Source organism: Pseudomonas sp. KK18, assembly GCF_037094675.1.
GTDB lineage: Bacteria > Pseudomonadota > Gammaproteobacteria > Pseudomonadales > Pseudomonadaceae > Aquipseudomonas.
Window position 1 is genome coordinate 5,874,944 of record NZ_CP146605.1, and the last position, 115,343, is coordinate 5,990,286.

General features: G+C 60.8%; 106 protein-coding genes and 2 pseudogenes (1 of these 108 cut by a window edge). 45 read left to right on the forward strand and 63 right to left on the reverse strand.

Going from position 1 to position 115,343, the window contains the following annotated elements:
- The 5 genes from rimO to tsaA all read left to right on the forward strand — a co-directional run.
- Positions 1–1,163, forward strand: partial view of a 30S ribosomal protein S12 methylthiotransferase RimO gene (gene rimO, locus V6607_RS26630; RefSeq protein WP_172834603.1) — the 3' portion only. Its footprint begins 166 nt before the window's first position; the window shows 1,163 of its 1,329 coding nt (coding positions 167–1,329); its start codon lies off the left edge, out of view; it ends in the stop codon at positions 1,161–1,163.
- A gap of 103 nt (positions 1,164–1,266) precedes the next feature.
- Complete coding sequence (locus V6607_RS26635) at positions 1,267–1,740, forward strand: GNAT family N-acetyltransferase (protein WP_003208626.1); 474 nt, start codon at positions 1,267–1,269, stop codon at positions 1,738–1,740.
- Between the two features lie 71 nt (positions 1,741–1,811).
- Positions 1,812–2,522, forward strand: coding sequence for an rRNA pseudouridine synthase (locus V6607_RS26640; RefSeq protein ID WP_003208627.1), 711 nt, complete (start codon positions 1,812–1,814; stop codon positions 2,520–2,522).
- 77 nt (positions 2,523–2,599) lie between these two features.
- Entirely contained in the window at positions 2,600–3,061 is a 462-nt protein-coding gene (locus V6607_RS26645) for a DUF1456 family protein (RefSeq protein ID WP_003208629.1), read from the forward strand.
- Positions 3,062–3,065: 4 nt separating this feature from the next.
- Positions 3,066–3,761 carry a tRNA (N6-threonylcarbamoyladenosine(37)-N6)-methyltransferase TrmO gene (tsaA, locus tag V6607_RS26650; RefSeq protein ID WP_102604876.1) on the forward strand — a complete coding sequence of 232 codons (696 nt, stop codon included), beginning with the start codon at positions 3,066–3,068 and terminating at the stop codon, positions 3,759–3,761.
- Positions 3,762–3,879: 118 nt separating this feature from the next.
- On the opposite strand, the gene fpr is transcribed toward tsaA, so the two are convergent.
- Complete coding sequence (fpr, locus tag V6607_RS26655; RefSeq protein ID WP_003189055.1) at positions 3,880–4,659, reverse strand: ferredoxin-NADP reductase; 780 nt, start codon at positions 4,657–4,659, stop codon at positions 3,880–3,882.
- Between the two features lie 124 nt (positions 4,660–4,783).
- Between fpr and V6607_RS26660 the strand changes: the two genes are divergently transcribed.
- On the forward strand, positions 4,784–5,710 hold the full coding sequence (locus tag V6607_RS26660; RefSeq protein WP_003208633.1) for a LysR family transcriptional regulator: 927 nt from the start codon (positions 4,784–4,786) through the stop codon (positions 5,708–5,710).
- Here V6607_RS26660 and V6607_RS26665 read toward each other — a convergent pair.
- The 3 genes from V6607_RS26665 to V6607_RS26675 all read right to left on the reverse strand — a co-directional run bounded on the left by V6607_RS26665 (position 5,707) and on the right by V6607_RS26675 (position 7,760).
- Positions 5,707–6,069, reverse strand: coding sequence for a diacylglycerol kinase (locus tag V6607_RS26665; protein WP_003208635.1), 363 nt, complete (start codon positions 6,067–6,069; stop codon positions 5,707–5,709). The genes V6607_RS26660 and V6607_RS26665 overlap by 4 nt on opposite strands.
- Positions 6,070–6,144: 75 nt before the next feature.
- Entirely contained in the window at positions 6,145–6,795 is a 651-nt protein-coding gene (erdR, locus tag V6607_RS26670) for a response regulator transcription factor ErdR (protein ID WP_003208636.1), read from the reverse strand.
- Positions 6,796–7,049: 254 nt separating this feature from the next.
- Positions 7,050–7,760, reverse strand: coding sequence for a tRNA-uridine aminocarboxypropyltransferase (locus V6607_RS26675; protein ID WP_003208638.1), 711 nt, complete (start codon positions 7,758–7,760; stop codon positions 7,050–7,052).
- Positions 7,761–7,965: 205 nt separating this feature from the next.
- Between V6607_RS26675 and V6607_RS26680 the strand changes: the two genes are divergently transcribed.
- Together V6607_RS26680 and V6607_RS26685 are read left to right on the forward strand one after the other, a co-directional pair.
- Positions 7,966–8,406, forward strand: a complete 441-nt coding sequence (locus tag V6607_RS26680) for a PA3611 family quorum-sensing-regulated virulence factor (RefSeq protein ID WP_003208640.1) — start codon at positions 7,966–7,968, stop codon at positions 8,404–8,406.
- A gap of 375 nt (positions 8,407–8,781) precedes the next feature.
- Entirely contained in the window at positions 8,782–9,855 is a 1,074-nt protein-coding gene (locus tag V6607_RS26685) for a TIGR00730 family Rossman fold protein (RefSeq protein WP_338741799.1), read from the forward strand.
- Here the strand turns inward: V6607_RS26685 and istB are convergent.
- Together istB and istA are read right to left on the reverse strand one after the other, a co-directional pair.
- Complete coding sequence (gene istB / locus V6607_RS26690; RefSeq protein WP_027976742.1) at positions 9,847–10,602, reverse strand: IS21-like element ISPsy14 family helper ATPase IstB; 756 nt, start codon at positions 10,600–10,602, stop codon at positions 9,847–9,849. The two genes, V6607_RS26685 and istB, sit on opposite strands and share 9 nt — an antisense overlap.
- Positions 10,603–10,622: 20 nt before the next feature.
- Entirely contained in the window at positions 10,623–12,137 is a 1,515-nt protein-coding gene (gene istA, locus V6607_RS26695) for an IS21 family transposase (RefSeq protein ID WP_338741807.1), read from the reverse strand.
- Between the two features lie 181 nt (positions 12,138–12,318).
- Here istA and V6607_RS26700 point away from each other — a divergent pair.
- Positions 12,319–12,474, forward strand: a pseudogene (locus tag V6607_RS26700) (cytochrome D ubiquinol oxidase subunit II); the annotation flags it as partial.
- Positions 12,475–12,641: 167 nt separating this feature from the next.
- Here V6607_RS26700 and recX read toward each other — a convergent pair.
- From recX to V6607_RS26815, 23 genes are all read right to left on the reverse strand, one after another.
- On the reverse strand, positions 12,642–13,109 hold the full coding sequence (recX, locus tag V6607_RS26705; RefSeq protein ID WP_003208644.1) for a recombination regulator RecX: 468 nt from the start codon (positions 13,107–13,109) through the stop codon (positions 12,642–12,644).
- A gap of 8 nt (positions 13,110–13,117) precedes the next feature.
- Positions 13,118–14,176: a recombinase RecA gene (gene recA, locus V6607_RS26710; RefSeq protein WP_003208645.1), complete on the reverse strand. Its 1,059-nt coding sequence runs from the start codon at positions 14,174–14,176 to the stop codon at positions 13,118–13,120.
- An 83-nt stretch (positions 14,177–14,259) separates the two neighbouring features.
- On the reverse strand, positions 14,260–14,760 hold the full coding sequence (locus tag V6607_RS26715; protein WP_003208648.1) for a CinA family protein: 501 nt from the start codon (positions 14,758–14,760) through the stop codon (positions 14,260–14,262).
- A gap of 71 nt (positions 14,761–14,831) precedes the next feature.
- Entirely contained in the window at positions 14,832–15,323 is a 492-nt protein-coding gene (locus tag V6607_RS26720; protein WP_134327259.1) for a lysis system i-spanin subunit Rz, read from the reverse strand.
- On the reverse strand, positions 15,311–15,868 hold the full coding sequence (locus tag V6607_RS26725) for a glycoside hydrolase family 19 protein (RefSeq protein WP_023659218.1): 558 nt from the start codon (positions 15,866–15,868) through the stop codon (positions 15,311–15,313). The genes V6607_RS26720 and V6607_RS26725 overlap by 13 nt, the downstream gene beginning before the upstream one ends.
- A gap of 114 nt (positions 15,869–15,982) precedes the next feature.
- On the reverse strand, positions 15,983–16,990 hold the full coding sequence (locus tag V6607_RS26730; RefSeq protein WP_134327260.1) for a phage late control D family protein: 1,008 nt from the start codon (positions 16,988–16,990) through the stop codon (positions 15,983–15,985).
- Positions 16,991–16,999: 9 nt separating this feature from the next.
- On the reverse strand, positions 17,000–17,212 hold the full coding sequence (locus V6607_RS26735; RefSeq protein WP_003208655.1) for a tail protein X: 213 nt from the start codon (positions 17,210–17,212) through the stop codon (positions 17,000–17,002).
- Positions 17,205–17,588 carry a phage tail protein gene (locus tag V6607_RS26740; RefSeq protein WP_003208656.1) on the reverse strand — a complete coding sequence of 128 codons (384 nt, stop codon included), beginning with the start codon at positions 17,586–17,588 and terminating at the stop codon, positions 17,205–17,207. The genes V6607_RS26735 and V6607_RS26740 overlap by 8 nt, the downstream gene beginning before the upstream one ends.
- Positions 17,588–19,786 (reverse strand): phage tail tape measure protein, encoded by a 2,199-nt coding sequence (locus V6607_RS26745; RefSeq protein WP_134327262.1) that lies wholly within the window; start codon positions 19,784–19,786, stop codon positions 17,588–17,590. Before V6607_RS26745 ends, V6607_RS26740 begins: the two co-directional genes overlap by 1 nt.
- A 127-nt stretch (positions 19,787–19,913) precedes the next feature.
- Entirely contained in the window at positions 19,914–20,495 is a 582-nt protein-coding gene (locus V6607_RS26750; RefSeq protein ID WP_003208660.1) for a phage tail assembly protein, read from the reverse strand.
- Between the two features lie 51 nt (positions 20,496–20,546).
- The gene (locus V6607_RS26755) at positions 20,547–21,053 is read right to left on the reverse strand and encodes a phage major tail tube protein (protein WP_102604880.1); all 507 of its coding nucleotides are present in this window, start codon (positions 21,051–21,053) and stop codon (positions 20,547–20,549) included.
- The gene (locus V6607_RS26760) at positions 21,053–22,219 is read right to left on the reverse strand and encodes a tail protein (RefSeq protein WP_003208663.1); all 1,167 of its coding nucleotides are present in this window, start codon (positions 22,217–22,219) and stop codon (positions 21,053–21,055) included. The genes V6607_RS26755 and V6607_RS26760 overlap by 1 nt, the downstream gene beginning before the upstream one ends.
- Positions 22,220–22,221: 2 nt before the next feature.
- The gene (locus V6607_RS26765; protein WP_003208665.1) at positions 22,222–22,395 is read right to left on the reverse strand and encodes a hypothetical protein; all 174 of its coding nucleotides are present in this window, start codon (positions 22,393–22,395) and stop codon (positions 22,222–22,224) included.
- An 88-nt stretch (positions 22,396–22,483) separates the two neighbouring features.
- Positions 22,484–22,744: a tail fiber assembly protein gene (locus V6607_RS26770; protein ID WP_102604882.1), complete on the reverse strand. Its 261-nt coding sequence runs from the start codon at positions 22,742–22,744 to the stop codon at positions 22,484–22,486.
- Positions 22,745–23,362: a hypothetical protein gene (locus V6607_RS26775; RefSeq protein ID WP_102604883.1), complete on the reverse strand. Its 618-nt coding sequence runs from the start codon at positions 23,360–23,362 to the stop codon at positions 22,745–22,747. It abuts the gene before it with no gap.
- 80 nt (positions 23,363–23,442) lie between these two features.
- A complete protein-coding gene (locus V6607_RS26780; protein ID WP_102604884.1) occupies positions 23,443–23,985 on the reverse strand; it encodes a hypothetical protein in 543 nt (180 codons plus the stop codon).
- Positions 23,982–24,620, reverse strand: a complete 639-nt coding sequence (locus tag V6607_RS26785; protein ID WP_003208671.1) for a phage tail protein I — start codon at positions 24,618–24,620, stop codon at positions 23,982–23,984. Before V6607_RS26785 ends, V6607_RS26780 begins: the two co-directional genes overlap by 4 nt.
- The gene (locus V6607_RS26790; RefSeq protein WP_102604886.1) at positions 24,617–25,612 is read right to left on the reverse strand and encodes a baseplate J/gp47 family protein; all 996 of its coding nucleotides are present in this window, start codon (positions 25,610–25,612) and stop codon (positions 24,617–24,619) included. Before V6607_RS26790 ends, V6607_RS26785 begins: the two co-directional genes overlap by 4 nt.
- Positions 25,609–25,941 carry a phage baseplate protein gene (locus V6607_RS26795; RefSeq protein ID WP_003208675.1) on the reverse strand — a complete coding sequence of 111 codons (333 nt, stop codon included), beginning with the start codon at positions 25,939–25,941 and terminating at the stop codon, positions 25,609–25,611. Before V6607_RS26795 ends, V6607_RS26790 begins: the two co-directional genes overlap by 4 nt.
- 12 nt (positions 25,942–25,953) lie before the next feature.
- Positions 25,954–26,562: a phage baseplate assembly protein V gene (locus tag V6607_RS26800; RefSeq protein ID WP_102604888.1), complete on the reverse strand. Its 609-nt coding sequence runs from the start codon at positions 26,560–26,562 to the stop codon at positions 25,954–25,956.
- A gap of 3 nt (positions 26,563–26,565) precedes the next feature.
- Entirely contained in the window at positions 26,566–27,081 is a 516-nt protein-coding gene (locus V6607_RS26805) for a hypothetical protein (protein WP_134327263.1), read from the reverse strand.
- A gap of 22 nt (positions 27,082–27,103) precedes the next feature.
- Positions 27,104–27,442 (reverse strand): phage holin family protein, encoded by a 339-nt coding sequence (locus tag V6607_RS26810; RefSeq protein WP_003208680.1) that lies wholly within the window; start codon positions 27,440–27,442, stop codon positions 27,104–27,106.
- A gap of 610 nt (positions 27,443–28,052) precedes the next feature.
- On the reverse strand, positions 28,053–28,787 hold the full coding sequence (locus V6607_RS26815) for an XRE family transcriptional regulator (RefSeq protein WP_032899152.1): 735 nt from the start codon (positions 28,785–28,787) through the stop codon (positions 28,053–28,055).
- Positions 28,788–28,985: 198 nt separating this feature from the next.
- On the opposite strand from V6607_RS26815, the gene mutS reads away from it, so the two are divergent.
- Together mutS and fdxA are read left to right on the forward strand one after the other, a co-directional pair.
- Positions 28,986–31,577 carry a DNA mismatch repair protein MutS gene (gene mutS, locus V6607_RS26820; protein ID WP_134327264.1) on the forward strand — a complete coding sequence of 864 codons (2,592 nt, stop codon included), beginning with the start codon at positions 28,986–28,988 and terminating at the stop codon, positions 31,575–31,577.
- 142 nt (positions 31,578–31,719) lie between these two features.
- Entirely contained in the window at positions 31,720–32,043 is a 324-nt protein-coding gene (gene fdxA, locus V6607_RS26825) for a ferredoxin FdxA (RefSeq protein WP_003208688.1), read from the forward strand.
- A gap of 496 nt (positions 32,044–32,539) precedes the next feature.
- Here fdxA and apbC read toward each other — a convergent pair whose 3' ends face one another.
- Entirely contained in the window at positions 32,540–33,634 is a 1,095-nt protein-coding gene (gene apbC / locus V6607_RS26830) for an iron-sulfur cluster carrier protein ApbC (RefSeq protein ID WP_087695282.1), read from the reverse strand.
- 172 nt (positions 33,635–33,806) lie between these two features.
- On the opposite strand from apbC, the gene metG reads away from it, so the two are divergent.
- The 4 genes and pseudogenes from metG to V6607_RS26850 all read left to right on the forward strand — a co-directional run bounded on the left by metG (position 33,807) and on the right by V6607_RS26850 (position 37,883).
- A complete protein-coding gene (gene metG / locus V6607_RS26835; protein WP_003208690.1) occupies positions 33,807–35,858 on the forward strand; it encodes a methionine--tRNA ligase in 2,052 nt (683 codons plus the stop codon).
- Between the two features lie 121 nt (positions 35,859–35,979).
- A pseudogene (rsxB, locus tag V6607_RS26840) lies at positions 35,980–36,795 on the forward strand (electron transport complex subunit RsxB); the annotation flags it as partial.
- Positions 36,796–36,951: 156 nt separating this feature from the next.
- Positions 36,952–37,590: an endonuclease III gene (gene nth / locus V6607_RS26845; RefSeq protein ID WP_003208694.1), complete on the forward strand. Its 639-nt coding sequence runs from the start codon at positions 36,952–36,954 to the stop codon at positions 37,588–37,590.
- A 107-nt stretch (positions 37,591–37,697) separates the two neighbouring features.
- Positions 37,698–37,883, forward strand: a complete 186-nt coding sequence (locus V6607_RS26850; RefSeq protein ID WP_134327266.1) for a hypothetical protein — start codon at positions 37,698–37,700, stop codon at positions 37,881–37,883.
- 71 nt (positions 37,884–37,954) lie between these two features.
- Here the strand turns inward: V6607_RS26850 and V6607_RS26855 are convergent, their stop codons facing one another.
- The 3 genes from V6607_RS26855 to V6607_RS26865 form a co-directional block, all read right to left on the reverse strand.
- The gene (locus V6607_RS26855; RefSeq protein WP_003208698.1) at positions 37,955–38,587 is read right to left on the reverse strand and encodes a response regulator transcription factor; all 633 of its coding nucleotides are present in this window, start codon (positions 38,585–38,587) and stop codon (positions 37,955–37,957) included.
- Between the two features lie 657 nt (positions 38,588–39,244).
- Complete coding sequence (locus V6607_RS26860) at positions 39,245–40,462, reverse strand: argininosuccinate synthase (RefSeq protein WP_003208700.1); 1,218 nt, start codon at positions 40,460–40,462, stop codon at positions 39,245–39,247.
- Positions 40,463–40,591: 129 nt separating this feature from the next.
- On the reverse strand, positions 40,592–41,500 hold the full coding sequence (locus V6607_RS26865) for an OmpA family protein (RefSeq protein WP_087695280.1): 909 nt from the start codon (positions 41,498–41,500) through the stop codon (positions 40,592–40,594).
- Between the two features lie 156 nt (positions 41,501–41,656).
- On the opposite strand from V6607_RS26865, the gene pyrC reads away from it, so the two are divergent.
- The gene (gene pyrC / locus V6607_RS26870) at positions 41,657–42,703 is read left to right on the forward strand and encodes a dihydroorotase (RefSeq protein ID WP_003208703.1); all 1,047 of its coding nucleotides are present in this window, start codon (positions 41,657–41,659) and stop codon (positions 42,701–42,703) included.
- On the forward strand, positions 42,700–43,377 hold the full coding sequence (rnt, locus tag V6607_RS26875) for a ribonuclease T (protein ID WP_003208704.1): 678 nt from the start codon (positions 42,700–42,702) through the stop codon (positions 43,375–43,377). The genes pyrC and rnt overlap by 4 nt, the downstream gene beginning before the upstream one ends.
- Before the next feature lie 64 nt (positions 43,378–43,441).
- Here rnt and V6607_RS26880 read toward each other — a convergent pair whose 3' ends face one another.
- On the reverse strand, positions 43,442–44,044 hold the full coding sequence (locus V6607_RS26880) for a peroxiredoxin (RefSeq protein ID WP_003172097.1): 603 nt from the start codon (positions 44,042–44,044) through the stop codon (positions 43,442–43,444).
- 237 nt (positions 44,045–44,281) lie between these two features.
- On the opposite strand from V6607_RS26880, the gene V6607_RS26885 reads away from it, so the two are divergent.
- Together V6607_RS26885 and bfr are read left to right on the forward strand one after the other, a co-directional pair.
- Entirely contained in the window at positions 44,282–44,500 is a 219-nt protein-coding gene (locus V6607_RS26885) for a bacterioferritin-associated ferredoxin (protein ID WP_003208706.1), read from the forward strand.
- A gap of 200 nt (positions 44,501–44,700) precedes the next feature.
- A complete protein-coding gene (bfr, locus tag V6607_RS26890) occupies positions 44,701–45,171 on the forward strand; it encodes a bacterioferritin (RefSeq protein WP_008433502.1) in 471 nt (156 codons plus the stop codon).
- 78 nt (positions 45,172–45,249) lie between these two features.
- Here bfr and grxD read toward each other — a convergent pair whose 3' ends face one another.
- Both grxD and V6607_RS26900 read right to left on the reverse strand, forming a co-directional pair.
- Positions 45,250–45,588, reverse strand: coding sequence for a Grx4 family monothiol glutaredoxin (gene grxD, locus V6607_RS26895; protein ID WP_003208710.1), 339 nt, complete (start codon positions 45,586–45,588; stop codon positions 45,250–45,252).
- 99 nt (positions 45,589–45,687) lie between these two features.
- Positions 45,688–47,784 (reverse strand): molybdopterin oxidoreductase family protein, encoded by a 2,097-nt coding sequence (locus tag V6607_RS26900; protein WP_087695279.1) that lies wholly within the window; start codon positions 47,782–47,784, stop codon positions 45,688–45,690.
- A gap of 445 nt (positions 47,785–48,229) precedes the next feature.
- On the opposite strand from V6607_RS26900, the gene argF reads away from it, so the two are divergent.
- Complete coding sequence (gene argF / locus V6607_RS26905; RefSeq protein ID WP_134327267.1) at positions 48,230–49,150, forward strand: ornithine carbamoyltransferase; 921 nt, start codon at positions 48,230–48,232, stop codon at positions 49,148–49,150.
- Positions 49,147–50,256: an ABC transporter ATP-binding protein gene (locus V6607_RS26910; RefSeq protein ID WP_008433494.1), complete on the forward strand. Its 1,110-nt coding sequence runs from the start codon at positions 49,147–49,149 to the stop codon at positions 50,254–50,256. Before argF ends, V6607_RS26910 begins: the two co-directional genes overlap by 4 nt.
- Before the next feature lie 10 nt (positions 50,257–50,266).
- Here the strand turns inward: V6607_RS26910 and ybaK are convergent, their stop codons facing one another.
- Entirely contained in the window at positions 50,267–50,737 is a 471-nt protein-coding gene (ybaK, locus tag V6607_RS26915; protein WP_003208718.1) for a Cys-tRNA(Pro) deacylase, read from the reverse strand.
- A gap of 360 nt (positions 50,738–51,097) precedes the next feature.
- Here ybaK and V6607_RS26920 point away from each other — a divergent pair, with 360 nt between their 5' ends.
- From V6607_RS26920 to glpD, 4 genes are all read left to right on the forward strand, one after another.
- Positions 51,098–51,952, forward strand: coding sequence for an MIP/aquaporin family protein (locus V6607_RS26920; protein WP_134327268.1), 855 nt, complete (start codon positions 51,098–51,100; stop codon positions 51,950–51,952).
- Between the two features lie 80 nt (positions 51,953–52,032).
- Positions 52,033–53,538 carry a glycerol kinase GlpK gene (glpK, locus tag V6607_RS26925; RefSeq protein ID WP_003208721.1) on the forward strand — a complete coding sequence of 502 codons (1,506 nt, stop codon included), beginning with the start codon at positions 52,033–52,035 and terminating at the stop codon, positions 53,536–53,538.
- A 94-nt stretch (positions 53,539–53,632) separates the two neighbouring features.
- The gene (locus V6607_RS26930; protein ID WP_134327269.1) at positions 53,633–54,388 is read left to right on the forward strand and encodes a DeoR/GlpR family transcriptional regulator; all 756 of its coding nucleotides are present in this window, start codon (positions 53,633–53,635) and stop codon (positions 54,386–54,388) included.
- A 173-nt stretch (positions 54,389–54,561) separates the two neighbouring features.
- Complete coding sequence (gene glpD, locus V6607_RS26935; protein ID WP_008433488.1) at positions 54,562–56,100, forward strand: glycerol-3-phosphate dehydrogenase; 1,539 nt, start codon at positions 54,562–54,564, stop codon at positions 56,098–56,100.
- 48 nt (positions 56,101–56,148) lie between these two features.
- Here the strand turns inward: glpD and V6607_RS26940 are convergent, their stop codons facing one another.
- Positions 56,149–56,871 carry a tetratricopeptide repeat protein gene (locus V6607_RS26940; RefSeq protein ID WP_003208726.1) on the reverse strand — a complete coding sequence of 241 codons (723 nt, stop codon included), beginning with the start codon at positions 56,869–56,871 and terminating at the stop codon, positions 56,149–56,151.
- 125 nt (positions 56,872–56,996) lie between these two features.
- On the opposite strand from V6607_RS26940, the gene V6607_RS26945 reads away from it, so the two are divergent.
- The 8 genes from V6607_RS26945 to V6607_RS26980 all read left to right on the forward strand — a co-directional run bounded on the left by V6607_RS26945 (position 56,997) and on the right by V6607_RS26980 (position 66,582).
- Complete coding sequence (locus V6607_RS26945) at positions 56,997–59,321, forward strand: TonB-dependent siderophore receptor (RefSeq protein ID WP_134327270.1); 2,325 nt, start codon at positions 56,997–56,999, stop codon at positions 59,319–59,321.
- Positions 59,322–59,657: 336 nt separating this feature from the next.
- Positions 59,658–60,584, forward strand: a complete 927-nt coding sequence (locus V6607_RS26950; protein ID WP_008433481.1) for a glutamate/aspartate ABC transporter substrate-binding protein — start codon at positions 59,658–59,660, stop codon at positions 60,582–60,584.
- 195 nt (positions 60,585–60,779) lie between these two features.
- Positions 60,780–61,526, forward strand: coding sequence for an amino acid ABC transporter permease (locus V6607_RS26955; protein ID WP_003208731.1), 747 nt, complete (start codon positions 60,780–60,782; stop codon positions 61,524–61,526).
- Positions 61,526–62,197: an ABC transporter permease subunit gene (locus tag V6607_RS26960; protein WP_003208733.1), complete on the forward strand. Its 672-nt coding sequence runs from the start codon at positions 61,526–61,528 to the stop codon at positions 62,195–62,197. The genes V6607_RS26955 and V6607_RS26960 overlap by 1 nt, the downstream gene beginning before the upstream one ends.
- Positions 62,194–62,928, forward strand: coding sequence for an amino acid ABC transporter ATP-binding protein (locus tag V6607_RS26965; protein WP_003208734.1), 735 nt, complete (start codon positions 62,194–62,196; stop codon positions 62,926–62,928). Before V6607_RS26960 ends, V6607_RS26965 begins: the two co-directional genes overlap by 4 nt.
- A 67-nt stretch (positions 62,929–62,995) precedes the next feature.
- Positions 62,996–64,897 (forward strand): sensor histidine kinase, encoded by a 1,902-nt coding sequence (locus V6607_RS26970; RefSeq protein ID WP_003208735.1) that lies wholly within the window; start codon positions 62,996–62,998, stop codon positions 64,895–64,897.
- Complete coding sequence (locus V6607_RS26975) at positions 64,894–66,234, forward strand: sigma-54 dependent transcriptional regulator (RefSeq protein ID WP_003208736.1); 1,341 nt, start codon at positions 64,894–64,896, stop codon at positions 66,232–66,234. The genes V6607_RS26970 and V6607_RS26975 overlap by 4 nt, the downstream gene beginning before the upstream one ends.
- 18 nt (positions 66,235–66,252) lie before the next feature.
- Positions 66,253–66,582 (forward strand): GlpM family protein, encoded by a 330-nt coding sequence (locus tag V6607_RS26980; RefSeq protein ID WP_172834602.1) that lies wholly within the window; start codon positions 66,253–66,255, stop codon positions 66,580–66,582.
- Positions 66,583–67,363: 781 nt separating this feature from the next.
- Here the strand turns inward: V6607_RS26980 and V6607_RS26985 are convergent.
- Genes V6607_RS26985 through V6607_RS27010 form a run of 6 tightly spaced genes read right to left on the reverse strand, consistent with a single transcriptional unit; the run spans position 67,364 to position 74,624 of the window.
- Positions 67,364–68,761, reverse strand: coding sequence for a sigma-54 dependent transcriptional regulator (locus V6607_RS26985; protein WP_003216481.1), 1,398 nt, complete (start codon positions 68,759–68,761; stop codon positions 67,364–67,366).
- Entirely contained in the window at positions 68,751–70,529 is a 1,779-nt protein-coding gene (locus V6607_RS26990; protein WP_003216479.1) for a HAMP domain-containing sensor histidine kinase, read from the reverse strand. Before V6607_RS26990 ends, V6607_RS26985 begins: the two co-directional genes overlap by 11 nt.
- Positions 70,529–71,653 (reverse strand): GNAT family N-acetyltransferase, encoded by a 1,125-nt coding sequence (locus V6607_RS26995; RefSeq protein ID WP_003216477.1) that lies wholly within the window; start codon positions 71,651–71,653, stop codon positions 70,529–70,531. The genes V6607_RS26990 and V6607_RS26995 overlap by 1 nt, the downstream gene beginning before the upstream one ends.
- 16 nt (positions 71,654–71,669) lie before the next feature.
- Positions 71,670–72,536: an alpha/beta fold hydrolase gene (locus V6607_RS27000; protein WP_003216475.1), complete on the reverse strand. Its 867-nt coding sequence runs from the start codon at positions 72,534–72,536 to the stop codon at positions 71,670–71,672.
- Positions 72,533–73,927: an aminotransferase class III-fold pyridoxal phosphate-dependent enzyme gene (locus tag V6607_RS27005; RefSeq protein WP_003216473.1), complete on the reverse strand. Its 1,395-nt coding sequence runs from the start codon at positions 73,925–73,927 to the stop codon at positions 72,533–72,535. Before V6607_RS27005 ends, V6607_RS27000 begins: the two co-directional genes overlap by 4 nt.
- Entirely contained in the window at positions 73,920–74,624 is a 705-nt protein-coding gene (locus tag V6607_RS27010; RefSeq protein WP_008435530.1) for an MtnX-like HAD-IB family phosphatase, read from the reverse strand. The genes V6607_RS27005 and V6607_RS27010 overlap by 8 nt, the downstream gene beginning before the upstream one ends.
- Positions 74,625–74,853: 229 nt before the next feature.
- Here V6607_RS27010 and V6607_RS27015 point away from each other — a divergent pair, with 229 nt between their 5' ends.
- The gene (locus tag V6607_RS27015; RefSeq protein WP_338741871.1) at positions 74,854–75,624 is read left to right on the forward strand and encodes a MipA/OmpV family protein; all 771 of its coding nucleotides are present in this window, start codon (positions 74,854–74,856) and stop codon (positions 75,622–75,624) included.
- A gap of 203 nt (positions 75,625–75,827) precedes the next feature.
- Here the strand turns inward: V6607_RS27015 and V6607_RS27020 are convergent, their stop codons facing one another.
- A complete protein-coding gene (locus tag V6607_RS27020) occupies positions 75,828–76,481 on the reverse strand; it encodes a DsbA family oxidoreductase (RefSeq protein WP_003216466.1) in 654 nt (217 codons plus the stop codon).
- A 62-nt stretch (positions 76,482–76,543) separates the two neighbouring features.
- A complete protein-coding gene (locus V6607_RS27025) occupies positions 76,544–77,563 on the reverse strand; it encodes an alpha/beta hydrolase (RefSeq protein WP_032899419.1) in 1,020 nt (339 codons plus the stop codon).
- A gap of 203 nt (positions 77,564–77,766) precedes the next feature.
- On the opposite strand from V6607_RS27025, the gene V6607_RS27030 reads away from it, so the two are divergent.
- Both V6607_RS27030 and metR read left to right on the forward strand, forming a co-directional pair.
- The gene (locus tag V6607_RS27030; RefSeq protein ID WP_134327272.1) at positions 77,767–83,343 is read left to right on the forward strand and encodes a DUF6543 domain-containing protein; all 5,577 of its coding nucleotides are present in this window, start codon (positions 77,767–77,769) and stop codon (positions 83,341–83,343) included.
- Between the two features lie 97 nt (positions 83,344–83,440).
- Positions 83,441–84,358 (forward strand): transcriptional regulator MetR, encoded by a 918-nt coding sequence (metR, locus tag V6607_RS27035; RefSeq protein ID WP_003216460.1) that lies wholly within the window; start codon positions 83,441–83,443, stop codon positions 84,356–84,358.
- 113 nt (positions 84,359–84,471) lie between these two features.
- Here the strand turns inward: metR and V6607_RS27040 are convergent, their stop codons facing one another.
- The 5 genes from V6607_RS27040 to V6607_RS27060 all read right to left on the reverse strand — a co-directional run bounded on the left by V6607_RS27040 (position 84,472) and on the right by V6607_RS27060 (position 89,208).
- Entirely contained in the window at positions 84,472–84,882 is a 411-nt protein-coding gene (locus tag V6607_RS27040; protein ID WP_008435540.1) for an NUDIX domain-containing protein, read from the reverse strand.
- A 48-nt stretch (positions 84,883–84,930) separates the two neighbouring features.
- On the reverse strand, positions 84,931–86,277 hold the full coding sequence (locus V6607_RS27045; protein WP_023659212.1) for an HD domain-containing phosphohydrolase: 1,347 nt from the start codon (positions 86,275–86,277) through the stop codon (positions 84,931–84,933).
- A gap of 182 nt (positions 86,278–86,459) precedes the next feature.
- Positions 86,460–86,732 (reverse strand): type B 50S ribosomal protein L31, encoded by a 273-nt coding sequence (locus V6607_RS27050; RefSeq protein ID WP_003216453.1) that lies wholly within the window; start codon positions 86,730–86,732, stop codon positions 86,460–86,462.
- A gap of 100 nt (positions 86,733–86,832) precedes the next feature.
- Positions 86,833–88,158, reverse strand: a complete 1,326-nt coding sequence (locus V6607_RS27055; protein WP_134327273.1) for an APC family permease — start codon at positions 88,156–88,158, stop codon at positions 86,833–86,835.
- Positions 88,159–88,386: 228 nt separating this feature from the next.
- Entirely contained in the window at positions 88,387–89,208 is an 822-nt protein-coding gene (locus V6607_RS27060) for a carbon-nitrogen hydrolase family protein (RefSeq protein ID WP_003216449.1), read from the reverse strand.
- A 93-nt stretch (positions 89,209–89,301) separates the two neighbouring features.
- Here V6607_RS27060 and V6607_RS27065 point away from each other — a divergent pair, with 93 nt between their 5' ends.
- The 4 genes from V6607_RS27065 to V6607_RS27080 all read left to right on the forward strand — a co-directional run bounded on the left by V6607_RS27065 (position 89,302) and on the right by V6607_RS27080 (position 93,447).
- The gene (locus V6607_RS27065; protein WP_003216446.1) at positions 89,302–90,066 is read left to right on the forward strand and encodes a LuxR C-terminal-related transcriptional regulator; all 765 of its coding nucleotides are present in this window, start codon (positions 89,302–89,304) and stop codon (positions 90,064–90,066) included.
- Positions 90,067–90,196: 130 nt separating this feature from the next.
- Positions 90,197–91,816 carry an FMN-binding glutamate synthase family protein gene (locus V6607_RS27070; protein ID WP_003216444.1) on the forward strand — a complete coding sequence of 540 codons (1,620 nt, stop codon included), beginning with the start codon at positions 90,197–90,199 and terminating at the stop codon, positions 91,814–91,816.
- A gap of 66 nt (positions 91,817–91,882) precedes the next feature.
- Positions 91,883–92,179: a cupin domain-containing protein gene (locus V6607_RS27075; protein ID WP_003216439.1), complete on the forward strand. Its 297-nt coding sequence runs from the start codon at positions 91,883–91,885 to the stop codon at positions 92,177–92,179.
- Between the two features lie 143 nt (positions 92,180–92,322).
- Complete coding sequence (locus V6607_RS27080) at positions 92,323–93,447, forward strand: OpgC domain-containing protein (protein WP_008435548.1); 1,125 nt, start codon at positions 92,323–92,325, stop codon at positions 93,445–93,447.
- A 45-nt stretch (positions 93,448–93,492) separates the two neighbouring features.
- Here V6607_RS27080 and V6607_RS27085 read toward each other — a convergent pair whose 3' ends face one another.
- Positions 93,493–94,905, reverse strand: a complete 1,413-nt coding sequence (locus V6607_RS27085; protein ID WP_003216436.1) for an amino acid permease — start codon at positions 94,903–94,905, stop codon at positions 93,493–93,495.
- A 607-nt stretch (positions 94,906–95,512) separates the two neighbouring features.
- Here V6607_RS27085 and V6607_RS27090 point away from each other — a divergent pair.
- From V6607_RS27090 to V6607_RS27100, 3 genes are all read left to right on the forward strand, one after another.
- Entirely contained in the window at positions 95,513–96,001 is a 489-nt protein-coding gene (locus V6607_RS27090; RefSeq protein ID WP_338743969.1) for a transposase, read from the forward strand.
- A gap of 253 nt (positions 96,002–96,254) precedes the next feature.
- A complete protein-coding gene (locus V6607_RS27095) occupies positions 96,255–99,347 on the forward strand; it encodes a transglycosylase domain-containing protein (protein ID WP_087692797.1) in 3,093 nt (1,030 codons plus the stop codon).
- 135 nt (positions 99,348–99,482) lie between these two features.
- A complete protein-coding gene (locus V6607_RS27100; RefSeq protein WP_134327274.1) occupies positions 99,483–104,588 on the forward strand; it encodes an NEL-type E3 ubiquitin ligase domain-containing protein in 5,106 nt (1,701 codons plus the stop codon).
- Positions 104,589–104,601: 13 nt separating this feature from the next.
- Here V6607_RS27100 and V6607_RS27105 read toward each other — a convergent pair whose 3' ends face one another.
- Genes V6607_RS27105 through V6607_RS27145 form a run of 9 tightly spaced genes read right to left on the reverse strand, consistent with a single transcriptional unit; the run spans position 104,602 to position 112,271 of the window.
- Positions 104,602–105,573, reverse strand: coding sequence for a fimbrial protein (locus V6607_RS27105; RefSeq protein ID WP_008435561.1), 972 nt, complete (start codon positions 105,571–105,573; stop codon positions 104,602–104,604).
- A 36-nt stretch (positions 105,574–105,609) separates the two neighbouring features.
- Positions 105,610–106,143, reverse strand: coding sequence for a fimbrial protein (locus tag V6607_RS27110; RefSeq protein WP_134327275.1), 534 nt, complete (start codon positions 106,141–106,143; stop codon positions 105,610–105,612).
- Between the two features lie 11 nt (positions 106,144–106,154).
- Complete coding sequence (locus V6607_RS27115; protein ID WP_134327276.1) at positions 106,155–106,634, reverse strand: fimbrial protein; 480 nt, start codon at positions 106,632–106,634, stop codon at positions 106,155–106,157.
- Between the two features lie 14 nt (positions 106,635–106,648).
- Positions 106,649–107,146, reverse strand: coding sequence for a fimbrial protein (locus V6607_RS27120; protein WP_134327277.1), 498 nt, complete (start codon positions 107,144–107,146; stop codon positions 106,649–106,651).
- A 10-nt stretch (positions 107,147–107,156) separates the two neighbouring features.
- Positions 107,157–107,738, reverse strand: coding sequence for a fimbrial protein (locus tag V6607_RS27125; RefSeq protein WP_003216422.1), 582 nt, complete (start codon positions 107,736–107,738; stop codon positions 107,157–107,159).
- Between the two features lie 21 nt (positions 107,739–107,759).
- On the reverse strand, positions 107,760–108,512 hold the full coding sequence (locus V6607_RS27130; protein WP_134327278.1) for a fimbria/pilus periplasmic chaperone: 753 nt from the start codon (positions 108,510–108,512) through the stop codon (positions 107,760–107,762).
- On the reverse strand, positions 108,509–111,121 hold the full coding sequence (locus V6607_RS27135) for an outer membrane usher protein (RefSeq protein WP_158213531.1): 2,613 nt from the start codon (positions 111,119–111,121) through the stop codon (positions 108,509–108,511). The genes V6607_RS27130 and V6607_RS27135 overlap by 4 nt, the downstream gene beginning before the upstream one ends.
- A 16-nt stretch (positions 111,122–111,137) precedes the next feature.
- Positions 111,138–111,698, reverse strand: coding sequence for a fimbrial protein (locus tag V6607_RS27140; protein WP_023659209.1), 561 nt, complete (start codon positions 111,696–111,698; stop codon positions 111,138–111,140).
- Positions 111,699–111,749: 51 nt separating this feature from the next.
- A complete protein-coding gene (locus V6607_RS27145) occupies positions 111,750–112,271 on the reverse strand; it encodes a fimbrial protein (RefSeq protein WP_023659208.1) in 522 nt (173 codons plus the stop codon).
- Positions 112,272–112,811: 540 nt separating this feature from the next.
- Between V6607_RS27145 and V6607_RS27150 the strand changes: the two genes are divergently transcribed.
- Both V6607_RS27150 and V6607_RS27155 read left to right on the forward strand, forming a co-directional pair.
- Complete coding sequence (locus V6607_RS27150; RefSeq protein WP_003216412.1) at positions 112,812–113,360, forward strand: PadR family transcriptional regulator; 549 nt, start codon at positions 112,812–112,814, stop codon at positions 113,358–113,360.
- Complete coding sequence (locus tag V6607_RS27155) at positions 113,357–114,106, forward strand: siderophore-interacting protein (RefSeq protein ID WP_003216410.1); 750 nt, start codon at positions 113,357–113,359, stop codon at positions 114,104–114,106. Before V6607_RS27150 ends, V6607_RS27155 begins: the two co-directional genes overlap by 4 nt.
- A 71-nt stretch (positions 114,107–114,177) precedes the next feature.
- Here the strand turns inward: V6607_RS27155 and V6607_RS27160 are convergent, their stop codons facing one another.
- Both V6607_RS27160 and V6607_RS27165 read right to left on the reverse strand, forming a co-directional pair.
- Positions 114,178–114,819 carry a Pr6Pr family membrane protein gene (locus tag V6607_RS27160; protein ID WP_003216408.1) on the reverse strand — a complete coding sequence of 214 codons (642 nt, stop codon included), beginning with the start codon at positions 114,817–114,819 and terminating at the stop codon, positions 114,178–114,180.
- Between the two features lies 1 nt (position 114,820).
- On the reverse strand, positions 114,821–115,057 hold the full coding sequence (locus tag V6607_RS27165; protein WP_003216406.1) for a VF530 family protein: 237 nt from the start codon (positions 115,055–115,057) through the stop codon (positions 114,821–114,823).
- Positions 115,058–115,343 lie beyond the last annotated feature (286 nt).

A 115,343-nucleotide genomic window follows, 5' to 3' on the forward strand; every position in this document is an offset into this window, starting at 1 on the left:
CGGCCAAGGCCGAGTCCCTGGAAGTGATCGGCGAAGCCATCAAGGAAAACGGCAAGGTGATCGTCACCGGCTGCATGGGCGTGGAAGAAGGCGCCATCCGCAACGTGCACCCAAGCGTGCTGGCCGTGACCGGCCCGCAGCAGTACGAGCAAGTGGTCAACGCCGTGCACGACGTAGTGCCGCCGCGCCAGGACCACAACCCGCTGATCGACCTGGTGCCGCCGCAGGGCATCAAGCTGACGCCGCGCCACTACGCCTACCTGAAGATTTCCGAAGGCTGCAACCACAGCTGCAGCTTCTGCATCATCCCGTCGATGCGCGGCAAACTGGTGAGCCGCCCGGTGGGCGACGTGCTGGACGAGGCCCAGCGCCTGGTCAAATCCGGCGTGAAAGAGCTGCTGGTGATCTCCCAGGACACCAGCGCCTACGGCGTCGACGTCAAATACCGCACTGGCTTCTGGAACGGCGCGCCGGTGAAAACCCGCATGACCGAACTCTGCGAAGCCCTGAGCAGCCTCGGCGTATGGGTGCGCCTGCACTACGTTTACCCGTACCCGCACGTTGACGAGCTGATCCCGCTGATGGCCGCCGGCAAGATCCTGCCGTACCTGGACATCCCGTTCCAGCACGCCAGCCCGAAAATCCTCAAGGCCATGAAACGCCCGGCCTTCGAAGACAAGACCCTGGCGCGCATCAAGAACTGGCGCGAGATCTGCCCGGACCTGATCATCCGCTCCACCTTCATCGTCGGCTTCCCCGGCGAAACCGAAGAAGACTTCCAGTACCTGCTGGACTGGCTGACCGAGGCCCAGCTGGACCGCGTCGGCTGCTTCCAGTACTCGCCGGTGGAAGGTGCTCCGGCCAACCTGCTGGACGCTGCCATCGTGCCGGACGACGTCAAGCAGGACCGTTGGGAGCGCTTCATGGCGCACCAGCAGGCCATCAGCTCGGCGCGCCTGCAACTGCGCATCGGCCGTGAGATCGAAGTACTGATCGACGAAGTCGACGAGCAAGGCGCTGTAGGCCGCTGCTTCTTCGATGCACCGGAAATCGACGGTAACGTGTTTATCGACGATGCCAGCGGCCTGAAGCCGGGCGACAAGGTCTGGTGCACCGTGACCGACGCCGACGAGTACGACCTGTGGGCTGAAAAACGCGCATAAGGTGTAAAGAATTGAAAAAGCCCTGCCTCTGGACAAGATGCGGGGCTTTTTTAGGTCTATCGTTTTGCCCATCAGCGCCAATCATCGGCAAGGGGCAGCGGGCATGCGTCAGCATTCGGTTATCCATACACCCAAATCCAGCGACTATCAGGAACTGACCCGCATCTGGGAGGCTTCGGTGCGGGCCACCCATGACTTCCTGCCGGACAGTTACATCGAGTTGCTGAAAAACCTGGTGCTGACCCGCTACCTCGACGCGGTGATGCTGATCTGCACCAAGGACTCGCGCCAGCGCATCACCGGGTTTGCCGGGGTGGCCGCGGGCAAGGTCGAGATGCTGTTTATCGACCCCGAGCACCGTGGCCAGGGCCTGGGCCGGCAATTGCTGCGCTATGCCATCGAGTCGATGAATGCCGATCAACTGGACGTCAACGAACAGAACCCGCAGGCCCTGGGCTTTTACTTCAAGCAAGGCTTTGAGGTGATCGGACGCACGGACCATGACGGCATGGGCCAGCCTTATCCGTTGCTGCACATGCGTTTGCGCCAAGCCCAGCCACAGGCGCGTCGCGGCTAAATGAAATGGAGCCGGGATTAACCGGCGCCACACAGGTACAATAGCCGCCCCCTTTTGTTTCGGCCCTTGTCATGACTGAACCCCTACGCCTCTCCAAACGCCTCATCGAACTGGTCGGTTGCTCCCGTCGGGAGGCTGAGCTGTTCATCGAAGGCGGCTGGGTCACGGTGGACGGCGAAGTGATCGACGAGCCGCAGTTCAAGGTCACCACCCAGAAGGTCGAGCTTGACCCTGAGGCCAAGGCCACAGCGCCGGAGCCGGTGACCATCCTGTTCCACGCCCCCGCCGGCGTGGATGCCGAGACAGCCATGGCGTCGATCAACGCCGAGACCCTGTCGGAAGAACACCGCTTCAGCAAGCGCCCGCTCAAGGGCCACTTCCTGCGCCTGACCGCCAGCAGTGACCTGCAAGCCAAGGCCAGCGGCCTGCTGGTGTTCACCCAGGACTGGAAGATTTTGCGCAAGCTGACCGCTGACGCGAACAAGATCGAACAGGAATACGTGGTGGAGGTGTCCGGCGACATGGTCGCCCACGGCCTGAACCGCCTCAACCATGGCCTGACCTACAAAGGTAAGGAATTGCCGGCGGTGAAAGCCAGCTGGCAGAACGAGAACCGCCTGCGCTTTGCGCTGAAAAACCCGCAACCGGGTGTGATTGCCTTGTTCTGCGAAGCCGTCGGCCTGAAAGTCGTCGCCATTCGACGCATCCGCATTGGCGGAGTCTCCATCGGCAAAGTGCCGGTAGGCCAATGGCGCTATCTGTCCGGCAAAGAAAAGTTCTAAGACTTTTTTCGCCGCCGAATCTCTCGATACCGCCTGCCTGGGCGGTGTCCACAGTTGAATGACCAGGATTGCCCACCATGATTCACAACGACGTACTGCGCAGCGTGCGCTACATGCTCGACATCAGCGACAACAAGATGGTCGAGATCATCAAGCTCGGCGGCATGGAAGTCACCAAGGACGACCTGCTGACCTATCTCAAGAAAGACGAGGAAGAAGGCTTCGTGTTCTGCCCGGACGAAGTCATGGCGCATTTCCTCGATGGCCTGGTGATCTTCAAGCGCGGCAAGGACGAGAGCCGTCCACCGCAGCCGATCGAACTGCCGGTGACCAACAACATCGTCCTGAAGAAACTGCGCGTGGCCTTCGAACTGAAGGAAGACGACATGCACGCAATCCTCAAGGCCTCCGAGTTCCCGGTGTCCAAGCCTGAGCTGAGCGCACTGTTCCGCAAGTTCGGCCACACCAACTACCGCACCTGTGGTGACCAGCTGTTGCGCAACTTCCTCAAGGGCCTGACCCTGCGCGTTCGCGCCTAAACCCGTGAACTACAGCGTCTCGCCCATCGGCTTTGTCCGCTCCTGCTTCAAGGAGAAGTTCGCCATCCCGCGCCAGCCACAACTGGCGCCTGCCGCCCGGGGCGTGCTGGAGTTGGTGGCGCCATTCGACCAGGGTGAGGCGGTGCAGGGTTTGGAACAGGTCAGCCATGTGTGGCTGCTGTTCCTGTTCCACCAGGCGCTGGAAGACAAGCCCCGCCTGAAAGTGCGCCCGCCTCGCCTGGGTGGCAACACGTCCATGGGCGTGTTCGCCACCCGCGCGACGCACCGGCCCAACGGCATCGGCCAGTCAGTGGTCAAGCTGGACAAGGTGGAAGATGGACGCCTGTGGATATCCGGGATCGACCTGCTGGATGGCACACCGATTCTCGACATCAAGCCGTACGTGCCGTACGCAGACATAGTTGACACTGCGACCAACAACATCGCCAGCGCTGCGCCACAGCTGATTCCCGTGCAGTGGCTGAAGACTGCGCTGCAACAGGCAGAAGGCCACGCTCAGCGCCTTGGCGAGCCATTGGTGGCGTTGATCGAGCAGTGCCTGGCGCAGGATCCACGGCCGGCGTACCAGACGCCGGGGCCGGAGCGGGAATACGGGGCGCAGTTCTGGGATGTTGATGTGCGCTGGCACTATCCCGAAGCCGGGATGATTTGTGTGCTGGAAGTCGTGTCGGCCGGGTAAACCGGAAACAAATGTGGGAGCGGGCTTGCTCGCGAAAGCGGTGGATCAGTCAATACATCTGGTGACTGTTACACCGCTTTCGCGAGCAAGCCCGCTCCCACATTTTTTTGCGTCGCGCTTATTTCTCGACGAACGCACGCTCGATCAGGTAGTCGCCCGGCTCACGCATACGCGGGGAAACCTTCAAACCGAAGCTGTTGAGCACTTCGCTGGTTTCATCCAGCATGCTTGGGCTGCCGCACAGCATGGCGCGGTCGTCTTCAGGATTGATCGGCGGCAGCCCGATATCGCTGAACAGCTTGCCGCTGCGCATCAGGTCGGTCAGGCGGCCCTCGTTTTCGAACGGCTCGCGGGTCACGGTCGGGTAGTAGATCAACTTGTCACGCAGGGCCTCGCCGAAGAACTCGTTCTGCGGCAGGTGCTCGGTGATGAATTCGCGGTAGGCGACTTCGTTGACGTAACGCACGCCGTGGCACAGGATCACTTTTTCGAAACGCTCGTAGGTTTCCGGGTCCTGGATCACGCTCATGAACGGCGCCAGGCCAGTGCCGGTGCTGAGCAGGTACAGGTGTTTGCCCGGCTTCAAATCGTCAAGCACCAGGGTGCCCGTCGGTTTTTTGCTGATGATGATCTCGTCGCCTTCCTTCAAGTGCTGCAATTGGGAAGTCAGCGGGCCATCAGGTACCTTGATGCTGAAGAACTCCAGATGCTCTTCCCAGTTCGGGCTGGCAATCGAGTAAGCGCGCATGAGCGGGCGGCCGTTGGGCTGTTGCAGGCCGATCATCACGAACTGACCGTTCTCGAAGCGCAGGCCCGGATCGCGGGTGCACTTGAAGCTGAACAGAGTGTCGTTCCAGTGATGAACACTGAGGACACGCTCGTGGTTCATGTTGCTCATGTACGGGGGACTCCTGGAAATGGGTCTGCGCCAAATGATGGATGCGCAATTGCACAGCATTCTAATGGCGGCGACAATATCTGTTAACTGGATTATTAAGATAAGGGTTATCGGTTATATCGATATGCGATTTACTCTACGTCAACTGCAAGTCTTCGTCGCCGTCGCCCAGCAGGAAAGCGTCTCGCGCGCTGCTGGCCTTTTGGCCTTATCTCAATCCGCCGCCAGCACGTCGATTACCGAGCTGGAGCGGCAATCCAGCTGCCAATTGTTCGACCGCGCGGGCAAACGCCTGAGCCTCAACGCCCTCGGTCACCAGCTATTGCCCCAGGCGGTAGCACTGCTGGACCAGGCCAAGGAGATCGAGGACCTGCTCAACGGCAAGTCGGGCTTCGGCTCCCTGGCGGTCGGGGCCACGCTGACCATCGGCAACTACCTGGCCACGCTGCTGATCGGCAGCTTCATGCAGCAGCATCCCGAGAGCCAGGTGAAGCTGCATGTGCAGAACACTGCGCATATCGTGCATCAGGTGGCGCACTACGAAATTGATCTGGGTCTAATCGAAGGCGACTGCAGCCACCCGGACATCGAGGTGCAAACCTGGGTGGAAGATGAACTGGTGGTGTTCTGCGCACCCCAGCACCATTTGGCGAAGCGCGGCCAGGCGACCATGGAAGAGCTGACCCATGAAGCCTGGATCCTGCGGGAACAAGGCTCTGGAACACGCCTGACCTTTGACCAGGCCATGCGGCATCACCGCAGCGCGCTGAATATCCGCCTGGAGCTGGAACACACCGAGGCAATCAAACGCGCGGTGGAATCAGGCTTGGGGATTGGCTGCATTTCCCGGCTGGCGCTGCGCGACGCCTTCCGGCGTGGCAGCCTGGTACCGGTGGAAACCCCGGACCTGGACCTGGCCCGGCAGTTCTACTTCATCTGGCACAAGCAGAAGTACCAGACCTCGGCGATGCGCGAATTCCTCGAGCTGTGCCGGTCGTTCACCGCCGGGGTGCAGCGCAGCGACGAGATCGTACTGCCGACCATTGCCTAGATCAGGATCACGGCCCACACCAGGGTAATCATGGTCAGCGCTACGAACTGCGCGGCGCTGCCCATGTCCTTGGCATTTTTCGACAAGGGGTGCAGGTCCAGGGAAATCCGGTCGATCGCCGCTTCGACGGCGGAGTTGAGCAACTCGACGATCAATGCCAGCAGGCACACGGCGATCAGCAGCGCCCGCTCTACCCGGCTGACGTTAAGGAAGAAACTCAGCGGGATCAGGATGACATTGAGCAACACCAGCTGACGAAACGCCGCCTCGCCGGTGAAAGCCGCACGCAGGCCATCCAGGGAATATCCGCCTGCGTTGAAAATACGTTTGATACCGGTTTGACCCTTGAAAGGCGACATAGAGTAGGCAACTGAGCAAAAAGGTGTGGGGAAACTAGAGCAAGCAAAGTCAAAAAAACGTGAATGAACAGCGTCTTAATGCTGCGAAATTGACTCAAGTTGTTGCAAGAGCAGCGCCGCCTGGGTTCGCGTACGTACGCCGAGCTTGCGGAAGATCGCCGTGACGTGAGCCTTGATGGTCGCTTCCGACACGCTCAGCTCGTAGGCAATCTGTTTGTTCAATAGACCTTCGCAGACCATGGTCAATACGCGGAACTGCTGGGGCGTGAGGCTGGCCAGGCCATCACGCGCGGCCTTGGCTTCGTCGGAGACGTTGATCTCTTCAAAGGCCTGCGGCGGCCAGGAGACATCGCCATCCAGCACCGTGCGCACGGCTTTCTGGATGTCTTCCATGGAGCTGGACTTGGGAATGAAACCACTGGCACCGAACTCCTTGGAGCGCACCACCACCGACGCCTCTTCCTGGGCCGATACCATCACCACCGGTATCTGCGGGTATTGCCCACGCAGCAGCACCAGCCCGGAAAAACCGTAGGCACCGGGCATGTTCAGGTCCAGCAGGACCAGGTCCCAGTCGGACTTTTCGGTAAGGCGGGTTTCCAGCTCGGCAATGCTGGCGACTTCGACGAGGCGTACATCCGGCCCCAGGCCCAACGTGACCGCCTGGTGCAGCGCACTGCGAAACAGCGGGTGGTCATCGGCAATCAGGATTTCGTATGTGGCCATTTATTAAATGATCCTGTTTTTTAGGGCGGCACTGATGGGTTCAGTGCTCGCCAACGCGCAAGGTGGCTGCCAGGCCAGCAGTCACCAAAGGGCGCGTTCAACGTCAAAAAGCGACGTATCCAATCTGTGACAGCGCCCCAATCGGCGCCAAGCATGCCCAGCGTAGCCTGGGTGGTCAAGCGCTACGCCCGTGGCTATTTTAGCGGGCTGCGCGTTTGCGCGGCCATCATGCAAAGGTCGGCTGGCCATGACACCTATAGATAAGGTGCAAGGCGAGTATGGACGACATCGGCCGGGTCCAGCGCCAGTTGAAACTTGGCGGCCAGGTAGTGAGTGCTGAATACGTCCAGATAGGCATCCAGGACTTCACTGGCTGCGGCATCTTCAGCCAGCTCCAGGCATAGCGCGGCGACTTCGGCGGTGCAGAAGTGGTCATCACGCTTGGAGCGACGCAGCTTGTAGCGCGACAGTTGCTCGGGCGCCAGGCTCAGCACCGGCAAGTGCTCCAGGTACGGGCTCTTGCGGAACATCTTGCGCGCCTCGCTCCAGGTGCCGTCCAGCAAAATGAACAGCGGGCGCTTGCCCTCCTCCAGCCTGACCTGATGGACCACCCGCTCCGGGGCCACGAATTCGCCGGGAAAGACGATGTATGGCTGCCATTGCGGGTCGGCCAGCAAGGTCAGCAACTCCGGCTCAACCTCAGTGCGCGACCAGGGGAACGCGGTCGTGTCGTTGATCACATCGGCAATCAGCCAGCCGGTGTTGCTGGGTTTCATCGGCTCTACGTCGTGCATCAGCAGGCACATGCCGGATCTGGCCTGGACCTTGGGCCGCCAGGCGCACAGGCAGTACTCGGGAATCACCCGGCAGCCGGGGCAGCGTTCGGCCCGCGAGCCTCGCGCTACAAACGGTTTTACGGCACGGGCCAGGCGCTGCGTGCGCAAACGGGAGACGGCATGGCTCATCGGGTGCGCCGCAGGGAAGTGGAAATCGACACGGATAGAACTCGGAAGGCAAAAGTTACCGCAGTTTACCAGAGCCGCCCCCGGCCACCTGCACTTCCCGGCAATAGGCTGGCCCTAGGGGCAAGCGGTCACCTATAATCCCGCGCCACTGAACGCACAGCGCAGTGGCTGGTCTATGCACCAGTAACCGAATCAGGAGAGTTTCATGCTGCGTCTTATGCCACGCCTTGTAGTTCCGTCCGTCGCCCTCGCGCTGGTGTTGCCTCTGGGTGCCCAAGCGGCCTCGTTGCTGGAGGCTCAACTGAACAGGAAGCTGCAAAGCGTCGCAGAGGAAACCAACAAAGAACTGCCACGGGAAATTGACGAAAAGACCCTGGAAGTTGCCTACACCGTTGAAGGCTTGCAGCTGATTGACCATCTGAGCGTACTGCCCGACCGCGCCGAGCAAATGCGCGCCAACCCCAAGGCTGTTTACTTCCAGCTCGGCCAAAGTGTGTGCCTGAACAAGGGTTACCGCGAGCTGATGGCCAAGGGCGCGATCATGCGCTATGAAATCACCGAGAACAAAACCAACCGCCCGGTAGCCTCGGTGAAGTTCCAGGAAGCAGATTGCCCGGCACCGGCTGCCGCGAAGAAGAAAAAGTAAGCGATAACTCCTGTCGCGCGCCGCTGACCAGCGGCGCGCAATATCCCCCTCTGCACTCTCCGCCATTGCCCGCCCGCGGCAGCGTCTAAACTCCCTCAGAAGTGATCAATAAGCGGTTGCCAGCCAAGACTTTATAGGCTCATGATCAATTCATCCTGAACGCCTGGAACATCGGGTTTTCACACCGTCCTGTAACATTTTCAGGGCAAAAGAGGGTTGCCCTCCTGAGCGTGCAATGCAAAGGTTTTTAATCATAAGGAATATACAGAACCGGTTTCGCCCACCTCGTTAATCAGAGGCAACGACACATGCAGTGTCGTGGTCCCGACGAATTTCTCGCCGGCACCCAGGGTTCTGTGAAGAAGGAGAAGTTGAATGCCTTACGAACCGAATGAACTCCTGATCCGTCAATTTGAAGAAAACGGCACCGACCTCACGCAGCAGGTCGACGCGCAACTCCATTTGATTGCGCCCAACAGCCCGAATATTCCCCTTTATCGCGACATGATCTTCACCGTGTTGCGCATGGCCCAGGACGACCGCAGCCGCTGGAATGCCAAGATAACCTTGCAGGCGATCCGGGAACTGGACCACGCCTTCCGCGTGCTCGAACAGTTCAAGGGGCGGCGCAAAGTCACGGTGTTCGGCTCGGCGCGCACGCCGGTGGAAAGCCCGTTGTATGCACTGGCCCGAGAAGTGGGCGCGGTCCTGGCCCGTTCGGACCTGATGGTGATCACCGGCGGTGGCGGCGGCATCATGGCGGCGGCCCACGAGGGTGCCGGCCTGGAGCACAGCCTGGGGTTCAACATCACCCTGCCCTTTGAACAGCACGCCAACCCGACCATCGATGGCACCGAGAACCTGCTGTCCTTCCACTTCTTCTTTACCCGCAAGCTGTTCTTCGTCAAGGAAGCCGACGCCTTGATCCTGTGCCCGGGCGGTTTCGGTACCCTGGATGAAGCGCTGGAGGTACTGACCCTGATCCAGACCGGCAAAAGCCCGCTGGTACCGGTGGTACTGCTGGATGCACCAGGCGGTAGCTTCTGGCAAGGCGCACTGGACTTTATCCGCAGCCAGCTTGAGGCCAATCGCTACATCCTGCCCACCGACCTCAAGCTGGTCCGCCTGGTGTACAGCGCCGAAGAGGCGGTGGACGAAATCAACCAGTTCTACGCCAACTTCCACTCCACCCGCTGGCTGAAGCGCCAGTTTGTGATTCGCATGAATCATCCGTTGAGTGACCGCGCACTGGCCCATCTGCAGGAGGCATTTGCCAGTCTTCGCCTCAGTGGCGACTTCCAACAAATCGCGTACACCGGCGAAGAGCATGACGAGCTGCGCATTCCACGCCATCCGGCCACCCAGCCCGCCAACATCCGGCCACCTATTCCACGCTCATCCGGCCAGGCAGTCGGAGCGCAGCGACGCAGGTTCGCATTGTTAGTCTGAAGTCCCTGCCGTCGTCAATTTCGTCGCGCGTCTGCGCATCGACTCGCCCTTCAGTTCGATCCGATAAGCGTTGTGCACCAGCCGGTCGAGGATCGCGTCGCCCAAGGTCGGATCACCGATCAGCGCATGCCATTTGTCCACCGGCATCTGGCTGGTGACCAGTGTCGAGCGGTTGCCGTAGCGGTCGTCCAGCAGCTCAAGCATGTCGCGCCGTTGCGCGGCGGTAAACGGCGCCAAGCCCCAATCGTCCAAGATCAGCAGGTCGGTCTTGGCGTAACCGGCCATCAGTTTGGCGAAGCGGCCGTCGCCGTGGGCCAGGCCTAGTTCCTCCATCAAGCGCGGCAGGCGCAGGTAGCGCACGCTGTAGCCGTCGCGGCAGGCCTTGTGGGCCAGCGCGCAGGCGAGCCAGGTTTTGCCTACGCCAGTTGGCCCGCCGATGATCAAGTTCAGGCCATCACGCAGCCACTGGCCACTGCCCAGCTGCAGGATCATGGCCTTGTCCAGGCCACGCGGGCTGCGGTAGTCGATGTCTTCCAGGCAGGCGTTGTGGCGCAACCGCGCCGCTTTGAGGCGAGTGGTCAGGCGGGCGTCTTCGCGCTCGGTCACCTCACGGTCGACCATCAGGCCGAGGCGTTCATCGAAGCTCAGATCATTGATATCGGGCGTTGCGTGTTGCTCGCCCAGCGACTTGATCATGCCGTGCAGGCGCAGGGTTTGTAGCTTGTCCAGGGTCGGGTTCGGTAGCATTTCGAAGCTCCTTTTTCAGGTCAGTGGTAGTAGCCCGGGCCACGCAGGTTGATGTGCTCGTCGGGCAGTAGCGGCAGGTTCTGCTGGGCCAGCGGCAGGCGTTCCAGCCCTTGGCGCAGGATCGATTCGAGGCTTTTGTAGCTGCATGCGCCCAGTGCCAGCGCCCGCTGGCACGCGGCTTCCAGCCGCGCTTCGCCGTGCTGTTTACTCAGGCGCAGGATGCCCAGGCAGGCGCGGAAGCCGTGCTGAGGGTGGATTCGGCGTTCGAGGATGTAGGCGATGACGCCAGCGGTGTTTGGCCCGGTCTGCTCTGCCCAGCGGATCAGCCGTTGCGGTGTCCACTCGGCGTGTTCGCGGTGGCTCTTGGGCATGTGCTCGGTTTGGGTGGTGTGGCGGCCTTTGTGCAGCGAGCGCAAGTGGCTGGCCACGCGCTGGTTGGCGTGGAAGCACTCGACGGTCTGGGCGGTGAGTCGTACTTCGAGTTGGTGCTTCACCAGCTGGTACGGCACCGAGTAGAAGTGGCCATCGACCTCGATGTGGTAGTCGATATGGACGCGTACCTTTTTCCATTCGGCGTAGACGTAAGGGTGTTCCGGCAGCGGGTGCAGCGCCGGTTGGTCGAGGGCCTCGAAGGCTGACCGGCGGGAGCCGGGCAGCTTTTTGAAGGGCTTGTGATTGACGCGATCCAGCAGCAGTGCGATGGCGGTATTGAGTTCGCCGAGCGAGAAAAACTGGCGGTTGCGCAGCACCGCCAGGATCCAGCGTTCGACCACTTGCACGCCGACTTCGACCTTGGCTTTGTCCCTTGGCTTGCGCGAGCGAGCGGGTAATACGGCTACGCCGTAATGCTCGGCCAGGTCGCGGTAGCTGGGGTTGATGTCGGGTTCGTAGCGATGAGCTTTGGTGACGCCGCTGCGTAGGTTATCCGGCACCAGTATCTGCGTTGTGCCGCCGAGAAAAGCGAAGCAGCGCACGTGCGAGCCTAGCCAGTCAGGCAGCTTTTGCGACCAGGTGGCCTCGGCAAAGGTGTAGCTGGACGCGCCAAGCACGGCGACGAAGATCTGAGCCTGACGGATCTCGCCGGTTCGCCGGTCAATGACCGGCACGGTCTGCCCGGCGTAATCGACGAAGAGCTTTTCGCCAGCACGGTGTTCCTGGCGCATCACCACATCGACCTTGGCGGCCCAGAGGCGGTAGTGCTCGCAGAACCAGCTGTACTGGAAGCCTTGCGGGTGAGCGAGCCGATATTCCTGCCAGAGCAGAGCCAGGGTTACGCCGGGACGGCGCAACTCGGCATGGAAATGAGCCCAGTCAGGCATCGGACGTTGATCACTGGGCACAGCGGGCGGCGGCGGAAAAAGATGCCGTTGCAGCTCGGAGTCGGTCAGCACCGACGGCCAGCTCAGGCCGCTGGCAGCAAAGCGATTGAGGTATTCACCGACGCTGGCTCGACCTACTTGCAAGCTGGCAGCAACTTGGCGGGCAGATAGGCCGACCTCGAATTTGAGACGTAGCACTTCTCGAATCTTACGCATGGATAACCGCTCCACGACGACCTCTCTGCTTCGATAAAAGAGGTCGATGGTAGTGAATTAATCCTGCGTTGCCGCCTGCCTTATGGGCGGCCGGATAGCCGTGGAATGGGTGGCCGGATCAACGTGGAATCAGTGGCCGGATGTTCATGGAATGGGTGGCCGGATGGCCGTGGAATCCGCAGACGAGCCAAGCTTCAGCCATCTGACGCGGCTGGTGTTCAACTTCAACGGGCGTGATCAGGGACGGTTGCGGGAATTGGTGGATTACATCAACTTGCCGGAAAACTGGGCACAGGCTCAGGGGAAAACGCAGCAGCGGGTGACGGAGACGGCGTGACCTGACACTGAATCGAAAAAAGGCCCGCTATTTTCATAGCGGGCCTTTTGGGTTGTGTCAGGTAGAACGATGCGCAGGCTGGGGCCGCTGCGCAGCCCAGCGGGAGCAAGCTCCCTCGCCACACCAAGCCCCGCAATGATCAGAGCAACCTTTACCAGGCGCAGCCTTCAGTCATCCATATCCCGACCGCTCAACAGGCGACTGATCATCTCCATCGAAAACCCGCGATAACTCAGGAAGCGACCTTGCTTAGCCCGCTCACGCGCATCAATGGGCAGATGACCGGCAAACTTGCGCCGCCAGGTTTCTTCCAGTTGTGCCTGCCAACTGATGCCGCACTCACGCAACGCGAGTTCGATATCAGCCCGCTGCAGGCCACGCTGGCTCAGCTCTTCACGAATTCGTGCAGGGCCATAGCCGGATCGGGCTCGGTAGGAGACGAAACTTTCGAGGTAACGGGACTCCGACAGCAGCCCTTCTTCCGTCAAACGGTCAAGGGCTGCGTCGATCATCTCGGGATCTGCGCCACGCTGACGCAGCTTACGCGTCAGCTCGACTCGACCATGCTCGCGCCGTGCGAGCAGGTCCATTGCAGTGCGCCTTACGGCGACGGGTGTATCCAGGACAACGCTCATCGTTTGCTTCAGATGTCAGTGTCGACTTCTTCTACTTCTTCAACCGGCTCGCGGTTGGCGGCAGCCTTGACGTCAGGTGCCGGGGTCAGCAACTTGTCGCGGATCTGCTTCTCGAGCGTAGCGGCAACATCCGGGTTATCCGCAAGGAACTTGGCCGAGTTGGCCTTGCCCTGGCCGATCTTGCTGCCGTTGTAGGCATACCAGGCACCGGATTTCTCGACGAAACCGTGCAGCACGCCCAGGTCGATCATCTCGCCGTTCAGGTAGATACCCTTGCCGTAGAGAATCTGGAACTCGGCCTGACGGAACGGCGGGGCCACCTTGTTCTTCACGACTTTAACGCGGGTTTCGCTACCGACAACCTCGTCACCTTCCTTCACCGCGCCGGTACGACGGATGTCCAGACGGACCGAAGCGTAGAACTTCAGCGCGTTACCACCGGTGGTGGTTTCCGGGCTGCCGAACATCACGCCGATCTTCATCCGGATCTGGTTGATGAAGATCACCAGGCAGTTGGCGTTCTTGATGTTACCGGTGATTTTACGCAGGGCCTGGGACATCAAGCGGGCTTGAAGGCCCACGTGCATGTCGCCCATTTCGCCTTCGATTTCAGCCTTGGGTACCAGGGCTGCCACGGAGTCGACCACGATCACGTCGATGGCGTTGGAGCGCACCAGCATGTCGGTGATTTCCAGCGCTTGCTCACCGGTGTCCGGTTGCGAAACCAGCAGGTCGTCAACGTTGACGCCCAGCTTGCCGGCGTATTCAGGATCCAGGGCGTGCTCGGCATCGACGAACGCACAGGTGGCGCCCATTTTTTGTGCCTGGGCAATCACCGACAGGGTCAGGGTGGTTTTACCGGAAGATTCAGGACCGTAGATCTCAACGATACGGCCTTTTGGCAGGCCGCCAATGCCGAGCGCGATGTCCAGACCCAGAGAGCCAGTGGAGATAGCCGGGATCGCCTGACGGTCGTGATCGCCCATACGCATTACGGCACCCTTGCCGAATTGACGTTCGATCTGACCCAGGGCCGCAGCCAAGGCTTTCTTCTTGTTGTCGTCCATTAAAGTCCTCACGTAATCAATAAGGCCTGGCGGCCAACACCTGTATAAGTAGACAGTATTGTTCCACAAAGATCCGTGATCGCCTACCCCTGATTTTCTATTTCTGCTGCAGCTCGTCGCAACAAGCCCTCTAGCGCGGCCTTTACCGTTTGTCGGCGGACCTCGTCGCGGTTGCCGGGGAAGTGTTCGAGCTCGGCGGTAACCTCATCGCCCACGCCCCAGGCCAGCCATACGGTGCCCACCGGCTTGTCCGGCGAACCGCCATCGGGCCCGGCCACGCCGCTGACTGCCACGGCAAAACGCGCCAGGCTTTTCTCCTGGGCACCCCGCACCATCGCCTCCACCACTTCGCGGCTGACGGCACCGACCTTGGGGAACAGGGCTTCCGGTACATTCAGTTGCCGGGTCTTCTGGCGATTGGAATACGTGACATAGCCCGCCTCGAACCAGGCCGAACTCCCGGGAATCCGCGTGATTGCCTCGGCGATACCGCCGCCGGTGCACGACTCGGCCGTTGTGACGTGGGCATTGAGAACCTGCAAGCGTCGGCCAAGTTCAGCGGCGAGTTGAGTAATTTCCTTCACGGTCATCTCCTGGAGTGGACGGGCGTTCGCCTACCCTACAGGAGCCCATGGGCCATGCAAGTTACAAGAGACTAACGCGCGACGGCCCGGACATACGCCTGGCAGGCGCGCAAGGCGATCATTGCGTTGTCGCCGTCGTCGGTGATGCCGATAATTCGTTGAGCATGCGCCGGGTCAAGTCGGGCTCGCGGGGCGCCATGAACCACGCTGCCGGGGGTGGCGGTGGCTGGCATTGGGCAGCCGCTGGCTGAATCGCTGGCGTCGAGAAGGACTGACAACCGCACATCAGCAGTGGCCAGGCGATCCCGCAGGTGAGCCTGAGCGCGTTGTGCATCGGAAAGCTCCCGGGTGTGTTGTTGGTCGCTGGCGCTGAGTTGTTGCTCCAGTGCCAGCCGTTTGTCCTGTTCGGCCTGTTGTTGCTGGCTGAGTGCTGCGGCATGCAGAGCCTGCAGGTGCTCGAGTTGTGCGCCATATCGCCAAGCCTGTACCTGCCAGGCAACACCCGCCGAAACTGCGAACAACAGGCAAAACCCAAGCAGGCGATACGACGTCAGGAAGCCCATGACACCGCCTTCGCCCGCGCCCACAGTTGCATACGGTTCTCCAGACCGTTGAGGCCACCATTGATGCGCCGGGTGATCGTGGTGAACTGGTCCTGGTCAGCCAACTCGTTCAAGCCATTGCGCTGCCAGAACCACGCGGCAGATTCGCACGCCCATTGCGGCGTCTCCAGCAACTCCGGTTGGTGCAACAAACGCTCATCGCCGAACAGTGCCTGACTGCACGCCAGGTAGTTGCGCCGGCCGGTGATCTGGATCAGGCCGCGGCCGCGATACTTCTGGCCGTCGCCATCGGCTTCAGGGGAGTTGCCCAGGCGGGCGGCCAAGGTACCGGTGTCGTATTTGCTCAGGTATTGATCGCTGCCCAGTTCACGTACGTAGCGCAGTTCGCCGGATTCGTGGCCGATTTGGGCGAGGAAGGCGGCGATGCGTTTGGGTGTGGTGATTTGGTGACGTGCAGTAGCCTCGTTTAAAGGAGCTAAAAAAATGCCCGCTCTAAGGCGGGCTCCAGGCATTACCTGGATAAGTTGAGGGAGTGTTATCAGCATCGTTTTTTACTCTCACACGCCCAGATATTTACTGAGCAACAGCGTCCAACCAAGGCCATCCAGCGGGCCGTTTGGCTATCGAGGGGATAGGGTAGAAGGAACCGATCGAGCACGTCATTGCGGTGACGACAATCCGTTCGCCTTGATCGTGCATCGGTAGCTTTCCTTGCGTTTGCCGACGGCCCTCAGCGTGTCGATGGACCAGCGCCCCTGCATGAAGCCGGGCCAGGTTTCATCCAGCACCAGCAGCCCTTCGGCCTGGAACGCCGGGTTGCCGGGGCATATCACATTGATCTGCAGGCCTTCACGGCTAACCCGGCGCATCTCGCCTTCGGCCGCCGTCCTGGCTTCGTCTTCGCTCTGGTAGCGCTGGGCAAGGACTTTGAACGGCGCACCGCCCACCTCCACCTCACGTTTCTTGCAGGTAGCGGCATCCCACCAGGACGCCTTGGCCCCTTCGAACTTGGCCCGGCTGGTCTCGGTAAAACTGGCGCTGATAAACGCGCGGTCGCCCGGACGGTTATCACGGGTGACCGACAGCCGCACTTCTTGCAGCGGCTTGCCCGACAGCGAGGTGATCTGGCCTTTACGGCCCAGCACATACAGCTCGTCGACAGGCTTGGCCACCGCATCAAAACGCTTGGCAAGCCGGGTCAGGAAGCTCATGTCGCTTTCGTTGGTCTGGTCGATGTGAGCGATCTTTTCAGCGTCCAGATCCGGCGCGACCCTGGGTGAGAATCCATAATGCGTGGTCAGTTGGCGGAACAGTGCGCCCAGGGTGGTTGGCCCATGGCTGGCTGTGCGGCGCTGTTTGAATTCGTCCTGGTCGAACGGCGCCGCCGTGGCCACCAGCACCAGGCGCAGGGGGAACAGGTACGGGGTGCGCTGGGTAATCTTGAAGAGCCCCTTGTCCTCCAGGCCGGTCTCCAGGTAACCGACCCGCAGGCCGATCCTCCCACCCAGGCTGGGCAATCCCTCAAGCCCTTCGATGTCGAGGGTCAGCTTGAGTTGGTCGGAGACGAAGCCTGCGGCATCGGTGTGTTCCCACTCCAGTAATCGCTCGTTGAGCAGCGCGGCATTGGTCCCGTAAATTTCCACCGCCGGTGTGAATCCAAGTGCCATGGTTCCTCCTTAATCCCAAACCGAAACCGGTTTTTTTGCGGCGGGCCGCGCGTCCAGCTCCGGTACGATTACACCGATGCCGGCCGGCAATACCGCCCCGTGTTCCGCGAGGTCCGGGTTGAGATGCCACAGTGCTTCCTCGGCAGCGTCGTCGCTGCGACCCAGTTCGCGGTAGAGCAGCAGGTTGACGGAGTCACCGGCAATACTTCGGACTCTACGCATTGACGAATTCCTCCAGTATCAACGTCCAATTGATCAGCATGGCGGTGCCGTCGTCGATCACGTTGGCTTGTTTCTCGTCCACCGATTTGATCGTCCACAGCCCCCAGTTACGGCCAATCCCGTCCACCAACGGCAGCGGTGTACGCAAGGCCTGCAAGTCGCGCAGTTCGTCGAGCCTGGCCATGCCAATGCCACGCGCCGCCTTGCCGGCAAAGGTCAATGTTTCGAGGGCCTGGCCGGTCTGGCTGGACTTGGGTTTGCCGGCAATGATGTCCAGCGCGACCCAGCCACCGCTACTGTTACGGTCGAGGGTCGCGTAGGCAAACCCGCGCGACAGCCCGAAAATAAAGCTGCCCAACACCATTTGTTGTCGCATTAAACCGCTCCATCGGTGAGTGCCGCGTCGCGTCGCGTCGCCAGCAGGTTGTCCATCGACAGCGGCGTGAACTGCGCCTCGATCTGTTGCACGACGAGCGCCGCCAGCGCCTGGTAACTGGTCTGCTCGGGTGCGGTAATGTTGATCTGCGGGGCGAAGTTGATTTGCCGGTTGTCTGTTTGAGCGTTGGGAAGGCTTTGGCTGACCTGTTCGGGTGGCGGGAGACGGTCGTCACTGCTCATGACTTTCTCGCCCAGGCTCGCCCCGACGTCGCTGCCGACGAACGTGCCGACGACGCCGCCCACCACCTTACCGATTGCACCGCCGGCAAAGCCGCCGATCACACCGCCCAACACTGTGCCGGCGCCCGGAATAATCGAACCCAGCGCCGCCCCGGCGAGCGTGCCAACGGCTCGCCCAATGGCCAGCCCTGCAACCTCGCCGGCCACACCACCCGCGACGCCACCGCCTATCGACCCCACACTGGCGCCAACGGACTCTTTCAGGGTGCCATTGCTCGCGCCCTTGATGAGATTGATACCCGCGTCTGCCACCACCAACGCCAACGAACCGCGCTTCGCGATTCGGCTGGCTCTGTTGGTTTTCGTGGGCGCATCAGGGCCTGAGTTTTTGCCTGGCGTGCGCTCGCCCTGGCGTGTGTCGCTACCTTGTGACTTCCCTTTGCTGCCGGACGGGTCGGACTTGTTGCCACCGGCATCGCGGGGCGCGTCACCCTCGCCCAGGACTTTCCCGGCGACCTTGTCGAAGACTTTGTCCACGACAGTGCCGCCGAGCTTCTTCGCCAGCGGCACCATCACCACCGCGGCCAATGTGAGGGCGGCCGTGGCTTTGGGCAGCGATTCAGCCAGCCAGCCCAAGCCATTGACCACTGAGGTCAGCACCGTCAGTGCGCCGTTTTTCAGGGGTGCAATCGCCGTATCGGAAGCTGTCTCCAGGCGGGTGGTACTGGCCTGGAAGGCTTGTTCATGAGCTTGCGTGGAGTCTGCCCGCCCGGTCGCCGAACGCATGACCGAGCCCTGGTCTCCCAGGACCGAAGTCGCGTAAGTCGACTTGTCGGCCACCGCCGAAAAGGCCTGCTTCAGCGTGTCGATTACCGGCACCAGGCTCAGAATCGAGCGGTTACCGTCGAACAACTGCGTGGCCAGTGCCGCCTGCCTTTCCTGGGGCTGCGCCTTGAGCGCCTCGAGGACCGTCAGCACTGTTTGCGGTGCGTCCTGCTTCATGCCTGCCGCAAGCACCTTCGGGTCAAGCTTGAGCTCTGCCCAGGCAGCACGCTGCCCCTCGGAGGCACCGTCACCCTTGGCCAGCGCGGCGCCGACTTTTTCCACCGCAAGCCCGGCAGACGCCCGGTTGTTACCAACCGTCAGCAACGCCGCCGAAAACGCCGCTACCTGCTCGGGGCTCATGCCCGACGTTCTCGCGGCAGTGCTCTGGCGCACAATCGAACCAATATCCACAGCATCGGCCTTGAGCGAAGCGTGGGAACCCAGCACGTTGGTGGCGTCAGCCAGATCCAGCGCCTGCGGGCGATCCAGCTTCATCGACCCACGCCAGCCGCCCATCATCTCGCCGGCCGTCTTGATATCGGTCTGAAAGGCCGCGGCGATGAGCGCGCTATCGCGGGCGAACTGCAGCAAATCAGCCTGGCGAGTTTCAAGGTCCTTGCCTACGCCGGACCGGGCCCCCACCTGCTCCACCCTTGCCAGGTCGACAGCATCTGCGCCACTTGCGGCAACCATCGGGTCTGACGCCAAGGCCAGGTTGGCTTCGCGCAGTTGTGTGCGCTCATGCCCGGCAAACCCCACCACTTCATGCAGGTCGGTCATCGCCGTTTCCAGCGCCTGCGAGGGTTTGACGGTATCGGATGAGGCGCCGCCCTTGCTATTGCCCTTGCCGGTTTTCAGGGCACCCATCACATCGAGCAATGAGCCGTTGAACCTCTCCAGCGTGTCGATGAGCCGGGTCTGCCCCGTGACCAGTTGCGTCAGTTGCGCACCGACATTCGCCAGTTCCTGGCCCGGCACGGCCTTGGGTACGGTATCAAGCAAGGACGGGCCGGCAAGCATCGGCGCAATCGGCTGGATGCTGGCGCCTGCCCCGGCCGTTTCAAGCGAGCCGTAAATCGCCTCGCCGTCCCTGGCGATGAGCGACCTCAATCCAAATTTACTGTCTGCCATCCGCTCTACTCCTGTTTGACGCCAAGGCGAGTGATCGCGATGTCGTAGCGGCGCAATGCTTTTCCGGCGTCCCAGTCCAGGATTTCCGCTTCATTTACCGAGTAAATGAGCGGCACGATGTCGAGAATTACTTCGATGTCGCGCTCCGAAAGAAGTCCGCCGGTTTGTTTAAAAAATCGTCGATGCGCCCCTGCAGTTCGGTCCAGTCGGGCACGCTGAGGTCGGCGAGATCCGGGATCATCAGGCCGGTGCAGTGGGCAGTGATGAACTCGGCGCGCTCTTTGTTGGTGGCGAGTTTTTTCATCGCCTTGGTGGCACGCAGGGCGGGCATTTCCAGGATCAGGCTGGTGAGACGGCGGCCGCCGGTGTCAAGCGGCAACAGCAGCGAGACGTGCTCACTGGTCGCCGATTCGCGGGGCTGCTCGTCGGCGTCGAGGAAGTACGAGGCAGGCCGGGTCGACATGTCGTGCACGTACTGGGCGATGCTCACATAGTCCGGACGCTTGAGTTGGTCGAGTTCTTTTTCCGACAGGCCGGTGGCGAGTTTGGCCAGTTCGAAGAACTGATCGTCCTCGTCATCACCGGCCCGGGCCAGCGCGTCTTTTTGCGCGGCGTAGAACAACGGCTTGAGTTGAATCTGCTCGATCAGCGCGCCGGTATCAGCGGTGATCGGCGACAGCAGGATGTGCAGCGGAGGCATCCAGGCCATGAATCAATTCCTTGGTGAAGTATGGGAGCGGGAAAACCCGCTCCCGGGGGCTTAAGGCATCAGTACCGCGCGGCGGGCATCGCCAAGGATGTCGACGCCGTTGAGCACAAACTTCTGGGTACGCACGTCGATGTCGATCACCGGGATGCCGTTTTCCAGGCGGTTGTAGGTGCGGCAGGAGAACTCCAGGGTGAGGGCGGGTTTATCGCCCATCTTCAGGGTTGTCTCGGTCAGGGTTTTCAGCTTGCCGCCGATGGTGTGGTAGGTGAAGTAAGTCTTGCCGTCCTGGTCCTGGCCGGCTTCACGCACGTTCAACAAAATGTCATCGCCCAGGCGCACCCCCAGGGCAAGCATGATTTCCGGACCCGCACCTTGCAGCTCCAATGTGGCGTTGAGCACTTTGGCGCTCTTGGCCATTTCTTCGGCGATGAAACGTCCGCCGGTCATCTGTTCCATGTCGAAGTCGATCTTCGGCGGTGCGAACGAGGTGACCGTCGCCGACAACGGCAGGCCTTGAAGGGTGGCCGCCATGGCCTGTCTGATTCGGTTGGTAAACATTAGAGAACGTCCTCCAGGAACTGCTCGATGATTTCATCGCGGGCGTTGAGTTGATAAATCATGTGTTCGTTCGGCGCGTAGCGGCCGTAGTCGATGACGATGAACCAGGTGCCGTTCTTGTACTTCTCGACACTGTTCAGTTCAGGGTGCAGGTACACGCTGCCGCCTGGAATGGTCTCGTCGGCCACCAGGGTTTGCAGCCAGTCGTTGATGCGCTTGACCTCCTGGTCCATGAACGACTTGGTGAGGTTCTTGGCCATGGCTTTCTGGCCGGCCTTGACCAGCTTGCGGCTGATCGCATCTTCCAGGCCCACGTAGCTGATGAACTTGCCGGTGATGGAGCGGTTACCCAGCAGCGAGAAGCCGCCGAGGATGGTGCGGGCGTAGTAGCTCACGCCGTAGCGGTTGAGCAGGTCGCCTTCGGTGGAGGTGTCGAGGATGTTGTACTCAACCACGCGGGACACGTCTTCGGCGAAGGTCACCTGATTGCCCGGGCTTTCCCATTGCTTGACCTTGGCCAGCGCGGCGATGGCCAGGGACGACGGCGCCAGGAACACGTTTTTCTTCGCGGCCTTGGAGTACACCGACGGCATGTTGTGCACCAGCAGGCAACGGTCGAAACCGAGATCGGCACCGCCCAGTTCGCCGCTGTAGGTCACCTGGTCGGCGACGGTTGCGTCCTTGCCGTCCAGCACCACACGGGCCTTGATGCGCTTGCCGAAGGAGGCGAATTCGCCGGCCACGGCCTTGGTGCCGGTGAAACCCGGGGCGCCGATGATGGTCAGGTCCTCGGGGACGCTGGCCAGGGCGGCGAGGCCCAGTTTGCGGCCGGTGACCGGCTCTTCACCGCCGATTACGTTATTGATGGTGTCGGCCGGGGTGGTGCCCTCGTCGACGATCACTACGTAGACCGGCACCTTGACCACTTTGAGGATCTGGTACACGGCGTGGAACAGCGTGCCGGTTTCAGCGCCGGTGGGGTCCAGCAGCGCCTGGGTGGTGAAGCTGTTGATGCGGAACGGGGCGTTTTTCGGAATCGACGCATGGGCGTTGGGGGCGGTGCCCACCAGGCCGATGACGTTATCGCCCAGGCCACCCATGGCCTCGGGGGATTCAGTGGCATTCACGGTGATGCCGTTATGTTCGAAGTTCAAAACCTCAGCCATGATCAGTCAGCCTTCTTCGGGGTGGAGTTGAGGACGCTGGTGAGTTCCAGGCGGCCAGCGGTGCGCAGGGCGGATGCTTCGACGTCCAGCAGTTCCAGTTCCTCGCCGGCGGTAGACCAGTGGCCGTTGCCGGTGGGGAATGGAATGAGGACGGTGTAGGTTTGGCGGTTAAACATGAGTGGAATTCTCCGGGTGGAAAACGCCAAAGCCCCTGCGAGAGGGGCTTTGGCGGGCGAAAAAAAACCGCTTTCGCGGTGGCTATCGTTATTTAAGGAAACCAGGTTTTTCTGGCCATACAACAGTGAAAGGATCGCCTACATCTTGCGGGACATCCCGCAACAGTTTGCGGTAAGCAGCGACTTCCGCACGCTGAACTTCACTCAGAGGGCTGTCCTGGACTTGGGTATGGTCTGTTTCTCGCAAAAGTTGATCGCGACGGACGCGAATGGAGGACCATTCCAAACATTCAAGACCTTCTTTGCTGGGGATATGAGATTGAGTAGGCGAGACAAATACTTCAGCCATTTAGAAAACCACCGTTGGGGAAAGGGAAAGTTTCGACTTGATCTCACCGACTTTGATCGCGCGATAGCGACCAATCTGCATAGTGTCAATTCGCAACGATGTAACATACACATTGGGTATTTTAATTCGGCAGATCGCATTACCAGCCGTATCAGCATAGATGGCCGGCGCAAACTTCCCAAAGCAAGATTGATTTATAACTGCGCGCTGAGGCGAATAAACATACCCGGCAAATGTTTCATCCAGCACCAAAGAACTACCGTAACTATAACCGCGAATATTCAGCCAGAACATCTGATCATCGGTATTAATAGAAAACGGCAACTTGAAATGGGCGTAAACCTCCATTGAGGATCCAAGGTCCGTCGCTACCATGCCACCAGAAGCGTCAACGTTATAGGGGGCTCCCGTACCCCAAACAAGCCCTTGGAAGACACTCATCAACAACGTCCCGGGTGCGCCGGGTTCTCCAACTACATCCTTAAGTGCACGAAACTGATCAAATTCCGCACGGGCTTGATCCATTCGTTTGTCAATATCGCCAATCTTGCCATTCACGGCACTGGTCAGATTGTTGGAAGCCTGAACCAGGTTGGCTATTTGCGTTTCCGTACTCAAAATAGTAACTCCTTTACTTTGCCATTCTCAGGCCACTTAGTACCGGCAAACAACCATAACTAAATAGGCCAGCCCACTGTCTAAATTACAACTCGAGTATCTTCCAATTTCATCACACGAAACAAAACCCCCAGATGGCGAGCCATATTGTCGATATTGGCTGTCGCCACTGCAGCCAGTTCCTCTGCAATTAAAATATTAAGATTTTCCATGCCCACTACTACCGTCACGCTATCGACCGGCAGTGGCGTCATGTCCAGCGTAAACTTCTGCAACACACGGGCCGCGGCCGCCTTGTAGGTGAGTAATTTCCCGGCAACAGAATAAACTGCCAGCAAGGTCCCGCTAGCCAGGTAAAACCCAAACTCTCCAATCTCATACTCAGCCTCGCCATCAAACAGCGCGGCCATTCTGAGTTGTTGATTACCGAGGTCTTCGTAATCGGCAATTGCGACTCGCTGGCGTTCATCCCGCAAAGCAACTTCACTGCCGTCGGGGTTGTAACGGCCAGTCCCTGCGCCAATATGGGTAATTTCACCTTTCAAACCCTGGTTCTTTGCCTGCAACACTTCACCCAAACCCTTGGAGGTGAAGCGCACCAGGCGCGTAATGTCTTCTGTCATGGCTGCGCCCTGAGGTCGTAATCGTTAATGGTGTAGTACCGGGCGACCCCGGTGCTGTGAAGTCGGGCGCCAAGCACGAGTTCAGGCAGCGCCCCCATGAGAGAAAGCTCGCTGTCGCAAAGTGCAGCATGAGCAACACCGCTCAGCGCCAGCCCACCCACCGTCTCGTGCACGATGGTGATGGTGGCCAGGTCCCGCTCGCTCTTGGCCGCGTTGATGCGGCGGATCAAACGGTTGTGATCGCCACTGGACCAACTGCGACCGATGATTGCCTGCACATCAAAGGTGTAAGGCAGGCCGGTTGGCCGCTGTTGATACCAGGCACTGATATTGGGGGTGAATCCCAGGGATTCGACGGCGTAGCTCAGCGCCTTGGGCGTACCGGCCTGACGCTGGATTTGCCAGGACAAGGCCACGGTGAGGCGCTTCTCCGACTCGCTGGCAGCGGCGTCCCATTCACTGACGCCGCGATCAGCGGCCAGGTAGGGAAGGAATTCAGCCGGCGTCTGCAGCGGGTTCATCAAGGCCGGGAATGGCGGAGTGACCCGATCGAGCAATTGCCCGAAACCCAGGTCCAGCGCCTTCTCCAACGGCGAACTGTTGGCGGGCAGCAAACTGCCTTTTGGCTCACTCATAACGTGTGCACCTCCACCTCGACACCCGTGCAATACGGAGCCTGAAACGCCGTGGTGACGATCGGCTCCAGCGGCTCAAGGATCTGCAGTTGCGCAGCGCCTGCCGAGTGTATGGCGTAGTCGATCCAGCTCGGGTCCACCCGCCCTTCCAGGCGATGACAAGACTCGGCGTAGGTTTGCAGCAGTCGCTGCGCGGCTACCTGGGTCAATCCGGAATCCGGACCGGCGTTGATCTTGGCCACCACCCGAATTTTGTAGCGCAGGATCTGCGCCCCCTGCACCGTGACGAGATCCGTTTCCGGTCGCACGTCAGGCCGGGCGAAATGCCGGCGTACACCGTCGAGTAGATCCGCAGAAGGTGTACCATCCCCGTCTCGGGACAGGACCGTGACCATCACTTCGCCGGGCGCGGTTCGACGGCCGTTGCCATCCTTGACCCGTGCCGCGTAGCCGTCCGGGTCGAAGGTATAAGTGACCGTCACCACCCCGGGCGTAGCACTTTGCACTTTCACCGATGGACGCTCACCGAGGGTGAAAACCTCCCGGCGATACTGCATCCGCGAACCCGCCGCCGGAGCGTGAGGCGCGAGGTAATAACGCAACCGGGCGTCATCGTCGCTCTCCAATGTTGGCGGTACCGGCGGGAAAGCCGCCGGGTCACCAGGGTCGAGCACCTGGCGCTCAAGGCCCATGTCCGCCAGGCGCGCATCGAGGTTGCTGCCGGTAGCCCACCACGCCAGCATCTGCTTGATGCGGGCGTTGTATTTGCGCTCGTGGGTTTGCAGGCGAACGCAAAAAGCTTCCAGCGCCAACGTCAGCAACTCGCTCTCGTTCTCCAGGCTGACCTTCAGCTTGGCGGCATTTTCTGGTGCACGAGTAGCGACGTAATCAACGACAAACGCCTTGAACTCCGCCAGCAACGGTTCGAACTCATCGACGGCAATGATCGCTGGCTCAGCCAGCTGGTTCTGGCCGGGTATCAGCATGCTCATGTCACCACCTCGAAGGATTGCTTGCGGTTTTTCCAGGTGCCGGCGAAGCGCAGCAACAGGCCGGCGCCCTGGCGGTTGGCGACGATGACTTGCGGTTCGAAGTCGGCGATGCCGTTCTGCGGGTTGTAGAACGCCTGGGCGGCATGGCTCTGGGCGAGAATCAGCAGGTCATCGCCGAGGTTTTGCCCGAGCAGCTGCGGGATCATCGAGCCGTACAGCGGGCGCTTCTGGCGAGTGCCCAAGGGCGTGGTCAGCGCTCGGGTAGCGCGCTGCACAAATTGCAGCCAGTCATCGACCGCCGCCCCGGTGTTTCTATCGATTCCGATCATGGGATGTCCTTGTCAGGGGCTGATGACTCGACCCTGGTGGTCCACCACCGGGCCGCTGAAGTGCGCGCCGCCGGCGTCCAGCAACAGGCTGCTGCCGCCGACTTGCAGCGTGATGCCCTGGGCGCTCATCGTGAGGCTGGCGGCGCCGACCTTGATGTCGACCTGTTCGCGGGAACCTGTGAACGTGGTGGGGCCATTGACCCAGTTGAAGGTATGGCTGGCGTCGTCGTAGTCGCTCTGGGTACCGTCCTGATGGCGGCGCCGGGTCAGTGTCGAAGCGCTGGAGACCGGTGGAAAGCGGTCGCTGTTCAAGCCGAACAAGGCCACCGATTGCGCCCCGCCCTCCCCGGCGCCGTAGTTGAGCAGCAAACATTGCTCGCCTACTGACGGGATGCGGGTTTCCGTCTGTGCCCCGGCGCTGGGGTTGAAAAAGCGGATCGCCGGGGTGAGCAGTTCGCCGTGGCTGACCTTGCAGGTATTGCTGGCGGCGTCGACCTCCTGGCACACGCCGATTCGGCAGAAACTTTCGGCGCGTCGATACAGGTCTTCGAGCTGGCTTTCCATTTCCGCCAGGCGCTCCACGATCGGCCCCAGCTGCATGCGTAACAGCGCGTCGAACATGGGCTACTCCGCCAGCGGCTTGTATTGGTCGGGGTCGTCGATGTTCGAAACTTCCCAGGTGCAGGCAAAAAGCGGCTTGCCTGTGGGATCGTTGAGCAACGGCGGCCCGATATAGAGGGTTTGGGTGAAGGTGACGGTCCAGGTGTCGTAGTCCGTCTCCGCGCTGGTGCGTATTGAAGGCGCAGCGACAATGCTGGTCGGCAGGTCGCACTGCGCCTGCGGTAGGTTCCAGCGGTTATCCAGCACCAGGTCCATCAGTTGGCTGGCCAGGTCGCAGGCATCAAAGGGCAAGGCACCCGGGGCCACCATGGCCTTGAGTGAAATCCCCAGGGCATGGGCCTTGCGCCCCTCGCGGGAGCGAAGGCCCGGCCCATTGCCTTCGACCGTGATCAACACGCCGGTGTCGTTCGCGGCGCCCTGAAAGTCCTGATGAGTGCCGACCTTAAGTTCCGGAAACGCCCTGCGCAGTGCCTCGCTGATGGCCTGGGGCAATTGGGAGGGTTTTTCGATAAGTGTCATTTAAGTAGCGTCCTTGCAACGGTTACTGCGGGTCCCGGCCAGGGCCTTCGTTGACGCCGATGCGCTTGGCCGCCCAGCGTTCATAAAGGCCGATGGCCACGTCGGCGCCGGCCATGGCGGTCAGGCACCCAATGGCGCCGGCCGTCCAGATCGACATGCCGGCGGCGTAGCACAGCATCAGGGCTGATACCCCGCACACCATGCAGGCCCCCGAACGCAGGGCCAGGCGCCGCATAAGCGACCAACCGCGGGCGCCTTCCTTGTCGGCGCGCCACATTTCTCCGGAAACCCCGCCAATCACCGCCAATACGATGACCAGCCAGATAGGCATTTCCGCCAACGCTTGCTGCTCGTTTGTCATGTCACGCCTCCTGGAATGAGTGATACCGGCAGGTCGCCGGTTGTAGGTGTTTGTTTCAATTTGAATGGGTTCTCTAGGTAGGCATTCCAAAAAGCCCGGCTGCCCGGGCTTTTCAGTAATGATGTCCTCGAACTTTCGGCGCTACTGGCGCGGTACGGTTCTTTCCTCAATGTTTTTCCGACCACGATCCCTGTCTGCCGGATAACTGCTTCTGGTGCTTTACGCTGCACACCCGGGCCAGTTGCCAACCCTCTGAACCGTTAAGGCCGGTTCATCGCTGCCTGTTCTTGAAGCGGTTTGAAACTAAAGAGCGTCGGCATCCTTGCCGGTATTGCCTGGCATCCTTGCCATCGCTTCGATGGCGTCCTTGCCGGTGTTGCGTAACGTCCTTGTCTTCCTTGGCAGCATCCTTGCCGCCTCCACCAGGCCTTCTTGGCTGGCTTGAGATGAAGAATATGCATGTATGCATATACAGTCAATGCACAAATGCATTTATTTTTGCGCAATAAATGCACAGGTGCATTTATAGCCCCGCAGGCAAAGGGTTTGGTGGTTTTACGCAGACGAAAAAAAGCCCGCTCACTGGCGGGCTTTGTCTTACACAGAAGGGTTAGCGGGCGTACATGCCCCACCAGAAAACGTGACCAAGGATGCTGATCTGTTCATCCTGGATTTCCTGGAAGCTGTAGTCCTCGTCCGGATGTTCATCGCGGTTGAAGCTACGCAGGCGAATCCCGGAAGGCAGGCGATAGAGCTGTTTCACCCGTAGCTGGCCGTTGTGATTGATGGCGTAAAGATCGCCATCGACGATGTCACCAATCCCGCATTTGCCCGCATTGACACCTACGGTGGCGCCGTCGCGCAGCACCGGCAACATACTGTTGCCGCGCACCGTCACGCACTTGGCCTGGTCGAACTGCACACCGTTATGCCGCAGGCTGCGCTTGCCGAACCGCAGGCTGGCCTTCTCGCTTTCCTCGATGACGAATCTTCCTGATCCAGCAGCCAATTCAACCTCGCGCAGAAAGGGGATCGACACCTCGTCATCATTAACGGGTGTTTCGTCGTCCCACAGGCTTATGTCCTTGAGTTCCGAATGCATCGGGTCACGCTCGTCCGACCGCACCGGCACCAGCCCTGCGCGCCCGCGCAGCTGATCGGTGCTGACCTGAAAATAATCGGCGATGCGCGAGATGTGCTTGTCCGACGGATCCACGATCTTGCCGCTGAGGATCCGGGACAGTGTGGATTGAGGCACGCCGGTACGCCGGTGAAGCTCCGTGGGGGAGATCCGGTCGCGGTCCAGCAGCTCTCTTAAGACGATAGAAACGTTGCGTTTTTGCATAACGCGGATAGTGCAGGCAGTTTTGATGCTTGGCAAATGCTAATTTGCATATTTAATGCATGGAGCAGCGAATTTGACCTGACCGTTTGTGCACTGCGAAGCCCGGACCGCGCGTGTTAACCTTGCGCCCATTGCAAAAAATGCTGGGCCAAGCGCCCCCTTTGCCCCATCACTTTCAACGAATTTGCCAACTATCCAATGAGTAAAAACACTTCCGATCTGTCCTCCCACACCCCGATGATGCAGCAGTACTGGCGCCTGAAAAACCAGCACCCTGATCAGTTGATGTTCTACCGCATGGGCGACTTCTACGAGATCTTCTATGAAGACGCGAAGAAGGCGGCCAAGTTGCTGGACATCACCCTGACCGCGCGCGGGCAGTCGGCCGGGCAGTCAATTCCGATGTGCGGGATTCCATATCATTCGTTGGAAGGTTACCTGGTCAAGCTGGTGAAGCTGGGCGAGTCGGTGGTGATCTGTGAGCAGATCGGCGACCCGGCCACCAGCAAGGGCCCGGTGGAACGCCAGGTGGTGCGTATCATTACGCCGGGTACGGTGAGTGATGAGGCGCTGCTGGATGAGCGTCGCGACAACCTGATCGCGGCAGTACTGGGGGACGAACGCCTGTTCGGCCTGGCAGTCCTGGATATCACCAGTGGCAACTTCACGGTGCTGGAGATCAAGGGCTGGGAGAATCTGCTGGCGGAGCTTGAGCGCGTCAACCCGGTGGAGTTGATGATCCCGGACGACTGGCCAAAGGACCTGCCGGCGGAACGTCGCCGTGGGACCAAGCGTCGTGCGCCGTGGGATTTCGAGCGTGATTCGGCGCTGAAAAGCCTGTGCCAGCAATTCTCCGTGCAAGACCTCAAGGGCTTCGGTTGCGAAACCCTGACCCTGGCCATCGGCGCCGCCGGTTGCCTGCTCAACTATGCCAAGGAAACCCAGCGCACTGCCCTGCCGCATTTGCGCAGCCTGCGTCATGAACGCCTGGACGACACCGTGGTGCTGGATGGCGCCAGCCGTCGCAACCTGGAACTGGACACCAACCTGGCCGGCGGGCGCGACAACACCCTGCAATCGGTGGTCGACCGTTGCCAGACCGCCATGGGCAGCCGCTTGCTGACCCGCTGGTTGAACCGCCCGCTGCGGGATTTGACCGTGCTGCAAGCCCGCCAGACCTCTATTACCTGCCTGCTCGACCGCTACCGCTTTGAAAAGCTGCAACCGCAGCTCAAGGAAATCGGCGATATCGAGCGGATCCTGGCGCGGATCGGCCTACGTAATGCGCGGCCCCGCGACCTGGCACGCCTGCGCGATGCCCTCGGCGCCCTGCCGCAACTGCAAGCGGCGATGACCGAGCTGGAAGCACCGCACCTGCAGCAACTCGCAGTCACCACCGGCACCTACCCGGAACTGGCGGCGCTGCTGGAAAAAGCCATCATCGACAACCCGCCCGCGATCATCCGTGACGGTGGCGTGTTGAAGACCGGTTACGACACCGAGCTGGATGAGCTGCAATCCCTGAGCGAGAACGCCGGGCAGTTCCTGATTGACCTGGAAGCCCGTGAAAAAGCCCGCACCGGCCTGGCCAACCTGAAAGTCGGCTACAACCGCGTGCACGGCTACTTTATCGAGTTGCCAAGCAAGCAGGCCGAGCAGGCGCCGATCGATTACCAGCGCCGCCAGACCCTCAAGGGTGCCGAGCGCTTTATCACTCCGGAGCTTAAAGAATTCGAAGACAAGGCGCTGTCGGCCAAAAGCCGCGCCCTGGCCCGGGAGAAAATGCTCTACGAAGCCTTGCTCGAAAGCCTGATCGACAAGCTGGCGCCGTTGCAGGACACCGCAGCCGCCCTGGCCGAGCTGGATGTACTGAGCAACCTGGCCGAGCGAGCCCTGAACCTTGACCTGAACTGCCCGCGCTTTGTCAGCGAGCCGTGCATGCGCATCGTGCAAGGTCGCCACCCGGTGGTGGAGCAGGTGTTGACCACGCCGTTCGTCGCCAACGACCTGTCGCTGGACGACGACACCCGCATGCTGGTGATCACCGGTCCGAACATGGGCGGTAAATCCACCTACATGCGTCAGACCGCGTTGATCGTGCTGCTGGCGCATATCGGCAGCTTCGTGCCGGCGGCAAGCTGCGAATTGTCACTGGTGGACCGCATCTTCACCCGGATCGGTTCCAGCGATGACCTGGCCGGCGGCCGTTCGACCTTTATGGTGGAAATGAGCGAAACCGCCAACATCCTGCACAACGCCACCGAACGCAGCCTGGTGCTGATGGACGAAGTGGGCCGCGGCACCAGCACCTTCGACGGGCTGTCCCTGGCGTGGGCGGCGGCCGAGCGTTTGGCGCACCTGCGGGCGTATACGCTGTTCGCGACGCACTACTTCGAATTGACCGTGCTGCCGGAAAACGAGCCGTTGGTAGCCAACGTGCACCTCAATGCCACCGAGCACAACGAGCGCATCGTGTTCCTGCACCACGTGCTGCCCGGCCCGGCAAGCCAGAGTTACGGCCTGGCCGTGGCGCAACTGGCGGGGGTGCCGGCCGAGGTGATTACCCGTGCTCGCGAGCACCTGAGCCGCCTGGAAGAAACCGCGCTGCCCCATGAGATTCCCGTGGCCAGCCCGGCCAAGGCCAGCAACAAACCCAGCGCGCCGCACCAGAGCGACATGTTCGCCAGCCTGCCTCATCCGGTACTGGATGAGTTGGCTAAGCTTGACCTGGATGACGTGACGCCGCGAAAAGCGCTCGAAATGTTATATGCACTGAAGACTCGGATATAACGCAGACGCTTGCAAGCTGGTAGACTCTCGCGCGGTTTGGGATGCTGCGGGCTTTTAGCCTGGCCTGCAGACTATCGCTCCCGAACCTCGCGAGCCCTGCCACAAAGGGTTTCGCTGCCGCCGCCTGAGGAGAAAATTAGAAATGACCTTCGTCGTCACCGACAACTGCATCAAGTGCAAGTACACCGACTGCGTAGAAGTGTGTCCGGTGGACTGCTTCTACGAAGGCCCGAATTTCCTGGTCATCCACCCGGACGAGTGCATTGACTGCGCCCTGTGTGAACCAGAATGCCCGGCCGTCGCTATTTTCTCCGAGGACGAAGTCCCGGCAGAGATGCAGGAATTTATTCAGTTGAACGTTGAGCTGGCGGAAATCTGGCCGAATATCACTGAGCGCAAAGACCCGATGCCGGATGCGGCAGAGTGGGATGGCAAAAAAGGCAAGATTGCCGACCTCGAACGCTGATAGCGTCGATGCCCTCCAAAAGGCCCCTTGCGGGCCTTTTTGCATTTCTGCGGGGCGGGTTTCACTTTTCTACAGGCAAAAAAAAGGGGCGGTATGACCCGCCCACATTTTTTCCCTAGTCCCTGTGTTCCTTTTCATCGTCCTGATGAATCGCATCCTGCGAGGTTCCCTGAATCATCGTTCCTTGATGACTGTGTCAATCCGTGGACACAGGGCTGATCTTAGAGAGTTCACGGGGAAGTTCAACGGGATCCAACCCGCCGGGTTTTCGACTCAAGCGCTCAAACGCGAATAAATAATCGTTATATTTCAATAAGATAGAAATATAGGCAATCAATTCAAGACGCCCCCGCCGATGAAAAAACCCAAACGCTTACGAAAAAGTAAGTGAATGCTTACACCAGCAATTACGTAAAAGAGTAAAAAACGCCTCGTTGGTGTTCACCAGGCAAGAAAAAGCCCCGACAAGGTCGAGGCTTTTTTCCCATCCGGTGGATCAGTCGTCGCTGACAGTAATCGTCGGCATTGCCTGGGCCTCGGCTTCCTGCAGGACGATTCGCGCGCCTACGTGGCGCGCCAGCTCCTGGTAGACCATGGCAATCTGGCCATCGGGCTCGGCAACGACCGTTGGCTTGCCGCCATCAGCCTGCTCACGAATCCCCATGGACAGCGGCAACGACGCCAGCAGTTCCACGCCGTACTGGGTCGCGAGCTTCTCGCCGCCGCCTTCACCGAACAGATGCTCGGCGTGGCCGCAGTTGGAGCAGATGTGCACCGCCATGTTTTCCACGACGCCCAGCACCGGGATGTTGACCTTGCGGAACATCTCCACACCCTTGCGGGCATCCAGCAGCGCAAGGTCCTGCGGTGTGGTGACGATCACCGCGCCGGCCACCGGCACTTTCTGCGCCAGGGTCAGCTGGATATCGCCGGTGCCGGGCGGCATATCGATCACCAGGTAGTCCAGATTGCCCCAGTCGGTCTGGGTGACCAGTTGCAGCAACGCACCGGATACCATCGGGCCGCGCCAGACCATCGGTGTGTTGTCATCGGTCAGGAAGGCCATGGACATGACTTCCACGCCATGGGACTCGATCGGCACGAACCATTTCTGGTCCTTGATCTTCGGCCGGGTGCCTTCCGGGATGCCAAACATCACGCCCTGGCTCGGGCCATAGATGTCGGCGTCGAGAATCCCGACCCGCGCGCCTTCCCGGGCCAGGGCCAGGGCCAGGTTGGCGGCGGTGGTGGATTTGCCCACGCCGCCCTTGCCGGAAGCCACGGCCACCACGTTCTTGACGTTGGCCAGGCCCGGAATCTGCGCCTGGGCCTTGTGCGGGGCGATCACGCACTGGATGTCGACCCTGGCCGAGCTGACGCCGTCCAGGCCTTCGATGGCCATTTGCAGCATCTGCGCCCAGCCGCTCTTGAACAGGCCTGCGGCGTAGCCCAGCTCAAGCTGGACCGAAACCTTGTCACCCTGCACGTCGATGGCGCGTACGCACCCGGCGCTGACCGGGTCCTGGTTCAGGTAGGGGTCGGTGTACTGGCGAAGAACGGCTTCCACCGCTGCGCGATTGACGGCGCTCATGGGCTACTCCCGAAAAAAGACTGACTAAAACAGGCGGCTATCCTAACCGTTCCAGCGCCCCAGCGGCACGCTTTCGGCCTGCGGGAAAATCCGGAAACAGCCGCACGGGGTGAAATAAATTTCCCGGCGCTTTATAGTGGCCGACCTCCGTTTCATCAAGTAGCCGAGCCCCATGTCCGAGCCACGCAAGATCCTCGTCACCAGCGCCCTGCCCTATGCCAATGGTTCTATCCACCTTGGCCATATGCTTGAGTACATCCAGACCGATATGTGGGTGCGCTTCCAGAAGCATCGCGGCAATCAATGCATTTATGTCTGCGCGGACGACGCCCACGGTTCGGCCATCATGTTGCGCGCCGAGAAGGAAGGGATCACCCCGGAACAACTGATCGCCAATGTCCAGGCTGAACACAGCGCCGACTTTGCCGAGTTCCTGGTGGATTTCGATAACTTCCACTCGACCCACTCCGACGAAAACCGCGAGCTGTCGAGCCAGATCTACCTGCGCCTCAAGGACGCCGGGCACATTGCCACGCGTTCGATCACCCAGTATTTCGACCCGGAAAAGAAAATGTTCCTGGCCGACCGCTTCATCAAGGGCACCTGCCCGAAATGCGGCACTGAGGACCAGTACGGCGACAACTGCGAGAAATGCGGCGCCACTTACGCGCCCACCGACCTGAAGGATCCGAAGTCGGCCATCTCCGGCGCCACCCCGGTACTCAAGGATTCCCAGCACTTCTTCTTCAAGCTCCCGGATTTCCAGCAGATGCTGCAAACCTGGACCCGCAGCGGCACCCTGCAGGACGCCGTGGCGAACAAGATCGCCGAATGGCTGGACGCCGGCCTGCAACAGTGGGACATCTCCCGCGATGCGCCGTACTTCGGCTTTGAGATCCCGGGCGAGCCAGGCAAGTACTTCTACGTGTGGCTGGACGCGCCGATCGGCTACATGGCCAGCTTCAAGAACCTGTGCGACCGCACGCCGGAGCTGGACTTCGACGCGTTCTGGAACAAGGACTCCACGGCCGAGCTGTACCACTTCATCGGCAAGGACATCGTCAACTTCCACGCGCTGTTCTGGCCTGCAATGCTTGAAGGTTCGGGCTATCGCAAGCCAACCGGCATTGCCGTGCACGGTTACCTGACGGTCAACGGCCAGAAGATGTCCAAGTCCCGTGGCACCTTTATCAAGGCGCGCACCTACCTGGACCACCTGTCGCCGGAATACCTGCGCTACTACTACGCCTCCAAGCTGGGCCGTGGTGTCGACGACCTGGACCTGAACCTGGAAGACTTCGTACAGAAGGTCAACTCGGACCTGGTGGGCAAGGTCGTCAACATCGCCAGCCGTTGCGCCGGGTTTATCCACAAGGGCAACGCCGGGGTGCTGGTGGCTGAAAATGCCGCACCTGAGTTGACCGATGCATTCCTGGCCGCCGCGCCGAGCATCGCCGATGCCTATGAAGCTCGCGACTTTGCCCGGGCCATGCGCGAAATCATGGGCCTGGCCGACCGCGCCAACGCCTGGATCGCCGACAAGGCGCCGTGGTCGCTGAACAAGCAGGAAGGCAAGCAGGCTGAAGTCCAGGCGATCTGCGCCACGGGCGTCAACCTGTTCCGTCAGTTGGTGATCTTCCTCAAGCCGGTGTTGCCATTGCTGGCAGCCGACGCCGAGGCGTTCCTCAATGTGCCGCCGCTGACCTGGAATGACCACGCGACACTGCTCGGCAACCATCAGTTGAATGAGTTCAAGCCGCTGATGACCCGTATCGACCCGGTAAAAGTGCAGGCCATGACCGACGCATCGAAAGAAGACCTCGAGGCCAGCAAGACCGATACCGGCGACGCTGCACCTGCGGGCAATGGCGAACTGGCGAAAGATCCGTTGTCGCCGGAAATCGACTTCGACGCCTTCGCTGCGGTGGACTTGCGGGTGGCCCTGATCCTCAAGGCCGAAGCCGTGGAAGGCGCCGACAAGCTGCTGCGCCTGACCCTGGACATCGGTGATGAACAACGCAACGTGTTCTCGGGGATCAAGAGCGCCTATCCGGACCCATCCAAGCTCGATGGTCGCCTGACCATGATGATCGCCAACCTCAAGCCGCGGAAAATGAAGTTCGGTATCTCCGAAGGCATGGTGATGGCGGCCGGCCCTGGCGGTGAAGAGATCTACCTGTTGAGCCCGGACAGCGGCGCCAAGCCGGGTCAGCGCATCAAGTAACAATGGCTAACTGCCTCATGGTCTCGGCCATGGGGCGGTTTCAGCTAGTACCCCCTCCTCGCTTGCCGGATAATCGGATTCTGTTTGCTGTCGGCCCGTTGTTGGCTGTGGCTTTTCCGGGTTCCAACGCAATGATCAAACCATGAGCCTGATTCAACGTATCGACGCCCTGCTGCCGCAAACCCAGTGTGGCAAATGTGGGCATCCTGGCTGCAAGCCCTACGCAGAAGGCATTGCCCAAGGCGAGGCGATCAACAAGTGCCCTCCGGGCGGCCAGGAAACCATTACAGGCCTGGCGCAGCTGTTGAAGCTCCCGGTGCTGGAGTTGGACACATCTCGAGGGGAAGCGCCCGCACAGATCGCGTTTATCCGTGAAGCGGAGTGCATCGGCTGTACCAAATGCATCCAGGCCTGCCCGGTGGACGCTATCGTCGGTGCTGCCAAATTGATGCACACGGTGATTGTCGACGAGTGCACGGGTTGCGACCTGTGTGTAGCACCCTGCCCGGTTGATTGCATCGAAATGCGTCCGTTGAGCACCGTGGTACCGATTGTCGGCGGGCTGGCCTCCAATGATCATGAACGCGAGGCACGCAGCCTCAAGCGCGACCGGGCCCGGCGACGGTTTGAACAGCGCAACGCGCGGCTGCAACGCGAAGAGGAACAGAAACTTGCCGAACGCCAGGCACGCTCCAAGCGCGCCGCCCCGGTAGCTGCGGCCACAGTCAACCCGGTCCAGGCGGCCATTGAGCGGGTTCGTGCACAAAAAGCCGCGGCCATGGACGCCGCCTTGAAGAAGGCCAAGATCAACCTGGCCATGAGCCGCGCCCAATTGCACAAATCCCTGAAAGCTTTCGGCCACCCGCCGACCTTTGAACAGCAGTCGCAGTTGATCATTCTGCAACAGCACTTCGAAACGGCAGAGCAGGCGCTTGCAGCACTGGTGGTGGCTGATGCCCGCACTTGACCCCCTTGAGCACCGGCACCACCTGATGAAGCGTGTACTGCCGGTGCACGCCGCGTTTATCCTGCTCGGGTTATTGGGCCCGTTTTTCGTAACCACACTGACTGTCCGCAAGGAACCGCTCGCCCCATGAACGCCGCAAAACGCCTGGAAATTTTCCGCCGGCTTCACGAAGACAACCCGGAACCGAAAACCGAACTGGCCTATTCCTCGCCGTTCGAGTTGCTGATCGCCGTGATTCTCTCGGCCCAGTCCACAGACGTCGGCGTCAACAAGGCCACCGCCAAGTTGTATCCGGTGGCGAACACCCCGGAGGCTATCTACGCGCTGGGGGTTGAGGGGTTGTCCGAATACATCAAGACCATCGGCCTGTACAACAGCAAGGCGAAGAATGTCATCGAGACATGCCGGCTGCTGGTGGAACTGCACGGCGGCGAAGTACCGCAAACGCGCGAAGCCCTGGAAGCCCTTCCGGGTGTTGGCCGAAAAACCGCCAATGTGGTGCTCAATACGGCATTTCGCCAATTGACCATGGCGGTGGACACGCACATCTTTCGGGTCAGCAACCGAACCGGTATTGCCCGCGGAAAAAATGTGGTGGAGGTGGAAAAACAGCTGATGAAGTTCGTGCCCAAGCCGTATCTGCTGGACTCGCATCACTGGTTGATCCTTCACGGACGCTATGTCTGCCAGGCGCGCAAGCCGCGCTGTGGCAGCTGCCGCATCGAAGACCTGTGCGAATACAAGGAAAAGACTTCCGACGATTGAGCCATCATTGCTTTTATCGATGAGTCGATTGAAAAAATCTTTTTTACCAGGCCCGAGATTATCGTTATAAGGAGCGCCAACGGCAGTCTTAGCCTGGAGTTAACCTTATGAGCACTGGCAAAGAACAACTGGATGTAGAAGACGACGTTGTTGGCGCTGAATCCGACGATGATGCAGCAGAAGCACCGCTAGAGGTGGCCAAGACCAATTTGAGCAAACGCCGCACCATCGACAACCTTCTGGAAGAGCGGCGCTTGCAAAAACAGTTGGCCGATTACGACTTCGATCTCTAATCGATCCAACGATAAACAGAAGCCTCCCTTGCGGAGGCTTTTTTCTGACTGGATGTAAATGTGAGGCCGGCCTACACCAGGCCGTTTCGCTGGGCCAGCTCGATCAAGTCCACCAGCGAGCGGGCGTTGAGCTTGAGCAGCAAGCGGGTCTTGTAGGTGCTCACGGTCTTGTTGCTCAGGAACATGCCATCGGCGATCTCCTTGTTGGTCTTGCCGCGGGCCAACTGCTGCAACACCATCATCTCCCGGCCGGACAGGCGCTCGACCATGTCCGCTTCGCTGGCGTTACCCATTGTGGAGCGCACCGAGTTCAACGCCTGGTTGGGGAAGTAGCTGTACCCGCACAGCACCGCCTTGACCGCGCTCAACAGCTCGGTGAGATCCTGTTGCTTGCACACGTAGCCGGCAGCACCCGCCTGCATGCACCGCATCGAGAAATGCCCGGGCGCCTGGGACGTCAGCACCAGCACCTTGAAGGGATGTGCCTGTTTGGTTGATGACAGCCGGCATATAACTTCCAGGCCATCGAGTTTGGGAATTCCAATATCCAGTATGACAATGTCCGGCATATGCTCGCGCGCAAGTTGCAAGGCATCGACACCGTTATCGGTCTCGGCAACGACCTCATAACTATGACGTTCCATTAGCATACGCACAGCAAGACGAATGACGGGATGATCATCCACGATCAGCACTTTATTCATGGGCAAGTCCAATTTCGCTGTTCGAATTATTAAGAGTAAGCACAATAGCCTAGTCGTTTCTCGCTTGGCATAGCGCTCCCCCCCAAGCAACAGCAAGCAGAGACCTAACCCACAAAGACATAGGATTTAACCTACAAAAAAACGCCAGATCGGAGCTATTCAGTTTTGTTTGGGCTTTCAGAACTTTCCGAGCACAAACATATTTTGAGTGAAAATTCCCAGGATTACGCGGGGCCGGGTAAACGCGCCGTACACAAGTTTCAGGAAATGCCCCTTGTGCGCTGTCAGAAGACCTGTGAACCCGGAGGGAAATCGGGTTTTTAAAAGTTCCATTCGACATAATTACTAACGCTCCATAAATCCTACAGACATGTCAGCATCTGACATATTCGCGGTACATTTCTGAGTGAATTTTCTGTAGTACATAGTTCCTGCCTACAAGAAAAAATCTCACTTTCAACAATGCATCACTTATCGAGCGAAATTAATAAACATTGCCCCCGTAAAAATATAAACACTCCAGATCATCTCCTGGAGTACCTGAACTTTTTCGAAGCGAACAATAAACACAGGCGCGCGCCCGATGATTCCGGATGTATTTTCAACCAAAAAAAAATAGCCCCTTGAGGGGCCATTTTTCATTGCAACTTACAACACTCAGAACAACTTGCGACCTTTGTTGGCCGCAATGCGCATGCGCAACGCGTTCAGCTTGATGAAGCCTGCCGCGTCTGCCTGGTTGTAGGCGCCGCCATCTTCTTCAAAAGTGGCGATGTTGGCGTCGAACAACGACTCATCGGACTTGCGACCGGTCACGATCACATTGCCCTTGTACAGCTTCAGGCGCACAACGCCGTTCACGTGGACCTGGGAAGCGTCGATCATCTGTTGCAGCATCAGACGCTCCGGGCTCCACCAGTAGCCGGTGTAGATCAGGCTGGCGTACTTGGGCATCAGCTCGTCTTTGAGGTGAGCCACTTCACGGTCCAGGGTGATGGATTCGATGGCGCGGTGAGCGCGCAGCATGATGGTGCCGCCCGGGGTTTCGTAGCAACCACGGGACTTCATGCCCACGTAACGGTTCTCGACGATGTCGAGGCGGCCGATACCGTGTTCGCCACCGATACGGTTCAGGGTCGCCAAGACGGTGGCCGGCGTCATTTCGACGCCGTCCAGCGCGACGATGTCGCCGTTGCGGTAGGTCAGTTCCAGGTACTGGGCCTTGTCAGGAGCGTTCTCCGGGGAGACGGTCCATTTCCACATGTCTTCTTCGTGCTCGGTCCAGGTGTCTTCCAGCACGCCGCCTTCATAGGAGATGTGCAGCAAGTTGGCGTCCATCGAGTACGGGGACTTCTTCTTGCCATGACGCTCGATCGGGATCGCGTGCTTTTCGGCGTAGTCCATCAGCTTTTCACGGGACAGCAGGTCCCATTCACGCCACGGAGCAATCACTTTTACGCCTGGCTTCAAGGCGTAGGCGCCCAGTTCGAAACGCACCTGGTCGTTGCCCTTGCCGGTGGCGCCATGGGAAATGGCGTCGGCGCCGGTTTCGTTGGCGATTTCGATCAGGCGCTTGGCGATCAGCGGACGTGCGATGGAAGTACCCAGCAGGTACTCGCCTTCGTAGACAGTGTTGGCGCGAAACATCGGGAAAACGAAATCGCGGACGAACTCTTCGCGCAGGTCGTCAATGTAGATCTCTTTCACGCCCATGGCTTGCGCCTTGGCACGTGCAGGTTCGACCTCTTCGCCCTGACCCAGGTCAGCGGTGAAGGTCACCACTTCACAGTTATAAGTATCCTGCAGCCACTTGAGGATCACCGAAGTGTCCAGGCCGCCGGAATACGCGAGAACGACCTTGTTTACGTCGGCCATGCCATCACTCCACGGGGTTGTACGGAAAGGCATCGATTCTACCGACCAAAACCGTGAAATTACAGAGGCGCGACAGCAAATGAAGATAAAGCGACAGATTATGTCGAGCGGGCGACGAAACGCCGCACCTTATGAGGTGGCGGCAGCGTTGCCTGGCGCCTTGGCCTGGGGCGCCGGTTTCTCGGGGGCTGCCACCCGTTCGAGCTGAATATTCACCCGGCGGTTTTTCGCCCGGTTGGCCGCGTTGGTGTTCGGCGCCAGCGGATAGCTTTCGCCATGAAAGCGCAGGGTAATCTGCGATTCCTGGATGCCATTGGCCTTGAAGTAGTCCATTACCGCCAATGCACGACGCCGCGAAACGTCGCGATTGGTCAGGCGATTGCCGCTGTTGTCGGAGTGGCCATTCAACTCGACGTGGTTAACCGTCGGGTCGGCTTTCATGAATTCGAGAATCACCGAGAGCTTTTTCCTGGCCGCCGCGTCCAGTTCGATGCCGCCACCCGGGAAACCCACCTCGGTCTGTTTGACCTGCTCGAAATTCATCGGCAGCAGCTTGGTGGTGCAGAGTTGGTAGTCGTTGTAGGCCTTGCTGAATTTCGCCGGCAGCAGGCGGATCTCGGAGTAACCGCCGTCGCGGCTATAGTGGCGCACCGTCGGGCTGCGCCCTTCGAGCAGGCCGGTAAACAAACGCCCGGCCTGGGCCTGGGAGCTGTTGAACAGCACATCGCCACTGCCGACACGCACCGCCCCCAGGTTGATATCGCCACGCCCCGGCTGCCACGGCGCAGCCGCCGCCAACAGGGTTGCGGAACCGGCACCCAACGAGCCGTTAAAGGCTTTCAGGCGAAACGTCGCCTGCTCGCCGGCCCGGCGCACGAACTCGCCCGAGCCGAAATCGGTGATCGGCTGGGTCAAGCGGCACTCGAATTTATCGCCCTCCACTTTCCACTCAATATTCTCCAGACGTGTCTGGAACGTGAGGGCCATCGCGGGCAGGCTGGCGAACACACTGAGCAGGGCTAGATAATGCTGGCGCACGGGAGGCTCCACTGGTTTCTACAACACATCAAGGCGTCATACATCGTTAAGGCATACCCAGGGATATCGGTCGCATCCTGCAAAACTTGATAGCGAGTGCCTGCAAGAGTCTTTTCCGGTAGCATTCCCACCAGATTGACCCGCCTGGAATCCCCAATGTCCGACCGCCTGACCCTGCTGCGTCCCGACGACTGGCATATTCATCTTCGCGATGGTGCTGCGTTGCCCCAAACCGTGGCCGATGTAGCGCGCACGTTTGGCCGCGCCATCATCATGCCTAACCTGGTACCTCCGGTGCGTAACGCCGCGGAAGCCGACGCCTATCGCCAGCGCATTCTCGCTGCACGACCGGCCGGCAGCCGCTTCGAACCGTTGATGGTGCTGTACCTGACCGACCGCACCCAGCCCGAAGAAATCCGCCAGGCCAAGGCCAGTGGTTTCGTGCACGCCGCCAAGCTGTACCCGGCCGGCGCGACCACCAACTCCGATTCCGGCGTCACCAGTATCGACAAGATCCTGCCGGCCATCGAAGCCATGGCCGAAGTGGGCATGCCGTTGCTGATCCACGGTGAAGTCACCCGTGGCGATGTCGATGTGTTCGATCGTGAAAAGATCTTCATCGACGAGCACATGCGCCGAGTTGTCGAGCTGTTCCCGACCCTCAAGGTGGTGTTCGAGCACATCACCACCGCCGATGCCGTGCAGTTCGTCACCGAGGCTTCGGCCAACGTCGGCGCGACCATCACCGCGCATCACCTGCTGTACAACCGCAACCACATGCTGGTGGGCGGGATTCGGCCGCACTTCTATTGCCTGCCGATTCTCAAGCGCAACACGCACCAGGTAGCGCTGCTCGATGCCGCCACCAGTGGCAGCGAGAAATTTTTCCTCGGTACCGACTCTGCACCTCACGCCCAACACGCCAAGGAAGCCGCGTGTGGTTGTGCCGGTTGCTATACCGCCTATGCGGCAATCGAGTTGTATGCCGAAGCGTTCGAACAACGCAACGCGCTGGACAAGCTTGAAGGGTTCGCCAGCCTCAACGGCCCACGTTTCTATGGCCTGCCGGCGAATACCGACCGCATTACCCTGGTCCGTGAAGACTGGACCGCCCCCACCAGCCTGCCGTTTGGCGAGCTGACCGTTATCCCGCTGCGCGCCGGTGAAACACTGCGCTGGCGCCTGCTGGAGGAACACCCGTGAGTGAAGACCATTACGACGACGACCAGGAACACGGCGGCGGTGGTGGCGGTTCCCGTCACCCGATGGCCGAGCGTTTCCGTGGCTACCTGCCCGTTGTCATCGACGTAGAAACCGGCGGCTTCAATTGCGCCACTGACGCGTTGCTGGAAATCGCCGCCACGACCATCGGCATGGATGAACAGGGTTTCGTGTTCCCGGAACACACCCACTTCTTCCGCGTCGAGCCGTTCGAAGGCGCCAACATCGAAGCGGCGGCCCTGGAATTCACCGGGATCAAGCTTGATCACCCACTGCGCATGGCCGTCAGTGAAGAAGCGGCGCTGACCGACATCTTCCGTGGCGTACGCAAGGCCCTGAAGGCCAATGGCTGCAAACGCGCGATCCTGGTGGGCCACAACAGCAGCTTCGACCTGGGCTTCCTCAATGCCGCCGTGGCGCGCCTGGACATGAAGCGCAACCCGTTTCACCCGTTCTCCAGCTTCGACACTGCGACCCTGGCCGGTTTGGCCTATGGCCAGACCGTGCTGGCGAAGGCCTGCCAGGCTGCCGGTATCGACTTCGACGGTCGTGAAGCCCACTCGGCCCGCTACGACACCGAGAAGACCGCCGAGCTGTTCTGCGGCATCGTCAACCGTTGGAAACAGATGGGCGGCTGGGAAGACTTCGGCGACTGAAGCCAAATCCCGCGCATAAAAAAACCGGCCCTCTCAGGCCGGTTTTTTTTGCTTCGAACGTGGCTTACAGCTTGCCAGCGTTCTCGGTCAGGTAAGCCGCAACGCCTTCTGGCGAAGCGTTCATGCCTTTGTCGCCTTTTTTCCAGTTGGCAGGGCAGACTTCACCGTGCTCTTCGTGGAATTGCAGAGCGTCGACCAGGCGGATCAGCTCTTCCATGTTACGGCCCAGCGGCAGGTCGTTGATGATCTGCGAGCGCACAACACCCTTGTCGTCGATCAGGAACGCGCCACGGAAAGCCACGCCGCCTTCGGACTCAACGTCGTAGGCCTTGGCGATGTCGTGCTTCATGTCGGCAGCCATGGTGTATTTGACTTTGCCGATGCCGCCATCATTGATGGCGGTGTTGCGCCAGGCGTTGTGGGTGAAATGGGAGTCGATGGAAACGGCTACCACTTCAACGTTACGCGCCTTGAAATCGTCCATGCGGTGATCCAGGGCGATCAGCTCCGATGGGCAGACGAAGGTGAAGTCCAGCGGGTAGAAGAACACCAGGCCGTATTTGCCTTTGATGGCTTCAGACAGTTTGAAGCTGTCTACGATTTCGCCATTGCCGAGGACGGCGGGTACGTCGAAATCCGGGGCTTGTTTGCCGACGAGTACGCTCATTGGGTATCTCCTGATGGTGGTGACTGAAGTAAAAGGATCCGTCCCAGTGTGCCGCAGCTAAACGACAGGCCTGTGACGTGATCACGCTTCGTGAAGACCGACCATCATACCGGAAAAAAGCCGTTCGTCAGTGAAGCCGCGTGCAAACACCAAGGCTTGAGAAACTACTTTGACAATCATTCTCGTTAACATTAAGATCCGTCGCACTTAAGCCTTAAACCGCGATGGTTCTCCCTTATGTATGTCTGCCTTTGCACTGGCGTCACCGACGGACAAATCCGCGAAGCAATCTACGAAGGTTGCTGCAGCTACAAGGAAGTACGTGAAACCACCGGCGTTGCCAGCCAATGCGGCAAATGCGCCTGCCTCGCCAAGCAAGTGGTACGGGAAACCCTGACGCAGCTGCAAACTGCCCAGGCTGCGATCCCCTACTCAGCAGAATTTACACACGCTTAACAGGCATGTTTTAAAGAACCGGACTGAGTGTCCGGTTTTTTTATGCCCGTAATTCAAACAGTTAGCGCCAAGACGCGGAACACAAACATTCTTATTCCGATTAATTTTCATTTATTATTCAATAACTTAGGTTTGACAGTAGTAAATGCGCAGCTCAAACTCCGCCTTATATACAGCTAATACAGGGCAGGACCCCAATCATGAAAGGCGACATCACAGTCATCCAGCAACTCAACAAAATCCTTGCCAATGAACTGGTCGCGATCAATCAGTACTTCCTGCATGCGCGCATGTATGACGATTGGGGCCTGGAAAAGCTGGGCAAGCGCGAATACAAAGAATCCATCAAGGCCATGAAGGACGCTGACGCGCTGATCAAGCGCATCCTGTTCCTGGAAGGCCTGCCGAACGTGCAGGACCTGGGCAAGCTGAACATCGGCGAGCACACCCAGGAAATGATCAACTGCGACCTGAACTTCGAGCGCAAGAGCCACACCGACCTGAAGGCCGCCATTGCTCATTGCGAATCCAAGGGCGACTTCGGCAGCCGTGAACTGCTGGAAGATATCCTTGAAGACCAGGAAGAACACATCGACTGGCTGGAAACCCAAATCGGCCTGATCGACAAAGTGACTATCGAGAATTACCTGCAATCGCAGATGGGTGAATAACCCTACAATTCCCGGCCACTAAAAAGCCCCGCTCTCTTTCGAGAAGCGGGGCTTTTTATTGCCGCGGCCTAAAACAAATCAGGCTTCGGTCTTCGCAGCTGCTTTGGCCGCTGCGTCTTTGATCAGTGCCTGCAACGAACCATCAGCCGCCATTTCGGTGATGATGTCGCTACCGCCGACCAGCTCACCGGCAACCCACAGCTGCGGGAAGGTTGGCCAGTTGGCGTACTTCGGCAGGTTGGCGCGGATTTCCGGGTTCTGCAGGATATCCACGTAGGCGAACTTCTCGCCACATTGCATGATTGCCTGGGAAGCCTTTGCGGAGAAGCCACACTGGGGAGCGTTAGGGGCGCCCTTCATGTAAAGCAGAATAGTGTTGTTGGCAATCTGCTCTTTGATCGTTTCGATGATATCCATGGAACACCTCGGCTGGAACTTTCCGACTCATGGGTCGGCACGGTGGCGCATTGTAACGCAAACCCCAGCGTGACGCTCGGACTCCCCGACAGACAATCCTTACGCCGCCGCCACCTGCACCGGCACGCCGTTCAACGCTGCGTTGCCCGACAGCTCATCCAGTTGCCGCTCATCCGTCAGGTCATTCGCGCTCGCCCCCGGCTGCCCGCTGGCGATGGTCATCTGCACGCCAGGGCGGCCGTGGCCCCAACCGTGAGGCAGGCTGACCACGCCGGGCATCATGTCGAGACTGGCCAACACTTCCACCTCGATCATGCCGATCCGCGAGCTGACCCGTACCCGCTGCCCGTCAGTCAACTGGCGATGGGCAAGGTCATCCGGATGCATCAGCAGTTGATGGCGAGGCTTGCCCTTCACCAGCCGGTGGTAGTTATGCATCCAGGAGTTGTTGCTGCGCACATGCCGGCGACCGATCAGCAGCAACTCATTCACCTCGGGCACCGGCTGCGCGGCAAAGCGCGCCAGGTCGGCAAGGATCACCGACGGTGCAGCCTGCAGATGGCCATTGGCGGTTTTCAGGCGGCCTGCGAGGTTGGGTTTCAGCGGCCCGAGGTCCAGGCCATGAGGGTGATCGGCCAGCGCGGCAATGGACAACCTGTCGCCATAAGGCCCGGCCCGCAGCCCGAAGTCGATCATCTGCGCAGGCGGCATCGTCGGTTTGAGTGTATTACCCGTCTTCTCGGCAAACGCCCGGGCCAGGCCGACGAAGATTTCCCAATCATGCAACGCACCCTCGGGCTTCGGCAGGATGGCGCGATTGAAACGGGTGACGTTGCGCACCGCGAACATATTGAAGGTGGTGTCGTAGTGATCGTTTTCCAGGGCCGAGGTGGACGGCAGGATCAGGTCGGCGTAACGCGTGGTCTCGTTGATATACAGGTCGATGCTGACCATGAACTCCAGGCCATCCAGCGCCTGTTCCAACTGCCGGCCGTTAGGCGTGGAGAGCACCGGATTGCCCGCCACCGTCACCAGCGCACGGATTTGCCCTTCACCCTCGGTGAGCATTTCTTCGGCCAGTGCCGACACCGGCAGTTCGCCCCCGTACTCCGGTCGCCCGGAAACCCGGCTTTGCCAGCGATTGAAATGCCCACCGGAGGTGGAAGCTACTAGGTCGACTGCCGGCGTGGTGCACAAGGCCCCGCCGACTCGATCCAGATTACCGGTCACCAGGTTGATCAACTGCACCAGCCAATGGCACAGCGTGCCAAACGCCTGGGTCGATACGCCCATGCGGCCATAGCACACCGCCGCATCGGCCGCGGCGAAGTCCCGGGCCAACTGGCGGATCTGCTCGGCGGGTACCGCGCATTGACGGCTCATGGCCTCGGCGGTGAATCCGGCCACGGCGTGGCGCACGTCATCCAGGCCGTCCACCGGCAGGTGACTGTCACGGGTCAGGTTCTCGGCAAACAGTGTATTGAGCAATCCGAACAATAACGCCGCATCGCCGCCCGGGCGCACGAACAGATGCTGGTCGGCCATCGCCGCCGTCTCGCTGCGGCGCGGATCAACCACCACGACTTTACCGCCGCGAGCCTGGATGGCCTTCAGGCGTTTCTCCACATCCGGCACGGTCATGATGCTGCCGTTGGACGCCAACGGGTTGCCGCCGAGGATCAGCATGAAATCGGTATGGTCGATGTCCGGGATCGGCAGCAACAGGCCGTGGCCGTACATCAGGTGGCTGGTGAGGTGGTGGGGTAACTGGTCCACCGAGGTGGCGGAAAAACGATTGCGGGTCTTCAGCTGGCCAAGGAAGTAGTTGCTGTGGGTCATCAGGCCATAGTTGTGCACGCTCGGATTGCCCTGGTACACCGCCACCGCATTCTGCCCGTGACGCGCCTGAATCGCGGCCAGGCGCTCGGCTACAAGTACAAAGGCGTCTTCCCACGGGATCGGCTGCCATTCGCTGCCCACCCGCAACATGGGCTGGTGCAGGCGGTCCGGGTCATTCTGGATGTCTTGCAGGGCCACGGCCTTGGGGCAGATATGGCCACGGCTGAACGTATCCAGGGGGTCGCCCTTGATCGAAGTGATCGCCAGGCTTGCGTCTTCGCCCTGGGTGGTCTCCAGTGTGAGGCCGCAGATGGCTTCGCACAGATGGCAGGCACGGTGGTGGAGAGTCTTGGTCATGGCCAGTCTCTTTCATTGTGGGCTAGGCGCTTCGGACGAAAACTATGGCCCGCCCGGGGCAGCAGCGCCAGCAACGTTCGTCGTGTGAATCCAGGGGCATCAGGCCAGGCCATGAGGAAACATCAGGAAATGTTTCAGAAGCCTCCGGCAGCCCGCTGAAACCGACGCAGCCCGGCCTCAGCCCGCCCTCACGCATTGCAATGTGGCGCAGCGCCAGTGTACAAATGACCCGCTGCTGTCAGGAAACAGGCTTCAAAAGCGCCCTCCCCGCGTCCTTGAACTCCCCTAAAAACTGTAGCCCTATTGGTAAGACGCGACATTTAATTATAAGATCGCGCCTTCCCCTATTTCGTCGCCCCGTGCGGCTTTCGCCGCAGGTCTCGCCCGTTTTCAAAATAAACCAGGCTTTGAGTATCTGCGGTCTGTTGCAAAAAGGTAGTTAATGATGAGCGCAAGGCACTTTCTCTCCCTGATGGATTGCACGCCCGAAGAGCTGGTCAGCGTGCTCCGTCGAGGCATTGAGCTTAAAGACCTGCGTAACCGCGGCGTACTGTTCGAGCCTTTGAAAAACCGCGTGCTCGGGATGATTTTCGAGAAGTCGTCCACCCGCACCCGCGTGTCTTTCGAAGCCGGCATGATTCAGCTCGGCGGCCAGGCTATCTTCCTGTCACCTCGCGATACCCAACTGGGCCGTGGCGAGCCGATCAGCGATTGCGCGATCGTGATGTCGAGCATGCTGGATGCGGTGATGATCCGTACCTTCGCCCACAGCACCCTGACCGAATTTGCCGCCAACTCCCGAGTGCCCGTGATCAACGGCCTGTCCGATGACCTGCACCCCTGCCAGTTGCTGGCCGACATGCAAACCTTCCTCGAACAGCGCGGCTCGATCCAGGGCAAGACCGTGGCCTGGATCGGCGACGGCAACAACATGTGCAACAGCTATATAGAAGCGGCGATCCAGTTCGACTTCAAATTGCGCGTTGCCTGCCCTGAAGGCTACGAGCCGGATGCACGTTTCCTGGCCGAGGCCGGCGACCGCGTGACCATCGTCCGCGACCCGCGTGAGGCGGTCATCGGCGCACACCTGGTGAGCACCGACGTGTGGACCTCCATGGGCCAGGAAGAGGAAACCGCCAAGCGCCTCAAGCTCTTCGCCCCGTTCCAGGTCACCCGCGCCCTGCTCGACCTGGCCGCGCCGGACGTGCTGTTCATGCACTGCCTGCCCGCCCACCGTGGCGAAGAAATCAGTCTCGACCTGCTGGACGATCAACGTTCAGTAGCCTGGGCCCAGGCGGAAAACCGCCTGCACGCACAAAAAGCCCTGCTCGAGTTTCTGGTTGCGCCGGCGTACCGTCCTGCATGAGCCAGCCACTACTGCTGAACCTGCGCAATCTGGCATGCGGCTATCAAGACCAACGGGTGGTGCAGAACCTCAATCTGCACCTCAACGCCGGCGACATCGGTTGCCTGCTGGGCTCCTCGGGCTGCGGCAAGACCACCACCCTGCGAGCGATTGCCGGGTTTGAGCCGGTGCATGAAGGCGAGATCAGCCTGGCAGGCGAAGTCATTTCCAGCGCCGGTTTCACACTGGCCCCGGAGAAACGTCGGATCGGCATGGTGTTCCAGGACTACGCGCTGTTTCCACACCTCAGCGTGGCTGACAACATCGCCTTCGGCATTCGCAAGCACCCGCAAAAAGAGCGTGTGGTCGCTGAATTGCTGGAACTGGTGAACCTGAAAAACCTCGGCAAGCGCTTCCCCCACGAACTCTCGGGCGGCCAGCAGCAACGCGTCGCCCTGGCTCGCGCCCTGGCGCCGGAACCGCAATTGTTGCTGCTGGACGAACCCTTCTCCAACCTCGACGGCGAACTGCGGCGCAAACTCAGCCACGAAGTACGCGATATCCTCAAGGCGCGGGGCACCAGTGCGATTCTGGTGACCCACGACCAGGAAGAAGCCTTCGCAGTGAGTGACCATGTCGGCGTGTTCAAGGAGGGTCGCCTGGAGCAGTGGGATACGCCCTACAACCTCTATCACGAACCGCTGACACCCTTTGTCGCCAGCTTCATTGGCCAGGGTTACTTCATTCGCGGGCAGTTGAACACGCCGGAATCGGTTACCACCGAACTGGGGGAGTTGCGCGGCAATCGTGCCTACACCTGGCCAACCGGCGGCGCGGTGGATGTGTTGCTGCGCCCGGACGACATCGTTTATGCACCGGACAGCGCCTTGAAGGCGCGGATTGTCGGCAAGACGTTCCTCGGCGCGTCGACCCTGTATCGCTTGCAGCTGCCGACAGGCGCTCAGCTGGAGTCGATCTTCCCCAGCCACGCCGATCACTTGGTCGGTGCCGACGTGGGCATTCGCGTGGCAGCCGAGCACCTGGTGTTGTTCCAGGCCTCAGGCAGCACCGCAGCACAAATCCCTCAGGTTGAGTCAGGCGTTCGACGCTACAGCACCGCCTCCTGACGTCAACGCATCACGCCCGGCCAATTTCCGCGAACTTGGCCTGGGTGTGTTCGGCCAGCACTGTCGCTGCCAACTCCACCTCAAGCCCCCTTCTCCCCGCACTGATAAAAATTGTCGGAAACGACTGCGCCGTCACATCGATGAAGGTGCGCAGGCGTTTCTTCTGCCCCAGCGGGCTGATGCCGCCCAACAAGTAACCGGTGGCCCGTTGCGCCGCTGCCGGGTCTGCCATCTCGACCTTTTTTACCCCCGCCGCCTGCGCCAACGCCTTTAAATCCAAACTTCCGACGACCGGCACAACCGCCACCAGCAGCTCGGCTTTTTCACTGCTGGCCAGCAGGGTCTTGAACACCTGCGCCGGGTCCAGGCCCAATTTTTCCGCGGCCTCCAGACCATAGGACGCTGCCTTGGGGTCATGTTCGTAACTGTGAATTCGATGTTCGGCGCGAACTTTTTTCAACAGGTCCAATGCGGGCGTCATGTGGGCTCCAGGCTTGGCAAAAAGGTGAAAAAACAGACAGCCAATTCTAGGCCAACAACAAGCAAAAGGCTCTAGTCCGAAGCCCTCTGCCACGCCCTCACGCGCACCTTCCCTGCCGCTTCCCGCGCCCACGGCACGATCATTCATCACACCAATAATTACAAAATGACCGATCGTTCACTTTCGACCTTTGACAGCCGTCATTCTTGTCTATATTTTTTCGTTTACGAATACTGTAGGAATGCACCTACGGATTCACAGCAGTAAGCCGCGAACAGGATGGGGATCCTCGCCACGGTGAAAATCGCCGATTGCCCGTTGCGGCAAAACGCCAGACAACAACAAAAACAGAGGTTTTCCATGACAACTGCTCTTCAACAGCCTTCACTTTCAAGTCAATGCATGGCCGAATTCCTGGGCACTGCGTTGCTGATCTTCTTCGGTACCGGATGTGTTGCTGCGCTCAAGGTCGCGGGTGCCAGCTTTGGGTTGTGGGAAATCAGTATCATCTGGGGGATCGGCGTCAGCATGGCGATCTACCTGAGCGCCGGCATTTCCGGGGCTCACCTGAATCCGGCGGTCAGTATCGCCCTTTGCATCTTTGCCGATTTCGACAAGCGCAAACTGCCGTTCTACATCATCGCCCAAGTCGCCGGGGCCTTCTGTTCGGCCGCGTTGGTTTACACGCTCTACAGCAACCTGTTTTTCGATTACGAACAAACCCACCACATGATTCGCGGCACCCAGGCTAGCCTGGAATTGGCGTCGGTGTTCTCCACCTACCCGCATCCGCTGCTGGGCACGGCCCAGGCGTTCCTGGTGGAAATGGTCATCACCGCGATCCTGATGGGCGTGATCATGGCCCTGACCGATGACAACAACGGCCTGCCCCGCGGCCCGTTGGCGCCGCTGCTGATTGGTTTGCTGATTGCCGTGATCGGCAGTGCCATGGGCCCGCTGACCGGCTTTGCGATGAACCCGGCCCGCGACTTCGGCCCCAAGCTGATGACCTTTTTCGCCGGTTGGGGTGAAATGGCTTTCACTGGCGGGCGCGACATTCCTTACTTCCTGATTCCGATCTTTGCGCCGATTGTCGGCGCCTGCCTCGGTGCTGCCGCCTATCGCGGGCTGATTGCCCGTCACCTGCCCAGCGCCGCACCTGCTACAACTGATGCAACCGACGCGGCTGCCACCGCCAAAACCCGTACTTCCTGATGCGATAGCCTGGACCGTACTGCCCTTTTGCGGCCCAGGCTGTTTACTGACTTCCCTATTCTCCGTCCAAGGCAATCGACATGACCGACATTCAGAATAAGAACTACATCATTGCCCTCGATCAGGGCACCACCAGTTCCCGGGCGATCATCTTCGATCGTGACGCCAACGTGGTCTGCACCGCCCAGCGTGAATTCACCCAGCATTACCCGCAAGCCGGCTGGGTCGAACATGACCCGATGGAGATTTTCGCTACCCAGAGCGCGGTGATGGTCGAGGCCCTGGCACAAGCCGGCCTGCACCATGACCAGGTCGCGGCCATCGGTATCACCAACCAGCGTGAAACCACCGTGGTCTGGGACAAAATCACCGGCCGCCCGATCTACAACGCGATCGTCTGGCAATGCCGCCGCAGCACCGAGATCTGCCAGCAGCTCAAGCGCGACGGCCACGAACAATACATCAACGACACCACCGGCCTGGTCACCGATCCGTACTTCTCCGGCACCAAGCTCAAGTGGATCCTCGACAACGTCGAAGGCAGTCGCGAACGTGCGCGTAACGGCGAGCTGCTGTTCGGCACCATCGACAGCTGGCTGATCTGGAAATTTACCGGCGGCAAGACCCACGTCACCGACTACACCAACGCCTCGCGCACCATGCTCTTCAACATCCACACGCTGGAGTGGGATGCCAAGATGCTGGAGATTCTCGACGTGCCGCGCGAAATGCTGCCGGAAGTGAAGTCTTCCTCGGAAATCTATGGTCGCACCAAAAGCGGTATCGCCATCGGCGGTATCGCCGGTGACCAGCAGGCGGCGCTGTTTGGCCAAATGTGCGTAGAACCGGGCCAGGCGAAAAACACCTACGGCACCGGCTGCTTCCTGCTGATGAACACCGGCGACAAGGCGGTGAAATCCAAGCACGGCATGCTCACCACCATCGCCTGCGGCCCGCGTGGCGAAGTGGCCTACGCCCTGGAAGGCGCCGTGTTCAACGGCGGTTCCACCGTGCAATGGCTGCGTGACGAGCTGAAGATCATCGCCGATGCCACCGACACCGAATACTTCGCCGGCAAGGTCAAAGACAGCAACGGCGTGTACCTGGTGCCAGCCTTCACCGGCCTGGGCGCTCCGTACTGGGACCCGTATGCCCGTGGTGCGCTGTTCGGACTGACCCGTGGCGTACGCGTGGATCACATCATTCGTGCAGCCCTGGAGTCGATTGCCTACCAGACCCGTGACGTACTCGATGCCATGCAGCAGGATTCCGGCGAACGCCTCAAATCCCTGCGGGTAGACGGTGGCGCGGTCGCCAACAACTTCCTGATGCAGTTCCAGGCCGACATCCTCGGTACCCAGGTTGAACGCCCACAAATGCGCGAAACCACCGCGTTGGGCGCCGCCTACCTGGCCGGCCTGGCGTGCGGTTTCTGGGGCAGCCTGGACGAACTGCGTGGCAAGGCGGTAATCGAGCGTCAATTCGAACCGCAGCTGGAAGAAGCAGCGAAGGAAAAACTCTACGCCGGCTGGCAGAAAGCAGTCAGCCGCACCCGCGACTGGGAACCCCACGAAGGCGCTGAATAAGCCAAGCGCCGGACGCGCATAGGGTTGTAACTGGCAGGGAGCAGATTCCTGCGTCATCATGGGCCACTTTTTACGGCAGCCCAAAGGACGCACCATGAATCTGCCTCCCCGCCAGCAACAAATCCTCGAACTGGTTCGCGAACGCGGCTATGTGAGTATCGAGGAAATGGCGCAGATCTTCGTTGTCACCCCGCAAACCATCCGCCGCGATATCAATCAACTGGCGGAAGCCAATCTGTTGCGCCGCTACCATGGCGGCGCAGCCTATGATTCCAGCGTTGAAAACACCGCGTACGCCATGCGTGCCGACCAGATGCGCGACGAAAAACAGCGCATCGGCGAAGCCATCGCCGCGCAAATCCCCGATCACGCCTCGCTGTTTATCAACATCGGTACCACCACCGAATCGATCGCGCGTGCGCTGCTTAACCACAGCCACCTGAAAATCATTACCAATAACCTCAACGTCGCCATGATGCTGAGTGCCAAAGACGACTTCGACGTACTCCTGACCGGCGGCAACGTGCGCCGGGATGGCGGTGTGGTAGGCCAGGCCAGCGTTGATTTCATCAACCAGTTCAAGGTCGATTTCGCCTTGGTGGGCATCAGCGGTATCGATGAAGACGGCAGCCTTCTGGACTTCGATTATCAGGAAGTACGGGTTTCCCAGGCGATCATTGCCAATGCGCGCAAGGTGATCCTGGCGGCGGACTCCAGCAAATTCGGGCGCAACGCCATGATTCGCCTGGGACCGATCAGTTTGATTGATTGTTTAGTCACCGATCAGCAGCCGGTCCCGGCACTGGTGCAGTTGCTGAATCAGCACAAGATTCGGCTGGAAGTGGTGTAAGCCTATACAGGGGGTGTCCTGCCCCCTGATGTTCACAAATTTTCCTTTCTTCGCCCTTCGATCAGTATTTTCAATCGAAGCGGGCTGGCTGTGCCTGCGTTTATAAGCTACCATTTTCGCAAATGAACATTTATGTTCGAATTCCAATACGAAAAAGATTGCGAGGCCAGCCGATGAACCCTTCTACCTTGCCTGCCCCACCGCTTGCCGAAGTCTATGACGTCGCCGTTATCGGTGGCGGGATCAATGGCGTCGGGATTGCAGCAGACGCAGCCGGTCGCGGTTTGTCGGTATTCCTTTGCGAAAAGGACGACCTGGCCAGCCACACTTCCTCCGCCAGCAGCAAGCTGATCCACGGTGGCCTGCGTTACCTGGAGCATTACGAATTCCGCCTGGTGCGCGAGGCCCTGGCTGAACGTGAGGTGCTGTTGGCCAAGGCCCCGCACATCGTCAAGCAGATGCGCTTTGTATTGCCTCACCGCCCGCACCTGCGTCCGGCATGGATGATTCGCGCCGGCCTGTTCCTGTATGACCATCTGGGCAAGCGGGAAAAACTCGAAGGCTCCAAGAGCCTCAAGTTCGGCCCCGACAGCCCGCTGAAAAGCGAAATCACCAAAGGCTTCGAATACTCCGATTGCTGGGTCGACGACGCCCGCCTTGTAGTACTCAACGCCATGGCTGCGCGGGAAAAGGGTGCGCACATCCACACCCAGACCCGTTGCGTCAGCGCACACCGCAGCAAAGGCTTGTGGGAAATGAACATGGAACGTGCCGACGGCAGCCTGTTCTCGATCCGCGCCCGAGCGCTGGTGAACGCCGCCGGCCCGTGGGTGGCCAAGTTCATCAAGGATGACTTGAAGCTGGATTCGCCCTACGGCATCCGTCTGATCCAGGGCAGCCACCTGATCGTACCGAAGCTGTATGAAGGCGCCCACGCGCACATCCTGCAGAACGAAGACCAGCGTATCGTCTTCACCATTCCGTACCTGAATCACCTGACCATCATCGGCACCACCGACCGCGAATACACCGGCGACCCGGCGAAAGTGGCGATTACCGAAGGTGAAACCGACTACATGCTCAACGTGGTCAACGCGCACTTCAAGAAACAACTGAGCCGCGATGACATCGTGCACACCTATTCCGGCGTGCGCCCGCTGTGCAACGACGAGTCCGACAACCCGTCGGCCGTGACCCGCGACTACACCCTGGCGCTGTCCGGCACCTCGGGCGAGGCGCCGTTGCTGTCGGTGTTCGGCGGCAAGCTGACCACCTACCGCAAGCTGGCCGAATCGGCGATGGCACAACTGGCGCCTTACTTCACGCAGATGCGCCCAAGCTGGACGGCTACAGCCACCCTGCCCGGCGGCGAAAACATGAGCACGCCAGAAGCCCTGGCCGATGCAATCCGTAGCAAATACGACTGGGTGCCGAGCGAGATTGCCCGTCGCTGGTCCACCACTTACGGCAGCCGCACCTGGCGCCTGCTGGAAGGCGTGCAATCGCTGGCGGACATGGGTGACCACCTCGGTGGCGGCCTGTACACCCGCGAAGTCGATTACCTGTGCGCTGAAGAATGGGCCACTCAGCCCCAGGACATCCTGTGGCGCCGCAGCAAGCTGGGCCTGTTCACCACGCCGCAGGAGCAGGAGAACGTGCAGCGTTACCTGTCCAAGGTTGAACACAACCGCGGCAAGATCGAAGCGGCCTGATCAGCCCGACGTAAAAAAGCCCCTGCACCGAAAGGTCCAGGGGCTTTTTCATGCCTGCAGATGACGCTGATAGCGCAGGCCCATTTCACGAATCCCGCTGAAGGCAGAGCCCAGCAACACGGGATAAGCCGCCTGCAAAAAGCCTGGCGTGGCCGTCGCGAGAGCCCGCTCCAACCATAGGCAGGCCTGCACTTCGTCGCCGTCGTGAGCCAGCTCCGCAGCATGGTTGTATTGCCCGCGGAAATCCCCGGCCTCGGCTGAGCGCTGATACCACTGGCGCGCCAGTTGAACATCCTTGGGCACCACCACGCCTTCATGGTGGAACCGACCCAACAGGTTCATCGACTTGGCGTGCCCCTTGGCCGCAGCCTGGCGGAACAGTTCATATGCCGCGACAAGGTCACGCTCCACACCACGGCCACGCGTCAGCAACTGGCCGTAGTTATACAAACCCCAATCCAGCCCCAGATCGGCGGCCTTGCGGTAATGCCGCGCACTGTCTTCCAAGTCGACCTCGCAGCCCCAGCCATTCTCCAGGCAGCGCCCGATCATGTTGATCGCCATGGGGTGACGCTGCCGCGCAGCGATGCGAAACCAGCTCAACCCCAGCGCCTCATCCTTCTGCACGCCACGACCGTCGAGCAGCAGCTGGGCCAGGGTCGCCTGTGCGTCGGCATCTCCCAGCTGTGCCGCATGCATCACCCAGCGCACATAGGCACGCGGGTTATCACCGATATCCGAGGGCTCGCTGCCTGGCTGTGCGCTCTGCATTCCTGCCCCGAGTAGCGATCAAGGACCGCAAAAAGTTTCATGATTTATTTGGTTACAAAGTATTACATTTGAGATCGCTTATCAATTACGATCACATCTCACTAACACTAACAAGAGATTACTCAATGGCTACCGGCATCAGTTCTGCCCCCCTCTCATCGCGGCATTTGCTCGCGTCGGCAGTGGGCCTGGCAGTGGCTGCGCAAGGAGGATTCAGTTACGCGGCGGAGCCCGCACCAGAAGACAACACAGGGGTCATCCAACTCGGCGCGACCAGCATCGAAGGCCAGGCCCCGAGCCAGAGCGTCTACAACCCTGTGGCGCCTTCTTCCCCCAAGTACACCGAGGCCCTGCGCGACACGCCGCAGACCATCACGGTGGTGCCCAAGGAAGTCATTCATGACCAGAACCTGCTGACCCTGCGCGACGTGCTCAGCACCGTGCCGGGGATCACCTTCGGGGCCGGCGAAGGCGGCAGCGGGTATGGCGACAGCATCAACCTGCGCGGCTTCTCCGCCAGCGGCGACATCTACGTAGACGGCGTGCGTGACAGCGCGCAGTACAGCCGAACCGACCCGTTCAACCTGGAGCAGGTCGAAGTCGTCAGCGGCGCAAGTTCGGTGTATTCCGGCTCCGGCGCGGTCGGTGGCACCATCAACCTGGTGAGCAAACAGCCGGAATTACGCGACAAAACCACCATCAGTGCGGGCATCGGCACCGATAACTACAAGCGCACCACCCTGGACACCAACCAGACGCTGAACGACACCACCGCGTTCCGCCTGAACCTGATGGCCCATGGTAACGACGTGCCTGGCCGCGATTATGAAGATTACGAACGCTGGGGCATCGCGCCCTCCATCGCCTTTGGCCTGGGCACGCCGACACGTGTCACCGTCAGTTATGAGCACCAGAAAGACGACAACACACCGCAATACGGTATCCCCATCTACAACGGCAAGCCCATGCCGGGCGTGGGTTGGAGCGACTACTACGGCTACCACAACATCAATGACCAGCAAATCACCTCGGACTCGTTCAGCCTGAAGCTCGAACACGACTTCAACGACGCCGTCTCGGTGCGCAACTTCACCCGCGTCGAGCGGGTGCGCCAGGACCTGCGCGCTTCCGGCCCCGAAGGTGCATTGACCGGCTGCCTGGCCAGCGGCACCCAGATCACCGGCGCCCCTTGCGCCGCAGGCCTGCAGCCAGGCTACTTCCAGCCAAGCGGCGGCTCACTGGGTAACGAGCGCAACACCCAGAACAAGATGTTCACCAACCAGACCGACGTCACCAGCCACTTCAGCACCGGGTTCATCGACCACACGCTGGTGACCGGCATCGCCATCAGCCGCGAGGAATACGAGGCGGATACCGGTAAATGGCTGACCAACGCCAACGGCAGCACCATCGTCCCACCACCGGTCAGCTACAGCGACCCGAACTCCGAATGGTCCGGCCCCGTCAACTTCACCCGGGCCGCCCACATTGACGGCGCGCTGAACAACCGCGCCGCCTATGCCTTCGACACGCTCAAGCTCAACCCACAGTGGGAAATCAACGGCGGCCTGCGTTACGAGCACAACGCCGGCAGCTCGGTGACCAATGCCTATTCCAGCACTGGCGTGGAAACGCCCGGCACTCGCTACGGCCAGGCGGATGACCTGACCTCCTACCGCCTGGCGCTGGTCTACAAACCGGTGGAAAACGGCAGCTTCTATATCGCCTACGGCAACAGCAAGACGCCGTCCCAGGCCAGCGTCAATGGGGGTTGCTACACCCCGGCCAAAAGCTCAGGCATCGCCACCAACAACTGCGATGTTTCCCCGGAAACCGCCGTCAGCTATGAGATCGGCACCAAATGGGACCTGCTCGACAACGCCCTGTCGCTGACGGGCGCGATCTTCCGCAATGACCGCACCAACTATAAAGTCGCCGACAACGACCCGAGCAACCTGAGCGGCACCCAGACCCTCGACGGCAAGGCACGTGCAGACGGTGTGGCGCTGGGCCTGAGCGGCCAACTTACTGACCGCTGGAAAGTCTTCGCCAACTACACCTACCTGAACACTCGTGTGCTGCGCAGCGCCAGCGATTACACCTTGGCGACCACCGGCATCGACGTGCAGAAAGGCGAGCCGCTGACCTTCACCCCCAAACATGCAGCCAGCATCTGGACGGTGTACGACCTGCCCTACGACTTCCAGGTGGGCTACGGCATCACGGCGCAAACCAAGCAGTACCTGGTCAGCGCCGCCAACTCGCCGACTTCCCCCGGCTATGCGGTGCAGCGTGCGATGCTCGGTTACAAGGTCAACAAACAGTTGAACCTGCAGCTGAACATCAACAACCTGTTCGACAAGGAGTACCTCACCCGTATCCGCAACAACGGTTGGGCAGTGCCCGGCGATGGCCGCGCGGCAGTGGTGTCGGCCGACTACACGTTCTGACAGAGCCACACCCAAAAGCCCCGGGAGCCACACTCCCGGAGCTTTTTCATGGGCGATACGGGCCCACGCCGCCATTCGGTTTTCCGAACGCCATAGCTCAACCTATTCGGTTTGCCGGACCAAAACAGGAGAAAAAACCCGTAACACAAAGTTAATCTCTATATAAATCATATGGTTAACCTTTTATTTCTGGTCTGGCACGACTCATGCTCTACACTCGTAGGCGATTGCCTGAGGCGCCTCAGGAGCCGTCATAGGCTTTCGCAGTACTGTTTATATAAAAACGTGGCCGTCCCAACCGGTCTCATAAAAAAAACAAATGTCGAGGAAGTATTGATGCGCATCGTTCCCCATATCCTGGGCGCAGCTATCGCTGCTGCTCTGATCAGCACTCCAGTTTTCGCCGCCGAACTCACCGGCACACTGAAGAAAATCAACGACTCCGGCACGATCACTCTCGCTCACCGCGACAGCTCCATTCCGTTTTCCTATATCGCGGATGGTTCGGGCAAACCCGTGGGCTACTCCCACGACATTCAGCTGGCTATCGTTGAAGCCCTGAAAAAAGACCTGAACAAACCCGACCTGAAGACCAAGTACAACCTGGTCACCTCGCAAACCCGTATCCCGCTGATCCAGAACGGCACCGCGGATATCGAGTGCGGCTCCACCACCAACAACGCCGAACGCGCCCAGCAGGTTGACTTCACCGTCAATATCTTCGAAATCGGCACCCGCCTGCTGGTCAAGAAAGACAAGGAAGGCAAGCCGTCCTACAGCGATTTCGCCGACCTGAAAGGCAAGAACGTCGTGACCACCGCCGGCACCACGTCCGAGCGCATCATCAAGGCGATGAACGCCGACAAGCAGATGGGCATGAACGTCATCTCCGCCAAGGACCACGGCGAATCCTTCCAGATGCTGGAAAGCGGCCGCGCCGTTGCCTTCATGATGGACGACGCCCTGCTGGCCGGTGAAGAAGCCAAGGCCAAGAAGCCGGACGACTGGGTCATCACCGGTACTCCACAGTCCTTCGAAGCCTACGCCTGCATGGTTCGCAAAGACGACCCAGCCTTCAAGAAGGCCGTGGATGACGCGATCGTCGGCCTGTACAAGTCCGGCGAGATCAACAAGATCTACAGCAAGTGGTTCGAGAGCCCGATTCCACCAAAAGGCCTGAACCTCAACTTCCCGATGAGCGACAAGGTCAAGGATCTGATCGCCAACCCAAGCGACAAGCCAGCGCCTGACGTAAAAATCTGATACCTGACTAAGCTTATGTCCTGAGGGAGCCAACCCTCCCTCAGGCGTCTGTTGCTACCTGCTGGCTTTAATTTTGGAACACTCGACCTGGCGGTTTTCGAGCCGATCGCGTGTGCCTGGCGTTCACCGTCGGGCGGGAAAGGATCTTCCCCAAGCGGGTGCTTGTACATCGATCGATCTCGAGGGGAGACCCTAATGAATTACAACTGGGACTGGGGCGTGTTCTTCAAGTCCACCGGCGTGGGCAGCGAGACTTATCTCGACTGGTACATCGCCGGCTTGGGCTGGACCATTGCCATCGCCGTCGTGGCATGGATCATCGCCTTGCTGCTGGGGTCCATTCTGGGCGTCATGCGCACCGTGCCAAACCGCATCGTATCGGGCATCGCGACCTGCTACGTGGAACTGTTTCGCAACGTACCGCTGCTGGTTCAGCTGTTCATCTGGTATTTCCTGATACCCGACCTGCTGCCGCAGAACCTGCAGGACTGGTACAAACAAGACCTCAACCCGACCACCTCGGCCTACCTGAGCGTTGTGGTGTGCCTGGGCCTGTTCACCGCCGCCCGTGTGTGCGAACAGGTGCGTACCGGCATCCAGGCGCTGCCACGGGGCCAGGAATCCGCCGCACGCGCCATGGGATTCAAGCTGCCGCAGATCTACTGGAACGTGCTGCTGCCCCAGGCCTACCGGATCATCATTCCGCCGCTTACCTCGGAATTCCTCAACGTCTTCAAGAACTCTTCCGTGGCGTCCCTGATCGGCTTGATGGAACTGCTGGCGCAAACCAAACAGACCGCCGAGTTCTCGGCCAACCTGTTCGAGGCCTTCACCCTGGCCACGCTGATCTATTTCACCCTGAACATGAGCCTGATGCTGCTGATGCGCGTGGTCGAGAAGAAAGTCGCCGTGCCCGGCCTGATCTCCGTGGGGGGTAAATAATGGACTTCGATTTCAGCGGCATCATCCCCGCCATCCCGGGCCTGTGGAACGGCATGGTCATGACCTTGCAGTTGATGGTCATGGGCGTGGTCGGCGGCATCATCCTGGGTACGATCCTCGCGCTGATGCGCCTGTCGTCCAGCAAACTGCTGTCGCGCCTGGCCGGCGCCTACGTGAACTACTTCCGCTCGATCCCGCTGCTGCTGGTGATCACCTGGTTCTACCTGGCGGTGCCGTTCGTGCTGCGCTGGATCACCGGCGAAGACACCCCGATCGGTGCGTTCACCTCCTGCGTCGTGGCCTTCATGATGTTCGAGGCGGCGTACTTCTGCGAAATCGTGCGGGCCGGCGTGCAGTCGATCCCCAAGGGCCAGATGGCCGCGGCGCAAGCGATGGGCATGACCTACGGCCAGACCATGCGCCTGATCATCCTGCCCCAGGCGTTCCGCAAGATGACCCCGTTGCTGCTGCAACAATCGATCATCCTGTTCCAGGACACCTCGCTGGTCTACACCGTGGGCCTGGTGGACTTCCTCAACTCCGCCCGTTCCAACGGCGACATCATCGGCCGCTCCAATGAGTTCCTGATCTTCGCCGGTGTCGTCTACTTCATCATCAGCTTTTCCGCCTCGCTGCTGGTCAAGCGTCTGCAAAAAAGGTTTGCCGTATGATCTCTATCAAGAATATCAACAAGTGGTATGGCGACTTCCAGGTGCTGACCGATTGCAGCACCGAGGTTAAAAAAGGCGAAGTGATCGTGGTGTGCGGGCCGTCCGGCTCGGGCAAATCGACCCTGATCAAGTGCGTCAACGCCCTGGAACCGTTCCAGAAAGGCGACGTGGTGGTCGATGGCACCTCCATTGCCGACCCGAAGACCAACCTGCCGAAACTGCGCTCGCGCGTCGGCATGGTGTTCCAGCACTTCGAGCTGTTTCCGCACCTGACCATCACCGAAAACCTGACCATCGCGCAGATCAAGGTATTGGGCCGCAGCAAGGAAGAAGCCACCAAGAAGGGCCTGCAACTGCTGGAGCGCGTCGGCCTGTCGGCTCACGCCCACAAGCACCCGGGCCAGCTTTCCGGCGGCCAGCAACAGCGTGTGGCGATTGCCCGTGCGCTGGCGATGGACCCGATCGTCATGCTGTTCGACGAACCGACCTCGGCCCTCGACCCGGAAATGGTCAACGAAGTGCTCGACGTGATGGTGCAGTTGGCCCAGGAAGGCATGACCATGATGTGCGTGACCCACGAAATGGGTTTCGCCCGCAAGGTAGCCGACCGGGTGATCTTCATGGACGCCGGCAAGATCATCGAAGACTGCCCGAAAGAGGAATTCTTCGGCGACATCAGCGCCCGCTCCGAGCGTGCGCAGCACTTCCTCGAGAAAATCCTGCAGCACTAAGCACTGCCCTGTTGTGGTGGGTCGGGCAACCCCACTCACCACAACTGGTTGACCCAAGGCATCTGTGATGAAATGCGACCCCAACCTCTTTCGCGCCGCGCCGCCATCACTTGCCGTGAAGCCTCGTCTGATTCGCCAATTGTTCCTGCCGCCGCTGATCATCGCCCTGATGATCGGACTGGGTTACGTCGGCTTCTGGATCAGTGAGTTCTATGGGATCCGCACCCTCAGCGATACCGGCGAACGCCAGCTGGAACTGCACGCCCGCACCGTCGAGAGCGAACTTAGCAAATATACCTACCTGCCCAGTCTCCTGGAGCTGGAATCCAGCGTCTCCAGGCTGTTGGCCGACCCGAATCAAGAAACCCGCAAAACCGTCAACGACTACCTCGAAGGCCTGAACCGGCGCAGTCGCAGCCGGGCGATCTACGTGATGGACACCACCGGCCGTGTGCTGGCGACCAGCAACTGGCGCGATGCCGACAGTTACCAGGGTGAAGACCTGTCCTTCCGTGCCTATTTCCAGAATGCCGTGCGCGGCCAGCCCGGCCGGTTCTACGGCATCGGCAGCACCAACGGCGAACCCGGCTATTACCTGGCCCATGGTCTGGAAGAGCACGGCAAGATCATCGGCGTCGCCGTGGTCAAGGTACGTCTGGAAGCGCTGGAAGAGCGCTGGCAGCGGGCGCGCCTGGAGGCCTTCGTCAGTGACGAGAATGGCATCATCATTCTCTCCAGCGACCCGGCCCGTCGCCTCAAGTCCGTGCGGCCATTGAGCGATGACACCAAGGACCGCCTTGCCCACAGCCTGCAATACTACTGGGCGACGCTCAACGAGCTGGAACCACTGGCCCGCGAGCGCCTCAACGAAGGCACCGAGAAGTTGACCTTCCCGGCCAACAGCGAAGTGGTGGCCGACGAGCATGAGGTCAGCTACCTGGCCCAGACCCGCCCGCTGAACGACACCCCCTGGAATTTCACCCTGCTCACCCCGCTGAACGACCTGCGCCGGGCCGCCATCAACCAGGGCATACTGGTGGCCGTAGCCTTTGCGCTGGTGGCATTCCTGCTGATTGCCTGGAACGAGCGCCGCAAGGTGATTGCCACCCGCCTCGCCGCCCGGGAAGCCCTGCAGGAAGCCAATAACCAGCTGGAGCGACGGATTGCCGAACGCACCACCGACCTGCGGGCCAGCAACGAGCGGCTCAAGAGCCAGATTCGCGAGCGGCGCCAGGCCGAGGAAACCTTGCGCAGGGCCCAGGACGAACTGGTGCAGGCCGGCAAACTCGCGGCCATCGGCCAGATGTCCACCAGCATCGCCCATGAATTGAACCAGCCACTGGCCGCCCTGCGTACCCTGTCGGGCAACACCGTGCGCTTCCTTGAGCGTGGGGCGCTGGACACCGCCAGTGCCAACCTCAAGACCATCAACGAACTGATCGACCGCATGGGTCGCATCACCGCCAGCCTGCGCTCCTTTGCCCGGCGTGGCGATGACCAGGGCGAAGCCAATCTGGGCAAGGCGGTGGACGCTACGTTCCAGATCCTCGGCAGTCGCCTGGAGACCCTGCCGCTGACGGTGCACCGCCACTTCAGCAGCGCGCAGTTGCAGATCGACCAGACACGCCTGGAGCAGATCCTGGTCAACCTGATGGGCAACGCCCTGGACGCGATGCAGGCGCAACCGGCCCCCGAACTGTGGCTGGAAGGCGACATCGCCGACGGCAAATATCGCCTGCGGGTGCGCGACAACGGCCACGGGATTGATCCCGAGACCCGCAAGCATTTGTTCGAACCGTTCTTTACCACCAAACCCGGCGAACAAGGCCTGGGCCTCGGCCTCACGCTGTCGGCCAGCCTCGCGGCGGCGACCGGCGGCAACCTCGCCGTCGAGCATCCGGCCAGCGGTGGTACTGCCTTTGTCCTGAGTTTGCCGCTGGCGAGCCCTCAACAAGTCGAGTCGAAATGAACGCAGAAAAAACCACCGACCTGACCGTCCTGATCGTCGAAGACGACCCCCATGTATTGCTCGGCTGCCAGCAAGCCCTGGCCCTGGAAGACATTCCCAGCGTGGGCGTGGGCAGTGCCGAAGAGGCCCTGACCCTCGTCGGTGAAAACTTCGCCGGCATCGTCATCAGCGATATTCGCCTGCCGGGCATCGACGGCCTGGAGTTGCTGACCCGGCTCAAGGCCCTGGATAAAAGCCTGCCGGTGGTGCTGATCACCGGCCACGGCGATATCTCCATGGCCGTGGGTGCGATGCGCAACGGCGCCTATGACTTCATGGAGAAACCCTTCTCTCCCGAGCGCCTGGTGGACGTAGCCCGCCGCGCCCTGGAACAACGCGGTTTGGCCCGGGAAGTCTGGTCGCTGCGCCGGCAACTGGCCGAGCGCGATTCGCTGGAAGGCCGAATCATCGGTCGCTCCCCGGCCATGCAGAACCTGCGGGAATTGATCGCCAACGTCGCCGACACCTCGGCCAACGTGTTGATCGAGGGCGAGACCGGCACCGGCAAGGAATTGGTCGCGCGCTGCCTGCACGATTTCAGCCGGCGCCACTCCCACCAGTTCGTCGCCTTGAACTGCGGCGGCCTGCCCGAGAACCTGTTCGAAAGCGAAATCTTCGGCCACGAAGCCAACGCGTTCACCGGTGCCGGCAAGCGCCGCATCGGCAAGATCGAACACGCCCACGAAGGCACGCTGTTCCTCGACGAAGTGGAAAGCATGCCGATGAACCTGCAGATCAAGCTGCTGCGGGTGTTGCAGGAACGCACCCTGGAACGCCTGGGTTCGAACCAGAGCGTGGCGGTGGATTGCCGGGTGATCGCCGCGACCAAGTCCGACCTCGACGACCTGAGCCGCGCCAACCAGTTTCGCAGCGACCTGTACTACCGCCTCAACGTGGTGACCCTGGAACTGCCGCCGCTGCGTGAACGCCGCGAAGACATCCTGCAGTTGTTCGAACACTTCCTGCAGCAGTCGTCGCTGCGTTTCGACCGCACCGCGCCGGACCTCGACAACCAGACCCTGTCCAGCCTGATGAGCCATGACTGGCCGGGCAACGTGCGTGAACTGCGCAACGTGGCCGAGCGGTTTGCCCTCGGTTTGCCGGCGTTCAAGAAAAGCGGCGCCAGCAGCGGCAACCATGGGCTGGCCTTTACCGAAGCGGTGGAGGCGTTCGAGCGCAACCTGCTCAACGATGCCTTGCAACGCAGCGGCGGCAACCTGACCCAGGCCAGCCAGGAACTGGGGATGGCCAAGACCACGTTGTTCGATAAGGTCAAGAAGTACGGGCTGAGCCACTAGGAGCGCATTGTGGATTTATTGTTGAAGGCGGCATTGGGTGCGGGGGTGGTGTTGATTCTGGCGGCGCTGGCCAAGACCAAGAACTACTACATTGCAGGGTTGGTGCCGCTGTTTCCGACGTTCGCGTTGATTGCGCATTACATTGTCGGCAAGGGTCGGTCGGTGGAGGATTTGAAGACCACCATCGTGTTCGGGATGTGGTCGATCATTCCGTACTTTGTGTACCTGGCGACGTTGTATGTGATGGTTGACCGGATGCGTCTGGAGGCTTCGCTGGCGGTGGCGGCGGTAGCGTGGTTGATGGCGGCTACGATTTTGGTCAGCGTGTGGGTCCGGGTACACGCCTGACATACACCTATCAAAGATGCGGAGCCGGGTGGGTGTGTATATCCGTTATTTAGGTAACGGCCGCTATTGGTTCCGCTCTTACAGCGGCTCACTTTTGAACAGCGCAAAAGTAAGCAAAACGCTCTTGCCCCACCACTCGGCACCTCGCTTAGGCTCGGTGTGCCCTCACTCCGGCTTTGGACCGTGGGCCGCCGTCATGGGCCATCCTTGGCCCAGGACGGCTAACCCGGCGTCCTGCCGGGTTACCCACGCTCCAAAGCCTGCGTTCGGCCAGCGTGGTTTAACGGGGCGCCTAAGATCAAGATCAAAAGCAGATCAACAGCACAGCGGCCTACCGCCCGGCTTGAGTGTTGAAAAGCCAAATCAAAAGCTAAAGCGGGCACGGTCCAAATGTGGGAGCGGGCTTGCTCGCGAAGGTCGTTAACGATGACGCGGGCATTCTGAATGAACGCGGCGCTCTCAGGTTTTTCGCGAGCAAGCCCGCTCCCACAGAAAAGCAGATCTGTTTTCGCTCTGGTTTTTGCTTTTGCTTTTAACACTCAAGCCGGCCGGGAGGCCGCTGTGCTTTTGCTTTTGATCTTAGGCACCCCGTCAACCACGATGGCCGGAGTGCGGGCATGCCGAGCCTAAGCGAGGCACCGAGTGGCGGGGCAAAGACCTTTTACTTTTGGCTGGGCCGGCATTCCGGGCGTTTGCCAAAAGTGAGCCGCTGTAAGAGCGGAACCATAAGTCGCCGTTACCTAAATAACGGATATGCCCCCAAGCAACCGCTCAGCGCCCCCTAGCGAACAATCTTGTCCACCTGAATCCCCAGCTTCTTCAACCGATACCAAAAACTGCGCTCGGAAATCCCGATCTTCTGCGCCGCCGCAGCCTGCACCCCGTTGCTCTCCTGCAACGCAGCCATGATGTAAGCCTTCTCCACCTCAGCCAGCGCCGCATCCAGATCCTGCGGCACACCCGGCCCGTTGCTGAGTATCGCGCCCACCCCATCCTCAGCCGGCGTCGAAGCAAACAGATACGCCGGCAAATCAATATCCTCGATCACCGGCGTCGCCGCGACAATGGTCGCCCGCTCCACACAGTTCTGCAGCTCACGAATATTGCCCGGCCAGGAATACGCCGCCATGGCCTGCAACGCCTCGGGGCTGAAACCGGTGATGCGTTTGCCCGCCGTGGCACTCAAGGTCTGGGCAAAGTGCCGGGCCAGCGGCGCGATATCTTCCACCCGCTCACGCAAGGCCGGCAGCGGAATCGGAAATACGTTCAAGCGGTAGTAAAGGTCTTCACGAAACTCTTTGTTCGCCACCGCATCCAGCAAATTCTTGTTGGTGGCAGCGATCACTCGCACATCCACCTTGCGCTCGCGCGGGTCACCCACCGGCTCGATCACCCGCTCCTGCAAGGCCCGCAGGATTTTCGCCTGCAACGCCAACGGCATGTCACCCACTTCATCGAGAAACAACGTGCCCTTGTCGGCCTGCATGAAGCGCCCGACCCGATCCGCCACGGCGCCAGTGAAGGCGCCCTTGCGGTGGCCGAACATCTCGCTTTCCAGCAAACCTTCGGGGATTGCCGCGCAGTTGACCGCCACAAACGGCTTGTCGGCGCGGTTGCCGTGCTTGTGAATGGCGCGGGCGACCATCTCCTTGCCGGTGCCGCTTTCGCCCGTCAGCAGCACCGTAGCGTTGCTGTCGCGCACCGAGTCCACGGCGTGCAGCACGCGGCGGAACGCCGGGCTGTCGCCCACCAGGCTGTCGAACTGCGCATGTTCATCCAACTCGGCACGCATGCGCGCGTTGTCGCGCATGATGTCGCGAAACTGCAGGGCCTTCGCCACCGTGATGTCCAGCTCGTCGATATCGAAGGGCTTGGCGATATAGTCGTAGGCGCCGTTGCGCATCGACTGCACCGCGTTTTTCACGGTGCTGTAGGCGGTCATCACGATCACCGGCAACTGCGGGTAGCGCACCTTGATTTCCGCCAGCAGCGCCGGCCCGTCCATGCCGGGCATGCGCCAGTCGCTGATCACCAGGTCGATGTCTTCCTGCTCCAGCACCTTGAGCGCGTGCAGGCCGTTGCCGGCGGTAAACACCTGGATCCCGCTCTGGCTCAAGGCCGACGAAAGCAAGTCACAGAGCTTGGGTTCGTCGTCAACTACCAATACGTTATGCGTCATCACCATCCTCATCATCGCCGTCGTCTGCACCCTGGGCCGGAATGTACAGGCTGAAGGTGGCGCCGGCATCTGTCTCGCTGACACATTCGATGCTGCCGTCATGACTTTCCATGATCGAGAACACTTTGGCCAGACCCAAGCCCGTGCCCGAGGCCTTGGTGGTGACGAATGGTGTGAAGATCCGCTCGATCATGTCCGGCGCAATGCCCTCGCCGGTATCGCCGATGCTGATCACCGTGTTGCCGCCCACGCTGTGGATGCCCAGGGTCAGGCGCCCGCCTCCGGGCATGGCGTCGATGGCGTTGAGAATCAGGTTCAGGCACGCCTGCTTGAGCTGCTTGGCATCGGCATAAATCGTCGCGCCGGGAGCCGCATCATCAATTTGCGCGTCGATGTTATGGGTCGCAAGCTCAGGCCCGCAGAAGCCGAGGATCTCCTCCACCACCGGGCGTGCCGCCTGCACGGTGCGCAGCGGCGCACTGGGTTTGGCGAAGTCGAGGAATTCGGTGATCAGGTCATTGATCCGGCTGACTTCGCTGATCACATATTCGAGGTGACGCTTGTCGGTTTCCGGCAAATCGGCGCGGCGATGCAGCAACTGGGTGGCCGTCTTGATAATGCCCAGCGGGTTGCGAATTTCGTGGGCCAGGCCCATGGCCACTTCGCCCAGTGCATGCAGGCGGTCGCGGCGGCGCAGTTGCGCTTCCAGGTGATGCAACTCACCGAGGCGCTCGGTCATGTGGTTGAAGGTGCTGCTCAGTTGCGCCAACTCGTCGCCGCCGCTGACCGCCACACGGTGCTGATAGTTACCCGAGATCACCGCGCTGACGCCTTCGGACAGATCCCGCAATGGCCGGGTCAGGCGCTGGGACACCAGCATGCCCGCACCAAGGGACAACGCCGAGCTGAGCAGGAAGATCAACACGAACAGATTGCTCTGGTTCACCAGGCCCACCAGGCTGGTATGGCGCAGCAAGCCACTGAAGATCACCCCTTGCAGCTCGCCGGCATCGTTGAAGATCGGCCAGTACAAACCGCTGTAGTTGTTGGTGAATTGTTCGCTGGGTTGCTTGGTGCTGCGCAGCGCGGATTCGATACTCGAAGGAATCCGCGTGGGGTGATCGACGAAGCGCTGGGTGGAGAAAATCTCCGAAAACCCGGTGGGGTTGGCCAGGTACAAGCGCAGGTCGAGGGAATGCACATCGGCCACGCTGGTCAGGAAACTGCTGTCCAGATAAGTGGCCACCAGCAGTTGATAATCGACGCCGTCCTCGCTGGTCTCGAAGGTGGACACCACAACCCCGGTGGTCACGCCACCCACCTGGACCGTCTGCAACACCGCATTACTGGCCAGGTTGATTTGCTTGACGATGTCATCGGCGGCGGTGGTAAACACGATTTTGTGGTCACTGCTGCGGATCAGCGCCACCACGTCGATGTCGGTGGCGGCGGCAATATCGGCGGTCAGCTTGTCGTGTTTCTCGGCCTGGCGCGACGACGGCGGTTTGGTATAGCGCAGGAACAGTTGGGCAACCCGGGCGTTGTCGTGGAGGATGTCGCCGATCTCGTCCTTGACGATCTTGGTCGACTCCTGCAGCCAGATGCGCACGTTGCTGTCGAAGATCTGCGACAACGTCGTGGCGGCCAGCTCCGCCGCGATCATCGTCGGAATTACCGTCACCAGCCAGAACGCCAACACCAGCTTGCGCTGGACGCTCCAACGCGAAATGGCAAAGGGGCGGGCTTTTTGGCGGGTCTTGTTGATCATCAGGTTTCGCTTATCGCAGCAGCCATGGCAGGGTCGGATCGATCCGGTCGGAGAAACACTTTTGCAACGAACAGCGCACGGTTGACCAGCCAGTTACGGTGGCGGAAAAACATGCTGTTGCCCTGGAACTCGCAGCCCAGCAGCAACTTGCTGGCATAGCCGGCCTGACCACATTCATATAACGCAATATCGTTGCGAATACAGTAGTCGATGTTGGTTAACCAACTGCGCACCGCCAGGCTGTATTCGCGACTGTAGTCACTGTCTTCGCCGAAAAACTTGTCAATCAGGCGATCCCGGTTAAGCAGGATCAGGTTGAACGCCACCAGTTGCTCGTCCACCCAATAAAGCACACAGACCGCACGTTCCTGCAGCTGTTCAAGGATACCGGTGAAATAGCCTGCCGGCAGTCGCTCGAACTGCAGGTCGGAGCGTTCCAGGGTGGCCTCGTACAGCGCCATGATGCGCGGCAGTACGTCGTCGATGTTGCGTCGCCACTCGACACGCGGGCCCGGCGCACGCAGTTTGCGGCGCAGGTCCTTGCGGGTGGCTTTGTCCAGGGAACCGAGGTAGGCGTCCACTGAACCAAAAGGGATCGGCAACAAGGCCGTTGGCAGGCTGGGCATGCTCTGGAAACCCGCGCCAAGGCAGCTGTTTGACCAGCCTTCGTCCCTGGTCGGTGCATCCTTGACCGCCACCAGCCCGACGCCGAACGTATCGGCATCCTGGCGCGCGGCAGCGAGCAATTGCGCAAGCAGAGCCTCGCGCCCTGATTCGGCAACGTGACTGGCGATGCCCGCATTGCACTGCTCCGCCACCGGCGAGCCGATGGCATACAGGCCCAACTTCAAAACACCCGGCCACAGTCGCTCCAGGCGCTCGGTAAAGCGCTTGCCTACGCCTGACACGGTGGTGTCCAGGCGATACCGCGTGATGAACGCCGGTGCGACCGCCACCAGCCTTGCATCGTCAAACACCGCGAGGTAGCGCCACTGAAAGTCATCAATAGCGGCGTTTTCCACGGCCACGTAATAGTCCCAATCCTCCAGGGCATCGGGAAAACAGTCGTTCCAGGCACTGCGTTCGATGGCCCGAATGGTCGAAAAGGCTTGGGCGGTGATCACGTCAAATCCTTAGGGTTCAAGCCAGCTGTCGATAATCTTCAGGTGCCTCTGTGGCGTGTGCGTGCTGCCCGACAAACTCGGCACTCAACTCGATCACCCGACGGTATTGCAGGTCGACGGTGATCATGTGGTAGCAGTTGTCCAGCAGGATCTTGGTCACGGGGCCGCCGAGATGGCGTTCCACGTAATCGGCGTTCCAACGGCTGGTGATGTCATCCTCGATGGAATGCAGCACCAGGGCCGGGGTCTTGATCGATGGCATGAGCTTCTTCACCACGGCATTCATCCAGTGCAACTCGCGCACCGTGACGCCCTCCATGGTCAAGAGACCCGCCTCGCTGCTCTCCCCTTCCTTCATCTGCCGCTCGACGATCGCCCGCAGGCGCTCGTTCTTGATGCCGTAGGGCGGCTTTTCAGTAAAGCGGAACAGGCGCACACCGAAGGGAATACGGATCAGCAAGGGCGTGATGAACGCCATCTTGTTGATGCTCCAGCCGTCGTACTTCAACGTCGTGGAGTACATCAGCAAGCCGGCAACCTGGCCGGGGAACTGCGACGCCACGTACATCGACATCACCGCGCCCATCGACAAGCCGCCGACGAATACCTGCTCGTGACGCTGTTTCACCGCGACGAAGGTCTTGCGCACGCCTTCGTACCAGTCCTGCCAGCCGGTGGCTTGCAGGTCGCTGTTGTCCCCGCAGTGGCCGGCCAGGGTCGGCACGTACACCGTGCAGTTACCGACCTTGGCCAACCCCTGGGCCACCCGACGGAGTTCCGTCGGGGTGCCCGTCAGGCCGTGGATCAACAAGATCCCAATCGGACCGCTACCGAGAACGAAGCCGGCATCACCTTCACCGAGGTCGATCTCGTGGCTGCTCACCGTTTGGTCGCTCGCACAAGCAGTTGCTCGAGCAGCTTCAGGCCCAGGTCGATTTCCGGGTAGCTGATTTCCAGCGACGGTGCCAGGGTGATCACGTTCTTGTAGTAGCCGCCCACGTCGAGGATCAGGCCGAGTTTCTGACCGTCAACCACCATGTCGCCCTTCATGCCTTCCTCGACCATGTAGTCCAGGGTCGCCTTGTCCGGAGTGAAGCCGTCCGGGCCGCAGATTTCGCAGCGCAGGGCCAGGCCCAGGCCATCGACGTCGCCGATGATCGGGAAGCGCTTTTGCAGCTCTTGCAGGCCGGCCAGGAAGTATTTGCCCTTGGCCATGACCATTGCGCCGTAATCGACTTCGCTGGTCATCTTGAACATTTCCAGGCCTACCGCGGTGCCCAACGGGTTGGACGCGAAGGTGGAGTGAGTGGAGCCTGGCGGGAAGATCTTAGGGTTGATCAACTCTTCCTTGGCCCAGATGCCGCCCAGCGGGTTCAGGCCGTTGGTCAATGCCTTGCCGAAGACGATCACGTCCGGCTTGACGTCGAAGTGTTCGATCGACCACAGCTTGCCGGTACGCCAGAAGCCCATCTGGATTTCGTCGACAACCATCAGGATGCCGTGCTGGTCGAGGACCTGCTTGAGCTCGCTGTAGAAGTTCATCGGCGGGATCACGTAGCCGCCGGTGCCCTGGATCGGCTCGACGTAGAAGGCGGCGTATTCGCTCTGGCCGACTTTCGGGTCCCACACACCGTTGTATTCGGTTTCGAACAGACGGGCGAACTGCTGCACGCAGTGGCTGCCGTATTCTTCCTTGGTCATGCCTTTAGGGCCGCGGAAGTGGTACGGGAACGGGATGAAGTTGGCGCGCTCGCCGAAGTGGCCATAGCGACGACGGTAGCGGTAGCTCGAAGTGATCGACGAAGCGCCAAGGGTACGGCCGTGGTAGCCGCCTTCGAAGGCGAACATCAGGCTCTTGCCGTTGGTGGCGTTACGCACCACCTTCAGGGAGTCTTCGATGGACTGCGAACCGCCCACGTTGAAGTGCACACGACCGTCGAGGCCGAATTTTTTCTTGGCGTCGACTGCGATCATTTCCGACAGCTCGATCTTGCCTTTGTGCAGGTACTGGCTGGCGATTTGCGGGAGGGTGTCGATCTGCTGCTTCAGCGCGTTGTTCAGGCGTGGGTTGGCGTAACCGAAGTTAACGGCCGAGTACCACATTTGCAGGTCGAGGTAAGCCTGGTCTTCGGTGTCCCACACGTAGGAGCCTTCGCAGCGGCTGAAAATGCGCGGCGGGTCGATGTAGTGAACGGTGTCGCCGTAGGAGCAGTACTTGGCTTCTTTATCCAGAAGAACCTGGTCTTCTGCGGTAGCGATGCGGATATCAGACATGGTGGAAGAGTTCCTGATTGTCGGAAGAGGTGCTGAAGGAGGTGGCGTTGGCGGCGATGCCCTGAGGCAGCTTGGCCAGCAATGCCGGCAGTTCGGCGAAGGTGTCGAACCGCGCGTAAGGGATGTTGTTGGTTTCGCAGTAGTCGGCCAGGCTGGCCTTGGCGAAGACGAAGTCGGCGGTGGAGGCCACGCACATGTCGGACTTGCCGTCGCCGATCACCAGCACGCGCTTGTTGCGCGGCGTGGACTTGCACTTGCAGTTGCCGGAGGCGGCACGGCAGGCGTCGCTGGCATACGGGAAGTCGATGCGCCAGCTGTTCTGGTCGACCTGGCGCAGGCGGTTGGCGAGGATCGGCAGCAAGGTCACGTAGTTGCGCGACAGAATCCGCGCGATGCCTTGTTCGATGCCATCGCTGACCACTTCAATGGAAGCGCCCAGGCCCATGACATGGTCGACGAAGTCCGGGAAGTCCGGGTCGATCTCGACGCTGTCGAAATACGCCAGCAACTCGGCCGGGGTCGCCTTGATCAGCGCCAGTTGACGGCTCAGGCATTCGCGCGAACCGATGTGCCCATCCAGCCATTCCTGCTCGATGGTTTCCCACTCGGGGCCGGCGAAGCGTTGGAGGACGTTGTCGATGACGTCGGTAGGGGTGATGGTCCCGTCGAAGTCACACACGATATGCCAGTGGATCATCTGCATTTACCTATGAAGTAGGAACGCGCTGTTGCGCTTGCAGGGGATAGAGCATGGAGTGTGCCAAGTGCCACCAACCCCTGTTTTCAAAGGGTTTGGCGGGTATCGGCGTGTGGTTGTGTCGGAACTTGCTACAATTTTTGTAGCTTGCTACAACCTAGATGAGTGCTTGCCTAAGGCAGGGCGTTTGCGCGTTCATGCGCGCATGTTCACAAAAGGAAATGGCTCCATGTTCAGGGTTACTTTTGCTGTATTCACCGGTTTGCTGGGGCTGTGGGGCGTTTGCGGCGCTGCGCTGGCGGACGGAATTACCGGTGAAGCCGGCGCAGGCGTCAGCTATCAGCCCCACGATCCCACGGGCAGCCGCTACGAAACGCGGCCGATCCCGTATTTCGACCTGGATTGGGGGAGTGTCAGCCTGGGTACCGACGATGGGCTGACCTGGAGTGCCCTGAATACCCATGGCTTTACTGCCGGGCCTTACATCAACTACTTGCCGGGGCGGACGGCCAATGGGTCGCTGCGGGGCTTGCGTGATGTTTCGGACATGGCCGAAATCGGCGGTTTCATCCAATACGCTCCGGCTGATTTCTGGCGGGTGTATGCACAGGTGGGTCAGGCCGTGGGCGGGGCGCGTGATCAAAGCGGCGTGGTGGGCAAGCTCGGCGGCGAGTTGGGTTATCCGTTGGGGAGCGGCATTATCGGCAGCACCGACCTGATGGCGCACTTTGCCGATGCCCGCCAGGCGCAGACGTTTTTCGGGGTGGATGCCAATGAGGCTGCGGCCTCGGGGTTTCGGCCGTATAACGCCAGTGCCGGGTTTCAGAACCTGACGTTGACGCAAAGTTTTGAGTTTCCTTTGGATGCGAAGTGGTCGCTGTTGACCAGTGCCAGTTGGATACACCTGGTGGGGTCAGCGGCCAATAGCAGCATCGTCAAGGAGACCGGGGATGTGAATCAGGGGCAGGTGCAGACGGCCATCAGCTATAAGTTTGATTGAAGCAACAGCAAAATCAAAGGCGGGCACGCTCCAAATGTGGGAGCGGGCTTGCTCGCGAAGGTCGTTAACGATGACTCGGGCATCCTGATTCAACGCGGCGCCCTCTGGTTCTTCGCGAGCAAGCCCGCTCCCACATAAAGCGGCTCTGCTTTTGCTTCTAACACTCAGGTCGGCTGCTTTTGATTTTTATCTGACAGCCCCATTCAGCCCTTGGCCTCACTGATAATCTGCCGAATCGCCCCGACAAACGCCTCAGCCGGCTGCCCACCACTCACCGCGTACTGATCGTTGAACACGATGGTAGGCACAGAAGTCACCCCGCGAGATACCCACAACTGCTCCTGCTCCCGCACCTCGGCGGCATATTCGTCCGAAGCCAGAATTTCCTCTGCCCGCACACGATCCAGCCCAACACCCTCGGCAATCCCCGCCAACGTCCCGTGATCAGACGGATCCTGCTGGTCAGTGAAATACGCCTTGAACAATGCTTCCTTGAGGTTGTACTGCAACCCCTCAAGCCCCGCCCAATGCAACAGACGATGGGCATCAAACGTGTTGTAGATACGACTCTGCCCGTCCGTACGAAACGCAAAACCCAACTCCGCCCCCATATCACGAATCCGCGCCCGGTTAGCCTGGGACTGCTCAGCCGTGGAACCGTACTTTTCAGTGATGTGCTCGGTAATGTTCTGCCCTTCGGCAGCCATGTTGGGGTTCAGCTCAAACGGCTGGAAATGAATCTCGGCCTGCACCTCCGGACCCAGTTGGTCCAGGGCCTCGGTCAAGCCACGCAGGCCAATGATGCACCAGGGACACGACACGTCGCTGACGAAATCGATTTTCAGGGGAGTACTCATGACTAGGCAACCTCGCTGGCATTAAACGCCGGAAAGGTCCCACGATACACCCCGTCAAGCCCTTACAAAACCTTCGCAGGCACCACCGGGTCGATCTGCGCCCAATGCGCCGCATCCTGCCGATGCGCTTGCAAGTAGGGCAAGACCGCCGCCAGCAACGGCGCCTTGAACGCCTCCTGGAAACGATGGGCCAGCCCCGGAATCAGCCGCAACTGGCTGCCCTGGATATGCGCCGCCAGGTGCACACCATGCATCACCGGCAACAACGGATCGGCCGTGCCATGCACCACCAGCGTCGGCACCCGCAGTTGATTGAGCAACGGCACCCGGCTCGGTTCGGCAAGGATCGCCATGATCTGGCGCTTCACACCGTCAGGGTTGAACGCCCGGTCGTACGACTGCGCCGCCTGCTGCAACAGCACCTTGCGATCATCCTTCACATAAGGACTGCCCAGCGCCGCCAGCAGGTCGGCCTGTTGTTCCAGGGCCACTTCACGATTGGGCGCGCTGCGGCGCGACAACAGTTGCACCAGCGCCGCACTCGGTGCCGGCAGGCCTTCGGCGCCGGAACTGGTCATGATCAGCGTCAGGCTTTCCACCCGTTGCGGCGCCATGGCCGCCAGGTGCTGGGCGATCATGCCGCCCATGCTCGCGCCCAGCACGTGGAATTGCTGGATGTGCAAGCCGTCCATCAAGCCCAGTGCGTCGTCCGCCATGTCGGTCAGGGTGTAGGGCGCCGCCACCGGCAGACCGAGCTTGTAGCGCAGCACTTCAAAGGTCAGGTTGGCGCTGGCCGGTGCCTGGCGCCAGGTGGACAGCCCCACATCACGGTTGTCATAACGAATCACCCGAAAGCCCTGCTCACACAGGGCCACCACCACTTCGTCCGGCCAGTGGATCAACTGCCCGCCCAGGCCCATCACCAGCAGCAAGGCCGGGTCGGAGGCACGACCAATGCTCTGGTAGGCCAGGCTCACCTGTTCCAGATCAACCCGTTCAGTCGGGACATTCACATCACATCGAGAAGCCGCAAAGGACGGCAGGCCGAATAACAGAGCGGCCATGAAAAACAACACGCGCATGAAAAACACCGAAACGCAGAACCCCAGTAGAGCGCGAGTCTGATGAACTTTGTACAAGCGCGCTGCCACAGTTCAGTGACAGTTTGATGAAGGGCGCCCAACGGTCATCCGCGTATCTATCTATCACCTCACGCCCTGGCCCCGCCTCTTTAATGGTGCATTCACCGGCAAGCCCGGTCTCACCAGAGCATGAACACACCATCATGAGTGACCTCACCCTACTTCCCCCGTCTGCCACCCTGAGCGACTTCGCCTCACCGTCGCTTCCAGGCCAGGCCCGCCTCCAGGACCAGAGCCTGTCCCTGCAAGCCTCAGCGCGCTGGCGCGAAAGCCAACAGGAACTGCATCAACTGATTGCCCAGGCACCCGGCGTGCGCGACTCCATCGAACAACTGCTCACAGAGCATTGGCAACTGGGCGCCGCACCGGTCGGCCTGGGTTTTCTCAAGACCGAAGATCACGACGAGCACTTCGTCAGCCTGGCGGATGCCTGGGGCTTTATCTGCCAGTTTCCAGACATCTCCCCCACCCTGGATGCCCGCAGCACCGTGGTCGGCCTGGCGTCCCACCGCCTGTCAGCCCTCACGCCCGTGCAATTGCTCAAGCGGCTCCAGGCACTGGGCCTGGGGAAACTGCTCAGCGCCCGCTGGGAAAACTATTGGAGTACCCGGGCGCCGGGTACGCCGTTGTCCCGTCGCGAGCGGGCGGCACAACTGTACTGCCAGCATTTCGAGGCCTGCGGGCAATCGGCCTATGCCCAGGGAAGGCTGGGTGCCCAACAACTGATCTCGTTGCAGACAGTGCTCAACCCGGTCACCACCCCCAATGGCGTACGCCCCGTCGAGACCTGCCAGCTGGCGTTGCTGCTGCCCGACCAGAGCAAGGTCAAATTGGCTGGCGCCTGGGTCATCTCCGTGGGCCAGGAGCCGCTGTTGACACAAACCCTGTACCTGCCCTGCCGGCAACCCGGCGTGATGGTCTTCAGCCAACGCCGCGACATGGAGCAGTGGCTGGTCGCAGCGCATCAGCAACTGATCCCGCCGGACGTCGCGGCTGACGCTGTCACCGTCGAATACAGCTCGCGCACCGAACCCCTGGAGCACGGCATTCTGGACCTGCTGTCGCACCTGCACGCGGCTCAGTTGGAAAGCCTGCGCAACCGTCATCGCAATGGCAGTGACCTGGCCCGTTACGCCAGCCATGCCCTGGATGATGCCGACCGCCTGGACAGCCAGCGCCGGGAAATCCCGATGCTTATCGCACCGCATCAACCGGCAGCTACGCCCGGCCCGGACGCTGACGACCTGCCTCCTGCCTTGCCCTTCGGCCACCTCAGCGCCGACATTGCCCTGGGCCAGCGCTGGGCCGCGATCAGGCTGCAACGCAGCGCACTGGAACGCTTCCTGGGCGATGGCCCTGAGCAAACCGCCCGGCTGGTGCAGTTGAAGGGTTTGATGCAAGCGCTGAAAGACGCAGAGCAGGCCGGCAATGATGCCGCCAGCGGCCTGCTGGCCAAAAAAGCTGCCCTCGATCAACTTGAGCTGCGGCAAAAACCCAATCCGGACTATGACGCGCTCTACCAGGCGCGGCTCGCCGCCCTGCGCGCCGAGGGCGCCATCCAGCATGCGCTCCAGCAGATCAGCGATGAAGAACACGGCCTGCTCCTGGCCGTCACGGAACACCCCGCGGCCCCGGAACGCCGCCCGGCTGTCGCGGTGACCCGCCTGATCCTCTCCAGCCGTGACCCAAGGGAAGGTTCCGAGGAACTGACAGGCCTGTTGCTCATCACCCAGACCAGCGCGCTGACCTCTTCGGCGCCCCACAGCCTGTTGCTGTACTGGCCCGGCAATGCAGGGGGCCTGCAGCGTTTCGAATCCCGCCAAGCCCTGGAACACTCGCTGTTCAAGCTGTCGAGCGAAGCGCAGGACGTCACCCTGCAATTGTCGCTGCTGACCGGCGACCCGATTGAATACTCGTTGCAACAGCAGCTGTACGCCAGCGAACAACAGGCGTATGCGCTGATCTCCCTCTTCCCGGTGCCTCCGTTCGGCCAGGAGCGAACCGAAGGCCTGGACAAACTCAAAGAACAAACCCTGTTTACCCTGCAAACCCCGGTGTGCCCGGCGCGGGAACTGGCGTATGGACAACTGCTCGAGCAACAACGCAGCAGCACCCTGGCCGGGGCACTGCCTGGGGAGTTGAGCCAGTTGCCGGCAGATGAACGCCTGGCACTCAAGCACCTGATTCAAGCGCAGATCAGCGCCCTGCATCGCTCGCAGCAATTGCTCGAACGCGAGCTGGAACCTTTCGACGATTTCGGCCAGCGCCGCCTGGACCAACGCCTGCGCGAAGACTTCCAGCTTGAACACACCTGGTCGGTGCAACTGGACCTGCCCGATACGGTCAGCCAGGAGCGCGAATACCTGTCCGAATACGCGGGCCCGGGTACACCGTTCAAGTATGTGACGGTGCCCAGTACCCGCCGCAGCACCTTGTCATTGTTGCAACTGGCCCAGCAAAACATCGACCCGACGCTGGCCCAGCGCCTGACCTACATGAAGCTCGATGTCTCCGGCCCCAATGCCCCTGAAACCACCCGGCTGACCACCGGCCTGTCCCTGGAATACCTGAAGACCCTGGTCAAGGAGCTGGACCTCGCCGGGGCCTACGAAAGCTTGATCACCCGCACCTTCCTCGGTGATCCCGCGGCGGCGCCTTTCACCACGCAGCACCGTCGCGAATGCCTGGCCGAGCCGCTGCGCCTGATGCTCATGCTGCAAGGCAAACGCGCGCGGGCCCTGGGGCGATTCGACGACAACGATCTGCGGCTGCTGAGCATAGCCATCGACGCCGACAACGCGGATGCCTGGCAGGTGGAAGACAAGAAAATCGTGCTGCTGCCGGCCACCCTGAGTGCGGGCGGTGAAGATACCGACTTCGGTCCGACCACCCTGTCAGGGGTCACCTTCATCCAGGAACAAATCTCCGGCACAACCCTGCTGTACCTGCCAAACAGCCCGGACAACCAGGACCTGCGGCGCTACCCGAGCCTGGAACTGGCCCGCAAGGCGCTCTACGACCTCAGCCTGGTCAGCGGCATGAGCGCCTACCTGGCCGGCCTGGCCATCAAGGGCGACACCGCCGCCCACCTCGCCCGGATCGCTCAGGCCCAGCAACGGAATTTTGATCCGGTCTTTGCCGTCGGAACCCCGTGGCCGGCCACCACATCGCTGGCCACTCATTTGCTGAACGCCCATATGGGCCGCGTCATAGAAGCGCACCGCGCGACCTCGCGCTCCAACGCGGCCTTGTTGCTGGAGCAGAATGCGCTGCGCGCCGGGCTGATCTTCAACTACCTGAAAATCGCCCTGGGGCTGGTGCCTTTCGTCGGTTCGGTCGTCGCGTTGTATGACGCCTGGTCCAGTGCCAACCTGGCCACTGCTGCGTTCCTGCGCGGGAACGTCGGCCATGGCCTGGCCGAGGTCGAGGCGGTGCTGTTGTCGCTGATCGACTGCGCCATGGACATTCTGCCGGGCAGCCTAGCCCTGCCGGTCAACGCCCGCGCCGCCACGCGCCAGCGTCAATTGCGCCATCTGGCCAGCAGCGCCGCCAGCCTGCACCTGCCCTCGGTCACCCAGGCTCGGCGGGCGGCACAGCGTTTCGCCGGTTATGAATATGAAGGAGTGATCTCGCTGGCCGGGCTGCAACCGCAGACCCACGGTTTTTATCGCAATGTGTACCGGCATACCGAAGGCGACTTCATCGTGCGGCGCGGGCGCATCTATCAGGTTGAGCTGGCCGGCGATCCCCTGGACTGGCGCCTGAGCCCGACCCGCAGCAAAACCTACAAGCAGCCGATTGCCCTGGATGAAAACGGCGAATGGGACACTCACTACGGCGTCTACGGCAGCGCATTCAAGGGCGGCCTGGCGGGTGGCGGCAGCGTGCTCGGGCATATGGCCGAAGTGCTTGATCCGATCTGGCCCCAGTCGATCCGTGATTACTTGCCACGCTGGTGGACCGACCGCGCCCTGCGCCGCCAACAGGCGCTGGCCAACAGTATCAACAGCCGCGAAGACCTGATTGCGCTCTCCATTAACCGAACCGAAGAACTGATGGCCCGCACCGACAGCGCAGGCCCGGCGATCCGCAGATCCTTCGAGCAGGACATCGAACTGTACAGCCGCCAGTATCAGGAACTGACGGAGTTCGTGCCCTTTACCAGCGGCAACCGCCAGCGCGCGATCAGAGAGGACATGAGCCGCAATGCGGCGCGCCTGACCCTGACCACCCTGAACCGGGCGCGCTATCACTTCAAGCAGATCGAGGCACGGATCCTGGAGCTTGGAACCCATAACATGACCGCTATCTCCCCCGAGGTTTTCGACACCTTGGCAATCGTTCCCGCCATGCTGGAGATCCTGCGGCAGCGTAAAAGGATCAGCAGCGAGATTCTGCGTGACCTGGACCGGATCGATGCCGACTTTTCCCAGTTCAACCGCTGGTTCGATCAGGTTACCGATGCCGCCCACCGTACCCGGCTAAGCCCGATGCTGGAGCAATTCCGACGTACGCTCAATGACAGCTACCGCACGCACCTGAAATTCTTACACCGCTTCGATACCCTTGAGACTTACCCCGAAGTTGCCGAGCTGTCTTGGTTCTACTTGCGGGCCCAGGCCCGGGACAGCTACGCCAAAGTCAACCGGGCATGGGCTTCGCATTTTGAACTGCCCAACGCCAGCGCCAACATCACACAGCGGCGCAAGGTGCTGGAAGACTGCATACAGGCCTATGAACAATTCCGGCTGACCATCCGCACCTGGAACCTCGGTTACCCGCAGCATTTCGACCAGGCGCAACTCAGTGCGTTTTTCGTCGACATTGACCAGATGATCGAACTCGCCCGCCGGGCCATCAAGGAGTCGCCGGCAAGCCGCCCACCGGCCGGGCAACCTGTACGGCGGGTATTCGACACCGAGGACAATATTTCCCTGGTGGGCACCGAGAGCATCGACCCACAAACCCAAGCCACCACTTACCAGGTTGAGAGCGCCAGCGGGCGCGTCGAGACCTGGGTGAAGGGCCCCGGCGGCAAGTCCCGGCTCAAGGACAATGCCGCCTCGGAACCCGCGCCGCCGGAGTCCAACGTCAAGCCGTTCGTGGTGAGCGAAGCCAGGGCTCGCCTGGACAACGTCGGGCTGTACGAAAGCCGCGCCACCGCCTACACCGAGCAAAAAATGCTGCCGGTGGACCTCGAACACCTGCTTGTTAGTGAAGCGGCCGAGTTGAACCTGCGGGCCAATCGCCTGGAACGCCTGGACCCCACCGAGGACCTCGTGCGCCAACTGCGGGCCAAGGCCGCGGAGCTGACCATCAAGGGCCGCAACCTGCGAATCCGCCAGACCCTCGCCAGCAAAACCCCTACCGAAGGTTATCTGGACTACCTTCGCGAACAACGGGTGGTGGAGATTCGCAAGGGCGAACCGGCCCGCAACCTCAATGAAGGCAAGAAAGGACGGGCGGATTTTCTTCAGGAATACGTGATTCAGGACCTGACACAAACGCCGCCCGCCACCCTGTGGTACGCGCACTTTCATTACGACAAGGCCGGGGCGCAGTTCGACGAGTTCATCAAGGCCCACTTGAAGATTCCCGAGCAGCGCAACCTGGGTTTGCAATGGCAAGTCGCCCAGGCGCAAGCCGGGGCCGCGGTGGACCCTATCTGGCGCGGCAATATCGGGCGAGCGCTGGCCACCCGGCACTTTGCCGGGGTGTAAAGGCGGCGGGACTTGCGCACGACGGTCGACACACATAACAACATGAGACAAACTCAACCGATCCGAATTTGTCACAAGTTATATTCATGGAGACCCCGTGCTCGAAATCCGCCATCTCAAGACCCTGCACGCCTTGCGCGAAGCCGACAGCCTGGTGGAGGCCGCTGAGCGCCTGCACCTGACGCAATCAGCACTCTCCCACCAGTTCAAGGAACTGGAAGAGCGCATGGGCATGCAGTTATTCGTGCGCAAGACCAAGCCGCTGCGCTTCACCAGCGCCGGCCTGCGCCTGCTGCAACTGGCGGACGCCACCCTGCCCTTGCTGCGCGGTGCCGAACGCGACATCGCGCGCCTGGCCGGCGGCACGGCCGGGCGTTTGCACATGGCCATCGAGTGCCACAGTTGCTTCCAGTGGTTGATGCCGACCATCGACCAGTTCCGCGATGCCTGGCCGGAAGTCGAGCTGGACCTGGCCTCCGGCTTCGCCTTCGCGCCGCTGCCGGCCTTGGCCCGTGGCGACCTGGACCTGGTGGTGACCTCGGACCCGCTGGAGCTGCCGGGCATCACCTATGTACCGCTGTTCACCTACGAAGCCATGCTCGCCGTGGCCAACCAGCACCCGCTGGCGAACAAGCCGTACATCGTGCCCGAAGACCTGATCAGCGAAACCCTGATCACCTACCCGGTGGAGCGGGATCGCCTGGACATCTTCACCCGCTTCCTGGAACCGGCGGATGTAGAACCGGCCCAGGTGCGCACCTCGGAACTGACGGTGATGATGATGCAGTTGGTGGCCAGCGGTCGCGGCGTGTGCGGCATGCCCCATTGGGCGCTGCATGAATACAGCTCCCGGGGGTATGTGAAGGCCAAGCGGCTGGGGGAGAAAGGTTTGTTTGCCACGCTGTACGCCGGGATTCGCGCCGACATGCTGGACGCGCCGTACATGCGTGATTTTCTGCTGACGGCCAAGGACACCTCGTTTTCGACCCTGGACGGCGTCAGCGCCGTTCGCTGACCTGTAGCGGATACCTGTGGCGAGGGAGCTTGCTCCCGCTGGGCTGCGCAGCAGACCCAAAAATCCTGGGGCCGCTTCGCGCCCCAGCGGGAGCAAGCTCCCTCGCCACAAGATCAGGCAGGGATCAGAGAGGCGCGGTAGAACGGCAGAATCAAATCCCGGGTCAGCGGCGCAAGCTGCAAACCGCCGTCGCCCGCCGGGTCGATCCAGCACACCTCTTCAATCTCGGCAGCCGGTGTCACAGGCACGTCGATGTGCACCTGGAACAATTCGGCCTGCACCACGAACCCCGGCTCATTCGCCGCCGGCGCCGAGAACTGCCCAAGGTACACAGCCGCCTCCGGATCAACTCGCAGGCCCAGTTCTTCGTGCAGCTCACGGGCCAAAGCCTCTGCGGGTTGCTCGCCGGCATCGATCTTGCCGCCCGGCTGCATGAAGGCCTGGGTGCCGCGCTTGCGTACCAGCAGGGTCTGGCCGTCGCTGCCGATCAGCAGGGCGGCGGCGATGCGAATGGTGGAGGTCATGAAAAGGTCGCCTTGAATACAAAGGCGCAAGGATCCCATGAACCGGTCTCACCCCGAAAGCAGTGCCTCATCCGGCTCCTTGATGAACACGCTGTACTTCGCCCCTTCCATGGCCTCGAACGCAATCAGCTTGTCCACCAGCGGCAGGTTCAACACCTTGCCGGCGTTGAGCAGCAGCATGCCGTTGTCGGCGTTGAGGTTGCGCGCCAGCACCATGCCTTCGGCCAGTTCGCGGGTGGTCAGGACCTTCACCGACGGGTCGCCCAGGGTCACGTCGCTGAGGAACGCGGCGCAGGCCTGGATGAAGTCCTCGACCATGTCCGGGTCGTAAAGGCGCCCGGCGTATTTGCGGATGTAGAGCAGCGCTTCGTCGCTGTTCATCTGCCGCTCAAGGATCAAGCCGCGTTGCAATTCGATGAAGTCCACCGCCAGTTTCAACAGGCGCGAACCCACAGGTATTGCTTCGCCCTTGAGGTGGTCGGGAAAGCCGCTGCCGTCCCAGCGTTCCTGGTGATGGCGGATCAAGCGTGCCGCGTCTTTCATCGGTTCCAGGGTCATCAGCAACGATTCGCTCTGGGCCGGATACGCCCGGTACCGCTCACGGTAGGTGCTGTGCAGCAGGTCGCTGGGAGAGACCATCATGTTGTCGCTCCAACTCAACTTGCCGATGTTGTAGAGCGCGGCGGCCATGGTCAGGTCGCGATTGCTGGCCTCATCCAGGCCGCGGCCGTGGCACCAGGTGCGCACCAGCTCGATGATCTGCCGGTTGGTTTGCTTGGCTCGGGGCAAGCGCAGGTTGGCCAGCAGCGAGAACACTTCGGTGCCGGTGGCGTAGCTGTGTTTGAGTTCTTCGTAGGCCAGGTCGAGCATGTCAGCGGTTTGCTGCAGCTCGCTGGTGCGTGAGGCCACGCGTTTTTCCAGGCTGGCGTTGAGTTGCTTGAGTTCGTCGTTCTGCTGGCGGGTCAATTGCTCCAGGCGCAGGCGCTCACGCTCGGAGTGTTGATGGGCCAGGGATTGCCGCAACGCCAGCAGCAGTTCTTCGTCTTTCCAGGGTTTGCTCAGGTAGCGGTAGATCTGCCCTTCGTTGATGGCCTTGATGATCAGCGTCAGGTCGGTTTCACCGGTCAGCAGGATGCGCACGGTGTGCGGGTAATCATGGTGGATCTGCGCAAGCAGGGTGGCGCCGTCCATGTCCGGCAGGCGCGCGGCACTCATCACCAGGTCGACGGGTTGCTGCGCCAGAATCGCCAGCGCGTGAGCGGCGTCGGTGGCGCTGCATAATTCAAAGGGTTCCAGGCGCAGCAACTGCGTCAGGCGGTCCAGCACGTCCGGGTGTGCGTCAATCAACAGCACCACCGGGCGGTCGGGATTTGCGAAGGTCACTGACTCTCCCATGGGGCACCTCGTATAGCGTCGATGTGCGTGTCCTACGGTCAAGGTAACAGCCTCCTGGCCATTACCCAGCAGTTTAGTCGGTTTTTCTTTGCGGTGATGGCCTTGAGATATCACTTCGTCAGATGGGCATAAAAAAGGGCCACTTCATTGAATGAAGCGGCCCTGAGGTAACGCGCGGTGCATCACGCCTCGGCGGTTTTACCGGCCGAACCAAACGATGCAAATCGCTTGTTGAAGCCGGCGATGCGGCCTTCGGACTGGGTCTTGCGCTGTTGGCCGGTGTACACCGGGTGCGAGGCACTGGACACGTCCAGGAGCACGTAGGGATAGGTGTTGCCGTCGCTGTGTTGTTGCGTACGGTCGGTTTCCACGGTGGAACCGATCAGGAAGAAAACGTCGGCGGCGGTGTCATGGAACAACACGGTGCGGTAGTCGGGGTGGATACCAGGTTTCATAAGGCCTCCGGGGCGTCTGGGTGAACATCAAGTGTTATACAGTAACACAAATGATGCACCCAAACGAGAACCGATTGCAATAAGAATAGACCCCGAGCTTCTATGCGGCTTCCTGGAAGTCCATTTCCGGGGGCTGCCGGGAGAAGCCCCGCGTCAGGAAACCCAGGTACAGCAGGCCAATCGCCAACCAGCTCAGGCCCAGGTAAATCGCCAGGTGATCAAGGCTGACCATCAACCACAAATCCGCCACCAGGCCGATGGTCGGGAACACCAGGAACAGCACCAACTCCCGCAAACCGCGCTGCTTGGCACCGATCCAGTAGTGGAAGATCACCGACAGGTTCACCAGGCTGAAAGCCAGGAACGCACCGAAGTTGATGAACGAGGTGGAGGTGGTGACGTCCAGTCTCAACGCCAGTAACGCAACCACCGCGCACAGCAGGATGCTGTTGACCGGCGTACCGAAGCGCGCGTGCAAGGTACCGAAGAACGACTTGGGCAACACCCCGTCGCGCCCCATCGCAAACAGCAACCGCGAACCACTGGCCTGCGCTGACAGCCCCGAGGCGAACTGGCCGACGATCAGGCCGATCAGGAAGATCGACACAAACAGGTCGCCGCCAATGTTGCGGGCAATCTCGTAGGCGGCAGAATCCACGTCGGTGAACTCGAACGATGGGTGGGCGATCTGCACGAAGTACGACACACCGACGAAGATCAGCCCGCCGATCAGGGTGATCAGCATGATCGCCCGGGGAATCGTGCGGCGCGGGTCGCGGGTTTCTTCGGTCAGGGTGCTGACCGCGTCAAAGCCCAGGAACGAATAGCAGGCGATCGCCGCACCGCTCATGATCAACGGCATTTGCATCTGGCCGTTGAAGAACGGGGTGATGGTCCACAGCGGCTTGCTCGCATCACCGCCGATGTAGTGGATGCACAGCGCGACGAAGGCGACCAGCACCAGGAACTGCACCAGCATCAGCAAGGCGTTGATGCCGTTGGCGAGTTTCAGGCCGATGATGTTGATCACACTGGTGACCCCGATAAACGCCAGTACCCAGACCCATTGCGGCACGGCCGGGAAGGCCGAATGCAGGTAGGCCGCGCCGATCAGCCAGATGGCCATGGGCAGGAACAGGTAGTCGAGCAACACCGCCCAACCGGCGATAAACCCGAGCTTGGGGCTGATGGCCTTGCGCACATAGCTGTAGGCAGACCCGGCCACCGGGAACGCCGAGGCCATGCGGCCGTAGCTCATGGCGGTGAAGAACATCGCCACCAGGGCGGCCAGGTAAGCGGCCGGGACCATGCCGGCGGTGGATTGCGCCAGGATACCGAAGGTGCCCAGGACAATGATCGGTGTCATATAGGCGATGCCAAACAGCACCACCGACCCTAACGACAGGGTGCGTTGCAAACGAGCCATGAGCGATTCTCCGCGCAATTATTAGATTTATGGCAGAACTGAAGTCGGTGCAGCGAACGCAATAATTTTTATGGTTGAAGCAGCTTTTTGGTGAAATGCAGCTTCTGTGACGAGGGGGCTTGTCCCCCGTTGGGCTGCGAAGCGGCCCCAGAAAAAGCGGGAGCGCTTCGCACTCCAACGGGGGACAAGCCCCCTCGCCACAACAGCATCCTTGCCACGAGACCCGTGTCAGGGTTTGGGGATCAACAATTCCCGCGTCCCGTCCTCGCGCTCAATCACCTCCCCCGGCAATTTCAAGCGCTGGTCATCCAGGTAGCGATAGTCCTGTCGCGCCGCCGCCAGTTGCCCCAGGTCCAGTTCAACGCTGAACTGCCCTTCCCCGCGCCCGGCTTCAAACAGCAAGCTGCCGAACGGATCGACCAGCGCACTGCCACCGGCGAACATCAGGCCGTCGTCGCCCTCTTCCACTCGGTTGACCATCAGCGCGAACGCCTGGTTTTCCTGGGCGCGGGCCATGATCGCAGTGCGGTGGGTGGGGCCGTACGGGTCCATGTTGCCGTTGGTGACGATCAACACTTCAGCGCCCAACTGCGCCAGGGCCCGGGCGGTTTCCGGGAATTCGATGTCGTAGCAGATCAACAGGCCAACTCGCACGCCGTTCCACACGCAGGTGGCGTAGCGGTCACCCGGGGTGAAGACGCCGCGGTCCGAGGCCCACAGGTGGGTCTTGCGATAGCGCAGGGCGATGCCGTCCGGGGTGATCATCAAGGTGGTGTTATAGAATTGGCCCGCGTCGCTCTCGGCCATGCCGATCACCACGGCGATATTGCGCGCGCGGGCGGCCTGGATAATCGCCTGCACGGTCGGGCCGTCCACAGGCTCGGCCACCTCGGCCACGGTGCCGGCGGTCGGGAAGCCCATCAGGTGGGTTTCCGGGAATACGACCAATTGGGTATCCGCCGCACACGCAGCAATTGCCGCCAACGCGCGCTCAAGGTTGTAAGCTGTGCCGTTATCGCGGCCTGCCAGCTGGGCAAATTCGACCTTCATGGTTATTCCTTGTTCTTTATCTGTGGCGCAGTATGCGCAGCCGCGAACACTCGGGAAATCACGCAGCCGGGTTAACCCTATGGGGGTAGATGCATGACATTGTCGCTGGAAGACATCGCCTGGCACCGTTCGGTGGGGCAGATGATAGACGCCCTGGACCAGCCGAATTTCTGGACGCAGCTTGTCCGGTTGCTGGACCAATATGTGCCGTTCGACAGTTGGGTGGTGTTGCTGTTCAGCAGCGAGCACAAACCCCTGGTGTTCGCCGAATGCCCCGGCCAGGACGGTGAACCGGACCATCTGTTCCAGGATTACCTCAACGGTTTATACCTGCTCGATCCCTTCTACATCGCCAGCCGCGAACACTCGCGCACCGGGCTGTTTCGCCTGGCCGAAGTGGCCCCGGAGCATTTCGAGCTGACCGAGTATTACCAGCGCTACTTCCGGTTGAACGTGGTGGCCGATGAAATCCAGTTCAACTGCCAGCAACCGGATGGGCGAACCCTGTGCCTGTCCCTGGGCTCCAAACAGCGCTTTGACCCACAGCAGATTGCCCTGCTGTCGCTGATTCAACCGTGGGTACTGGGCTTGCTGCGCCAGCGCCTGCCCCATGAACTCAACCAGGTGAGCGCTCCGGAGCAGCCTATCCACAACGATGGCTGGGGCGCGCAACTCACCGCGCGCGAGCTGGATGTGGGCCGTTTGATGCTCAGTGGTTGCTCCAGCAAGGAAATCGCTCGTAAGCTGGAAATCTCTGTTGAAACCGTGAAAGTCCATAAGAAACACATGTACAGCAAGCTAGGGATCAAATCCCAGTCGGAGCTGTTCTCGATTTTTCTGCAGGCGCAAAACGCCTGATCGAGCCCTGTAGGAGCGAGCTTGCTCGCGAAAAACGTCAATGCACCGCGGTCATCCAGACAACCGCGCTATCGTTAACGACCTTCGCGAGCAAGCTCGCTCCTACAGGATAAAAACTAAGGAACCCTGTATGAGCCTGTCCTTGTTAAGCCGTTACGCGTTCTTTGCCGTCTGCGTCATTTTCACCCTCGCCAGCATGCCGTTTATCGAACACGAATGGCTGTGGCCGATCGCCGTGGTGACCGGCATCCTTAGCCTGATCGGCATTTTCGACCTGCTGCAAAGCCCCCACGCGGTGCGCCGCAACTACCCGATCCTGGGCAATATCCGTTACCTGGTGGAAGGCATCCGTCCGGAAATCCGCCAGTACCTGCTGGAATCCGACAGCGACGCCCTGCCCTTCTCCCGGGCCCAGCGCTCGCTGGTCTATTCCCGCGCCAAGAATGAAAGTGCCGACAAACCCTTCGGCACGCTGATCGACGTTTACCAGTCGGGCTTTGAGTTTATCGGCCACTCCATGCGCCCCGCGCCGCTGAGCGACCCCAGCGCGTTTCGCGTGATCGTCGGCGGCCCGCAATGCAAGCAGCCCTACTCGGCCTCGGTGTTCAACATCTCGGCCATGAGCTTCGGTTCGCTGAGCGCCAACGCGATTCGCGCGCTCAACCAGGGGGCCAAGCTCGGCAACTTCGCCCATGACACCGGTGAAGGCAGCATCAGCCCCTATCACCGGGAAAACGGCGGCGACCTGACCTGGGAGCTCGGCAGCGGCTACTTCGGCTGCCGCACCAGCGCCGGCCTTTTCGACCCGGAACGCTTCGCCGTGCAGGCGCAGAACCCGCAAGTGCGGATGATCGAAATCAAGATGAGCCAAGGCGCCAAACCGGGCCACGGCGGGATCCTGCCCAAGCACAAGGTGACCCAGGAAATCGCCGACACCCGCGGCATCATGATGGGCGAGGACTGCATCTCGCCGTCGCGCCACAGCGCGTTTTCCACTCCTATCGAAATGATGCACTTCATCGCCCAGCTGCGTGAACTGTCGGGCGGCAAACCGGTGGGCTTCAAGTTCTGCCTGGGCCACCCGTGGGAATTCATGGGCATCGCCAAGGCCATGCTCGAAACCGGCATCCTCCCGGACTTTATCGTGGTGGACGGCAAGGAAGGCGGCACCGGCGCCGCGCCGGTGGAGTTCACCGACCACATCGGCGTGCCGCTGCGTGAAGGCTTGCTGTTCGTGCACAACACCCTGGTGGGCTTGAACCTGCGGGACAAGATCAAGCTCGGCGCCAGCGGCAAGATCGTCAGCGCGTTCGACATCGCCAGCGTCCTGGCCATCGGTGCCGACTGGGCCAACTCGGCGCGGGGCTTCATGTTCGCCATCGGCTGTATCCAGTCGCAAAGCTGCCACACCAACAAATGCCCCACCGGAGTGGCCACCCAGGACCCGTTGCGCCAGCGCGCACTGGTGGTGCCGGACAAGGCCCAGCGCGTGTTCAACTTCCACCGCAACACGTTGAAGGCCCTGGCAGAAATGCTCGCTGCCGCCGGTCTCGACCACCCTTCACAACTGTCGGCCAAGCACCTGGTGCGGCGCATGTCGGCCACCGAGATCAAGCTGTTCTCGCAGTTGCATGTATTCCTGAAACCTGGCGAATTGCTCACCGGCGAAGTGAACGGCGAGTTTTATTCGCGCATGTGGCAGATGGCACGGGCCGATAGTTTTGAGCCGAATGAAATCGCCGCGGCCTGAGCCCGCACTGAACAACCCCGCTGAACCGGACCACCGAACGGCATCGTTGAAACAAGGAGCTTCACCATGCCGTTACTCGACTTCACCGCCCTTGCCGCCCAACTGCCGGACACCTGGAAATCCACCCGCGTGGGCCAGGTCGGCCCGGCGCGGATCAAGGTGCTGCGCATGGATGCACAGGCTTATGAAGAAGAAACCCACGACTACAACGAAGGGCTGTTGGTGATCGACGGCCTTTTGCGCCTGTCTATTGGCGAGGAGGCCATCGACGTCGGCGCCGGTCAGATGTACCTGGTTGAAGCCGGCATCGCCCACGCGGTACTCGCCGGCAGCCAAGGCACGCTGGTGATCATCGACGTTTAAACAAAGCGATGAGACATTCAGCAAAAAACTCAGCTTTGCAATTGCTTACAAATACCGCCAACCTGCGCCCGCCCGACGTACGGCTCGACTGAAGCCGTCGTCCACTTGTCATTACTAAACCCCTTGTTCAAGAGCCCGCTGCCATGTTGAACGGACGCGACCCGCGCATCGATTTTTTTCGGGGCCTGGCGTTGATCTTTATTTTCTGGGATCACGTGCCCCACAACCCTCTGGGCCAGATCACCTTGCGCAACTTCGGTTTCAGCGACGCGGCGGAGGTCTTCGTGTTCCTGGCCGGTTATGCGGCCGTGCTGGCCTACGGCAAGATCCTGCAGCGCGACGGTTATCTGATCGCCTGCGTGAAGATCTGGCGGCGCACCTGGGTGCTGTACGTGGTGCACATCTTCCTGCTGGCGATGCTGATGGGCATCGTGTTCTTCGCCAACAGCCATGTGGAAACCCGCGACCTCGTTGAAGAGATGGGCCTGACGCACTTCGTCACTCATCCCCAGCAAGCCCTGGTGGATGAACTGTTGCTGCGCTTCAAACCCAACCTGATGGACCCGTTGCCGCTGTACATCGTGCTGCTGGGTTGCCTGCCGCTGGTGTTGCCGTTGCTGTTGCGCAAGACCTCGGCGGTGGTGGCTGTTTCGCTGGCGGTGTACTTGCTGGCCCCGCACCTGGGCTGGAACCTGGCGGCGATTGCCGACGGCGTGTGGTATTTCAATCCGGTGACCTGGCAGTTGCTGTTTGTGCTGGGCGGCGCGGCGGCGATTCATGCCGGGCAACCCCGCCCTGTCGAGACTCGGCGCCTGTTGCGTCAGCCATTGTTCGTCGCTGCGGCGGTGTATGCGCTGTTGGCGGGGGTTCTCACGCTCTCGTGGCGCTGGCCGGAAATCCACGACGCGCTGATGCCGTCGGCGCTCAGTGACCTGCTGTACCCCATCAGCAAGACCGACCTGTCGCCCGTGCGTTTGCTGCACTTCCTGGCCCTGGCCTATGTCACCGCCAAGCTGCTGCCTGGCCGCGAATGGACGCAGAACTGGCTGGCCCGACAAACCTGCCGTATGGGGCGCTACTCCCTGGAAGTGTTCTGCCTGGGGGTGCTGCTGGCGCCACTGGCAGACATGATCAATGCGATCACCGGCGATGCCTTCGCCATGCAGATTTTCACCGCACTGGTAGGCGCCGGGTTGATGGCGTTGCTGGGGGCCTGGCTGGACTTGAACAAGCGGCTCACGCAACCGGCGCGCGTCGCCACCGCCTGAAAAACAAAAAGCCCCGAAAGGGGCTTTTTGTTGAGCGCAGGAAACTCAGCTCGCGGTGCGTGCCGCCGCTTGAGTCGGCTGCAACTTGAACACGTAGAACAACACCGTCAGCAGCACCAGGAACACCGGCCCCACGTAGAGCGCCACACGGGTGTCCGGGAAGTACGCCATCAGGCCCACCACCAGCACCAGGAACGCCAAGGCCAGGTAGGAGCTGACCGGGTACAGCCACATGCGGTATTTAAGGCCGTCACGTTCGGCCTGGGTCAGGCTCTTGCGGAACTTGAGCTGGGCCAGGAGGATCATCAGCCAGGTCCAGATCGCGCCGAAGGTGGCGATGGAAGTGACCCAGACGAAGACTTTTTCCGGGACCATGTAGTTGAGCAGCACGCCCAGCAACAGCACGAAGATCGACAGCAGCAGCGCCTTGCGCGGCACGCCGTTGCTCGAGGTGGTACCGAACGTGGCCGGGGCCTGGCCGTTCTGCGCCAGGCTGTAGAGCATGCGCCCGGTGCTGAAGATACCGCCGTTGCACGACGACAACGCTGCGGTGATCACCACGAAGTTGATGATGCCGGCGGCGGTCTTGATACCCAGGCGCTCGAAGGTCATCACGAACGGGCTGCCCTGGGTGCCGATTTCGTTCCACGGGTAGATCGACAGAATCACGAACAACGCACCGACGTAGAACAGCAGGATGCGCCAGAACACCGAGCCGATGGCACTCGGGATGGTCTTCTGCGGGTTCTTCGCTTCACCGGCGGTGAGGCCGATCATCTCCACGCCCAGGTAGGCGAACATCACCATCTGCAGGGACATCAACACACCCTGCACGCCATTGGGCATAAAGCCGCCGTGGGTCCACAGGTTGGAAATGCCCAGGGCCACGCCATCGTTGCCAAAGCCGAACGCGATGATGCCGACGCCGCCGATCACCATGGCGATGATGGTGACGATCTTGATCAGTGCGAACCAGAACTCGAACTCACCGAAGGCCTTGACCGCGATCAGGTTGATGGTGCCCATGCTGATCAGTGCTGCCAGGGCCCAGATCCAGCGGGGTGTATCGGGGAACCACACGCCCATGTACACGGCGACGGCCGTGATTTCTGCCACGCAGGTCACCAGCCACAGGAACCAATAGTTCCAGCCGGTGAGAAAGCCCGCCAGCGGGCCGAGGTAATCCTGGGCGTAGCGGCTGAACGAACCGGCCACCGGGTTGTGCACGGCCATCTCGCCGAGGGCGCGCATGATCACCAGGATCGCCAGGCCGCCGATGATGTACGACAGCATGATCGCCGGGCCGGCCATTTCAATGGCCTTGGCCGAGCCTAGGAACAGGCCGACGCCGATGCATGCACCGAGGGCCATCAGGCGAATATGCCGTTCGCCGAGTTCGCGTTTCAGCGGACCGCCCTGAGCGGTCTCGCCGTGGGGCAGATGATTGCCAGCTGGCATAGGGATACAACCTCGTCTTGTTATTGGATATGAGCCACCGAGTCCGGGGCGTCATGGCGGGTCTGCCATGGCGTACCGTTGCCGGATCACCTTTTGGGTAAAACGGTCTGGCCGGGCCAGATCAGCGGGGGTGCAGTATAAAAAGCTAAACCCAGGGGTTTTCACTCTATAAACGGCAAGATTCAGCGGGAACTCTCGGTAAAGGCGCCTTTTGCGGAGGAGCATCACCTGGTTAGCGTAGGAATCATCGCCACCAAACGGCGGCGAGTATTGCACGGTAATGGTGCAGCGTCATGCCCCTACCTTTGGCGGGTTTACGGGTGGGGGAGGCTCTAGCTCGACGGTTTGGGGTTATGTGGCGGGGTTATCTGTGACGAGCGGGCTTGTCTGTGGCGAGGGGGCTTGTCCCCCGTTGGGCTGCGTAGCAGCCCCAAAACCTGCCATAAGTTCTATCCAGAAAATGCGGTGTCTTTACTGGGGCTGCTGCGCAGCCCAACGGGGGACAAGCCCCCTCGCCACAGACAAGCCCGCTCGCCACAAATCTACCTTCGAGAAACACGCCGACACTGAACTGCAAGAGAGCACTCCACAGCAGCTGCTAACGTCAATTGACTACTTCCCCTCAAGGAGCAAAGGAACGCTTCATCAACCCAACTCTCATCTGTTACGCCGTGGTCGACATTCAGAATCTGGCCGTCCTTATCTGATTACCGCCGTGGTTCACAACAGGCAACCCCTGTTCAAAGACTTCCATTTGGGAAGACTACTGGTAGCAGAATTCAGGAAGACCCATGAATTGGGAATGGTCGACTCTCTGGCATGGGTCGTCATGCCTGATCACTTTCATTGGCTATTTGAGCTGCAAGGCACAACGTTGTCGCAGGCTGTGGGACGTACCAAATCCCGCAGCACCCTCACCATTAATCGCGCACGCGGCAGCAAAGAACGATTCTGGCAACTTGGCTACCATGACCGAGCAGTGCGTAGCGATGAAGACCTTCGCAAAATTGCCCGCTACATCATCGCCAATCCTCTGCGAGCGGGCCTGGTCGAACATATTGGTGACTACCCACTATGGGACGCAGCCTGGCTCTGATTTTTCCTGTGTGGAGAGGGCTTGTCTGTGGCGAGGGGGCTTGCCCCCCGTTGGGCTGCGCAGCAGCCCCAGTAAACACACCGCATTTCTTCAGGAAGATCTTCATGGCAGGTTTTGGGGCTGCTGCGCAGCCCAACGGGGGACAAGCCCCCTCGCCACAAACAGCATCACACTCACAAATCCCCCCCACTCGCCCACCACCGTCTAAGCTTCAACCAAGTCCGATCAATCTACGTAAATGGATCAATCGACTATGGGCGCTTTATGGCAAAACGCTTCGACCAAGGCTGCGGTATCCACCGATAGCCCGGATGAACAGCCGTTGCCACAAAGCCCTCCTCCCCGCCGACGGTTGTGGTGGCGGCTGTTCTGGCTGGTGCTGCTGATTGCGCTGATCGCCCTGGGCTTTGCCGCCCTGCGGGAAATGCGCACTTCAAGGTTGCAGGCCAAGACCTTCTCCGACATTGCCTCAACCCTCACCTACCAAATGCATTCGGGCCCCAGCGATGCGCGGGTTTACCCTGGCGCCGGGCCCTTTGACAAGCGCTTGGGCTACAGCGCCCTCGGCGAGTTCCTGCCGCGCTTGATCAAGCGTGACTACCTGATCCAGGCTCAAGCGCGCTTCTCCCCCGACCTGATGGCCTACGCCCAGCGCGGCCTGTTCGTGCCCTACCCGGAAAAGATCCAGGCCGGCCTGACCATCACCGATTGCCGCGCCGCACCGCTGTATCAGTTCACGTATCCACAACAGTTCTACCCAAGCTTTGCGGCGATCCCGCCGGTGGTGGTCAGCAGCCTGCTGTTTATCGAAGACCGCGACCTGCTGGACCCGAAAAACCCGCAACTCAACCCGGCCGTGGATTGGCCGCGCTTTGCCAAGGCGGCCTGGTCCCAGGTGGCGAAGCTCTTGCACCTGCCCGGCCAGACGGCAGGCGGCAGTACCCTGGCCACGCAGCTGGAAAAATACCGCCACTCGCCCGACGGCCTGACCCTGTCCGGCGGAGAGAAAATCCGCCAGATGATTTCTGCCAGCGTGCGCGCGTATCAGGACGGCCCGCAAACCCTTGCCGCTCGCCAGGACATCGTGCGCGACTACCTCAACAGCGTGCCCCTGTCGGCGGTACCCGGCCATGGCGAAGTGCACGGCATGGCCGAAGGCTTGCGCGTGTGGTACGGCGCCGACTTCAACCAGACAAACGCGCTGCTCATCGGCACCGACCCCAAACAGCTGCCGCAAAAGGGTCTGGCGTTGCGCGAGGTGCTGTCGCTGATGATCGCCCAGCGTCGCCCGTCTCACTATCTGTCCAAGGGCCACAAGGAACTGGCGGACCTCACCGACAGCCACATCCGCCTGCTCGCACAAAACAACGTGATCGACCCGGCGCTGGCCAGCGCAGCCCTCGCCAGCAAAGTCACCTACCGTGACTGGCAGCAACAACCGACGATCCAGCCAATCGAAACCAACAAGGGCATCAGCGTCGCCCGCACTCGCCTGGCCGCCCTGCTCAACCAGCCGCTGTACGACCTCGACCGACTCGATCTCTCTGCCACGAGCACCTTGCAAGCCGACCTGCAAAGCCAGGCCAGCACGTACCTCAAGCAACTCGCCGACCCCGCCTTCGCCGCGCAGATCGGCCTGCTCGGGCCCACGCTGCTGACGCCCGCCAGCACCGCTCAGGTTCGCTACAGTTTCAACCTCTACGAGATGACACCCGACGGTGCCCGCGTGCGCGTGCAAACCGACAGCACCGACCAGCCATTCGACATCAACGAAGGCAGCAAGCTGGAACTGGGTTCAACCGCCAAACTGCGGGTGATGACCACCTACCTGCAAATCGTCAGCGAACTGCATGATAAATACGCTGCGACACCTGCCGCCGAGCTGCGCAAAGTCCCGGTCGAGGACACGGACCGCATTACCCGCTGGGCCCTCGACTACCTGGCCCAGAACAGCGACCGCAACCTGCCGGCCATGCTCGACGCCGCCCTCAATCGCCAATACTCGGCCAACACCGGCGAAGGTTTTTTCACCGGCGGCGGCATGCACCACTTCCATAACTTCCGCAGCCAGGACAACGGTCGCAATCCCACGTTGATCGAAGCCCTGCGCGAGTCGATCAACTTGCCGTTCATTCGCCTGATGCGTGACCTGGTGCGCTACAGCACCTATCACGGTGCGAACAACAGTGCCGAGTTGCTCAAGGACGACAGTGACCCGAGGCGCCAGGAATACCTGGCCAAATTCGCCGACCGCGAAGGCACCACCTTCCTGCTCAAGTTCTGGAAGAAATACCGCAACAAGAACACCCAGGCGCGCCTCGACACCTTCCTCGACAGCATGCACCCCACCGCCATTCGCCTGGCCGCCGTACACCGCTACCTGCTGCCCAACGCCAGCCAGGCGAGTTTCAACAGCTTCGTCCGCTCGCACTTGAGCAGCGTCAAAAGCCCTGAAAAACTCACCGACGAGCGCCTCGAAAAGCTCTACCAGAATTACGGCCCCGGTGCCTACGACCTGCCTGACCAAGGCTATATCGCCAAGGTTCACCCGCTGGACCTGTGGCTGATGGGCTACCTGCTGAACAACCCCGACGCCACCTTCACCCAGGCCACCGCCGCCAGTGAACACGAGCGCCAGGAGGTTTACAGCTGGCTGTTCAAGAGCCGCCACAAGAGTGCCCGCGACAGCCGCATCCGCACCATGCTGGAGATCGAAGCCTTCCTCGATATTCACCAGCGCTGGCAGAAAGTCGGCTACCCCTTCGACCACCTGGTGCCGTCGCTTGCCACGGCCATCGGCAGCTCCGGCGACCGCCCGGCGGCCCTGGCGGAACTGGTGGGGATCATCCTCAACGATGGCGTGCGCCAGCCCACCCTGCGTATCGACAGCCTGCGCTTTGCCGCCGACACCCCGTACGAAACCCGCTTGGTCAACGACCCCAATCGCGGCAAGCGCGTGATGCCTTCCGAGGTGGCCACGGCACTCAAGGGGGCGCTGTCCCAGGTGGTGGACGCGGGCACTGCACGGCGCGTGTCCGGCAGTTTCAAACTGGCGGACGGTACGCCTTTGGCCATGGGTGGCAAGACCGGTACCGGCGACAACCGGATCGAAGCCATCGGCGCCGGCGGGCGGATTCTCAGCTCCAAGGCGATCAACCGCACGGCGACCTTCGTGTTCTACATCGGCGAACATCATTTCGGCACGCTGACCGCCTTCGTCCCCGGCGCTTCGGCCCAGGGTTTCAAGTTCACTTCGGCGTTGCCGGTACAGGTACTCAAGGGCATGGCGCCGATTCTTACGCCCTATCTGCAACCGGGCAACAACAGCTTATGCAGCGTGCGCTGATGGGCCTATCCCTGCGCTTTTCACTTGCGGATTACTGAGGGATCCGCCGCGGTTTCCACCCACTATTCAAACTTATCCGCAGCCGTGCCGGTGCATAGACTCAAGCCTTCTTTTTGAGCTCTACAGGTTGCCCCCATGGCCGACATACCCGACCAGTCCCTGCACCACGCGTTTATCGAAAACGCCCTGCCGCACTGGCTGAAAACCACCTCGCCACTCCGCCTGCGCGCACTCAACGACGTCGCCCGCCAAGGCATCCGCCACTATCCCCATGCCAGCGCCAACCAGCATCAAGCGCTCAAGCCCGCGATCGCCGCACACTGGCAGCAGCAGGCTGCGATGGACCAGCGATTCCAGGCATTGACCGACGTGTATGCCTTCGCCGAACCGCTGCTGAAAAATGCCTTGAAGGCCTATGGCGAGATCGACGTCAGAACCACCTGCCTGCGGCTGTATGCCAGCGCCAAAGTTGCCTGGTGGGTGCACGATTTCAATCGTGGGGAGCAAAGCAAAACCCTGTCGCTGCTGGACGTCGCGCTGGCCAACTTTGCCGCCTCGGACACCTTCGTCGACTACGCCTTCCTGTCCGCCGAAGACCCACGCGGGCAGCGGGATACACTGACCTTGCGCCACTCCATCACCGGCGCCGTATTGACCGCTGAACAGTTCAAGCACATCTGCCGCACCCTGGACCTGGGCGCCCGCTACCAGAAAAGCCTGCGCCAGGCCCTGGGGTTCTATGACCCGGCGGTGACCCGGGCCGTGCGCCTGCAGATGATTGCCACTCAGAAGACTGCCCTGGGTACGGCGGCGCACCTGGCCTTGATCAACCGGGACATCGACGCCGATGCCCACGGCGCCGTGCTCGACCTGATCGCCGGCCGCGTCGCGCTGCTGGACGGTCAGGCGCTTGGATGCCATACCCTGAGCCTGATGAACACGGCATTGACCGGCATCCTGTTGCTGTTTGTCCCGCAGCCCACCCGACCCGTCGGCAAGGTGCTGGTGTACATCCCCGCAGACCCCGAACACCCTCTGAAGCAATACCCTTCGCCTGCGGCCTTCCTCAGCCACCTCACGGAAAAACTGCGGGACAGCCAGCGCTACCAGACCTTCTTCAGCCAGTTCATCGACCACGCCAGGCGCGGTGAATTCTTTGCCGGGCTCAATACACGCTTGAGCCGTGTGCGCTGGCATCAAACCGCCCACACCGACCCGCGTCCCAGCTGGCGCGACACCCCGACCACCCAGCCAAACCTGCAATTCAGCGTGCAGGCTATCGGTGACGATCACGTCAATCGCTCAACGCTCGCCGCCGAAAATGACCTGTGGAATTACCAGTACCGCCTCAAGTTGAACAAGATCGTCAACGATGCCCTGGACATCGCCGTGCCCACCGCCACCGCCGACCGCCACGCGCGCTGGGCCTGGTGGGACAACCTGGAAAAAATCCTCGGGGATATCTTCAATGCGGCGCTGCTGGTGCTGACGCCCTTCGTGCCGCTGCTGGGGGAAGCGATGCTCGCCTACAGCCTGTACCAGATCACCGACGAGGTGTTCGAGGGGATTGTCGATTGGGCCCAGGGGCGTGGTGCCGAGGCGGCGGAGCAAGTGGTCGCGGTGGCCGACAGCGTGATCCAGTTTGCCTTGTTCGGTGCTGCCAGCCAGTTGGGCCATGTCGCACGGCTCAAGCTCAGCCCCTTCGTCGAAGGCTTGCGCCCGGTGGTGCGGCCCGACGGCAGCACGCGCCTGTGGCACCCGGATATTGCGCCCTATGCTGTGAAAAACCTCGACCAGCCGCCCATTGTCGACGGCCTGCACACCCATCGGGGCAAGCAGATCCTCGCGCTGCAAGGTACTCACTTCGAAGTGCAGGCAGACCCTGAAACCGGCGACACGCGTATCGCTCACCCGGAGCGCGCCAACGCCTATCAACCCCTGGTGCGGTTCAACGGCGACGGCGCCTTCGTACATGAAGCCGAGCAACCGCGCACCTGGGACAGCGCCACGCTGATGCGCCGCCTGGGGCCGCGCACGGCGCCCTTCAGCAACCAGCAACTGCAGCAGATGCAACGCATCAGCGGTGCCGACGACGGTGTGCTGCGCAACCTTTACGTGCAAAACAGGCCGACCCCGCCGCTGCTGGAAGCGACCCTCAATCGCTATGAAGCCCAGCGCGCTGCCACACAGACCGTGCACACCATTCGCGCCGGCGCACCGCTGCCGCTGGATGCGACGTCCGCCTGGTTCGAGCAGACCATCACCGAGCTGCCGGGCTGGCCCCAAACCAAGGCATTGGAAGTGTTCGTGCGCTCGGACAAGAGCGGTGACTCCCACAAGTACGCCAACCCGCAGGCATCGCCGGCCGACACGCTGCAATTGAGCCTGGCCGAGGTGATGTCCGGCGAGTTGCCGGCGCGGGTGCTGGAGTTTCTCGATGAGCCGTCGATCAGGCACCTGCTGGGCGGCGACGTGCCGCAAGCACTGCGCGTGCAAACCTTGCGCGATCAACTGGCGGACTCGGTGGCGCGCCAGACCGGTGACATCGCCGACTACATCCATCAGGCCCGCCAGGTCAGCGCCGATCCCCATGAACGCCGTTTGCGCGAGCAGGTCAGCCCGCTGGACCGGCCGCTGGCCGACACCCTGCTGGCCGGCACAACCCCGGCCGAACGGCAAACCCTGGACCACCACGTACCGCTGCGCCTGCTCAATCAGGCCAGGGAACTGAGCTTCGCCCAGCACAGTGTCCAGGCCTACGCGGGGTTCTTCCCGCCCTGGGCGATCACCGAAGGTACCGAGCGCCTGGTGCTCAATACCCTCAAGCGCTACAGCGATGGCTTTGGCGACCTGCACCTGCAAATCCGCGATCGCCAGGTCAGCGGTACGTTGCGTTGTGAAGCCGGGGCGGCCGATGCCCGCCGGCGCCGGGTGCTGGTGCGCCAGAACCACGTGGGCTACGAACTGTTCGATGAACAGGGCCAACGCCTGCACGGCCCGGATACCCTGTATGAATGCCTGTTGCGTGCATTGTCCGACGCTCAGCAAAGCGAGTTGGGCTACCGGCCCGGCCAGGGCGCCGGGCTCAAGCATTGGCTGATGGAAACCCTCGAACCCCTGGCCGAACGGCGCCGGGTGCTGGCCGAGCCACCGCTGCGCTCTACCGCTGATGCGCAGACCACCACCCTGCTCGGCGGCGCGGCCCTCGGCGGGTTGCGCCGCGCCCAGGAGCACCTGAGCCAGGCCCGCGCCCGGGAGGTGCTGGCAAGTCTGTTCCCGACCCTGGAAGAGGCGCGCCTGCAGCGGTTCCTCAATGAGATCGGCCCGGGGCTGAACAACGATGTCCTCAATCGCCTGGTCCTGCAGCGGCACAACCTGTACCGGGAGCTGGAGCAATGGAAGCGCCTGCCCGGCCCCCATCCCAAAAACAGCCGCATGGCCCGGGAGGAAAAACTGCGTAAAAATATCATTGCGCACAAACTCTATCGCTGCTGGGAAGACCGCCTCGCCGAGCACCGCGACGACTTGGGCCAGGTGCAGAGCGGCGCGAGCCTGGACCTCAGCGCCCTCGACCTGCCCGGCAGCCTGCCGCTGCTGGGCAATGGTTTCGAGCACGTCACCCAACTGAAGCTGGCCAACTGCATGTTCAACGACAGCCAGTGGCCCTTTCTGCAGGCATTCCCGTCCCTGCGGGAGCTGGACGTCAGTGCGAACGAACTGACGCGGCTGCCCGAGCCCATCGCCAACATGCGCTACCTGCGCGACCTCAACGTGGGGGAAAACCAGATCACGCTGCTCAACGGCGACGTTGCGCGCCTGAAAAACCTCAAGCACCTGCGCAACCTGAACCTGTACCGCAACCCGCTGACGCAGCCACCGAACATCTCGAAAATGCCGCACCTGCGCCGCCTGTTCCTGAGCCGCACCCCCATCACCCAATGGCCCACCGGGCTGTTTGCCCACCCACGGGAGGAGGGTTTCCTGCTGGACCTGAGCCAAACCCGGATTGATCATGTGCCAGCGCTCATGGCCGATAGCGCCGAGGCCCGGACCGTCGCCCATACCCGCCTGGACCGCAACACCCTGCTCAACGACCAGCGCCTGCTGTACGAGCAGTACCGCGAAGCCGCCGGACTGGACCCCAACCGCAGCTATGAACCCCGTGGAGAGAGCGGCCCGTGGCTGGAACGGGTCAGGCCGCCGTTACTGGGCAGGCGCCAGGAGCTGTGGCAAGCGGTGGAGCGCGAGCACGGCTCCCAGGGTTTGTTCGAGGTGATCAAGGCCCTTGAAGCGCCCGACTTCTTCCAGCGGCCCCAGGACATGGACACCTATTGGGACAATCTTGAAACGTTGCGCGAGCGCGTCTGGCGTTTGCTGGAGGCGGCCCACAACGATACGGCGCTGCGTGAAAAGCTGTTCAAGATGGCCAGTTTTCCCGGCCTGTGCGCCGACGGCAGTGCACAGATTTTCAATGACCTGGGCATCGAAGTGCTGGTCAGCGAAGCCCAGCGTTACTCCGCCTCGGCCAGCGAGCGCGAGGGCAAACTGGTGACGCTGGCAAAGGGCAATGCACGGCTCAAGCAATTGAACCGCATCGCCAGCGAGGACATTGCCCATCGGCTCAAACCCGAAGCCGAAGGCGGCCTCGGCCAATGGCTGCGTTCCCAACGACGGGAGGGCGTGATGGGTAACGTGGACGACGTGGAGGTCTACCTGAGCTACCAGACCTCCCTGGCCAAGCGCCTCGACCTGCCCTGGCTGTCGGAACACATGCTGTACCGCGACACCGGCGACGTAAAACCCACGCAGATCGAACAGGCCTACAGCACGGTGCTGGAGCTGGGCGAAGGCGATGGCCTGGTCAACCAGATGTTGCTGGAGCCCTATTGGGAACAGTACCTGCACGACCACCACCCGAACACCCTTGAGGCCAATGCCCGGCATTTCGACGAGCAATGCGCGCGCCTTGATGAGCTGCAGGAAGCCCAGGCCAGGCTGGCCCAGGCCAACGGCTTACCCGACGAGCAGAAAGAAGCGTTGAGGCTCACGCTGATCGGTCTCGCCGACGCCCTGGGTGTGCCGCACCCACAAGTGCTGACCGGGCAACCCATGACGGACGACAGCTACAACCTGCTGCTCAACGAACTGGGCTACCGCGAAAAACAATGGATGCGCGAGTTGACCCACCAGGCTTTGGAACGCCACAGCCAACAACGTAACCGCGTCACGCGCCAGGTCTGACCGTATGGGTGTGTCATGGCACCCCCATTACCAGTACGCCGCTGCCGTTCAACGGCCCCTCGACAGGCAGGGACCCCGCCTGCTTGACCAGGGCGAACGTTACAACGTCGCTCCCGGAACTGTTGGTGATACGGGTCAGGAACGAGCCATTGACTCGAACCGCAGTCCCCTGACGGACAAGGGCCGTGCCCACGTTCGGATTGCTCATCACCAGCGCATTGGCGTTGAACGAGGACGGCGTGCCTTTGTAGGTAATGGTGATCGGCGTGGTAATCCCCGGGTCCGGGCACCGGTAGGTGAGCGTGCGATCGGTACGAACGGTGGTTGATACGGGGTCGGTGCCTATCGCCCTCTGGTGCACGTTGCCGAAGTTGATTTCGATCGGTTGGTTATTGTTGATCGTGCACGACGACGGGGAGATGGTGAAGTCGTTGTTGGCGATGTACGTAAGCTGCAGGCTCGTGGAAAAGGAATCGTAGTTGTTGGTCTGGTCGAGACGTAACACGCCCAGAGTGTCACCTATTCGAATGTCGATCGGGTTGGTCGGGTTGTTGCGGATCAATATATAAGGGATGACATCGATCGGGATCGGAGACGTATTGTTAGGCATGGTCGCAATCCTGATACCCGCCTGGATAGGCGTGTTCCAATAACTGCCATTGATACGCAAGCCGGTCGTCTGGCTGACGAACTTCGGACCAGGCGACCAGGCCGGGCCGATCCTCGTCCCGGTGGCCCAGTAGTCCTGCCGTCCATCCGGGGTATAGCTGTCCGGTTCAAACCGGCATTCGATCCTCACCCCGGACAGGAGAATGCGCGGCTCATTCACCTCCAGCCGCACATTCACCGGAACCTGCAGGTTCAACGTCCCGCCAATGCTCACCCGTTGCCAATTGCCGCCATTGACCCGGCAATCAGCCGCTTTCACGGTCGTCGTGACGCCAGCCAGGGCAAGCAGCACAACGGCTCCAAATAGTCGTTTCATGTTGTTCTCTTTCATCCCATGCATAACGGTTTAGCGTTACGGATAATCCAGCGTAAACGTCGAAGTCACACGGTAGCTGCCGTGCTCGATGGTCTTGTCCCGCAGGGCATCCGGCTCACCCTGCACATAGGCCTTGAGCAGGATGACGTTGTTGCCGGGGCTCAATTTCTGTTCGTCGCCGACCTTGTTCACCGGCACCGGCTTGTCGCTCAGTGTCTCCAAACCCAGCCCGATACCAGAGGCACCGCTGCCACCGTCCAGCGCAAACAAACCGGGCAGCGCGCGGTTTTCCGCACCGTTGAACAGGATGGTCACCGAGTCGCTGATGGTGGTATTGCAGTCATCCAGGTGCAGGGTGAAACGTTTGCCCACTGAGCGTGTGTTGATGTAGAGGTGCTTGCTGGTCAGGTCCCACAGCTCCAGGGTGATGGCTTCATCGCCCGGGCGGATGGTGCAGGCCTGTTCCACCAGGTTGCCCTTGAACCTCAGGTTGTCCACCGCCTGCGCCGTGGCCGCCAGGCCGAAGGTCAGCAGCAGGACCAGCCCCTTATGAATCATTGCGTGTCGCATACACTCGACTCCTACTGGTATTCAGCCAACAGCGTGGCCACCGCCGTGAACCCTTGGGCCTTCAGGACCGAACCCGGCCGTTTGACCGGCACCACTTCCAAGGTCGGCGGTGCCGCCAGGCTGATGTCCAGCGGCGTGTTGAGGCGAAACGGCGCGTTGTTCTGGTACAGCCGAATGCCCAGGTCAGGCGCAGTGGTCTGCAGGGCCGCGTTATCAAAGGTTGTCTCTGCGCCCTTGACGCTCAACTTCAACAGCCACGGCAGCGTGGAGGCGCCGCAGCGGATGGTGTAGCCGACGGCCCTGCGATATTTCACGCCATCGACACGCTTGGTGCCGACATCCCCGAAATCGACTTCAATCGTGCTGCCCGAATCAATCGTGCAGGGCGGCGGCTCGTTCAGCGTTCCGTTGAACGTCAGGTTGGCCGACGCAGCACTGAAAAAGCCGAAGCAACACAAGCCGAGCAACGTTCGCTGTGGCCAACATTTCATTGATCGTTTCCTCATTATTGGTACTCGATCACGAGGGTGGCGGCGGTCGCAAATGCCCCGCCCGTCAGCGTGCTGCCTGCGCGCTTGACCGGCACCGCCTGCACGACCGGAAAGGTCGGATGGGTAAACCTGAGCGGCGTGTTCAGCGGCCAGTCCGCCCCATTGGCGAAGAGCTTGACCCCCAGGTCGGTCTTGGGGGTCGAGAGCACTTTGTTATCAAACCCGGCTGCCGCGCCCTTGAGTTCCAGGGTCATCGCGTTGCTGTAAACGGGAGGACTGCAGGTGACGGTATACGGCACGTCCCGTCGATAATTCACGCCATCAATCCGTGACGTCAGCAGGTCATTGCCGAACGGCACATTCAGTGTGCCGCCGCTGTTAATCACGCACGGTGGAGGTGCAATGATGGTCGCGCGGATCGTCAGGTTGGTATCGGCCTGCACGCCCTGGCTGACCACCCACAGCAGTCCCGCACCGATAAAAATGGCCCACGGGCCGGTTAACCTGGTCATTGCTCTGCCCTTACTCATAATTGAGCCTGAAATCCACCACGGCCCGGAATGCACCGCTGGTCAGGGGTGCCGGGGTGCGCGTGGGCTGGACGTTCCAGGTCTGCGTGTTGCGGCCCAAGGGCAAGAACAATGGCTCCCCCCTTGAACCCAGCTGTACATCGCGCCCCTGGGAATCGGTCAGGCGCAGGCCCATCCCGGTGATGCCTTGCACCTTGACCAGCCGTGAATCATCGGCATCGGCTGGTGCGATGAACGCCACCGAGAGCACCGGTTGATAAGCACTCCATGTCAGGTTCCCCGTGCGTTCACTGGCGATGCGGCCGGCGGTGCGCCGGCAATCCTCGAACAGCAGTTGAAAGGCCACGGAGGTCGCCTGGTCACCCGGCCGTTGCAACTGGCTGGCCGACACCGGGCCCAGGTCGATCGTCTGGTGCAGGGATGCCATCTCCAGGCTGCAGGGGGTTTCATGCATGGACCCGAGAATGTTGAGCATCCCGACCATGCCCTCCACATCCTCGTCATCCGCGGCGTGCGCCGGCCCCATCAGGGCCAGCAACAGACCGCCCAAGACCTTCACTGTGTGCAACTTCATGACGTTCTCCGGCAGCAGGCACTACTGATTGGCCACAGACAGTTGCGTGTTCACCTTGCATGTCTCGCCACTGCAGGTGAACGCCAGCAGCGGACGGCCACCGTAATCATTCACGTAGGACAAATAGGGGGTGGTGCCGAGCTCCTTGGCAGTCGGCCCCAGGGCCTGCGTGCCTTTGGGCGGGACCATCACCGGCTCGAAGCCCGGTATGGTCTTGCCGTCCTTGCTGCTGCGCGCATCCACCAGGGTCACGTAGTAAGGCGTGGGGTTATTCACCTGGTAGTGATCGCCTTGCCGGGTAAGGGTCAGCTTTTCCTGCCATGGGTTGGACAGGTCCTGCTGGGTGGGGGTAATTGCCTGCGGCCGGTAAAACAATTTGATCCGGGTTTGCAGGGCGATTTGCAGGGTGTTGGGCTTGTCGCTGCGCGGCGGAATTTCCCGCAGGTTGAAGTAGTAGACCGTCTCCCGATCCTGGGGCAGCGATTTGGCGGCCGGCAACGCCTGGACTTTTACCTGGCTCTGCTTGCCGGGCTCCAGGCGTTGGACCGGTGGCAGCACGATCAACGGCGAGGTGATCTTGTTGCCCTCTTCATCCTCGATCCAGCCCTGGGCCAGGTACGGCAACTGGGGGTTGTTGTTGGTGATGTTAACGCTGGTTGCGTCTTTGCCACCGTCGAAAATCACGCGGGTACGGTCCAGGCCGACAGCGGCGTTGGCGCTCTGGCTCAAGACCGTCAGCAGCAGTGCGTAGGTAAAACGTATGTGGTGTTTCATGAGGATGGGTTCTCCATAGTGTTTCGCTGGCCGGTCAGGCTGGCTGGCTCGGGTGAGGCTTGATCGACGGCTACCCTCTGGCAGCGCAGTTGCAGGGCATCGGTGAACGCATCCGTTGGCAACTCGACAGGCAGCGTCAGGACGCAACGCTCGGTGCCGCCCCAGCTGACGATCATCTGCTCGCCGGCCTGAATGCCGCTCAGGTAGACATCCCCGCCGTCATTCACCACCCCGGTGTCCTGCTGCTTGCGGTTTTTCACCGTGGCGCCGAAGGGCGGTGCGCTGCCATCCGGCAGGCGAAGAACCGCCATGGCCTTCTGGCCGGAAATCACTTCCAGGGATCGGTAGCCAATGGCCCCCTCGGTGAGGGTCAGTTGCGTCACGGATTGAGTGGCCTCGACATCGCTGGGCAATTTCTCCAGGTCAACACTGGCCGCCGTACGCTGGTAGCTGGTGATGTCGGAGATGACCGCCTTGCCGAACGCGTTGCTGCGGGTCGGCGTGCCGTAGCCCCGCACGGGCACATCGGGCACACCGGCGGTATCGACCAGCAGCCGGGTTCCGCCGGTACTGGTGGTTCGATGCAGCGCCCCGCCGTAAGGCGTGAGCGTGCCGCCGCCACGCACGGATGCGCTGAGGGTGCGGTTATTGCCTTGTTGCGTCGTGGCGCTGAGGTCGATGTCGGCCTGGTCACCAATATGGCTCAGGTAGCCGCTGGCCGAGGTGTCGCTGGCACTGACCTGGTAGCTGTTACGTTCATCCAGGCGATCGGCGTAGCGTGTGGTAAAGCTGTTTTTGCCGCCGGCCCTGTTGGCATCCATCGACAGGGTGCCGGTGGGTCCCAATGGCAGGCTGACCGTCAGCGCTGCTCCGTTGTCCTTATATTGGTATTCATGGGTGCGATATAAATTCAGCGACAGGCTCATGTTCCTGACAGAGCCCACGTTGAAGTAACGAGACGCCGAGAGGTTCCAGCGCTGGGTGTCTGGCCGGTTCCAATAGGTTTGTTTGTTGTAGCTGGCATACACCGTGGTGTTCAGATCGCGGAACTGTTTGTTCACCGTGACCGTATACAGCGCCTTGTTACCGCCAATGGGTTTCCAGTGTTCAATGAAGTTACCGTCTTCATCGAATACGCCGCGTCCGCCCAGCTCACCATTCAACCCGTAGTGCCGAGCGTCCAGGTATTGGCTCATGCTCAAGTAGTTCTTCTCGGAGAACCGGTAACCGGCGAAGGTGACCTGGCTGTCGTACTCTTCAAAGTTCTTGGAATATTGAAGGCGGTAGGATTTGCCCGAAAGTGTCTGGTTCCACAGGCTGGCGCGAGACTGGGTGACGTCCAGGGAAACGGCCCCGAACGCCAGCAAATCCCGCCCCGCGCCCACCGACAGCGCACGGTAGTTGTTATCCGTTATCGCACCGCCCAGCAGTGACCAACCATTGCTGATCCCCCAGGAAAACTCGCCGGTGCCGAAAAAGTCACCGTGGGAGTGGTACTGCAGGTTGGACGGTCGCCCGGCAGACAGCTTGTAACGAACCTGCCCGGGACGCGTCAGGTAGGGAACGCCTGCCGTATCGAGCTGGAATTTCTGTACCGAACCGTCCTGCTCCTCGACCCGCACATCCAGCGTGCCGGAAACGGCGTCGTTAAGGTCCTGGATCCGAAAAGGGCCTGCCGCCACCAGCGTTTCATAGAGCACACGCCCCTGCTGGCTGATGACAACCTTTGCATTGGTCTTGGCCACCCCGACCACTTCCGGTGCATAGCCCCGCAGGTTGGGCGGCAGCTGGCTTTCGTCTGACTTGAGCCCGGCACCGGTAAAGCGGAAGCTGTCGAACAGGTCCGAATACAGGTAGTCCTCGCCCAACACCAGGCGTGCCTTCAGCGCAGGAATGGCGCGATATGCGTAATAGCGACTCCACTCCAGTTTTTGCCGGCTGGCCTGCGCCTCGCGGTCTTTCTCGACACGCCCTTGCCAATCCGCCCGCAGGCGCCAGGCCCCGGCATTGGCCCCGAGTGTGCCGTTACCGCTGAGGTCATTGCGCGTACCGTCACCTTTGCGGTAGCTGGACTGCGCCGTCATGTTGTAGTCGACCAGCAGCCCCGGCACCCCCTCGTCCCAACGTGACGGCGGGTCCCAGTTAATGGCGCTGTATTCCAGGTAGGCCTGGGGAAGGTTGATGTCCAGGGTGGACGTGCCCAGGTCGGCACTGACCTCCATGCCGGGCAAGCCCGTGACATCCAGGCACTGCCCGCCCTTCCACCACTTCAGCTGGTCAGCACCGGACGCCTTGAGGCCCAGTTGCTCGACAAGCTCGCGCGATAAACAGGGCACACTGCCTTTGGGATCATCATCGGGGGCAAAGAACGCCACCGATTGTTCAGATATAGGTTGGGTATTGAGCTGGACCACCATCGAGTAGGTGCCAGGCAAGATAAACCCACTGCGTGCAAACTGAGACAGGTCAATATTGGAGCGATCAATCAGATCAAGAACGTCGGTATTAAACTCAATATCCCCGGCGCCCATTGCAGTTCCAGCCAGTGATATCAACCCGCCAAAGAGGCTGGGGCGCAGCGTATTCATGACTTTCGACGTATTCAACATACACGCAACTCAATCTTCAAAAGTATTCCAACTTGAACCGCACTGCCGCGCGGTGAGCCCCTGCCAACAGCGGCACTCCGTTGCCCACCAGGCGGAGCCTGTAATGAAGTGTCATGTCGCCATCAACCACCGGCAGCAGCGCCATCGGCACTCCCGGCACACTCACCTGGCCAGCGGCGTCCTCAATATGGAAAGCAACCCCCTGCGAGGCCCCAAAGGCCGCAAAGGTGCGCCCGCCCATATCGCTGGGCCCGTCGAACGTCACGCGAAGATGCTCCCAGTCCGGCAGCGTTTCGCCGGGGCGCAGCGGGTCGGGACGCGTCACGGTGCAGTTGACCAGCCGTAGCTGGAACGGCTGCATTTGCCCCGCGCCCTCTCGCAACAGGCGGCCGATGGGTTCGGGAGGCATGTCGATGGTCTGATCGGCAGTGACCGCTTCCAGCCCGCAGGCCGAGTCGATGATCTCGCCTCCCAGCGTGACGAGCCCATCGCCTTGCACACGCGTCTGCGCGGCATCACAAGGGCTGATGAACAACGTCAATGAAGAGGCAATAGCGAGACTTATGAATGTTTTCACCTTGATCTCCCGCCAGTTTTCCCCCGCCACCAGTGGTGGCGGGGGAAACACTTACTGATAAGCCAAGGTGAAGTTGGTGACCGCGCTGAAATCACCAGGAACGATGTCGCCTGTCGCCTGGCCTTGTACGTAGGCACCGAACTGCAGGGTGTTATTACCGGCAACAATGGCCTGCGGAGTGGTTGGCACGCCCAGCTCAATCGCTTTGCCGCCGTGGGTCATCATGATGCCGATGCCGCCCGCGCTGCCGACCGTGCCGATGCCGCCAGGCACAACGCTGGACGGTGCACCGGTGAAGGTAGTGGTCACGGTGTTATCGGTGAGGCCAGACAGGTCGCACCCTTCAAGCTCGATCGCCACGGGGCGGGCGGTGGACTTGCCGCCGGATTGCAACTGATGCTTTGCAATAGCGCCAAGTGCAACTGACTGATCCACAGACTCAGGCTTGATAGAGCAAGCACCCGAATGGACCGAACCGGTAAATGTAATCGTCCCGTCCGCCGCATTAGCAACAGAGATCGAACCCGCCAACAGGCCGACAGTCAACAGCGCAGCTTTTACTTTAGTCTTCATTTGCAGAGGCTCACATGTATTAAAAATCAAAACGAAATCCTGGCTTAGTTGCGCACAGGACTTAATTAACCCAGCGCCAGAACAATTTCCTGAAGCAATGGAAATCGGATGCTTTCCAATTACTTGTATTGCAATTCAGGAGTTCGTTCGAGGCCGGGCAATTATCCATTTCGATTTTGAATATGAAAGCCGGTCGATTCGCTTATTCACGTAGCCTTGTCACACCAAGACACATAGGAAAATTATGGCACTTTGCCAAAACTTTTGAATCAACCGTAAGAAACGGACTACATCAACTTAACGAGAATGATTTAGTGCAGAACAAGTCCGTAAGAATAGGATTACATATTATAAAAAACAACAGTAATTACTGGGGCGCGCCAACTAACAAGTTGGCGAATATGTCGAAAGGATCAGTGCGCTGATCGGCCCGTTTCGAGTCCCGTCTCACAAGACACGAGATGACCGTTCGTCTGCCGGAGTTGCGGCGGCAATAAGATATATCTTACGTTGTATCTAAACCAAACGAGAGCACCCGAAATGAGAGACCATCATTCACACCGCGACCCCGGTGACAGCCGCGACGGCTTCGACAAACGTCCAGGCCGCGAGCGCGGCGGCCGTGGCCCACGGGTCTTCGCCCCCGGCGACCTGAAACTGCTGCTGCCGGCGCTGATCGCCGAACAGCCGTGCCATGGCTACGACCTGATTCGCCGGATCGAGACCCTGTTCGACGGCGCCTACAGCCCCAGCCCCGGCGTGATCTACCCCACGCTGACCTTTCTCGAAGAAAGCGAATTGATTACCGGCGACGCCGAAGACGGAAAAAAACGCTACACAATCACCGACGCCGGTCGTCTCTTCTTAAGCGAACAGGCGGTTGCCCTCGAAGGCATTCGCATGCGCATGGATGTGAGCAAACGTTCGCTGCGGGGCCAGGACCGTCCGCCGGAAATCCACGAGGCGGTGCATAACCTGCGCCACGCCTTGCATTCGCACCACGGGCGCTGGAGCCCGGAAGAAATCGTTCGTGTCGCGGCGCTGCTCAACAGCACCGCCCAAGCCATTGCCGACGGGAAAGCTCAATGAATACCCAAGCCATCCACCGCGTGACCCACGAAATCAAACGCCGCCGCCTCGAAGTCCTGCGGGTGGTCGACATCACCCCGCGCATGCGCCGCATCACCCTGGGCGGGCCGGAACTGGCGGGCTTTATCAGCCTGGGCAGTGACGATCACATCAAGCTGCTGTTCCCGCAGAACGCCGCCGAACAAGCGGCGCTGGACAGCCCCGACTTCAACCTGCGCGGCGACGGCCCGCAACCCGCCATGCGCGACTACACCCCACGCCGGTACGACCTGGACATCGGCGAGCTGGACATCGACTTCGTGCTGCATGGCGATGGCCCTGCCTCCACCTGGGCCGAGCAGGCCAAGGTCGGTCAGCACCTGCACATCGGCGGGCCGCGTGGCTCGATGATCGTGCCGGATATCTTCGACAGCTACCTGTTGATCGGCGATGAAACCGCGATTCCGGCGATTGCCCGGCGCCTGGACGAATTACCGGCGGGGCGCAAGGTATTGGCGGTGATAGAGATCGCCAATGCGGCGGAACAGCAGCCGCTGGCCAGCGCTGCCGAAGTGGAAGTGATCTGGGTGGTGCGCGGCCAGGATGACCTGCTCGAGACGGTGCACAACCTGACGCTGCCGGACGGTTCGCTGTACAGCTTTGTCGCCACCGAGAGCAAGCTCTCGCGCCAGGTACGGCGGGTGCTGCTGGACACGCACAACGTCAATGAGGCATTCCTCAAGGCCGTGGGTTACTGGCAACAGTGATCCCTGTAGGAGCGAGCTTGCTCGCGAAGAACCTGAGAGCGCCGCGTTAAACCAGACACACTGCGTTATCGTTAACGTTCTTCGCGAGCAAGCTCGCTCCTACAGATTTTATCCAGCCCCACCACCCCCAGAGCAATCAGCACAAACCCCACCAGAATCCCCCCGGCATTGATGAACACCTGTGGATAACCCAGGGTGTCCACGTTAATGAACGGATACTGATACAGCCCCCACACATACCCGCGCAACAACGCATAGGCGAAGTACACCACCGGGTAAATCACCCACAGCCCGATGTGTTTGAGGCGCAGGCTGCCCTTGGGCACGCACCACCACCAATACGCGACAAACACCAACGGCATCACGTCGTGCAGCAGCTCGTCCGCCACAAACTGCACCCCCGCAGGCTGCCACATGTGGCGCAACAACAGGCTGTAGGCGAGGCTGACCACGACAATGCTCACGGCAATCCCGCTGCTGACTACGGGCCCGAGGAAGAACCGGCTCGCCGCGGTTGGCCGTTGCACCCACGCATGGGTCAACACCACCGCCACCAGGGTGTTGGTGAGCACGGTGAAGAAGCTGAAGAAATTCACCAGGCCCGGCAACAGGCTGGCGCCATCGACCCAGCGGAAGTAGAAAATGATGTACTGCTGCAGCGCCAGGCCGGCCCAACCGCCGAGGGCTGCGAGGCCGATAAGGTGACGTTTCACCTCAGTCCTCGACCGGTCGCTTGGTGCGCATCAACTTCACGTACAAACCTTCGACCTTCTCCCGCGCCCACGGGGTCTTGCGCAGGAACGACAGGCTCGACTTGATGCTCGGGTCACTGGAAAAACAGCGGATGTTGATGCGCTCGGCCAGGCCTTCCCATTGGTAATGCGCCACCAGCGCGGTGAGGACCTGTTCCAGGGTGACGCCGTGCAGTGGGTCTTTGTTTGTCGCGGTCATGCCGGGCCTTTTGTGCAGAAAAGAAGAAAACGAAGCCGCGCACCTTAGCGGACGGGCCGTGCGGGTGGAAGCGTTGCCTTCACTATAGGCCACTGTTCGATCGTTCCCACGCCCTGCATGGGAATGCCGAATTGGACGCTCTGCGTCCCTCGGTCGACGCAAGTTTTAACCCTGCGCAATGGTGACGCAGAGCGTCACGGCATGCATTTCCACGCAGAGCGTGGGAACGATCAGCGTGGGAGTGATCGAGCGGGGTTTGGGAAAGTTCCCCTTGGCAGGGAAAAAA

Coding starts and splice junctions, on each gene's coding strand:
- V6607_RS27145 (WP_023659208.1), bottom strand. CDS start 112,271: ATGAAGACTAAAGTAAAAGCTGCGCTGTTGACTGTCGGCCTGTTGGCG.
- V6607_RS26805 (WP_134327263.1), bottom strand. CDS start 27,081: ATGACACTTATCGAAAAACCCTCCCAATTGCCCCAGGCCATCAGCGAG.
- V6607_RS27065 (WP_003216446.1), top strand. CDS start 89,302: ATGACATTGTCGCTGGAAGACATCGCCTGGCACCGTTCGGTGGGGCAG.
- V6607_RS26985 (WP_003216481.1), bottom strand. CDS start 68,761: ATGACGCATAACGTATTGGTAGTTGACGACGAACCCAAGCTCTGTGAC.
- grxD (WP_003208710.1), bottom strand. CDS start 45,588: ATGGATATCATCGAAACGATCAAAGAGCAGATTGCCAACAACACTATT.
- V6607_RS26990 (WP_003216479.1), bottom strand. CDS start 70,529: ATGATCAACAAGACCCGCCAAAAAGCCCGCCCCTTTGCCATTTCGCGT.
- V6607_RS26685 (WP_338741799.1), top strand. CDS start 8,782: ATGCCTTACGAACCGAATGAACTCCTGATCCGTCAATTTGAAGAAAAC.
- metG (WP_003208690.1), top strand. CDS start 33,807: ATGTCCGAGCCACGCAAGATCCTCGTCACCAGCGCCCTGCCCTATGCC.
- V6607_RS26850 (WP_134327266.1), top strand. CDS start 37,698: ATGAGCACTGGCAAAGAACAACTGGATGTAGAAGACGACGTTGTTGGC.
- V6607_RS27050 (WP_003216453.1), bottom strand. CDS start 86,732: ATGAAACCTGGTATCCACCCCGACTACCGCACCGTGTTGTTCCATGAC.
- glpK (WP_003208721.1), top strand. CDS start 52,033: ATGACCGACATTCAGAATAAGAACTACATCATTGCCCTCGATCAGGGC.
- V6607_RS26635 (WP_003208626.1), top strand. CDS start 1,267: ATGCGTCAGCATTCGGTTATCCATACACCCAAATCCAGCGACTATCAG.
- V6607_RS27095 (WP_087692797.1), top strand. CDS start 96,255: ATGGGCGCTTTATGGCAAAACGCTTCGACCAAGGCTGCGGTATCCACC.
- V6607_RS26970 (WP_003208735.1), top strand. CDS start 62,996: ATGAAATGCGACCCCAACCTCTTTCGCGCCGCGCCGCCATCACTTGCC.
- V6607_RS26880 (WP_003172097.1), bottom strand. CDS start 44,044: ATGAGCGTACTCGTCGGCAAACAAGCCCCGGATTTCGACGTACCCGCC.
- V6607_RS27005 (WP_003216473.1), bottom strand. CDS start 73,927: ATGTCTGATATCCGCATCGCTACCGCAGAAGACCAGGTTCTTCTGGAT.
- V6607_RS26735 (WP_003208655.1), bottom strand. CDS start 17,212: ATGCGTAGAGTCCGAAGTATTGCCGGTGACTCCGTCAACCTGCTGCTC.
- V6607_RS27020 (WP_003216466.1), bottom strand. CDS start 76,481: ATGAGTACTCCCCTGAAAATCGATTTCGTCAGCGACGTGTCGTGTCCC.
- V6607_RS26755 (WP_102604880.1), bottom strand. CDS start 21,053: ATGTTTACCAACCGAATCAGACAGGCCATGGCGGCCACCCTTCAAGGC.
- bfr (WP_008433502.1), top strand. CDS start 44,701: ATGAAAGGCGACATCACAGTCATCCAGCAACTCAACAAAATCCTTGCC.
- V6607_RS27055 (WP_134327273.1), bottom strand. CDS start 88,158: ATGGCTCGTTTGCAACGCACCCTGTCGTTAGGGTCGGTGGTGCTGTTT.
- argF (WP_134327267.1), top strand. CDS start 48,230: ATGAGCGCAAGGCACTTTCTCTCCCTGATGGATTGCACGCCCGAAGAG.
- V6607_RS26750 (WP_003208660.1), bottom strand. CDS start 20,495: ATGGCCTGGATGCCTCCGCTGCACATCCTGCTGTCGCCGATCACCGCT.
- V6607_RS26860 (WP_003208700.1), bottom strand. CDS start 40,462: ATGGCCGACGTAAACAAGGTCGTTCTCGCGTATTCCGGCGGCCTGGAC.
- V6607_RS27010 (WP_008435530.1), bottom strand. CDS start 74,624: ATGATCCACTGGCATATCGTGTGTGACTTCGACGGGACCATCACCCCT.
- V6607_RS26900 (WP_087695279.1), bottom strand. CDS start 47,784: ATGACCAAGACTCTCCACCACCGTGCCTGCCATCTGTGCGAAGCCATC.
- V6607_RS27115 (WP_134327276.1), bottom strand. CDS start 106,634: ATGAAATGTTGGCCACAGCGAACGTTGCTCGGCTTGTGTTGCTTCGGC.
- V6607_RS26885 (WP_003208706.1), top strand. CDS start 44,282: ATGTATGTCTGCCTTTGCACTGGCGTCACCGACGGACAAATCCGCGAA.
- recA (WP_003208645.1), bottom strand. CDS start 14,176: ATGGACGACAACAAGAAGAAAGCCTTGGCTGCGGCCCTGGGTCAGATC.
- apbC (WP_087695282.1), bottom strand. CDS start 33,634: ATGAGCGCCGTCAATCGCGCAGCGGTGGAAGCCGTTCTTCGCCAGTAC.
- V6607_RS27040 (WP_008435540.1), bottom strand. CDS start 84,882: ATGACCTCCACCATTCGCATCGCCGCCGCCCTGCTGATCGGCAGCGAC.
- V6607_RS26665 (WP_003208635.1), bottom strand. CDS start 6,069: ATGTCGCCTTTCAAGGGTCAAACCGGTATCAAACGTATTTTCAACGCA.
- V6607_RS26975 (WP_003208736.1), top strand. CDS start 64,894: ATGAACGCAGAAAAAACCACCGACCTGACCGTCCTGATCGTCGAAGAC.
- V6607_RS27165 (WP_003216406.1), bottom strand. CDS start 115,057: ATGACCGCGACAAACAAAGACCCACTGCACGGCGTCACCCTGGAACAG.
- nth (WP_003208694.1), top strand. CDS start 36,952: ATGAACGCCGCAAAACGCCTGGAAATTTTCCGCCGGCTTCACGAAGAC.
- V6607_RS26960 (WP_003208733.1), top strand. CDS start 61,526: ATGGACTTCGATTTCAGCGGCATCATCCCCGCCATCCCGGGCCTGTGG.
- istA (WP_338741807.1), bottom strand. CDS start 12,137: ATGCGTAAGATTCGAGAAGTGCTACGTCTCAAATTCGAGGTCGGCCTA.
- V6607_RS26785 (WP_003208671.1), bottom strand. CDS start 24,620: ATGAGTGAGCCAAAAGGCAGTTTGCTGCCCGCCAACAGTTCGCCGTTG.
- V6607_RS26730 (WP_134327260.1), bottom strand. CDS start 16,990: ATGGCACTTGGATTCACACCGGCGGTGGAAATTTACGGGACCAATGCC.
- istB (WP_027976742.1), bottom strand. CDS start 10,602: ATGCTACCGAACCCGACCCTGGACAAGCTACAAACCCTGCGCCTGCAC.
- V6607_RS26910 (WP_008433494.1), top strand. CDS start 49,147: ATGAGCCAGCCACTACTGCTGAACCTGCGCAATCTGGCATGCGGCTAT.
- V6607_RS26945 (WP_134327270.1), top strand. CDS start 56,997: ATGGCTACCGGCATCAGTTCTGCCCCCCTCTCATCGCGGCATTTGCTC.
- V6607_RS27070 (WP_003216444.1), top strand. CDS start 90,197: ATGAGCCTGTCCTTGTTAAGCCGTTACGCGTTCTTTGCCGTCTGCGTC.
- V6607_RS26965 (WP_003208734.1), top strand. CDS start 62,194: ATGATCTCTATCAAGAATATCAACAAGTGGTATGGCGACTTCCAGGTG.
- V6607_RS26790 (WP_102604886.1), bottom strand. CDS start 25,612: ATGAGCATGCTGATACCCGGCCAGAACCAGCTGGCTGAGCCAGCGATC.
- mutS (WP_134327264.1), top strand. CDS start 28,986: ATGAGTAAAAACACTTCCGATCTGTCCTCCCACACCCCGATGATGCAG.
- V6607_RS26760 (WP_003208663.1), bottom strand. CDS start 22,219: ATGGCTGAGGTTTTGAACTTCGAACATAACGGCATCACCGTGAATGCC.
- V6607_RS27105 (WP_008435561.1), bottom strand. CDS start 105,573: ATGAAACGACTATTTGGAGCCGTTGTGCTGCTTGCCCTGGCTGGCGTC.
- V6607_RS27110 (WP_134327275.1), bottom strand. CDS start 106,143: ATGCGACACGCAATGATTCATAAGGGGCTGGTCCTGCTGCTGACCTTC.
- V6607_RS26955 (WP_003208731.1), top strand. CDS start 60,780: ATGAATTACAACTGGGACTGGGGCGTGTTCTTCAAGTCCACCGGCGTG.
- V6607_RS27025 (WP_032899419.1), bottom strand. CDS start 77,563: ATGCGCGTGTTGTTTTTCATGGCCGCTCTGTTATTCGGCCTGCCGTCC.
- V6607_RS27125 (WP_003216422.1), bottom strand. CDS start 107,738: ATGAAGTTGCACACAGTGAAGGTCTTGGGCGGTCTGTTGCTGGCCCTG.
- V6607_RS26795 (WP_003208675.1), bottom strand. CDS start 25,941: ATGATCGGAATCGATAGAAACACCGGGGCGGCGGTCGATGACTGGCTG.
- V6607_RS27130 (WP_134327278.1), bottom strand. CDS start 108,512: ATGAAACACCACATACGTTTTACCTACGCACTGCTGCTGACGGTCTTG.
- glpD (WP_008433488.1), top strand. CDS start 54,562: ATGAACCCTTCTACCTTGCCTGCCCCACCGCTTGCCGAAGTCTATGAC.
- erdR (WP_003208636.1), bottom strand. CDS start 6,795: ATGGCCACATACGAAATCCTGATTGCCGATGACCACCCGCTGTTTCGC.
- V6607_RS26780 (WP_102604884.1), bottom strand. CDS start 23,985: ATGACAGAAGACATTACGCGCCTGGTGCGCTTCACCTCCAAGGGTTTG.
- V6607_RS27045 (WP_023659212.1), bottom strand. CDS start 86,277: ATGGGAGAGTCAGTGACCTTCGCAAATCCCGACCGCCCGGTGGTGCTG.
- V6607_RS26770 (WP_102604882.1), bottom strand. CDS start 22,744: ATGGCTGAAGTATTTGTCTCGCCTACTCAATCTCATATCCCCAGCAAA.
- V6607_RS26920 (WP_134327268.1), top strand. CDS start 51,098: ATGACAACTGCTCTTCAACAGCCTTCACTTTCAAGTCAATGCATGGCC.
- V6607_RS26930 (WP_134327269.1), top strand. CDS start 53,633: ATGAATCTGCCTCCCCGCCAGCAACAAATCCTCGAACTGGTTCGCGAA.
- V6607_RS26815 (WP_032899152.1), bottom strand. CDS start 28,787: ATGCAAAAACGCAACGTTTCTATCGTCTTAAGAGAGCTGCTGGACCGC.
- V6607_RS27075 (WP_003216439.1), top strand. CDS start 91,883: ATGCCGTTACTCGACTTCACCGCCCTTGCCGCCCAACTGCCGGACACC.
- V6607_RS26675 (WP_003208638.1), bottom strand. CDS start 7,760: ATGAGCCATGCCGTCTCCCGTTTGCGCACGCAGCGCCTGGCCCGTGCC.
- V6607_RS26720 (WP_134327259.1), bottom strand. CDS start 15,323: ATGGGCTTCCTGACGTCGTATCGCCTGCTTGGGTTTTGCCTGTTGTTC.
- V6607_RS26855 (WP_003208698.1), bottom strand. CDS start 38,587: ATGAATAAAGTGCTGATCGTGGATGATCATCCCGTCATTCGTCTTGCT.
- recX (WP_003208644.1), bottom strand. CDS start 13,109: ATGAGCGTTGTCCTGGATACACCCGTCGCCGTAAGGCGCACTGCAATG.
- V6607_RS27100 (WP_134327274.1), top strand. CDS start 99,483: ATGGCCGACATACCCGACCAGTCCCTGCACCACGCGTTTATCGAAAAC.
- pyrC (WP_003208703.1), top strand. CDS start 41,657: ATGTCCGACCGCCTGACCCTGCTGCGTCCCGACGACTGGCATATTCAT.
- V6607_RS27085 (WP_003216436.1), bottom strand. CDS start 94,905: ATGCCAGCTGGCAATCATCTGCCCCACGGCGAGACCGCTCAGGGCGGT.
- V6607_RS26765 (WP_003208665.1), bottom strand. CDS start 22,395: ATGTTTAACCGCCAAACCTACACCGTCCTCATTCCATTCCCCACCGGC.
- V6607_RS27080 (WP_008435548.1), top strand. CDS start 92,323: ATGTTGAACGGACGCGACCCGCGCATCGATTTTTTTCGGGGCCTGGCG.
- V6607_RS27150 (WP_003216412.1), top strand. CDS start 112,812: ATGAGAGACCATCATTCACACCGCGACCCCGGTGACAGCCGCGACGGC.
- V6607_RS26810 (WP_003208680.1), bottom strand. CDS start 27,442: ATGACAAACGAGCAGCAAGCGTTGGCGGAAATGCCTATCTGGCTGGTC.
- ybaK (WP_003208718.1), bottom strand. CDS start 50,737: ATGACGCCCGCATTGGACCTGTTGAAAAAAGTTCGCGCCGAACATCGA.
- fdxA (WP_003208688.1), top strand. CDS start 31,720: ATGACCTTCGTCGTCACCGACAACTGCATCAAGTGCAAGTACACCGAC.
- V6607_RS26645 (WP_003208629.1), top strand. CDS start 2,600: ATGATTCACAACGACGTACTGCGCAGCGTGCGCTACATGCTCGACATC.
- V6607_RS26640 (WP_003208627.1), top strand. CDS start 1,812: ATGACTGAACCCCTACGCCTCTCCAAACGCCTCATCGAACTGGTCGGT.
- V6607_RS26950 (WP_008433481.1), top strand. CDS start 59,658: ATGCGCATCGTTCCCCATATCCTGGGCGCAGCTATCGCTGCTGCTCTG.
- fpr (WP_003189055.1), bottom strand. CDS start 4,659: ATGAGCAACATGAACCACGAGCGTGTCCTCAGTGTTCATCACTGGAAC.
- V6607_RS27135 (WP_158213531.1), bottom strand. CDS start 111,121: ATGTTGAATACGTCGAAAGTCATGAATACGCTGCGCCCCAGCCTCTTT.
- V6607_RS27060 (WP_003216449.1), bottom strand. CDS start 89,208: ATGAAGGTCGAATTTGCCCAGCTGGCAGGCCGCGATAACGGCACAGCT.
- V6607_RS26745 (WP_134327262.1), bottom strand. CDS start 19,786: ATGGCAGACAGTAAATTTGGATTGAGGTCGCTCATCGCCAGGGACGGC.
- V6607_RS26660 (WP_003208633.1), top strand. CDS start 4,784: ATGCGATTTACTCTACGTCAACTGCAAGTCTTCGTCGCCGTCGCCCAG.
- V6607_RS27015 (WP_338741871.1), top strand. CDS start 74,854: ATGTTCAGGGTTACTTTTGCTGTATTCACCGGTTTGCTGGGGCTGTGG.
- V6607_RS27030 (WP_134327272.1), top strand. CDS start 77,767: ATGAGTGACCTCACCCTACTTCCCCCGTCTGCCACCCTGAGCGACTTC.
- V6607_RS26800 (WP_102604888.1), bottom strand. CDS start 26,562: ATGTTCGACGCGCTGTTACGCATGCAGCTGGGGCCGATCGTGGAGCGC.
- V6607_RS26680 (WP_003208640.1), top strand. CDS start 7,966: ATGCTGCGTCTTATGCCACGCCTTGTAGTTCCGTCCGTCGCCCTCGCG.
- V6607_RS27120 (WP_134327277.1), bottom strand. CDS start 107,146: ATGACCAGGTTAACCGGCCCGTGGGCCATTTTTATCGGTGCGGGACTG.
- V6607_RS27155 (WP_003216410.1), top strand. CDS start 113,357: ATGAATACCCAAGCCATCCACCGCGTGACCCACGAAATCAAACGCCGC.
- V6607_RS26940 (WP_003208726.1), bottom strand. CDS start 56,871: ATGCAGAGCGCACAGCCAGGCAGCGAGCCCTCGGATATCGGTGATAAC.
- V6607_RS26725 (WP_023659218.1), bottom strand. CDS start 15,868: ATGCTGATAACACTCCCTCAACTTATCCAGGTAATGCCTGGAGCCCGC.
- V6607_RS26740 (WP_003208656.1), bottom strand. CDS start 17,588: ATGCGACAACAAATGGTGTTGGGCAGCTTTATTTTCGGGCTGTCGCGC.